This window comes from Aquimarina algicola, assembly GCF_006443095.1.
Taxonomy (GTDB): domain Bacteria; phylum Bacteroidota; class Bacteroidia; order Flavobacteriales; family Flavobacteriaceae; genus Aquimarina; species Aquimarina algicola.
Genome location: NZ_VFWZ01000002.1, coordinates 1,153,430 through 1,268,772 on the forward strand (window position 1 = coordinate 1,153,430; position 115,343 = coordinate 1,268,772).

The 115,343-nt window shown below is 33.4% G+C and carries 88 protein-coding genes and 1 tRNA gene (2 of these 89 running past the window's edge); 54 read left to right on the forward strand and 35 right to left on the reverse strand.

What is annotated here, in order from left to right; translation table 11 throughout:
* From FHK87_RS09175 to FHK87_RS09185, 3 genes are all read right to left on the reverse strand, one after another.
* On the reverse strand, nucleotides 1–1,058 hold the 5' portion of the coding sequence (locus tag FHK87_RS09175; RefSeq protein ID WP_140592378.1) for an aminopeptidase P family protein. 235 nt of this gene lie to the left of the window's left edge; only the first 1,058 of its 1,293 coding nucleotides appear in the window; its start codon is at nucleotides 1,056–1,058; its stop codon lies off the left edge, out of view.
* Between the two features lie 101 nt (nucleotides 1,059–1,159).
* Nucleotides 1,160–1,867: a LytR/AlgR family response regulator transcription factor gene (locus FHK87_RS09180; protein WP_140592379.1), complete on the reverse strand. Its 708-nt coding sequence runs from the start codon at nucleotides 1,865–1,867 to the stop codon at nucleotides 1,160–1,162.
* Nucleotides 1,867–2,844, reverse strand: a complete 978-nt coding sequence (locus FHK87_RS09185) for a sensor histidine kinase (protein WP_140592380.1) — start codon at nucleotides 2,842–2,844, stop codon at nucleotides 1,867–1,869. Before FHK87_RS09185 ends, FHK87_RS09180 begins: the two co-directional genes overlap by 1 nt.
* Before the next feature lie 267 nt (nucleotides 2,845–3,111).
* Between FHK87_RS09185 and FHK87_RS09190 the strand changes: the two genes are divergently transcribed.
* The 8 genes from FHK87_RS09190 to FHK87_RS09225 all read left to right on the forward strand — a co-directional run bounded on the left by FHK87_RS09190 (nucleotide 3,112) and on the right by FHK87_RS09225 (nucleotide 13,601).
* Nucleotides 3,112–3,972, forward strand: coding sequence for an ABC transporter ATP-binding protein (locus FHK87_RS09190; RefSeq protein ID WP_140592381.1), 861 nt, complete (start codon nucleotides 3,112–3,114; stop codon nucleotides 3,970–3,972).
* 13 nt (nucleotides 3,973–3,985) lie between these two features.
* Nucleotides 3,986–5,536 (forward strand): hypothetical protein, encoded by a 1,551-nt coding sequence (locus FHK87_RS09195; protein ID WP_140592382.1) that lies wholly within the window; start codon nucleotides 3,986–3,988, stop codon nucleotides 5,534–5,536.
* Between the two features lie 251 nt (nucleotides 5,537–5,787).
* Nucleotides 5,788–8,637 carry a VPS10 domain-containing protein gene (locus FHK87_RS09200; RefSeq protein ID WP_140592383.1) on the forward strand — a complete coding sequence of 950 codons (2,850 nt, stop codon included), beginning with the start codon at nucleotides 5,788–5,790 and terminating at the stop codon, nucleotides 8,635–8,637.
* A gap of 400 nt (nucleotides 8,638–9,037) precedes the next feature.
* On the forward strand, nucleotides 9,038–10,408 hold the full coding sequence (locus tag FHK87_RS09205; RefSeq protein WP_226294163.1) for a helix-turn-helix domain-containing protein: 1,371 nt from the start codon (nucleotides 9,038–9,040) through the stop codon (nucleotides 10,406–10,408).
* Between the two features lie 105 nt (nucleotides 10,409–10,513).
* Nucleotides 10,514–11,095 carry a collagen-like protein gene (locus FHK87_RS26165; RefSeq protein ID WP_226294164.1) on the forward strand — a complete coding sequence of 194 codons (582 nt, stop codon included), beginning with the start codon at nucleotides 10,514–10,516 and terminating at the stop codon, nucleotides 11,093–11,095.
* Nucleotides 11,096–11,261: 166 nt separating this feature from the next.
* Nucleotides 11,262–11,657 (forward strand): DUF2721 domain-containing protein, encoded by a 396-nt coding sequence (locus FHK87_RS09215; protein WP_140592385.1) that lies wholly within the window; start codon nucleotides 11,262–11,264, stop codon nucleotides 11,655–11,657.
* Between the two features lie 46 nt (nucleotides 11,658–11,703).
* Nucleotides 11,704–13,155, forward strand: a complete 1,452-nt coding sequence (locus tag FHK87_RS09220) for a sensor histidine kinase (protein WP_140592386.1) — start codon at nucleotides 11,704–11,706, stop codon at nucleotides 13,153–13,155.
* Nucleotides 13,156–13,187: 32 nt separating this feature from the next.
* The gene (locus FHK87_RS09225) at nucleotides 13,188–13,601 is read left to right on the forward strand and encodes a response regulator (RefSeq protein WP_140592387.1); all 414 of its coding nucleotides are present in this window, start codon (nucleotides 13,188–13,190) and stop codon (nucleotides 13,599–13,601) included.
* Nucleotides 13,602–13,661: 60 nt separating this feature from the next.
* On the opposite strand, the gene pyk is transcribed toward FHK87_RS09225, so the two are convergent.
* From pyk to FHK87_RS09250, 5 genes are all read right to left on the reverse strand, one after another.
* Nucleotides 13,662–15,089 carry a pyruvate kinase gene (gene pyk, locus FHK87_RS09230; protein WP_140592388.1) on the reverse strand — a complete coding sequence of 476 codons (1,428 nt, stop codon included), beginning with the start codon at nucleotides 15,087–15,089 and terminating at the stop codon, nucleotides 13,662–13,664.
* The gene (locus FHK87_RS09235; protein ID WP_140592389.1) at nucleotides 15,089–15,580 is read right to left on the reverse strand and encodes an IPExxxVDY family protein; all 492 of its coding nucleotides are present in this window, start codon (nucleotides 15,578–15,580) and stop codon (nucleotides 15,089–15,091) included. Before FHK87_RS09235 ends, pyk begins: the two co-directional genes overlap by 1 nt.
* A 179-nt stretch (nucleotides 15,581–15,759) precedes the next feature.
* Entirely contained in the window at nucleotides 15,760–16,500 is a 741-nt protein-coding gene (gene rnc / locus FHK87_RS09240; protein ID WP_140592390.1) for a ribonuclease III, read from the reverse strand.
* Entirely contained in the window at nucleotides 16,500–17,753 is a 1,254-nt protein-coding gene (gene fabF, locus FHK87_RS09245; protein ID WP_140592391.1) for a beta-ketoacyl-ACP synthase II, read from the reverse strand. The genes rnc and fabF overlap by 1 nt, the downstream gene beginning before the upstream one ends.
* A gap of 18 nt (nucleotides 17,754–17,771) precedes the next feature.
* Nucleotides 17,772–18,005 carry an acyl carrier protein gene (locus FHK87_RS09250; protein ID WP_025742158.1) on the reverse strand — a complete coding sequence of 78 codons (234 nt, stop codon included), beginning with the start codon at nucleotides 18,003–18,005 and terminating at the stop codon, nucleotides 17,772–17,774.
* 183 nt (nucleotides 18,006–18,188) lie between these two features.
* Here FHK87_RS09250 and purN point away from each other — a divergent pair, with 183 nt between their 5' ends.
* Together purN and FHK87_RS09260 are read left to right on the forward strand one after the other, a co-directional pair.
* Nucleotides 18,189–18,776 carry a phosphoribosylglycinamide formyltransferase gene (gene purN, locus FHK87_RS09255; protein ID WP_140592392.1) on the forward strand — a complete coding sequence of 196 codons (588 nt, stop codon included), beginning with the start codon at nucleotides 18,189–18,191 and terminating at the stop codon, nucleotides 18,774–18,776.
* Nucleotides 18,777–18,943: 167 nt separating this feature from the next.
* Nucleotides 18,944–19,579, forward strand: a complete 636-nt coding sequence (locus FHK87_RS09260; RefSeq protein ID WP_140592393.1) for a ribonuclease H1 domain-containing protein — start codon at nucleotides 18,944–18,946, stop codon at nucleotides 19,577–19,579.
* Between the two features lie 109 nt (nucleotides 19,580–19,688).
* Here the strand turns inward: FHK87_RS09260 and FHK87_RS09265 are convergent, their stop codons facing one another.
* On the reverse strand, nucleotides 19,689–20,756 hold the full coding sequence (locus tag FHK87_RS09265; RefSeq protein WP_140592394.1) for a matrixin family metalloprotease: 1,068 nt from the start codon (nucleotides 20,754–20,756) through the stop codon (nucleotides 19,689–19,691).
* A 256-nt stretch (nucleotides 20,757–21,012) separates the two neighbouring features.
* Here FHK87_RS09265 and FHK87_RS09270 point away from each other — a divergent pair, with 256 nt between their 5' ends.
* From FHK87_RS09270 to FHK87_RS09280, 3 genes are all read left to right on the forward strand, one after another.
* Entirely contained in the window at nucleotides 21,013–21,609 is a 597-nt protein-coding gene (locus FHK87_RS09270; protein WP_140592395.1) for an START domain-containing protein, read from the forward strand.
* Nucleotides 21,610–21,691: 82 nt separating this feature from the next.
* The gene (locus FHK87_RS09275) at nucleotides 21,692–22,621 is read left to right on the forward strand and encodes a PfkB family carbohydrate kinase (RefSeq protein ID WP_140592396.1); all 930 of its coding nucleotides are present in this window, start codon (nucleotides 21,692–21,694) and stop codon (nucleotides 22,619–22,621) included.
* Between the two features lie 91 nt (nucleotides 22,622–22,712).
* Nucleotides 22,713–24,611, forward strand: coding sequence for an amidophosphoribosyltransferase (locus tag FHK87_RS09280; protein WP_140592397.1), 1,899 nt, complete (start codon nucleotides 22,713–22,715; stop codon nucleotides 24,609–24,611).
* 295 nt (nucleotides 24,612–24,906) lie between these two features.
* Here FHK87_RS09280 and FHK87_RS09285 read toward each other — a convergent pair whose 3' ends face one another.
* Complete coding sequence (locus tag FHK87_RS09285) at nucleotides 24,907–25,515, reverse strand: superoxide dismutase (protein ID WP_140592398.1); 609 nt, start codon at nucleotides 25,513–25,515, stop codon at nucleotides 24,907–24,909.
* Nucleotides 25,516–25,736: 221 nt separating this feature from the next.
* On the opposite strand from FHK87_RS09285, the gene FHK87_RS09290 reads away from it, so the two are divergent.
* The 7 genes from FHK87_RS09290 to FHK87_RS09320 all read left to right on the forward strand — a co-directional run bounded on the left by FHK87_RS09290 (nucleotide 25,737) and on the right by FHK87_RS09320 (nucleotide 37,737).
* The gene (locus FHK87_RS09290) at nucleotides 25,737–28,892 is read left to right on the forward strand and encodes a UvrD-helicase domain-containing protein (protein ID WP_140592399.1); all 3,156 of its coding nucleotides are present in this window, start codon (nucleotides 25,737–25,739) and stop codon (nucleotides 28,890–28,892) included.
* Between the two features lie 284 nt (nucleotides 28,893–29,176).
* Nucleotides 29,177–30,571, forward strand: coding sequence for an OmpA family protein (locus FHK87_RS09295; protein WP_140592400.1), 1,395 nt, complete (start codon nucleotides 29,177–29,179; stop codon nucleotides 30,569–30,571).
* Between the two features lie 135 nt (nucleotides 30,572–30,706).
* The gene (locus FHK87_RS09300; RefSeq protein WP_140592401.1) at nucleotides 30,707–33,442 is read left to right on the forward strand and encodes a PD-(D/E)XK nuclease family protein; all 2,736 of its coding nucleotides are present in this window, start codon (nucleotides 30,707–30,709) and stop codon (nucleotides 33,440–33,442) included.
* 1 nt (nucleotide 33,443) lies between these two features.
* Entirely contained in the window at nucleotides 33,444–34,292 is an 849-nt protein-coding gene (locus tag FHK87_RS09305; RefSeq protein ID WP_140592402.1) for an alpha/beta hydrolase family protein, read from the forward strand.
* Between the two features lie 57 nt (nucleotides 34,293–34,349).
* Entirely contained in the window at nucleotides 34,350–34,640 is a 291-nt protein-coding gene (locus FHK87_RS09310) for a hypothetical protein (protein WP_140592403.1), read from the forward strand.
* Nucleotides 34,641–34,722: 82 nt separating this feature from the next.
* On the forward strand, nucleotides 34,723–37,116 hold the full coding sequence (locus FHK87_RS09315; protein ID WP_140592404.1) for a TonB-dependent receptor: 2,394 nt from the start codon (nucleotides 34,723–34,725) through the stop codon (nucleotides 37,114–37,116).
* A gap of 9 nt (nucleotides 37,117–37,125) precedes the next feature.
* A complete protein-coding gene (locus tag FHK87_RS09320) occupies nucleotides 37,126–37,737 on the forward strand; it encodes a type 1 periplasmic binding fold superfamily protein (protein WP_140592405.1) in 612 nt (203 codons plus the stop codon).
* 375 nt (nucleotides 37,738–38,112) lie between these two features.
* Here the strand turns inward: FHK87_RS09320 and FHK87_RS09325 are convergent, their stop codons facing one another.
* A complete protein-coding gene (locus FHK87_RS09325) occupies nucleotides 38,113–39,804 on the reverse strand; it encodes a tetratricopeptide repeat protein (RefSeq protein WP_226294165.1) in 1,692 nt (563 codons plus the stop codon).
* A gap of 532 nt (nucleotides 39,805–40,336) precedes the next feature.
* Between FHK87_RS09325 and FHK87_RS09330 the strand changes: the two genes are divergently transcribed.
* The 6 genes from FHK87_RS09330 (at nucleotide 40,337) to FHK87_RS09365 (ending at nucleotide 61,829) form a co-directional block, all read left to right on the forward strand.
* Entirely contained in the window at nucleotides 40,337–41,473 is a 1,137-nt protein-coding gene (locus tag FHK87_RS09330) for an RICIN domain-containing protein (protein ID WP_140592407.1), read from the forward strand.
* A 920-nt stretch (nucleotides 41,474–42,393) separates the two neighbouring features.
* Nucleotides 42,394–48,435 (forward strand): glycoside hydrolase family 48 protein, encoded by a 6,042-nt coding sequence (locus tag FHK87_RS26170; RefSeq protein WP_226294166.1) that lies wholly within the window; start codon nucleotides 42,394–42,396, stop codon nucleotides 48,433–48,435.
* 122 nt (nucleotides 48,436–48,557) lie between these two features.
* Complete coding sequence (locus FHK87_RS09350) at nucleotides 48,558–50,975, forward strand: cellulase family glycosylhydrolase (RefSeq protein ID WP_140592408.1); 2,418 nt, start codon at nucleotides 48,558–48,560, stop codon at nucleotides 50,973–50,975.
* A 92-nt stretch (nucleotides 50,976–51,067) separates the two neighbouring features.
* Nucleotides 51,068–54,193 (forward strand): PKD domain-containing protein, encoded by a 3,126-nt coding sequence (locus tag FHK87_RS09355; RefSeq protein ID WP_140592409.1) that lies wholly within the window; start codon nucleotides 51,068–51,070, stop codon nucleotides 54,191–54,193.
* Between the two features lie 67 nt (nucleotides 54,194–54,260).
* On the forward strand, nucleotides 54,261–57,002 hold the full coding sequence (locus FHK87_RS09360; RefSeq protein ID WP_140592410.1) for a PKD domain-containing protein: 2,742 nt from the start codon (nucleotides 54,261–54,263) through the stop codon (nucleotides 57,000–57,002).
* Nucleotides 57,003–57,272: 270 nt separating this feature from the next.
* Nucleotides 57,273–61,829 (forward strand): CBM96 family carbohydrate-binding protein, encoded by a 4,557-nt coding sequence (locus FHK87_RS09365; RefSeq protein WP_140592411.1) that lies wholly within the window; start codon nucleotides 57,273–57,275, stop codon nucleotides 61,827–61,829.
* 192 nt (nucleotides 61,830–62,021) lie between these two features.
* Here FHK87_RS09365 and FHK87_RS09370 read toward each other — a convergent pair whose 3' ends face one another.
* Nucleotides 62,022–62,843, reverse strand: coding sequence for a hypothetical protein (locus FHK87_RS09370; protein WP_140592412.1), 822 nt, complete (start codon nucleotides 62,841–62,843; stop codon nucleotides 62,022–62,024).
* Nucleotides 62,844–63,163: 320 nt separating this feature from the next.
* On the opposite strand from FHK87_RS09370, the gene FHK87_RS09375 reads away from it, so the two are divergent.
* From FHK87_RS09375 to FHK87_RS09390, 4 genes are read left to right on the forward strand one after another with little or no spacing between them, the layout of a single operon-like run.
* Nucleotides 63,164–63,838, forward strand: coding sequence for a hypothetical protein (locus tag FHK87_RS09375; protein ID WP_140592413.1), 675 nt, complete (start codon nucleotides 63,164–63,166; stop codon nucleotides 63,836–63,838).
* Nucleotides 63,839–63,847: 9 nt separating this feature from the next.
* Nucleotides 63,848–64,501 (forward strand): hypothetical protein, encoded by a 654-nt coding sequence (locus FHK87_RS09380; RefSeq protein ID WP_140592414.1) that lies wholly within the window; start codon nucleotides 63,848–63,850, stop codon nucleotides 64,499–64,501.
* Between the two features lie 8 nt (nucleotides 64,502–64,509).
* Nucleotides 64,510–65,253, forward strand: a complete 744-nt coding sequence (locus FHK87_RS09385; protein WP_226294167.1) for a sensor histidine kinase — start codon at nucleotides 64,510–64,512, stop codon at nucleotides 65,251–65,253.
* On the forward strand, nucleotides 65,254–65,892 hold the full coding sequence (locus FHK87_RS09390) for a response regulator transcription factor (RefSeq protein WP_140592416.1): 639 nt from the start codon (nucleotides 65,254–65,256) through the stop codon (nucleotides 65,890–65,892).
* A gap of 142 nt (nucleotides 65,893–66,034) precedes the next feature.
* Here FHK87_RS09390 and FHK87_RS09395 read toward each other — a convergent pair whose 3' ends face one another.
* The 7 genes from FHK87_RS09395 to FHK87_RS09425 all read right to left on the reverse strand — a co-directional run bounded on the left by FHK87_RS09395 (nucleotide 66,035) and on the right by FHK87_RS09425 (nucleotide 70,289).
* A complete protein-coding gene (locus FHK87_RS09395) occupies nucleotides 66,035–66,424 on the reverse strand; it encodes a YybH family protein (protein ID WP_140592417.1) in 390 nt (129 codons plus the stop codon).
* 12 nt (nucleotides 66,425–66,436) lie between these two features.
* The gene (locus FHK87_RS09400; protein ID WP_140592418.1) at nucleotides 66,437–66,835 is read right to left on the reverse strand and encodes a YybH family protein; all 399 of its coding nucleotides are present in this window, start codon (nucleotides 66,833–66,835) and stop codon (nucleotides 66,437–66,439) included.
* On the reverse strand, nucleotides 66,832–67,767 hold the full coding sequence (locus tag FHK87_RS09405) for a PNPOx family protein (protein ID WP_140592419.1): 936 nt from the start codon (nucleotides 67,765–67,767) through the stop codon (nucleotides 66,832–66,834). The genes FHK87_RS09400 and FHK87_RS09405 overlap by 4 nt, the downstream gene beginning before the upstream one ends.
* A 53-nt stretch (nucleotides 67,768–67,820) precedes the next feature.
* Nucleotides 67,821–68,699, reverse strand: coding sequence for an SDR family oxidoreductase (locus tag FHK87_RS09410; RefSeq protein WP_140592420.1), 879 nt, complete (start codon nucleotides 68,697–68,699; stop codon nucleotides 67,821–67,823).
* An 11-nt stretch (nucleotides 68,700–68,710) separates the two neighbouring features.
* Nucleotides 68,711–69,553 carry an alpha/beta fold hydrolase gene (locus tag FHK87_RS09415; protein ID WP_140592421.1) on the reverse strand — a complete coding sequence of 281 codons (843 nt, stop codon included), beginning with the start codon at nucleotides 69,551–69,553 and terminating at the stop codon, nucleotides 68,711–68,713.
* Nucleotides 69,554–69,603: 50 nt separating this feature from the next.
* The gene (locus FHK87_RS09420) at nucleotides 69,604–70,047 is read right to left on the reverse strand and encodes an Rrf2 family transcriptional regulator (RefSeq protein WP_317133541.1); all 444 of its coding nucleotides are present in this window, start codon (nucleotides 70,045–70,047) and stop codon (nucleotides 69,604–69,606) included.
* A 168-nt stretch (nucleotides 70,048–70,215) separates the two neighbouring features.
* A tRNA-Ala gene (locus FHK87_RS09425) sits at nucleotides 70,216–70,289 on the reverse strand.
* A 105-nt stretch (nucleotides 70,290–70,394) separates the two neighbouring features.
* Here FHK87_RS09425 and FHK87_RS09430 point away from each other — a divergent pair.
* The 3 genes from FHK87_RS09430 to FHK87_RS09440 all read left to right on the forward strand — a co-directional run bounded on the left by FHK87_RS09430 (nucleotide 70,395) and on the right by FHK87_RS09440 (nucleotide 73,180).
* Nucleotides 70,395–70,895: a GNAT family N-acetyltransferase gene (locus FHK87_RS09430; RefSeq protein WP_140592423.1), complete on the forward strand. Its 501-nt coding sequence runs from the start codon at nucleotides 70,395–70,397 to the stop codon at nucleotides 70,893–70,895.
* Entirely contained in the window at nucleotides 70,892–72,223 is a 1,332-nt protein-coding gene (locus FHK87_RS09435; protein WP_140592424.1) for an MATE family efflux transporter, read from the forward strand. Before FHK87_RS09430 ends, FHK87_RS09435 begins: the two co-directional genes overlap by 4 nt.
* Before the next feature lie 192 nt (nucleotides 72,224–72,415).
* The gene (locus FHK87_RS09440) at nucleotides 72,416–73,180 is read left to right on the forward strand and encodes an enoyl-CoA hydratase/isomerase family protein (protein WP_140592425.1); all 765 of its coding nucleotides are present in this window, start codon (nucleotides 72,416–72,418) and stop codon (nucleotides 73,178–73,180) included.
* 230 nt (nucleotides 73,181–73,410) lie between these two features.
* On the opposite strand, the gene FHK87_RS09445 is transcribed toward FHK87_RS09440, so the two are convergent.
* Together FHK87_RS09445 and FHK87_RS09450 are read right to left on the reverse strand one after the other, a co-directional pair.
* On the reverse strand, nucleotides 73,411–73,758 hold the full coding sequence (locus FHK87_RS09445) for an FEKKY domain-containing protein (RefSeq protein ID WP_140592426.1): 348 nt from the start codon (nucleotides 73,756–73,758) through the stop codon (nucleotides 73,411–73,413).
* Nucleotides 73,709–73,978, reverse strand: a complete 270-nt coding sequence (locus FHK87_RS09450; protein ID WP_140592427.1) for a hypothetical protein — start codon at nucleotides 73,976–73,978, stop codon at nucleotides 73,709–73,711. Before FHK87_RS09450 ends, FHK87_RS09445 begins: the two co-directional genes overlap by 50 nt.
* A gap of 268 nt (nucleotides 73,979–74,246) precedes the next feature.
* Here FHK87_RS09450 and FHK87_RS09455 point away from each other — a divergent pair, with 268 nt between their 5' ends.
* Nucleotides 74,247–74,699: a 6-pyruvoyl trahydropterin synthase family protein gene (locus tag FHK87_RS09455; protein WP_140592428.1), complete on the forward strand. Its 453-nt coding sequence runs from the start codon at nucleotides 74,247–74,249 to the stop codon at nucleotides 74,697–74,699.
* Nucleotides 74,700–74,810: 111 nt separating this feature from the next.
* Nucleotides 74,811–75,194, forward strand: coding sequence for a VOC family protein (locus FHK87_RS09460; RefSeq protein ID WP_140592429.1), 384 nt, complete (start codon nucleotides 74,811–74,813; stop codon nucleotides 75,192–75,194).
* Nucleotides 75,195–75,235: 41 nt separating this feature from the next.
* Here FHK87_RS09460 and brnQ read toward each other — a convergent pair whose 3' ends face one another.
* Entirely contained in the window at nucleotides 75,236–76,519 is a 1,284-nt protein-coding gene (brnQ, locus tag FHK87_RS09465) for a branched-chain amino acid transport system II carrier protein (protein WP_140592430.1), read from the reverse strand.
* A gap of 37 nt (nucleotides 76,520–76,556) precedes the next feature.
* Between brnQ and FHK87_RS09470 the strand changes: the two genes are divergently transcribed.
* Both FHK87_RS09470 and FHK87_RS09475 read left to right on the forward strand, forming a co-directional pair.
* Complete coding sequence (locus FHK87_RS09470) at nucleotides 76,557–77,342, forward strand: alpha/beta fold hydrolase (RefSeq protein WP_140592431.1); 786 nt, start codon at nucleotides 76,557–76,559, stop codon at nucleotides 77,340–77,342.
* 229 nt (nucleotides 77,343–77,571) lie between these two features.
* Complete coding sequence (locus FHK87_RS09475; RefSeq protein ID WP_140592432.1) at nucleotides 77,572–77,850, forward strand: hypothetical protein; 279 nt, start codon at nucleotides 77,572–77,574, stop codon at nucleotides 77,848–77,850.
* A gap of 17 nt (nucleotides 77,851–77,867) precedes the next feature.
* Here FHK87_RS09475 and thiL read toward each other — a convergent pair whose 3' ends face one another.
* Complete coding sequence (gene thiL / locus FHK87_RS09480; RefSeq protein ID WP_140592433.1) at nucleotides 77,868–78,914, reverse strand: thiamine-phosphate kinase; 1,047 nt, start codon at nucleotides 78,912–78,914, stop codon at nucleotides 77,868–77,870.
* Nucleotides 78,915–79,401: 487 nt separating this feature from the next.
* On the opposite strand from thiL, the gene FHK87_RS09485 reads away from it, so the two are divergent.
* The 9 genes from FHK87_RS09485 (at nucleotide 79,402) to FHK87_RS26175 (ending at nucleotide 86,158) form a co-directional block, all read left to right on the forward strand.
* Nucleotides 79,402–79,731 (forward strand): HesB/IscA family protein, encoded by a 330-nt coding sequence (locus FHK87_RS09485; protein ID WP_140592434.1) that lies wholly within the window; start codon nucleotides 79,402–79,404, stop codon nucleotides 79,729–79,731.
* 34 nt (nucleotides 79,732–79,765) lie between these two features.
* On the forward strand, nucleotides 79,766–81,211 hold the full coding sequence (gene sufB / locus FHK87_RS09490; RefSeq protein WP_140592435.1) for a Fe-S cluster assembly protein SufB: 1,446 nt from the start codon (nucleotides 79,766–79,768) through the stop codon (nucleotides 81,209–81,211).
* Nucleotides 81,212–81,244: 33 nt separating this feature from the next.
* The gene (locus tag FHK87_RS09495) at nucleotides 81,245–81,610 is read left to right on the forward strand and encodes a hypothetical protein (protein WP_140592436.1); all 366 of its coding nucleotides are present in this window, start codon (nucleotides 81,245–81,247) and stop codon (nucleotides 81,608–81,610) included.
* Nucleotides 81,611–81,706: 96 nt separating this feature from the next.
* Nucleotides 81,707–82,459 (forward strand): Fe-S cluster assembly ATPase SufC, encoded by a 753-nt coding sequence (gene sufC / locus FHK87_RS09500; RefSeq protein WP_140592437.1) that lies wholly within the window; start codon nucleotides 81,707–81,709, stop codon nucleotides 82,457–82,459.
* Between the two features lie 73 nt (nucleotides 82,460–82,532).
* Nucleotides 82,533–83,846, forward strand: coding sequence for a Fe-S cluster assembly protein SufD (gene sufD, locus FHK87_RS09505; RefSeq protein WP_140592438.1), 1,314 nt, complete (start codon nucleotides 82,533–82,535; stop codon nucleotides 83,844–83,846).
* 127 nt (nucleotides 83,847–83,973) lie between these two features.
* Nucleotides 83,974–84,537, forward strand: coding sequence for a DUF2306 domain-containing protein (locus FHK87_RS09510; protein ID WP_140592439.1), 564 nt, complete (start codon nucleotides 83,974–83,976; stop codon nucleotides 84,535–84,537).
* Entirely contained in the window at nucleotides 84,534–85,451 is a 918-nt protein-coding gene (locus tag FHK87_RS09515; protein ID WP_226294169.1) for a YARHG domain-containing protein, read from the forward strand. Before FHK87_RS09510 ends, FHK87_RS09515 begins: the two co-directional genes overlap by 4 nt.
* A gap of 200 nt (nucleotides 85,452–85,651) precedes the next feature.
* Nucleotides 85,652–85,831 carry a hypothetical protein gene (locus FHK87_RS09520; protein ID WP_140592441.1) on the forward strand — a complete coding sequence of 60 codons (180 nt, stop codon included), beginning with the start codon at nucleotides 85,652–85,654 and terminating at the stop codon, nucleotides 85,829–85,831.
* A 186-nt stretch (nucleotides 85,832–86,017) separates the two neighbouring features.
* Nucleotides 86,018–86,158 (forward strand): hypothetical protein, encoded by a 141-nt coding sequence (locus tag FHK87_RS26175; RefSeq protein ID WP_226294170.1) that lies wholly within the window; start codon nucleotides 86,018–86,020, stop codon nucleotides 86,156–86,158.
* Nucleotides 86,159–86,521: 363 nt separating this feature from the next.
* Here the strand turns inward: FHK87_RS26175 and FHK87_RS09525 are convergent, their stop codons facing one another.
* From FHK87_RS09525 to FHK87_RS09540, 4 genes are all read right to left on the reverse strand, one after another.
* On the reverse strand, nucleotides 86,522–86,959 hold the full coding sequence (locus FHK87_RS09525; protein ID WP_140592442.1) for a hypothetical protein: 438 nt from the start codon (nucleotides 86,957–86,959) through the stop codon (nucleotides 86,522–86,524).
* Nucleotides 86,949–88,223 (reverse strand): ABC transporter permease, encoded by a 1,275-nt coding sequence (locus FHK87_RS09530; RefSeq protein WP_226294171.1) that lies wholly within the window; start codon nucleotides 88,221–88,223, stop codon nucleotides 86,949–86,951. The genes FHK87_RS09525 and FHK87_RS09530 overlap by 11 nt, the downstream gene beginning before the upstream one ends.
* Nucleotides 88,224–88,249: 26 nt before the next feature.
* Nucleotides 88,250–88,879 (reverse strand): ABC transporter ATP-binding protein, encoded by a 630-nt coding sequence (locus tag FHK87_RS09535; RefSeq protein WP_140592444.1) that lies wholly within the window; start codon nucleotides 88,877–88,879, stop codon nucleotides 88,250–88,252.
* A 239-nt stretch (nucleotides 88,880–89,118) separates the two neighbouring features.
* Nucleotides 89,119–92,397, reverse strand: a complete 3,279-nt coding sequence (locus FHK87_RS09540) for a S41 family peptidase (protein ID WP_140592445.1) — start codon at nucleotides 92,395–92,397, stop codon at nucleotides 89,119–89,121.
* Between the two features lie 360 nt (nucleotides 92,398–92,757).
* On the opposite strand from FHK87_RS09540, the gene FHK87_RS09545 reads away from it, so the two are divergent.
* Entirely contained in the window at nucleotides 92,758–93,744 is a 987-nt protein-coding gene (locus FHK87_RS09545; protein WP_226294172.1) for a DUF3078 domain-containing protein, read from the forward strand.
* A gap of 12 nt (nucleotides 93,745–93,756) precedes the next feature.
* Here the strand turns inward: FHK87_RS09545 and hflX are convergent, their stop codons facing one another.
* Nucleotides 93,757–94,965: a GTPase HflX gene (gene hflX, locus FHK87_RS09550; protein ID WP_140592447.1), complete on the reverse strand. Its 1,209-nt coding sequence runs from the start codon at nucleotides 94,963–94,965 to the stop codon at nucleotides 93,757–93,759.
* Nucleotides 94,966–95,136: 171 nt separating this feature from the next.
* Between hflX and FHK87_RS09555 the strand changes: the two genes are divergently transcribed.
* Nucleotides 95,137–96,108 carry an endonuclease/exonuclease/phosphatase family protein gene (locus FHK87_RS09555; RefSeq protein WP_140592448.1) on the forward strand — a complete coding sequence of 324 codons (972 nt, stop codon included), beginning with the start codon at nucleotides 95,137–95,139 and terminating at the stop codon, nucleotides 96,106–96,108.
* Nucleotides 96,109–96,134: 26 nt separating this feature from the next.
* On the opposite strand, the gene FHK87_RS09560 is transcribed toward FHK87_RS09555, so the two are convergent.
* Nucleotides 96,135–96,800, reverse strand: a complete 666-nt coding sequence (locus tag FHK87_RS09560; protein ID WP_140592449.1) for an expansin EXLX1 family cellulose-binding protein — start codon at nucleotides 96,798–96,800, stop codon at nucleotides 96,135–96,137.
* 168 nt (nucleotides 96,801–96,968) lie between these two features.
* Between FHK87_RS09560 and FHK87_RS09565 the strand changes: the two genes are divergently transcribed.
* Nucleotides 96,969–97,469, forward strand: coding sequence for a GTP-binding protein (locus FHK87_RS09565; RefSeq protein WP_140592450.1), 501 nt, complete (start codon nucleotides 96,969–96,971; stop codon nucleotides 97,467–97,469).
* A gap of 169 nt (nucleotides 97,470–97,638) precedes the next feature.
* Here FHK87_RS09565 and FHK87_RS09570 read toward each other — a convergent pair whose 3' ends face one another.
* Nucleotides 97,639–99,057 carry an expansin EXLX1 family cellulose-binding protein gene (locus FHK87_RS09570; protein ID WP_140592451.1) on the reverse strand — a complete coding sequence of 473 codons (1,419 nt, stop codon included), beginning with the start codon at nucleotides 99,055–99,057 and terminating at the stop codon, nucleotides 97,639–97,641.
* A gap of 362 nt (nucleotides 99,058–99,419) precedes the next feature.
* Between FHK87_RS09570 and FHK87_RS09575 the strand changes: the two genes are divergently transcribed.
* On the forward strand, nucleotides 99,420–103,481 hold the full coding sequence (locus FHK87_RS09575) for a DUF5689 domain-containing protein (RefSeq protein WP_140592452.1): 4,062 nt from the start codon (nucleotides 99,420–99,422) through the stop codon (nucleotides 103,479–103,481).
* Nucleotides 103,482–103,623: 142 nt separating this feature from the next.
* Nucleotides 103,624–105,015 (forward strand): right-handed parallel beta-helix repeat-containing protein, encoded by a 1,392-nt coding sequence (locus tag FHK87_RS09580; protein WP_140592453.1) that lies wholly within the window; start codon nucleotides 103,624–103,626, stop codon nucleotides 105,013–105,015.
* A 72-nt stretch (nucleotides 105,016–105,087) separates the two neighbouring features.
* Here FHK87_RS09580 and FHK87_RS09585 read toward each other — a convergent pair whose 3' ends face one another.
* Nucleotides 105,088–106,194 (reverse strand): family 16 glycoside hydrolase, encoded by a 1,107-nt coding sequence (locus FHK87_RS09585; protein ID WP_140592454.1) that lies wholly within the window; start codon nucleotides 106,192–106,194, stop codon nucleotides 105,088–105,090.
* Nucleotides 106,195–106,313: 119 nt separating this feature from the next.
* Between FHK87_RS09585 and FHK87_RS09590 the strand changes: the two genes are divergently transcribed.
* Nucleotides 106,314–107,582, forward strand: coding sequence for a hypothetical protein (locus FHK87_RS09590; RefSeq protein WP_140592455.1), 1,269 nt, complete (start codon nucleotides 106,314–106,316; stop codon nucleotides 107,580–107,582).
* Nucleotides 107,583–107,650: 68 nt separating this feature from the next.
* Here FHK87_RS09590 and FHK87_RS09595 read toward each other — a convergent pair whose 3' ends face one another.
* The 4 genes from FHK87_RS09595 to FHK87_RS09610 all read right to left on the reverse strand — a co-directional run bounded on the left by FHK87_RS09595 (nucleotide 107,651) and on the right by FHK87_RS09610 (nucleotide 113,864).
* Complete coding sequence (locus FHK87_RS09595; protein ID WP_140592456.1) at nucleotides 107,651–108,784, reverse strand: hypothetical protein; 1,134 nt, start codon at nucleotides 108,782–108,784, stop codon at nucleotides 107,651–107,653.
* A gap of 123 nt (nucleotides 108,785–108,907) precedes the next feature.
* Nucleotides 108,908–110,308 (reverse strand): DUF5689 domain-containing protein, encoded by a 1,401-nt coding sequence (locus FHK87_RS09600; protein ID WP_140592457.1) that lies wholly within the window; start codon nucleotides 110,306–110,308, stop codon nucleotides 108,908–108,910.
* Nucleotides 110,309–110,402: 94 nt separating this feature from the next.
* The gene (locus FHK87_RS09605; protein WP_140592458.1) at nucleotides 110,403–110,936 is read right to left on the reverse strand and encodes a transposase; all 534 of its coding nucleotides are present in this window, start codon (nucleotides 110,934–110,936) and stop codon (nucleotides 110,403–110,405) included.
* Nucleotides 110,937–110,981: 45 nt separating this feature from the next.
* Nucleotides 110,982–113,864: a TonB-dependent receptor gene (locus FHK87_RS09610; protein WP_140592459.1), complete on the reverse strand. Its 2,883-nt coding sequence runs from the start codon at nucleotides 113,862–113,864 to the stop codon at nucleotides 110,982–110,984.
* 154 nt (nucleotides 113,865–114,018) lie between these two features.
* On the opposite strand from FHK87_RS09610, the gene FHK87_RS09615 reads away from it, so the two are divergent.
* Nucleotides 114,019–115,068 (forward strand): endonuclease/exonuclease/phosphatase family protein, encoded by a 1,050-nt coding sequence (locus tag FHK87_RS09615; protein WP_140592460.1) that lies wholly within the window; start codon nucleotides 114,019–114,021, stop codon nucleotides 115,066–115,068.
* A 46-nt stretch (nucleotides 115,069–115,114) separates the two neighbouring features.
* Nucleotides 115,115–115,343, forward strand: the beginning of a protein-coding gene (locus FHK87_RS09620; protein WP_140592461.1) for a SoxR reducing system RseC family protein. It continues 266 nt past the right edge of the window; only the first 229 of its 495 coding nucleotides appear in the window; the start codon lies at nucleotides 115,115–115,117; its stop codon lies off the right edge, out of view.

Sequence of the window (115,343 nt, forward strand, 5' to 3'; positions counted from 1 at the left end):
AAATATTTTTTATATGCAGGCCAGTCCGGATTTTCATTTTGCACATCTGCCTTATCCAAAAGCCCTAGTCCTAATAATTCTGAAGTCATTATTTTACCAACTTCAACATGATAATCTGCCCATATTGTTCCAGGTACTAACATTTTTGTAGCTTCATTTTTAACTCGCAATACCGCATCGTATACTTCACGTTGTCGTTTAGAATATTTTCCTGATACAGGAATCGTGCGAGAAAGGTCACTCGAATAATTTGCATATTCTGCAGCTACGTCCATTAAGATCAAATCTCCTTCTTTACATTGTTGATTATTTTCAATATAGTGTAACACATTTGCATTATGCCCACTTGCAATAATAGGTGTGTAGGCAAAACCTTTAGACCTATTATTAATAAATTCATACAACAATTCGGCTTCAAGATTATATTCCCAAACCCCTGGTTTTACAAAGCTCAAAAGTCTTCGAAAACCTTTTTCAGTAATATTACATGCTGTTTGCATCAAATCAAGTTCAACGGGATCTTTTATCGAACGTAGACGTTGTAGGATTGGATTGCTTTTGGCTACATTATGTGCCGGATATTTAGATTTCCACCATTTGGTAAAACGATCTTCTCGGGTTTCGGTTTCTACATTAGACCTATAGTGCTCATTAGTATTCACATATACTGTTTCGCATTGTGTCATGACTTCAAAAAAGATTTTCTCTAGGTCTTTAAGCCAATATGCCGTTTTGATCCCCGAAGTCTCAAACGCTTTTTCTTTGGTCAATTTTGTTCCTTCCCAAATAGCAATGTGTTCATTGGTTTCTCTTAAAAAAAGAATCTCTCTGTGTTTTTCTTGCGGAGCATCAGGAAAAAGTAATAATACACTTTCTTCCTGATCTACACCACTTAGATAGAAAATATCCCTATGTTGCTCAAAAGGCATCATACTATCTGCGCTAATCGGATAAATATCATTACTATTGAAAACAGCAATGCTATTAGGTTTCATTTGAGCTGTAAAGTTCTTTCTGTTTTTAATAAAGAGATTTTTATCTATTGGGTGATATTTCATAGAGATGATTTTTTAAAAGATGTGGTATCAAAAATAGAATAATTATCGGGGGAATAAAAAGAGGTTTCTAAGATTATGATTTCTTTTGGAAAAGGTACTTACTAGATTTGATTAATTTTATCAATAACCATTTTTCTATACGATTTTCCAATAGGTAATTTTGTTTCATTTTGTAATACAAATTGATTGCCATCAATCAATTTGAGTTTATCAAAATTAACGACAAATGATTTGTGAATTCGAATAAATGTTTCTGGCAGTTTTTTTAAGAACTCTGTAAGCGTTTGTTGAGTCAGAATCATTTTGTCTGAAAAAATTTTGATGTAATTACCATAGGCTTCTACATAAAAAATATCATCAACATTTACCTTTATGATTTTTTTATCGCTTTTTACAATAATAGCTTGCGAAATTTTCTGGTTAATAGAGGGCGAAATTTCAGGATATGCCGGTACATTATTTTTTACTTTTTGAATTGCCTGAAAAAACCGTTCTAAAGAAAAAGGTTTTAGTAAGTAATCTGTTACCGAAAGCTCAAAACCTTCTACAGCATGTTCTGGATAAGCCGTTGTAATGATGACTTCTGGTTTTTGTTGTAAACTTTTAAGAAGACTTAAACCAGACATTTTTGGCATATTAATGTCTAAAAACAAAATATCGGCAGCCTTAGTTTGTAATACTTCAATAACCTCAAAAGCATTTTTACAAGAAGCAATAAGTTCAAGATTGGGGATTTCTTTAATATAACTTTCTAAAATCTGGCGAGCGATAGGCTCATCATCTGCAATAATACATTGTAACTGTTTCATTAAAATAATAGCATTAGCTCAACAACAAATTTTTCGTCTTTTTTTATGATATCTAATTTATACTTATCAGCATATATCAAATCTAATCGTTTTTTTGCATTTTGTAATCCAATACCGCTTTTACCTGTTTCTAAAGATGGTTTTGTATGATGGTTTGAGGCAAAAGTATTGATACAGCTAAACATCATTTTCTCGCCTTGAACACTTAGACTTACTGAAACCGAGCTTTTTTTACCTTGAATGGTTTCCAAATGTTTGAAAGCATTTTCTACAAAAACAATCAATACCATTGGGGCAATTTTTGTAGTTGTAAAATCTCCTTTTTTATGAAATTGAATTTCAGTAGTGTTTTCTAATCTTATTTTTTCTAGAGACATATAATTTTCTAAGTATCGAATCTCTTTTTCTAAAGGCACAAAAGTCTCTTTGGTATCATACAAGCTATATCTTAATAAATCAGAAAGTTTTAACATCAGTCCAGGCAGCTTATCTGATTTTATAACCGACAAGCCGTAAAGGTTGTTTAGGGTATTGAATAAAAAATGTGGATTGAGTTGTGCTTTTAATAGTTTTAACTCTGCGTCTTTTTCTTGTTGGCGTCTGTAAAAACTATCTCTTGCTAATTTAATAGCCGAAGCAAAAATCAAGGCAAGAATCATCACTCCCAGAAAGTTTGCCCATAAGTTCCATTGCAGCTCTTGCTGAAGAACAATACTCATAATATATACGAAAATACTAGACGAAACCAACAAATTTATTAAGAACAAAAAGAAAAATAATACAAGTTTCTCTCGTAAAAGCGGAAGAATAAATAGGTTGTTTAGATATATCGGTGGCGCTAATAGAGTGATCGTAAATAACGAAGCTAACCATCTGTTATCAGCCTGTATAGTTCCAAATAAAATGATAAAAAAACAAAACCATATGAATAGGTTTTGTGCAACTTTATTATCAATCCAGGTATCAAATTTTGACATCTATAAACAATTACGGTAAAAGCCAAAAATAAGGTTTAACATATAAAATAACACTTTTTTGTGATCAAGGGAGATTGTTGTGATCTAAACGGTCATGTATTGATGATAAGAGCAGTTTTGTAAGGTTATCCTCATTGAGAATCTGTTGGTCATTCTTCTTTGATTTTTTGATATATCTCAAACATTTTTGAACTGTTGAGAGTATAACATAAAGCTCCACAGAAAGTACAATACGATCAAAATAAACTTCATAATAAAAGTAAAATAATGAAACTAGAAATTAAAAATGTATCAAAACACTACGGAAGAAAAAAACAGGCTCTTCAAGATTTCTCTTTAACGATCGAGAATGGGATCTTAGGACTTCTGGGACCAAATGGAGCCGGAAAATCAACATTGATGAAAATAATTGCTACTATACACAAACCCACCAATGGCATCATTCTACTAAACAAAAACAATATTATAAAAGACGCAAATTACATGCGCGGGCAACTAGGATTTTTACCACAAGATTTTGGAGTATACCCTAATCTAAATGCCTTTGAATTTTTAACTTACATAGCAGCAATTAAGGGAGTAGGTGGAAATGCCCTAAAAACCAGAATAACAGAATTATTAGACGGGTTAAATCTTTTACATGCTGCTAATAAACCTATTGGGAGCTATTCTGGTGGGATGAAACAACGCGTGGGTATCGCACAAGCGTTATTGAATGACCCCAAAATCATCATTTTTGACGAACCTACCGTGGGTCTGGATCCCGAAGAACGAGTGCGATTTAGAAATTTAATTTCTGATCTGGCAACTAGTCGTATCGTTATTTTGTCTTCACATATCGTTTCGGATATTGATGTGATAGCTGACCAGGTGGCCATCATGAAAAAGGGGGCATTACTGGCGAAAGGAGATTTACAATACATCATTAAGGAAGTAACGGGAAAAATATTTGAAGTAAGCATAGATAGTTCCAGATTTTCAGATTTTAAACATGATCAATTTGTGCTTAGTGCAACTCGAAGCCAAGGAAGCATAACCGTTCGTTACTTTTCAGAAAACCCCGTTGAGGGATCGATACAAAAAAAAGCCCTTCTTGAAGATGCATATTTACACCTAACTAAATCATAAAGCACACCTAATCATGAAACCATTTTTAAACGTAATACTACTAGATTATATAATACGTATAAGAAGTTATTCTTTTTTGATCATATTATATATCACTACGGCTATTTCTTACACATTTGTACCAGAACCAAACGCCAATTATTCTACGATTAGAATAGGTGAGCATGTGGGATACTATAATTCGGCCTGGTTTGGATACGTTACTGCGATAATGACGAGTATTTTTTTATCTCTATTAGGGTTTTACCTTGTAAATAATAGTATAAAAAAAGACCTCAATACTAAAGTTGGGCAAATAATTGCTTCGACCAAAATTAAAAACTTCACATATTTATTGTCTAAAACTCTGAGTAATTTTTTAGTATTACTAACGATAGTTTTCATCATTTTTGTAATGAGTCTTGTTCTGTTCTTTTTATATAATGATGGGTTTGATTTTGAGCTTGCTCAATTTATATATCCCTACATTATTATTACCATTCCTTCTGTCTTCTTTATTGCTGTTTTAGGTGTTGTTTTCGAAGTTTTATTAGGTAAATACTCTATCATTCAAAATATAATGTTCTTCTTTATGTTCTCATTTTTGCTATTGTATTCTCCTCAAAAAGAAATCGAATATGCATATGATTTGCTAGGAAGTAAAATTGTAATCCATCAAATGGAAGAAACGGTACGTAGTATTTTACCTGTAGAAAAAGCAGATACAGATATGACTATTGGTTATGTATTAGCAAATACGATACAAGCAAAAAAATTTAAATTTAATGGAGTTGAATTTTCTTTGGTTTTTATGAGTAGTCGATTGTTATGGATGATCTTAGGGATATTATTGATTATAATACTATCTCCAATCTTTCATAGATTTACTGTAAGGGAATATTCATTACCCAAAAAGCGAACAAAGAGTAGACATATTGAGCATACCCCAAAAGAAATCATTTTATCTACACTACCGATACCTCATACAAAATTGAGTATGCTTCCTCTAATTAAAACAGAAATTTTACTCTTGATAAGAAAAGGGTCATTATGGCTTTGGTTGATCAATGGTACCGGAATAGTTTTATTAACAACTTTGAATATAAAGACTGCTCATCAATTTATCTTACCTATTTTATGGTTTTTGCAAGTACATCGATTATCAGATATCACATCCAAAGAAATACAAAACCATACTTTTTATTTTATCTCTTCTTCGTTTCGGCCTTTGCAAAGAGTTTTGACTTCGCAAATTATTGCAGGATGCTGTCTGATGCTTTTTTTAGCCGCTCCTCTTTTGTTTAGATATGCGATAGAAATGAGCGTTCTAGAGATACTTTCAATAGCACTTGGAGCATTTCTAATCGTAAGCATAGCCATATTCTTAGGGATAATAACCAAGGGAAAAAAATTGTTTGAGGTATTTTTCTTTTTTGTAACCTATGCTAATATAAATGTGATTCCTGTTGTAGATTATTTTGGAGGAACTATCAAAAATACTTCGCATACTCTCATTATTATGTGCATGACCATAATAATATGTAGTTTAAGTTTTTTGAAAAGGAAGCTCGAGATAAATAGATAAGATTAATAATAGATTCATATAGCTTTAAAAAAGGCTGAAAAATGTATAGAAACGTTTTTCTAATTTCTCTATATAACAAAGTTGTTAAACAATATCTAAAAATTTTGACAGTGATTTAACAATATATACTTTCAGCCTAAATTATAATTCTTAAAAAAGTAAGGTTTCACTAGACTAATACACAAATTTATATATACTATTTGTAGTATATTACGTATTCTTTTTTTGATTCCTTGTAAATATTCTTCAACATGAAAATCTCAATACTGGCATTACTTTTATTTTACACTTCTCTAATCTGTTCTCAAAATCCCTCAAGTAATGCTGCAACCATACAAAAAGGTTTACAAGAAAAAGCGCAAATGGAAGCCATTTCTCTTGTAAAAAATGTTCCTTTTATCAATATTGGTCCTTCTGTAATGAGTGGTAGAGTTGTCGACGTTGATGTTAATCCTGACAATAGTGCAGAATTTTATGTAGCCTATGCATCTGGTGGGTTGTGGTATACTACAAATAACGGTACTACTTTTAAATCTATTCTTGATAATGCATCTACCATAAATATAGGAGATATTGCTATAGATTGGAAAAATGATATTTTGTGGGTTGGAACAGGAGAAAATAACTCTTCTCGATCTTCTTACGCAGGTATTGGTATTCTTAAATCTACTGACAAAGGTAAAACCTGGACAAATACTGGGTTATTTGACTCTCATCATATTGGTAGAATTATTATCAATCCCAACAACCCTCAAGAAGTCATCGTTGGTGTGCTAGGTCATCTATATTCAGTAAATCAAGAAAGAGGTGTTTATAAAACTATTGATGGAGGAGCTACATGGCAAAAAACATTATTTGTTGATGATCAAACAGGATGTATCGATATCGCTTATGCTCCCAAAAACTTTAATATTATGTATGCTTCGACTTGGGATAAGGATCGTAAAGCGTGGAATTTTAGAGGAAGTGGAAAAGGTTCTGGAATTTATAAGAGTACCGATGCCGGAAATACATGGACGAAAGTAACAAATGAAAGCAGTGGATTTCCTACTGGAGATGGCGTAGGAAGAATCGGACTTGCTGTTTATGATGAGAATACTTTGTATGCCGTACATGATAATCAGGCAAGACGAAATCAAAATACCGATAAAAAAAATACAACAGCTCTTACCAAAGAAGACTTCAAAACTATGTCTGTAGAAGCATTTCTAAAACTAGAAGACAAAAAACTGAATGCTTTTTTAAAAACCAATGGGTTTCAAGAAAAATATAGAGCTGATAATCTTAAGCAATTAGTAAGAGGAGGTACGGTAGAACCTATAGATCTTGCAAAATATCTAGAAGATGCCAATGCCATGTTATTTGATACACCTGTAATTGGTGCACAAGTATATAGGAGCGATGATGGAGGAAAATCATGGAAAAAAACACATGCTGATTTTTTAGATGATATTTTTTATAGTTATGGATACTATTTTGCGCAAATACAAGTGAGTCCTGCAAACAAAGATCATATTTACATATCTGGAGTTCCTGTTTTAAAATCTAAAGATGCTGGTAAAACTTTTATAAGTATAAATGGAAAAAATGTTCATGCAGATCATCACGCACTATGGATTAATCCAGAAAACCCAAATCACCTTATTAATGGTAATGATGGAGGGGTAAATATTTCTTACGATGATGGTGAAAATTGGTTAAAAGCCAACCAACCAAGTGTAGGTCAGTTTTATTATATAAATGTTGACCATCAAACGCCTTACAACGTATATGGAGGCTTACAAGATAATGGTGTGTGGATAGGACCTCATAATGCTAAAGAAGATGAAGCCTGGCATCAAACAGGCCACTATTCATGGAAAAGTATCATGGGAGGTGATGGTATGCAAGTACAAATTGACAAAAGAGATGCAAACATCGTATATACAGGATTTCAATTTGGTAATTATTTTAGATTGAATCGTGCAGAAAAAAAACAAACATACATTCAACCTAAGCATGAATTAGGTGAATCTCCATATCGATTTAATTGGCAAACCCCTATTCTATTATCTCCACATAATCAAGATATCTTGTATTTGGGAGGTAATAAATTAATGCGATCTATGAATCAAGGAGAAGATTGGACTGCTATTTCTAAAGATCTAACAAATGGCGGTAAAAAAGGAAATGTAGCATATGGTACGCTCACCACAATTTCAGAATCTCCTTCTCAATTTGGATTGATATATACGGGTAGTGATGATGGTTTGATATACGTAACTCAAAACTCAGGAGGAAGCTGGACAGATATCTCACAAGGATTACCAAAGGATTTGTGGGTGTCAAGAGTGATTTCATCTTCACATAAAAAAGAAAGGGTATATGTCACTTTAAATGGTTATCGATGGGACGATTTTACACCTTATGTATATGTAAGTGACGATTATGGTAAAAACTGGACAAATATTGGCAGTAATTTACCTGCTTCTTCTATCAATGTGATAAAAGAAGACCCAAAAAATCAGAATGTACTATATCTGGGTACTGATAATGGAACATATATCACATTAGACAGAGGTAAAAATTGGCAAGCATTCTCAAAAGGGTTACCTAATGTTGCAATACACGATCTTGTAATTCAGCCAGAAGCCAACGACTTATTGATAGGTACTCATGGAAGAAGTATTTACAAAACCAATATTAGACCATTACAATTACTTGATGATACGATCTTAAATAAATCAATTCATGTTTTTGAAATATCACCTGTAAAATGGTCAGAAAAATGGGGAGTATCTTGGAGTAAATGGCTTGCACCAGATGAGCCTTCTGTATCAATACAATTTTATACCTCCAAGCCCGAAGAGTTTACAGTTACCATAACCACACCCGAAGGCAAAAAATTAAACGAACTCTCTATTGCTGCTGATAAAGGTCTTAATTATATTAATTATGATTTAACCATGACAGAAAAAGGAACCAAAAACTTACAAAAAGAGTTTCCTGATGAAGAAATTAGTCAACAAAAAAATGGAAAGTATTACCTACCTGTAGGAGAATACAAGGTTGTTATTTCTAATCAAAAAGAAGATACAAAGACATCTTTTATGATTAAGTAGTTTTTTATTTTTAGGAAGTATTTACCTATTTAATTAAGATTTAGTAAGTTCGTTACAGATAAGCACTTAGTAGATCTTAAGGGTAATCTTTCCCAAAATGAAAGTAAATTTATTTAATGTTACTATATTTTTAGGATGTTTCATTTTATTCTTGTTGAGCTTATGGAACATCTTAAAAAATTCGAAAAAAAATAGAATACTACATTATTTCTATGCGTTTTTGATGACCTCTGCTTTGGTCATTATAATGGTATTGATGTTTGATTTCAAGATTGTAAAATTATATCCTTGGATTGTCATTTTCTTTCTCCCTTTTCAATATTTAACACCAATATATTTTACAGCATTTATCTGTTATTATTTAAAGAAAGAACATATTTATCACAAAAACAGAGTGTATTTGTTTATTCCTTTCATTACATTTTTTGCTTTGTATACTTTATTAAAAGTCAATGTTGTATTAGAATATCCTTGGATTACCAGAAAAGTAGTTACCATTATTCATACTGAAATCGATGAAAACTCAGCCTTAGTTTTTAGTATTATTATAAGCATCTGGAACTATCTTATCATTAGACGTTATGAAAATGCGATGGGGTCATATTCATTTCTTCAAGTAAAAGAAAGTACAAAATGGATCAAAGGTTTAGTTTTTACTTTTATCGTTTTCAATGTCCTTTGGTTACTGACTGTTATACTGTTTTTTATACGACCTGATATTAGTGGCCATTTTCCCTACTATCCTTATTGGATTCTATATATTATCTTTTATTTCACCTTTTTATATCATGGTAATAAACACATTCATAAAATTAATGAAGAGCAAAGTCTAGAAAATCAACAGGTTCAAAATGCTATAGAAAAATTCAGAATAGCAGGTCTTCATCAAATATTTGCAGAAGAAGAGCTAAAGTACATTTATCAGAACCCTACAGAGGTAACCGGTATACTTAGCTATTTTGCTACTTCTTTATTTGATAAAAACAACATGGATGATGTTTTATGGGATATTTGTGAAAACTGTATCGGTCAACTACAATTAGAAGATTGTGTTATTTATTACATCAATGCAAACCAAATGCTGATTCAAAAAGCAGCTTTTGGGAACAAAAATGATGGTGAGCGCAAAATTCTAAGCCCAATACAAATTCCTATTGGCAAAGGCATAGTAGGCAATGTAGCATTAACAGGTAAGTATGAGTGTATAAATGATGTTTCCAAAGATGGTCGATACATTATGGATGATCAAACCAGAAGATCAGAATTAGCAGTTCCTATATATCTAAACCAAAAAATATTTGGTGTTTTAGATTCTGAACATTCTCAAAAAGATTTTTTCAAAGAAAAAGATATTCAGTTATTTCAGCTTATTGCAAAACTGCTTGAGAAAAAACTTACACAGCTTAATACAAAAAACACTTCTCATATTACTAATGATAATGTTTATTTTAAAGAGTTAACTTTTTTGATGAAAGAAGCAAAAATATACCGAGACTCTAATCTAAGTTTGGAACGCATTTCAAAAAAACTTAATATTAGTAGTAATTATCTTTCTCAATTAGTAAATAAATTAAGTGGAGGTAATTTCTCAGATTATGTAAATAGTTTTAGAATAGAAGATGCTAAACATAAATTAAAAGATCCTAAATTTACCCAATACACTATTATTTCTATCGGTCTTGAGTCTGGGTTTAATTCTAAATCAACTTTTTATACCGCCTTCAAAAAACATACGGGTGTATCACCCAAGCAATATAGGCAAACCCCTTAAAAAAAGTCCAAATACTTTGAAATTCAAACTTTCTGGACATCTGTATTTCTTCACGTATCTATGTTTGTGTCAATAACTTTTAAAAATATTTTTACAATGAAAGTGATGAAAAATTTAATTAGACATACAGCGATTATAGTATTATCTACAGCTATCTTTTCTTGCTCCGATGGAGAAGATGGTGCAATTGGGCCACAAGGAGAACAAGGACTACAGGGAGAAACTGGACAACAAGGCGATGTTGGCGCTCAAGGTGATCAAGGAGATCCGGGAACAGCCAATGTGATTTACTCAGATTGGATTCCTAATGGGTTTAGTACTGGAGGAGGCGCAAATCAAAGGCTTTTTACTTTGGCAACTCCACAAGAGATTACTGATTTGGGAGTAGATCTAGACACAAGCGTAGTTATGGTGTATGGTAGAGGAGACAATATATTTTTTTCTTTTGGATCAGAGGTAGTACCTTTACCCTTCGAGCGTCGATCCATTGAGCAGTTATACACGTTCGTTGTGTCCAATGGTCGAATACGAGTATTGGGCTTGGTAATAGGTGGTAACAGTAATGATTTTGATCTTTTTGATGATTATAGATATGTAATCATTCCCGGTGGTGTTGCAAAATCGTCCATAGATCATAGTACTATGTCTTACAAAGAGATTACTGCGCTTTATAATATCCCGGAATAACAGTATTAGTTCACTTCTCAAAAAAATGAAGTGTAAATGCATAAACCTTCATATTAATAATTAATATGGAGGTTTTTTGATTTGGGTATCAAAATTATTGTTTTTCTGGTACAACATAGGGTATAGAATATTATATTTATTTGAAGAAGATACAAAACAATAATATATGACACTTACCATGAGTATTCCTGCATTGCTGTTTCCGGCAATATCATTGACTATGCTTGCTTATAATGCAAGGTATCTTGCTATTGCCGCACTTATTCGTCAATTACACAATGAATATCTGGCATCTCGGTCAAAAAATACAGTATTACAGATCAATAATTTGAGAAAACGATTATGGTTGATTAGAAATATGCAAGCCATAGCTATAGCAAGTTTTCTTACTAGTGTTATTACCATGTTTTTATTATATATAGAACAAGACTCATGGGCTAATCTCATTTTTGGTATTAGTCTTTTTTTATTAATGATCTCTCTTTTCCTTTCTTTTATTGAAGTACAGATTTCTACAAAGGCTTTATCAATCAGACTCGACAGAATCGAAGAAAATAAGTAATAAATTCTTATCTTGTTACTATTAATAATGATGACCAAATTCTATAATGCTTCAAAATGAGCTTTTTAATAATGTTTTACGAGACTTCGATGCCGGGTATTGGGAGCTATATAATGATCCTGAAAGAGAGTTATGGTCTCAAAAATTCTATACAAGTTTAGGATATAAAGATCAGGAATTAGCCCCTTCAATAGATTTCTTTTTTGAAAAGCTATTACATCAAGAAGATGTAGAAACATTCAGAGATAATTTTTTAAATTATCGCCGCAACGCTATAAACTTTAAACAGCATGTAAAAATAATGACCAAAGAAGGTGATTATAAACTCTTTAGATGTGCAACAAATGATGAGCTTCCTGTAAATATAAAATCCGAGATTAATCTGGTTTTTTTCTTCGAAATAAAATTAGAACCAGAGCAAGATATTGCAAAAGACAATTTTTACTACAAAGAAACAGCCCAGATGACCGCAACCGGGAGCTGGTATGTAGATTTTCTCAAAAAAAAGAGCTTTTGGGATTTTGAAACCAAACGTATTTTAGAATACCCAGATGACTATATCCCCTCTTTAAAAGATTCTGCCAGTTACTATGCCGAAGATTGCAGACAGCAAGCAGCCGACCTTTTCTTTAATTGCACTATGGCAGGAACACCATTTAATACAGAAATAAAAATGGTAACTGCTAACAAAAGAGTATTCTGGGTTAGAGCTATCGGAAAACCTGTTTATAACGAAAATAAAGATATAATAGGTATCAGAGGAGTTTTTCAAGATATAGATGAGGTTAAAAAGAAAGAACTAAGACTACAAAGATCCATTGATATCATAGCGTCGCAAAACTCTAGGTTATTCAATTTTGCACATATTGTATCTCATAATTTAAGGTCTCATACCAGTAATTTATCACTACTAGTTCAACTTATTGAAGGTATAGAAAGCCCCGAAGAAAAAATTAATTTGATCAAAGAAATTAAGCAAATATCACATAGCCTTAATATCACCATAGAACATCTTAATGAGATTGTAGCAATACACAGTAATAAAGATCAAAAGAAGAAAACCATAAAGTTTCAAGACTCTCTGCATCTAGTTACTAATAGTATAGGGCAAATGATTACTACAAGCAAAACTCAAATTCTTTCAGATTTTGATGAGCTTTTACAAATAGAATATATACCGGCTTACTTAGAAAGCATTTTATTAAATCTAATTACTAACGCCATAAAGTATAAACATCAAGAAAGAGATCCGGTAATAACAATAAAAACATATATAGCCAACAATAAAAAATACCTAACATTTTCTGACAACGGTCGAGGTATAGATATGAAACTATTTAAGGATAAAATTTTTGGAATGTATAAGACATTTCATTATAACGAAGATGCTGTTGGTATCGGACTATTTTTAACTAAAAACCAGGTTGAATCTCTAAATGGAAAAATCACAGTAGAAAGCGAAGTAGACAAAGGCACGACATTTATTATTGAATTTTAACACAAACAACTAACACAACAATAACTAAACAAATGGGTGATAAAATTGGACTAGCATGCATCATAGATGATGATAATATGTATGTCAATCTTGTAAAACGTATTGTAGAGGCAAAAAACCTTTGCAATAATTTGATGGTATTCGAAAATGGTATGGCGGCTCTAGATTATTTTGAAGCTATATTAAACAATTTAGATAAAAATAAAATTCCTGAAATTATATTTTTGGACTTAAACATGCCTGTGATGGATGGATGGGAGTTTCTAGAAAAATTTACTGGTATCAAAAATAAGCTTGGCAAAGTCATTACCGTATATATCGTTAGTTCTTCTATAAACCCTGTAGACATAGAAAGAGCAAAAAGTATACAATCTGTAACCGACTACTTAATCAAACCGGTAACAATAGAAAATCTTGAAGCTATTTTTTTAAATAAAACAGCATGATATAAAAAACTTGAATTTATAGATATCTATAAATTCAAGTTTTGATTAAAAGTTATGTTTTTAAATTTGAGATACTCTCAAAGTATTTACCATTCCTTTTGCCACAATTGGCATAGCAGCAAGATTGATAAGCATATCACCCTCTTCTACAAAACCACTCTCTTTGGCAATCTTATTAATATCTTCTACAGTCTCATCAGTACTCACAAATTTATCATAGAAAAACGCTTTTACACCCCATAATAAATTAAGTTGAGATAATATTCTTTTATTACTCGTATAAACCAAAATATGTGCATCAGGTCTCCATGCAGAAATTTGAAAAGCTGTATACCCACTATTCGTCAATGTACAAATGGCTTTTGCTTCTATTTCATTTGCCATATGGGCAGCATGATAGCAGATAGATTTTGTAATAAACCGATTGGTTCTAATATGCGGTGGGTTTTGAGGTACTGTTATCAATTCTGATCGCTCTACACTCTTAATAATCTTAGTCATGGTTTCGATAACCTGAACAGGGTATTTACCCACCGATGTTTCTCCTGATAACATCACAGCATCAGCACCATCCATCACAGAATTTGCAACATCATTAACCTCTGCCCTTGTTGGAGTAAGGCTATCGATCATAGTCTCCATCATTTGTGTGGCAATAATCACAGGAATTCTAGCTGTTTTAGCTTTCAAAACAAGATTTTTTTGAATTAGAGGAACTTCTTGTGCGGGGATTTCTACTCCCAAATCTCCTCTGGCAACCATCAATCCATCACAATATGCTACAATTTTATCGATATTTTTTACACCTTCGGGTTTTTCTATCTTGGCAACGATAGGGATTTTATGATCACTATTTTTCTTAATTAAATCTTGTAATTCGATAAGATCTTCTGAGTTACGAACAAATGATAACGCTATCCAGTCTACTTCTTGCTTACAGGCAAAAATTGCATCTTTAACATCTTTCTCTGTCAAAGCAGGTAACGAAATATTTGTATTTGGTAGGTTGACTCCTTTTTTAGACTTCAAAGGACCTCCTTGTATCACTTTAGTTTTTACAGTATCCTTTTTATTTGAAGAAACTACTTCAAATATTAATTTTCCATCATCAAGAAGTATACGTTCTCCGGCTTTTACATCTTTAGGAAAATTATCATAATTCATATATACTTTTTCGCTAGTACCTTCAAATGGTTCTCCTGTTACAAAATTTATACTATCTCCTTTACTCACGATAATATCTCCTTTCATAACACCTACTCTAAGCTTAGGACCTTGTAAATCAGCCAAAATTGCAGCATTATACCCATATTTATCGCTGAGTGTTCGTATCATTTTGATACGCTCTTTTACATCTGGATAATTAGCATGTGAGAAATTGATCCTGAAAACATTTACACCTGCTTCCAGCATTTTTTTTAATACCTCTTTACTACTTGTTGCCGGACCAAGGGTAGCGACTATTTTAGTTCTTTTACGTTTTGGCATTATTCGAATATTAAGTTGTTCTTTGATTTAAGTTTTGCATAAGCGACTTGATAAGCTGTTAGAATTTGTGGAATTAAAAGCATTTTACTAAGTAGAGATTTGCTTGAAAAACTGGATGTTTCTGCTTGTATTTTTAAAAAATAGTCTACTTTTTTTAATTCCGGAATAATATATTTTACAATATACCTATCTTCTTCTGTAGCAAATAAGTCTATAGATGCTTGTTTTGGGTATTCTATTTTAGATTGAAATTTATTGCTTAAAAGATTATAAGTATTATACTGAAAGTGGTCATCATACTCATATAATGGAAAACTCGCCAAGACATGATCGTACTTAAAGTGTATATCTTCTTTTTTTCTAAAAAGTCTTAAATCCAAATGTTTATTTAATAAAAAAGCTAATCGATATGAGGGTAATGAACAATGGATTGCAATAAGTTCATAATCATCATCGGTAATGGAGTCTAATACTAACCGCTGAACAGCCACACTTCACTTTTTTAGTTAAAACTAACGCGAAATATACAAATAAATTCACCCAACCAGTTTAATAAAACATAAAGATATTTATCGAAAACGATTGAGTTAGTATCTTTTATCTTAATTAAATATAAATTTAGTATTCAATAGCTTTTATTGAACATTTTATATTCAATTTTGACATTTAATCAATTTGTAGTGCTAATTTTAGACTGAAATGCAAAATATGCTCTTTTGGATGCTTTTTCCTCTGCTTTTTTCTTTGAAGTTGCACGAGCTTTGGCTACTACTTTTTCATCAATCCAAAGTTTAACAGCAAAATGTTTCATTTCGTCTTTGCCGGTATCTTCATAAACTTCGTAATTAAATGCTTTTTTCTCTTTTTGGCACCACTCGATCAAAAGGCTTTTATAACTTATTATCTGACCTTCGAGACTTTCTATATCGACATAAGGGTTGATCACCGCCTCTCTTATAAATCGCTCACAATAAGGAAAACCACGATCCAAATATATAGCACCTATAAGGGCTTCAAATAAATTACCATGAATATTGATTCCGAACTGAGTTTTAGGAATATTCGTCCTTACTAATTCTATTAGTTTTAGGTCTTTGCCAAGTTCATTTAGATGTTTTCTACTTACAACCTTAGCCCTCATTTTGGTAAGATATCCTTCATTTCCTTCAGGAACTTCTTTAAATAAATGGGCTGCAATGACACTGCTTAGCATTGCATCTCCCAAAAATTCCAGCCGTTCATAATTAATAGCGTTTCCTTTATTGTCTTTTAAATTAAGGGAACGGTGTGTAAAGGCTTTTTCATAAGGACCAATACTTTTTGGCTTAAAACCAAGGATTTTTTGAATTTTAGAAAAAAAATTCCCGTTCTTTTCAGAGCGGGAATTTAATATGTTGCGAATAACATTCATTATTCATCTAATTTTTTAAATAACACACAAGCATTATGACCTCCAAAACCAAAGGTATTACTCATTGCGTATGTGATCTCACGTTTTTGTGCTTTGTTTAAGGTCAAATTCAAAGAAGAATCTATGTTTTCATCTGCCACAGAATGATTGATTGTTGGCGGAACCATGCTATTTTGCATAGCAAGTATAGAAGCAATAGCCTCTATAGCTCCCGCCGCACCAAGTAGGTGGCCAGTCATAGATTTTGTTGAATTAATATTGATGTCAGATGAATGATCTCCAAAAACTTTAGTTATCGCTTTTAACTCTGCTACGTCTCCTAATGGAGTAGAAGTACCATGTGTATTTATAGCGTCTACTTGTTCTGGGGATACGCCTGCATCTCTCAAACAATTAAGCATTACACGTTCTACACCTATACCGTCTGGATGCGGTGCTGTCATATGATATGCATCACTAGACATTCCACCACCAACTATTTCGGCATAAATTTTTGCACCACGCGCTTTTGCATGTTCATATTCTTCAAGAATTAAAGCTCCACCTCCTTCTCCAAGTACAAAACCATCTCTGGTTGCATCAAAGGGTCTAGAAGCTGTTTCTGGGCTGTCATTTCTTGTAGATAAGGCATGCATCGCATTAAACCCTCCCATACCGGCTATTGTAACTGCTGCTTCACTACCTCCTGTCACGATAATATCACAATGTCCCAAACGTATATAGTTTAAAGCATCGATCATAGCATTTGCAGAAGAAGCGCAAGCAGAAACTGTAGTATAATTGGGTCCCATAAAACCGTTTCTGATAGAAATGTGTCCTGGTGCAATGTCGGCTATCATTTTTGGAATGAAAAACGGATTAAAACGAGGGGTACCATTACCACTTGCGTATCCTATTACTTCTTCCTGAAAAGTTTCTAAACCTCCGATTCCTGCTCCCCAGATCACACCTACTCTAAATTTATCTACCTTCTCAAGGTCGATAGCTGCATCTTTTATAGCTTCTTCAGAAGAAACTATAGCATACTGCGCAAATTTATCGAGTTTACGTGCTTCTTTTCTATCAAAAAAATCTGTTGGATTGTAATTCTTGACTTCACAAGCAAATTTAGTCTTAAAGTTTTCGGTGTCAAAATAAGTAATTGGAGCGCTTCCGCTCTTTCCATTAACCAAACCTTCCCAATATTCATTAATATTGTTTCCGATAGGTGTTAATGCACCCAGACCTGTGACTACAACTCGCTTAAGATTCATTATGTTGTTGTGAAGTTATTACTTTGCGTCTTCAATATAAGATATTGCTTGACCAACTGTTGCGATATTTTCAGCCTGGTCATCTGGAATTTGAATATCGAATTCTTTTTCGAACTCCATAATCAATTCTACGGTATCTAACGAATCAGCACCTAGATCATTTGTGAAACTAGCTTCGCTTACTACTTCGTTTTCGTCTACTCCTAATTTGTCAACGATTATCGCTTTTACTCTTGATGCAATGTCTGACATAATGTTTAATTTTAATTTTTTAATTAGGTGGCAAAAATAAAAAACTTTATTTTAAAACCCCATAATCCCGCAAAAATGTATTTGTATTTTATCAAATATAGCGAAGTCTTGGCGTTTTGAGCGCTAAAAATAAATAATTATTCCTTTTTTTGTGTTTAATTAAGCTGGTAATTCTATCAAATTATGAAACGTATTATAATTTTTGCTTCAGGTTCAGGAACTAATGCCGAAAATATTATCACTCATTTTCAAAAGCAAAAAACCGCAGAAGTTACTCATGTATTCTCCAATAATTTGCGTGCCAAAGTTTTAAAAAGAGCTCATAATTTGGGCGTAAGAGCCTTACACTTTGATAGAGAATCATTCTATGATACCAATGATGTCCTTAATGTTCTCAAAGATGCACAACCTGATCTTATTGTTCTTGCCGGTTTCTTATGGAAATTCCCAGAAAAGATTATAAGTGTGTTTCCCGAAAAAGTGATCAATATACATCCTGCTTTGTTACCTAAATATGGAGGAAAAGGTATGTATGGGCATCATGTTCATGAAGCAGTTGTGAGAAATAAAGAAAAAGAGAGTGGTATTACCATACACTATGTTAATGAAAACTATGATGAAGGCGCTATTATTTTTCAAGAAAAAACTCCAATCACCCAAAATGACGCTCCAGAAGATGTCGCCAAAGCAATTCATCAACTAGAATATAAGTACTTCCCTATCGTTATAGAAAAAGTGCTCGGCTTAAGAAAAGTGATTGAAAACAATTAAAAACAAATCTTATTAGGGCGTTCGAGCGGGCTATTCACTACAATTCCTCGTATTGCTTTATCTTTCGAAAACTCAAGATGACCAATACTGCGGGATTTTCGTTGCTATCCCTAACGCAAAATATCGAAATATAAAATCGCCTGTCAACAGACAATAATCTTAGAATAATGGCAAAAAAAGAAAAGTTTTATGTAGTTTGGGAAGGTCACAGACCTGGTATTTATACAAAATGGGAAGATTGCAAAGCAGCAGTTAAGGGTTATGCCAGTGCAAAATATAAGTCCTTTGATTCTTTTGATATAGCCAAAAAAGCATATAATGGAAATTATGACGACTACAAAGGCAAAGCCAAGACCAAAAAAACAATATCTCCAGAAGAATTGGCAAAAATCGGAGAACCTAATTTATATTCTATAGCCGTAGATGCTGCTTCTAGTGGCAACCCAGGCAAAATGGAATATCGCGGTGTAGACACACAAACCCACAAACAACTTTTTCACCAAGGACCTTTTATACAAGGCACAAACAATATAGGAGAGTTTTTAGCTCTAGTACATGGTTTGGCATATCTGAAAAAGAAAAAAAGTGACCGTATTATTTACTCTGATTCTAAAATCGCAATAGGATGGGTAAAACAAAAAACCTGCAAAACAAAACTAAAGAGAACATCCAAAAATAAAGAAATGTTTGATTTAGTAGACCGTGCCATACTATGGTTAAAAGAAAACACATACACAACCAAAATTGTGAAGTGGGAAACCAAAGCATGGGGCGAAATCCCTGCAGATTTTGGCAGAAAATAAAAGAGCACACACCAACAATAGTATAAACAAAAATACCCTGAAATTTCTTTCAGGGTATTTTTATAGTTTCACTTAATCTAATACAATTAAGCAATATGTATATTTTTAATTAACTACCGCAAGGGCCAAGATTGGTCCATCCACTTGCAGTTCTTTGATATAACGATCCTTGATATGTTACTTGGTCACCTACAGAATAAGATCTACTTCCATTATAAGGTGCTACACCATCACATGGATCATTACTTGTAGCTCCACATTCTCCAAGGTTCGTCCATCCACTTGTAGTTCTTTGGTATAATGACCCTTGATATGTCACTTGATCACCTACAGAATAAGATCTACTTCCATTATAAGGTGCTACACCATCACAAATATCTCCACCAGTATCAGGGAAAGGATATATTGTACCAATAAAAGTTTTATCTGTTTCTGATAGACGAGTATTTCTTCCTACAGCAACTCTATCAAGAGTATGTTCTGCTGGGATAGGATAGTGCATAATTGATAATGGATCATACACACTATAATTAGAGGTATTTGCTTCGTAACGTCTAAAAAGGTTATTATCAACCTGTGCTCTCGACCAATTATTAGGAGGTCCTGCATAATACTCATATACAGCATCTTTATCCCAATTAATCCCTGCAACAGGGTTTTGGTGTTCATGAATTAATCCAAGAGCATGACCAAATTCGTGAATGGTTGTTCTTCTGAACTCCTCATCGGTAGTATTATTATCAAACCATCCAAAGTGCATACTATGATCAAAACTATTAGAATCTGTTCCTAAATAAGACCATGAACCGGTTACATCTGCATATTGACCTTCTCTGAAGGCAATTTTAATATTAGCACTACTACCAGAAGAAACCCATTCAAATTTAAGGTTTGCATATTTTTCCCATTCTGTAGCGTATTGCCTTACTTTAGATTGAACAAAATTGTTTCCGTTCAAAAATTTCACACGAATGGTTTGACCCGTTTGCCATTGTTTGTCTTTGACACTGGATGCTTTTGCATAAGAAGCATCCCATTTTGCAATACATACATGAGCGTTTTTGGCATTTCCAATTTGGTTATTTTCAAATACCTCTTCAGAATCCTTTTCACAATTTGCTAGTGAAAACGAAACCAAAGCAGCTAGAGCTAATCTAGCCAACTTACTTTTTTTCATAATAAAATTGAGTTTGTGTTAGTTTCGCTGCAAATTTAACAAAATTTTAATAGGAACATAATTTTTTTGAATCAAAAACCACAAAGTAGTTAAAGGATTTAGAAACTTTAACGAATTATTCGCAATACTTACAAATACGCTAAGTTGTTGATTATAAGGATGTAAATTTAACATATTTTAACTTTTTATACAGTAAGCAAAAGCCTCTTTTTACCCACTAAAAAAATATATATTTTAACATAAAAACCTTATTGCTATGAGAATAATCTCCTTTTTATGTGTGTTAATTCCTCTAATAAGTTTTAGTCAATCTCAATGGAAACTTGCCAAAGACGATAAAGGAATAAAAATCTGGGTAAGAAACTTTGAAAACAGTCCATACAAAGAATACAAAGCTACCACCTATGTAGATACTTCTATGCAAGGAGTCATAAAAGAATTATTAGAGGCTCCGTCATATACAAAGAATTGTGAAGAAGGTGTAAGTCACTTGGTAAAAGTAAACTCTGCCAACGAATATATTTTTTATGTTCGAAATAATTTTCCATGGCCGATAAAAAACAGAGATGTAGTCTCAAAATTAAGTCTAAAGCAAATTGCAGACGATAAAATAAAATTATGTATTAGCGCTGCTCCAAAAGAGATTCCGTTAGTAAAAAGCACTCTACGAATTCAAGAATTATCTGGGCACTGGCTACTCGAAGAAAACGAGAAAGGAATAAAAATCACCCAGCAACTTTATATTAATCCAGAGGGTACTTTACCACCTTTTATCACAAATGCACTCTTGGTTACAGGGCCTTTTAAAACATTTAGAACCCTAAAAGAAACTTTAGAAAATATAGATTCTTAACCCTTGTTTTATAAGACTTTATTTTTGATAGATTTACTTGAAAGTAAAGCGTATATTTGCAAAAAATTTATACCGCTATTTTATGAGCAAATTACTTATTGTTGGCTCTGTTGCCTTTGATGCCATTGAAACCCCTTTTGGGAAAACCGATAAAATCTTAGGAGGAGCTGCCCCTTTTATTGCCCTTTCTGCATCTAATTTTGATATTTCGTCTGCGATTGTTTCTGTTGTTGGGGAAGACTTCCCTCTAGAATATTTTGACCTATTTAAAGAAAGAAATATCGATATCTCTGCAATAGAAATCGTAAAAGGAGGAAAAACTTTTTTCTGGAGTGGAAAATACCACAATGATCTAAACTCAAGAGACACTTTAGAAACACAACTTAACGTTTTGGCAGATTTCAAGCCTGCAGTGCCAGATCATTATAAAGATGCCGATATTGTTATGCTAGGCAACTTAAATCCTTTGGTTCAGTTAAGTGTACTTGATCAACTTACTACAAAACCAAAACTTGCTATATTAGACACTATGAATTTCTGGATGGAAGATGCTTTTATAGAAGATCTCCGCAAAGTAATTGCACGTGTTGATGTGATCACAATTAATGATGAAGAAGCAAGGCAACTAAGCGGTGAATATTCTTTGGTTAAGGCTGCTAGGGCTATTGAAAAAATGGGTCCAAAATATATTGTGATCAAAAAGGGTGAACATGGCGCTTTATTATTTCATAACGAGCAAATATTTTTTGCACCAGCATTACCATTAGAAGAAGTTTTTGACCCTACAGGAGCAGGAGACACTTTTGCAGGAGGATTTTCGGGTTATCTTACTAAAACTAATGATATCTCTTTTGAGAATATGAAAAAAGCCATCATTCATGCCTCTAATCTCGCCTCTTTTTCTGTCGAAAAATTTGGAACAGAACGCATGAAAAATTTAAATCGCGAAGAAGTTCAAAAGAGGTTACAACAATTTAAAGAACTAACACAATTTGAAATAGAATTGTCATAATTATACATTACAACGCCTAAAACATTTTTTAGGCTTTTTTGATTATTATGGTTTACCAAACACAACAACTTTTTAGAATTTTTGGAATACAATGAGTGATGCGTTAAAACATGAATGCGGTATCGCATTTATAAGGCTATTAAAACCATTAGAGTATTATAAGGAAAAATACGGAAGTGCATTTTATGGTGTAAATAAAATGTACTTGATGATGGAAAAACAACATAATCGTGGTCAAGACGGGGCAGGATTTGCAAGTATCAAATTAGATACTCCTCCTGGGGATCGATACATCAGTAGAATACGATCCAGTGAGTCACAACCAATACAACATATTTTTTCTCAGATCAATGATAGAATAAACAACGAATTAGTAAATCATCCTGAGTATGCAGATAATGTTGATCTACAAAAAAAGAACATACCTTATGTAGGTGAAGTACTTCTTGGACATGTACGCTATGGTACATTTGGTAAAAACAGTGTAGAAAGCGTGCATCCTTTTTTGAGACAAAACAATTGGATGCATCGCAACCTTATTGTTGCCGGTAATTTTAATATGACCAATAATGATGTTCTGTTTGATAATCTTGTTAGATTAGGGCAACATCCTAAGGATAAGGTCGACACTATTACCGTAATGGAAAAAATAGGTCACTTTTTAGATTCTGAAGTTGCAAAACTTTACAAAAAACTTAAAAAAGAAGGATACAATAAAATTGATGCCTCTCCAGAAATTGTAGAACGGCTAAATGTTGCTAAAATTCTCAAGAAATCTTCAAAAAACTGGGATGGCGGATATGCAATGGCAGGTATGCTTGGTCATGGTGATGCTTTTGTGTTAAGAGATCCTGCAGGTATAAGACCTGCTTATTATTATAAAGATGATGAAGTTGTAGTAGTTGCTTCAGAAAGACCTGTGATTCAAACAGTATTTGATGTTCCTTTTGAAAAAGTTTTAGAATTAGATCCGGGAAAAGCAATAATTGTAAAGAAAAACGGCACTACTTCAATTAACAAAATCATTGAGCCTCTGGAGAGAAAAGCTTGTTCTTTTGAGCGTATCTATTTCTCAAGAGGTAGTGATGCAGAAATTTATCAGGAACGAAAAAACCTCGGTAAATTAATCATGCCACAGGTTCTCGAAGAAATTAAACACGATACTATTAACACCGTGTTTTCTTTTATACCTAATACCGCAGAAACTTCTTTTTATGGTATGGTAGAAGCTGCTCAAGATGAGTTAAACAAACAAAAAAACGAAACAATACTTGCCGAAAAAGAAACGTTGACAGACGAGCGACTGTCTCAAATTTTATCCTATAGATTACGAACAGAAAAAATCGCAATAAAAGACGCAAAGCTTCGCACGTTTATTACAGAAGATAGCAGTAGAGATGATCTTGTAGCTCACGTTTATGATGTAACTTATGGTGTAGTAAAACAAGATGATAATTTAGTCATTATTGACGATAGTATTGTAAGAGGAACAACATTAAAGAAAAGTATCATAAAAATGATGGATCGGTTACAACCGAAAAAAATAATCATTGTCTCTTCTGCTCCACAAATACGTTATCCTGATTGTTATGGTATAGATATGGCAAGATTAGAAGGTTTAATCGCATTTAAGGCTACTCTAGAGCTTCTAAAAGAAAACGGAAATTATGACTTGGTGAATGAGGTGTATAAAAAATGTAAAGCACAAGAAAATTTAGAAGATCAAGAAGTTCAAAATTTTGTCAAAGAAATCTATCAGGGATTTTCTGATCAAGAGATAAGTGATAAAATTGCAGAATTGTTAAGTGACACATCGGTAAATGCATCGATCAAGATTATTTATCAAACCGTAGAGAACCTTCATAACGCATGTCCTAAAAATTTAGGAGATTGGTATTTTACCGGAGACTACCCTACACCAGGAGGTAACAGAGTTGTAAATAAGGCATTTATAAACTTTGTAGAAGGTAGGGATGAAAGAGCATACTAAAAAATTAAAAAACCGCGTTGTTAAAAATAGTTAATTTGTGTAGTTCAACAAGTATTTTGACCTTTCATCTAAAACATTTTCTAACAATGAAATAAGGTTCTATATTAGCAGAGCCATAGCATAAGTAGGTTAAGTTCATGGTAGATTTGGGGCAAAAAAAGGTGGATTCTCCACCTTTTTTTATTTTATAATACTTTCTCTTCATTCAAAAAGTCTAGAAAATAAAAAAAGCCGTAATATAAACATATTACGACTTTCTCAGTTTTAACTATTTTATTTACTTATAGTATATGTCTTATTTTCCTTGAGCGTATCTGCTGGATACTTCGTTCCAATCTATTACACTAAAAAATGCAGAAATATAATCAGGACGACGATTCTGATAATTAAGATAATATGCATGTTCCCAAACATCTAATCCTAAAATCGGAGTACCTGCACAGCCAGTATTCGGCATTAATGGATTATCTTGATTTGGAGTAGAACACACTTCTACCTTTCCTCCTTGTTGAACACATAACCAAGCCCAACCAGAACCAAATCTTGTTGCTGCTGCTTTAGCAAATGCATCTTTAAAAGCATCAAAAGAACCAAACGCTGCATTTATAGCCTCTGCAAGTTCTCCTGTAGGTGTGCCTCCACCATTTGGAGACATTACTTCCCAAAACAGACTGTGATTATAATACCCTCCACCATTATTTCTAACAGCCATATTAGACATATCAAGATTGATAAGGATATTTTCTATTGTTTTACCTTCTAGATCGGTCCCTTCTATTGCAGCATTTAGTTTGTTTGTATATCCTGCATGATGTTTGTCATGGTGTATTTCCATGGTACGTGCATCTATATGAGGTTCTAATGCATCAAAGGCATAGTTTAATTTTGGCAATTCAAATGACATAATTTTCGTTATTTATGTGAGTAAAAATATAAATGACACCAAATTTAACAATTAGTACTGATGAATAAAAATTTCTGATTGTTATATATTAATTAAATCTAAATAGGATTTACGAGATTTAAATGCTTCGTGAGCTTGCTCCAAAAGTAGTTGACTTTTATATTTGCCTTATAATAGCAACAACACAACATCTTGTTTTAGTATTTTAGTAAAAAAAAGAATTGAACTCTACTATCGCCTTTACCATATATAATGCTGCTGCAGGAGCCGGCAAAACATATACTCTTGTAAAAGCTTATCTCATTACGTTGCTAAAAGGAGAATTTAAAGATAGTTACAAAAATATCCTTGCGATTACCTTTACTAACAAAGCAGTCGCAGAAATGAAAACAAGAGTTATAGAAAGCCTTGTAGGATTAAGTCAGCCCAATACTCTAAGTAGTTACCAAGAATTACTTGACGATTTAATAAATGAAACTAAAATCCCTGAACAGAAATTAAAACACAAAGCTGATCAAATTCTAAAAAGCATTTTACACAACTATGCTGCTTTCGATATTGTAACTATAGATACTTTTACACATAGAGTTATTAGAACATTTGCATATGATCTTGGAATTCCTATGAATTTTGAAATTGAAATGGATTCTGAATCTCTGGTTGAAGAAGCTGTAGATAGTGTAATCGCTAAAATTGGCATAGACAAAGAGCTTACTTCTTTGATTATAGACTTTGCAATAAGTAAACTCGAAGAGGATAAAAGCTGGGATATTTCTATAGAGTTAAATAAAGTTGCCAAATTACTATTCAGCGAAAATGACAAAAAACATCTAGACAAACTTTCTGATAAAAAAATTATTGATTTTGAAAATTTAAAGAAAAGTTTGATCCAAAAAAAAGATCAAAATAAAAAAACAATAATAACGACATCAGAAAACACTCTTACACGCATTAAAAATCAAGGAATCGATTTTTCAGACTTTACCAGAGGCTCTATCCCAAAACATTTTCAGAAACTTGCTCAGGGAGAAACAAAGATAGATTTCACAAAGACCAAGTGGATGCAAGACATAACCACTACTGATTTTTACAACAAAAGCCTGGATCAAACCAAAAAGCAATCTATTGATATGATTCGTAATGAAATAGAATATGCTTTTAATGAAACAAAGAAAGAGATCATACAACTCGATTTTTATCAAAACATTATAAAAAACCTAACTCCTCTTTCTATACTTAATACCATTAACCAAGAATTAGCTGCAATAAAAAAAGAGAGAAGGGTTTTATTAATATCAGAATTCAACACTATTATAAGCAGTGCAATAAAAAACCAACCTGCTCCCTTTATTTATGAAAGATTAGGAGAGCGTTATCGAGATTATTTTATTGATGAATTTCAAGACACTTCAGAATTACAATGGAACAATATAATACCTCTTGTTGATAATGCGGTATCTTCTGAAACACTGAGTGGTAAAAGAGGTCAAATCACTATTGTTGGGGATGCCAAACAAGCTATTTATAGGTGGAGAGGCGGCAAAGCTGAGCAATTTATCAATTTGTTTTCAGGACACAATCCTTTTTCTATAGAAGAAAAACAAACACTTAATTTACCTAAAAACTATAGAAGTCATGAAGAAGTCATAAAATTCAACAATGACTTTTTTACATTTCTATCAAATGATTTTAGCAATCTACAGCATCAAGAATTATATAAAATAGGAAATCAACAAGAAACCAATTCAAAAACTGGGGGGTATGTTAATATCTCTTTTATAGAAGCAAAAAACACTACTCAAGAAAATGAAATGTATCCTGAAAAAGTATATCATTCTATTCTTGATTTAAGCAATAAAGGATATAAGCTCAATGAAATATGCATCATTGTAAGGAAACAAAAAGAAGGAGCATTTATCGCCGACTATCTTACTGAAAAAGGAATTTCTATTATTTCTTCAGAAACATTATTAATAAAAAACGCTCCAGAGGTTGCATTTATCATTGATATATTGACTTGGAATATCTATCCTGAAAATTTATTATCCAAAATCAACATTCTGCATTTTTTAGTAGATCGCTTTAATATCAAAGATAAACATAGTTTTCTTGAAGAGATGACCAGCTCTAAGAAGGAATCATTTTCAATAGCTTTAAAAAGTTACGGGATCACATTTAATTTCAACCTACTTACATTAAAACCTGTTTATGATGCTGTAGAATATATTATTTCTTCTTTTGGTCTTGCTGATCATGCAAAAGCATATATACAGTTCTTTTTGGACGTCGTATTTTCTTTTACACAAAAACATACAGAGAGTACAACTGGTTTTCTTTCATATTGGAACACCAAAAAAGAGAAACTAAGTATTGTTGCTCCAAAAACAGAGCACGCTATACAAATCATGACGATACACAAAGCAAAAGGATTAGAATTCCCTTGTGTAATATATCCATATGCAGACATAAATATTTATGAAGAAATAGAACCAAAAACATGGATTACCATCAACAAAGACCATAATCATAACTTTGAAGAAGCGTTTATCAACTACAATAAAAAAATATCAGACTACAACACTCACGGCAATGAAATCGTTTTACAGAGACAATCTCAATTAGAATTAGACAATATCAATCTTCTTTATGTGGTATTAACAAGAGCCAAAGAACAATTATATATTATTTCAAATGTAAAGCTAAACGCCAGAAAAGAGAAAAACCCTAATAGGTTCTCGGGCAAGCTCATTGCATATTTAGAGTATCTAGGAAAATGGAATTCAGAAATCACAACATATGAGTTTGGAAGCTCTAAAAAATGTAGTACCTCTCAAAATAATGAAAAAGAATCATCAAAAGTAATTCAACTATCGACACGTAAGAATTATCTAAATCAATATAAGGTATATATTTCAACAAACTCTGGAAAGCTTTGGGATACTACTCAACAAAATGCAATTGAAAAAGGTAATTTGATTCATGAACTCATGGCTTCTATAAAAACGAAAGATGATATAAATTTTGTCGTTAATGAAGCTTTTCATATCGGAAAAATTACTTCAACAGAAAAAGAAACCCTTTTAAAAGACATCAGTAATGTTATTAATCACCCTGAACTTTATAAATATTTTGCTATCGACAACAAAATATATAATGAAAGAGAGATAATGGCAAATGGCGTTGTATTCAGACCAGATCGAATAATAGTAGACAAAGAAAATACCACCACAATAATCGACTATAAAACAGGCGATTACAAAGATTCTCATGCTCGACAGATACGAGAATATGGTATTTTTTTAGAACAAATGGGACATAACCTCAAGCATAGTATTCTTATTTACTTCAATGATCATATTACCTTAAAACATATATAAATAAGCTTTTATTTTTACAATTACTAAAAGAAATATAAGGATAAAAGGTAATTTTATCTTATAATTGTATCATAATTGTTGATATAAACGTTATATATTTTTCTGAAAAAGGTTAAAATATTAGTTTTTTTTCATTAAAAAAGAGCCAAAAAAAAACTTTAAAAAGCCTGAAAACAGCCATGTTTACTGGGCTGTTAAGAAAAATTTATTAGATTTATCTTTGACAGTTATGTTTAACATATTACATTTGCTCTAATTAACACTTAAAAATTAAATTATTGAATATGAAACATCTTAGCAGATTTTTAGCGGCTTCGTTACTCGTACTAGGACTTAGTACTGCGAATGCACAAGATGAAAACAATCCTTGGGCGGTTTCTATAGGTATCAATGCCGTTGATGTCTTTCCTACTGGAGGAGATCTGATGAATCAAGGGGAAATTTTTGAAGAATTTTTTAATGCTAATCAAAATTGGAATATTCTTCCATCTGTTTCTACAGTATCTGTTGGTAGATATATAGGAGACGGATTTTCTTTCACTGCAACGGGATCTGTTAACCAAATAGATAAGTTTGGAGAACTTCCTGATGGAACTGAAGTAAGAGTAGACGATTTATCATACTACGCTCTTGATGGTAGAATTAGCTACAGCTTCAAAAATGTATTAAACACAGGTTGGTTTGACCCTTACTTAGGTGTAGGTGGTGGTTACACTTGGGTAGATGAATTAGGTGCTGGAACTTTAAACGGTTCTTTAGGATTTAATTTCTGGCTTACAGAAAACTTAGCACTTAATCTGCAGTCTACTTACAAGCACGTATTTGAAGACTACGAAACTGGAAGCTACCCTCCAACTCATTTCCAACACTCTGCAGGAATCACTTTTGCTTTCGGAGGAAAAGATACTGATGGTGATGGTGTTTATGATAAAGATGACGAATGTCCTGAAGTACCAGGTTTAGAAGAATTCAACGGATGTCCTGATACTGATGGTGACGGAATTACTGATGCTAAAGATGATTGTCCAGATACTGCAGGTACTGCAGAATTCAACGGATGTCCTGATACAGATGGTGACGGTGTAGCAGATCCTAAAGATGATTGTCCTACTGAAGCTGGTCTACCTGAATTAAACGGTTGTCCTGATGCTGACGGTGATGGAATCGCAGATGGTAAAGATGGTTGTCCAAACGAAGCTGGTCCTGCTTCTAACAACGGATGTCCTTACCAAGATAAAGATGGTGACGGTGTATTAGATAAAGACGATAACTGTCCAGATGTTGCTGGTACTGTTGCAAACAACGGTTGTCCTGAAGTAACTGAAGAAGTACAGAAAACTCTTAATGACTATGCTAAGACTATCTTATTTGACTCTGGTAAATCTACAATCAAATCAGAATCTAACAAAGTTCTTGGAGATATCATCGCAATCTTAAAAGAGTATCCTAATGCTAAATTTACAGTAGAAGGTCACACTGATAGCGTTGGTAGTGAAAAATTAAACCAGAGATTATCTGACTCTAGAGCAAACTCTGTTAAAAACTACTTAACAGAAAATGGTATAGATCAATTTAGATTATCTGCTGTAGGTTATGGAGAAAGCAGACCTATCTCTTCTAACAAAACTAGAAAAGGTAGAGCAGATAACAGACGTGTAGAGATTAACTTAGTTAAGTAATCTAAAACACTTATAATATTAAGAAAGCGTCCAGAGAAATCTGGACGTTTTTTTATGCCTTAATTTTAAAATCATATAAAATACAACACTACTTCTCAAGACTTTTCTATCTTTAAAAAATAAAAACACAAACATTTGAAAAGCTTTCTCAAAGAAGTAATAATAGATCTACACAACAACGATACAACTATTAGTGATCTTATTTTTATAGTTCCTAGTAAAAGAGCAGGTCTTTTTCTTAAAAAAGAACTATTAGCCATGTATCCGAATCGCGTCTTTTTTGCTCCACTAATCTACAGCATAGAAGAATTCATTGTAGAGCTGTCGGGTTTGAGACAAATAGATAATACACAGACACTATTCGAATTTTATGAAACGTATTTAAATACCCATACACATCTTCCTAAAGAAGATTTTGAAACTTTTAGTACTTGGGCTCAAACACTTATATACGATTTTAATGAAATTGATAGATATTGTATTGATCACAAAAGCTTCTTCAATTATCTATCAGAAATACAAGATTTAAATCATTGGTCACTACAAAAAGAAAAAACTGATCTTGTAAAAAATTATATTCTATTTTGGGAAAATCTATTAGAATATTACACAAATTTCAAAAACAAACTCATTTCCAAAAAAATAGGCTATCAAGGTTTATTATATCGTAAAGCATCAGAAGACATAAAAAAATATATTAGTACTGCAAAAAAAACACATATTTTACTAGGGTTTAATGCCCTCAATAATGCAGAACAAACGATCTTCAAATCACTTCTAGAAACAAACCTTGCAAAATTATACTGGGACGCAGATCATTTCTTTCTAGACAATCCGTATCATGAAGCATCTTTATTTCTTAGAAGTTACAAAAATCAATGGGAGTACTACAAGCAAAATCCTTTTGAGTGGGTACAGAATAATTTCTCTCAAGAAAAAGATATTACGCTTTTGGGTGTACCCAAAAATATAGGGCAAGCAAAATCCGTAGGGCAACTTTTACAATCTATTGCTCCTACAGATATGGAAAAAACCGCCTTGGTACTCGCTGATGAAACATTATTGCAACCCCTACTTAACTCACTTCCCGGGACAGTTAACGCAATCAACATTACAATGGGGTTACCTCTCAAAGAAGTTCCTATTGCTGCTTTCTTTGAATTACTATTTAACCTACATAAAACCTCAAGCCAGAGAGGTTTTTATCACAAGTCTGTAATAGAAATTCTAAATAGTTTACCTACCCGAAGACTCTTAGGCTTTTTTTCGCAAAAACTAATTTCTATAATCTCACGAGAAAATATTGTTTATGTGACTTTACAAAAGCTTAAAGAAACAGCCTCTGATGCCGAAAAAGAAATTTTAAACCTATTATTCAATAATTGGACTGATGCGACAAAAGCTTTAACTAGCTGTAAAAAAATCATACTACAACTCAAAACCTGCCTTGATAAAGAAAAAAACGAATTAGAATTAGAGTATATATATCATTTTCATATAATATTCAATAAAATTTTGGCTATAAATGAAGCCTACACATATATAAACACAATAGCATCGTTACATTCATTATATAAAGATATTTTAACAACAGAAACCCTTGACTTTTTGGGTGAACCTTTTAATGGATTACAAATCATGGGAATGCTAGAATCACGTTGCTTAGATTTTGATACCGTTATCATTACCTCTGTTAATGAAGGTATTCTACCGGCAGGAAAAAGCACAAATTCTTTTATACCTTATGATCTTAAAAGAGCCTATAATCTCCCAACATATAAAGAAAAGGATGCCATATATACGTATCATTTTTACAGACTGATTCAAAGAGCAAAAAAAGTATATCTTATCTATAATACAGAAGACGAAGGTGTTGCCGGTGGAGAAAAAAGTAGATTTTTGCTTCAATTAGAAATTGATAAACGACCTAATCATACCTTAAATAAATATATTGTTGCTACAGAAGTACCTAAACCTTCTAAACAATTACTACATGTTTATAAAAATGAAAATATAGTAACAAAGTTGAAACAACTAGCCAATCATGGACTATCTCCTTCAGCCTTGACCTCTTATATAAGAAACCCGCTAGATTTTTATTATAAATATGTTTTAGGCATTAATGAAGCAGATCAAGTCGAAGAGACTATTGCTGCCAATACACTAGGTACAGTAATACATAATACATTAGAAACATTTTATAAGCCTTTAGAAAATAAAAACGTAACAATCAATGATCTCAAAAAAATGAAAGATCAGATTGATAACCAGCTTCAAAAAGAATTTAGACAAGAGTATTCTAATCTTAATATTACCCAAGGCAAAAATTTATTAATCTTTGAAGTTGCCAAACGATATATTTTCAATTTTCTTACCTCTGAAGAAGAGATATTAAAGAAAGGGTCAGAACTCAAAATAGTTTCTATAGAAAACAATCTAAAGGCAGAATTACATATCCCAGAACTAGGTACTCCTGTTTTTATCAAAGGAAAAGTAGATCGCATTGACATATTAGATGGGCAATTAAGGGTCATCGATTATAAAACAGGTAGAGTCACAAAAAATGAAACAATCATCATGGATTGGGATGCGACTATAGAAGATTATAAGTATAGCAAAGTCATACAAATTTTGGCTTACGCATATATGCAACAAACAAAGCACCCAATACAAGACTCATTTGTAGCAGGAATCATTTCTTTTAAAAATCTACAAGAGGGTTTTTTAAAATTTGGAACCAAAGAAAGCATACGAGGCAAAGTAAATTACGAAATTACGAATAGTATCTTTGAAGAATACCTACATCGACTAAAACAATTAATCTTAGAGATTTTTGATAGCAAAATTCCATTTATAGAAAAAGAAGTTTAAAATGATTGAAAGGAAAAAAAACATAATCATCCAAGGACAACATGATAAACCTATATTAATAGATACTTTTTATAATAAAAATAGCACATCAAAACCAATCGTTATTTTTTGTCATGGGTACAAAGGATTCAAAGACTGGGGGGCATGGGATCTTGTTGCCGAGGCATTCGCTAATGCGGGATATTTCTTCATCAAATTCAACTTTTCGCACAATGGTGGTACAGTAAACAAACCTATAGACTTTCCTGACTTAGAAGCTTTTGGACAAAACAATTACATAAAAGAACTAGATGACCTCGAAACGGTTATTGATTGGATTACAAGCATTGATTCGCAATTTAAAAATGAAACCAATACTGCAAACATTAGTTTAATTGGGCATTCTAGAGGTGGTGGTATTACAATCATAAAAGCTTCAGAAGACTCAAGAATTTCAAAATTAATTACCTGGGCAAGTGTGTCTGACTTTAAAAAAAGGTTTCCAGAGAAACATAAAATAGAACAATGGGAAAAAGATGGGGTGATGTTTATAGAAAATGGAAGAACAAAACAACAGATGCCTCACTATTTTCAATTTTATACTTCTTTTTTAGAAAATGAAAAAAGACTAACAATTTCAACATCAGTTTCAAAAATCAACATTCCATATTTAATTATTCATGGTAATCATGATCCAACCGTTACTATAGAAGAAGGAAAAAAAATACATAAGTTAACTCCCGAAAGCGAATTATTCATAGTAGAAGGCGCTGATCATGTTTTTGGAGCAAAGCATCCATGGGATATGAATCGTTTATCTTCGGACTTAGAAAAAGTAACTCAAAAAACCATCGATTTTATAGGCTTTTAACACTTTCTTTTCTAAGAAACACAACAAATAATTATTTTTTTTCGTTTATTTGCTATAATGAAGTATAATAAACAAATACTCGCAACTGTATTTTTAGTATTCTTTGGTATCATACAATTGGCAGATTTACATATTCTAAGCCATGATGATGATTCTGGAGATACTGAGTGCGAAACTTGTGATTTTATTTCTAAACAACATCACGACGATTTTGTTTTTACTCATATAACTTTTACTCCAAAAGTTATTACAATACCTTTGAACATTGTTAAAATTTCTTATAGAAATTTAGATCATGATATTGTATCTATCTATACATTCCTAAACAAAGCCCCTCCCTTAGCTTAGTTATTATCTCACCTCTTTTAATTGACAACTCAACTATTAGTGAAAACCTACACTACTAGTTTACTCATTATTTATTTTACAAATGAAAAGACACACTTGGTTATTAGTGTTGATTCTCGGAATTAATTTTATTTCAGCTCAAGAATGTGAAAAAACACTTTCTGGAAAAGTAATCGATTTTCATGATGGAGTACCTCTAGAAGGCGCTACAATAGTGTTTAATAATCGTAAAATTGTGACAGACGCATCAGGAACATATAATATAGAAGGGCTATGCCCTACCTCTTATGCTTTTACTATCTCACATGAAAAATGTAATTCTCAAGTGATAACTATTGATGTTTCAAAAACATCAACAAAAGACTTTTATCTTGAGCATCATCTTAATGAGTTAGCAGAAGTAAAAGTTGCGGGTGCCACAACCGAGACAAACTCTTCTCAGGAAGAAACTATATCCAATGATGTGATAGAAAAATATAGTAGTGCTTCATTAGGTGATGCCTTAAGAGAAATTACTGGTGTTTCTTCGCTAAATACAGGTTCTACCATTGTAAAACCAATTATTCAGGGACTTAGTGGAAGCCGTGTAATGATCATAAATAATAATGTTAGGATGCAAGATATGGAGTGGGGAGATGAACATGCACCAAACATAGATATTAATGCTGCTGGTAGTGTAACGGTGGTCAAAGGTGCTTCTGCACTACAATATGGTGGTGATGCAATCGGTGGTGTCATTATTGTAGAACCCAATCGTGTACCTGCAAAAGATACGCTATTTGGAAAAACAGTACTTACCGGTGCAACCAATGGTATAGGAGGTTCTGTAGCTACAGAGTTGGTAAAAGGGTATGAAAACGGATGGTTTTTTAAAATTCATGGGGGCTTTAAACGCTTCGGAGATGTAGAAACCCCGGATTATATACTTTCTAATACAGGTATTTCAGAAAAAAGTGCTTCACTTGCTTTTGGAGTTAATAAATTTACATCAGGATGGGATGTCTATTATTCTTATTTTGATACTGAAATTGGTGTATTGGCAGCCTCTCATATCGGTAATGTCGACGATCTTATCAACTCAATCAATAATCAACAGCCAGATATCATAAGAGATTTTACCTATGATATCGAAAACCCAAAACAAGAAGTAACACATCATTTAGGAAGGTTAAAATATTTTAAAAGGTTTGAAGAACTGGGAAAATGGAGTACTCAATATGATTTTCAATACAACCAAAGATTTGAATTTGATATAAGAAGAACAGAAGAATTAAGAAGTAAGCCAAGTCTTGATTTAGAACTTACAACACACACCATAACTTCAGATTTTAGCTTTGATGCCAAAGCAGATTACAGTCTTAAAACTGGTATTTTATTGCGATACCAAGATAATTTTGCAGATCCTTCTACAGAGGTAAGACGTTTGATCCCTGACTATGAGAAATACGATGCTGGTGCTTTTGTATCTGGTGAGTATTTTGCTAGTGATAACCTTACCATAGATGCAGGAATTCGTTACGATTTTAATAAAATAGATGCAAAGAAATTCTATTTAATTTCAAGATGGGAAGAAAGAGGATATAATAATGATTTTTCGGATATTATTATTGAAAGAGCTCGTGGTTCTCAATTCCTGACTAATCCCGTTTTTGAATACCATAGTCTATCAGGAACGATTGGTGCTCAATATACATTTGGTCAAGACAATGCACTAAAAGTTAATTATGCTTTATCACAAAGAGCTCCTAATCCGGCAGAATTATTTAGTGATGGTTTACATCATTCTGCTGCAAGAATAGAATTAGGTGATCTACGAATCGATCAAGAAACCTCTCAAAAGGTATCAATCTCTTTACAAAAAAACACAGAAAAATGGGGATATGAGCTTGCGCCTTATGCAAACTTTATTAATGACTACATTCTTTTAGAACCAACAGATGTAGAATTATCAATACGAGGAGCTTTTCCTATTTGGGAGTATAGACAAACCAATGCAAGACTTTTGGGCATTGATGCCAAATTATATATAAACTGGTTAGATAAGTGGAGAACAGATCATAATTTTTCTTTAGTAAAAGGGCAAGAGACGGATAATGACATTGCATTGATTAACATGCCCGCACCAAATACTAATAATAAAATTACTTATCATAACAAAGAATGGAAGGACTTAACAATATCGTTAGAAAGTCAGTTCTTTTTTAGACAAAATGAATTTCCTCCAAATATTGAGGTTTTTTCAATAGACGCAGATCAAGATGTATTATTAGAAATTAATACCCCGCCTGATGCGTATCACTTACTTAATGCTAATGCAGATTTGAAATTTGCTTTAGGAACAAAAAGTAATCTAAAGGTTGGTGTAACGATTAATAATATACTTGATGAAACCTATAGAAACTATTTAAACCGTCAGCGATTTTTTGCTGATGATATTGGAAGAAATTTTTTACTAAGACTATCTATAAACTATTAATTTAAAAACATGAACACAAACAAATTTTTAACAATGTTAGCTATTTCAGGAACCTTATTTATCTCTTCTTGTTCTGATGATGATGATAATCCTGATCCTGCCAATGAAGGAGAATTAATTACTACAATGACAGTAACACTTACTAATAGTACAGACACTTCAGACACAGTAGTTATGAGATTTTTTGACGAGGATGGTGAAAACGGTCCTACAGAACCTACTCCGACTGTAACGGGTACATTAAAAGCAAGTACTACATATAATGGTAGTGTCGCAGTTTTAAACGAATCTGAAGACCCTGTAGAAATAGTTACTGAAGAAATTCAAGAAGAAGCAGATGAGCATCAATTCTTTTTTATAACTGACGATTTAGGAATAACAACTGCCTATACGGATAATGAATCTAATTATGAAAATGCAGAAGGAGTAGCCTTTACGTCTACAAACCCTGTAGGTCTTACGTTTACACTTACTACAACCGATACTACCGGTGATGTAGCTCTAAGAGTTGTTTTAAGACATGAGCTTGATAAGGATGCAAGTGGTGTTGCAGAAGGAAATATAGCTAATGCAGGAGGTTCTCCTGATATTGATTGGACTTTTAATACTTCTGTAGAATAATAATTAAAAAAATAATTGAAACACAATCATATGTGAATTTAAGTTGAGTTTGTGTAAAATTAAATTGCATGTCGAGTTTCAATTCTTAACCCCCGGGGTGTATTATCCCGGGGATTATAAAAAAGTTAAATACAAAAAATAGTAAATAGCTTTTAAAATATAAACCTAAAACTGATTTTAAATACCTTAAAATATATGAGATTTAGCTTTATTTCTAAAACCACATATAGTAAAGCTTAATCTAAATTAAATTGAAGCTATCATAATTAGTATATAAGTTGAGTTTGTGTAAAATACAATTATGTTTCAATTTAAACCCCTTGTGAGACTTTGCAAGGGGTTATTTTTATATAAAAACTTACATTAAGGTTACATTTAAGCTATTTCTGGTGTCATAATATGTCTTAAGTGCTCTTTTAATGATACATCATCAGGAACATTAATTTTCTTCTTAACTCTTTTTCTGGCCATTTTTACTGCATGTATAGAAACGCCTAGTAATTGAGCAGATTCTTTAATAGATAAATTGAGTTTAACTAATAAACAATGTCTTACATCGTTTGCAGAAAGGTCTGGATAACGAGCATTAATCTGCGCAATAATACCTGGGTATTGAGATTCTATTCTATCCTTTAGAATACCAAGATCTGCAATTGAAGCAATAAACTTATCCAATTTTTTTTCTGCCTCCATGATTTCTTCTTTGTTATCGTATTTTATAGCAGATGACAAATATTTTTTTATCGAACTTAACTTGCTGAGCTTTTCGTTTATAGAAATCATGGTAACCAAAAACTCCTCTTCTCTACCTTGTAAATGGTTTTTGAGAATCAACTTTTCATTTTCTTTAAGTTGCTCTATTTCCTTCTCACTCAAATGATATTTTTTATAAAAAGCAATTGACAATAAGATAAGCAAAAAACCACATAAACCTACTACTAGAGAGGTAATGTACAATCTTTGTTTCTCATTTTTATACATCAAAATATCATTGTCTTTAATTAACAAATCGTTTTTATATTGTTCTTCTATTAATTCTATTCTTCCCTTTGATACCTTTGATATATCTTTATTTCTTTTCATGTAGAGACTATCAATAAAACTTCCATATTTGTTATAATAATTCGTTGATTTTTCCCAATCATTTAGTCTTTTATGTATAGCCCCCAGGTTTCTGTATGCAAAAGCCATATCCATTGGATCGTTTGTGTTTTGTAGTATAGCATATTCAAAATGTTCTATCGCCTTATGAGGATTGTCCAAAGAATTATAGATTTTGCCTAATATAAGTTCATTAACTGCTGTATAAGAGCTTAGTTCTGGTTTATTATCTAGTATCTTTTTTGCATAAAGCGCTTTCTCTAATGCCATATCATAATCACCAAGACTTCTATATGCATCTGCTATAGAAGATATAATATAACTTATCTCTCCTTTCTTATCTGTTTTTTCAATACTTTTTAGGTTTGCTGTCCACCAATTTATCGCTTTGCCATATTCTCTTTTATTAAAATGAGCGCTCGCAAGATTAGCATATAAACGATATCTTAAATCACGATGTTTTACAAAAATGGTATCCTTAAGTAGCTGTTTAGAATATGCCAGAACCTTATCCGGTTCGCCAAGGGATAGATGACATTTAAGAATATTCATTTTTGTAATTGTTGCTGTTTTTCTATCTCCCCATTTTAAGTCGAGTTTATAAGACTTGTGATAGTATTTTAGCGCTTGATAATGAAATTTTTGATCAAATAAAATAGCCGCCTTATTGTTATAAATCTGAGAAAGTAAGAAATCCAAATTAGAATTTTCCTTAACGATATTTTCGCCTTTATCATATACAATATTTGCACTATCAATCATTGAATTATTTTTATAGTACGCTCCTAGATTGATCAAGCTTTCTAATTCTCCTTTCCTATAACCTATTTCCTTTGATTTTTTTAACAATTTCTTTAATAGGTCTCCATTTCCGATAAGGTCCTTTTTTGCAACCTTAATTAGGCTGTCAATTTCTTGGTTTTTTTGTGTTAAAGAGAGGTTTTTTTGACAAAATACAGTTGTCAAATTACACAAAAAACATACAAATAATAGTCTGATTGTTAAGTCTTTCACTTTGATTTGGGGGAGTTAGTTATATTTCTTATTCTTAAAAACGTAATAAAATAAAAATAGTACGCTTTATGTATTCTTTTTTTTCATAATGTACTCCTAATGTACCCTATGAAAAAACCAAAATATATGTCATTCTAAAGTAATTTCGTTAAATAAATATAAGAGAATATTCTATGCTATGCTAAAAAAATAGCAGATAACATATTAATCAAACAAGTATAATCATAACACAAACTCTATCATGCATTTTATTTCAATATCTCAAAATCAAAATTAAATTTCACATTGTCTTTTTCAATTTTTGATCATCAAAGACCTCATCGATATTTAATTTATAAAGATTGTTTGAAACATTAATTTTAAGTAAACTGAATTGGTGATTTATTTATTTTTTATCATTGATAAAATGTAAAATTACCCCTAGAAACTAAATCATTACATACAAGCATTATTTTTCGAAATATTTAAGGATATCATCCAAATCATGAAATCAATAAAACTGATCACCTACATATTCTTTAGTTTGGGTATCATACAACTCAATGCACAAACCCTCTATCCTGCTCAAGGAAAAAAATGGGGTAAAACTAGTGTGGTTCTGGATAAGTCCGATAATCAGATTTCTTTTAAAGATGTTCCTTCTGTATTATATTCACAGATGTCCTATACTTTGGATATGCAATATAAGGCCTCTGATCAAAGAGAAATAGTAGTAAGTTTTTGGAAAAATAATACTTGGATTGCCAGCAAAGTAGACAAAGTATCTAAAGGGTTAGGTACAAAACCTATAACAGTAACTCTACCCTCTCTTCCTTCAGAGGGAAACACATATGCATTTAAATCCCACATTAGGCCCGTTGGAACAGATTGGCAACAAGCGTTAGACACAGATGAAATAAAAAATATAAAAGTAAATTTCAAAGACCTTCCAATTATCGCAGAAGGAACTTATTATATTAGCGCTCTTACCACTAACCAAAGGTTGCTATTTGATATTACAAAAGACCATCTCGTCGTAATGAATGACCCTACTGATGTTGACAATCAAAAATGGATATTAAAACATTTGGGAAACAACATTTATACTATAAAAAATAAAGGCTCCAACAGATATCTTGAGATTCCTAATGGAAAATGTGAAAATGCATCGCAAGTAACAACACATACTCAAGCCAATAAAAACCATCAAAAGTGGAGAATTAATTTAAATAGTAATGATGGTAGTTATAGTATTAAACCTGTTCATTGTATTACTAAAGCGCTAGATGTAACAGAAGGTGAGTTTGATGCGACTACCCAGATTTGGGAGTATCATAAAGATAACATAAACCAAAAATGGAATATTGTTTCTGTTCATAACACAATTTCCAATACTCATGATATACATCATAAAATTAATACCGAAGAAATCTCTTTGTTCCCTAACCCTTCAATAGATTTTGTAAAACTCAAGGGAATTAAAGTAGGAGACGAAATCATAGTATATGATCTACTTGGAAACTCTGTTATAAACTTTACTGCGAAACAGAAAGAAGAAGTAATTCTAACTTCTGGTCTCAGTAAAGGAGTATATATTATTTCAATATCAGAAAGATCTAAATTACAATTTATAAAAGAATAAAAGATACTAATTAATTATAAGCCCCAAACACCCATGAAAAACAACTTTAACACTGCCTCTCTAAGAGAAATGGCAATATTAAAAATTGATCGCCATTATTCATCATGATTTACTATCGCCAAAAGTAAAAGGTGAATAACAAAACCAAAATAAAGGAATCAAAAACTTTATTTACAAAACGCAAACTCTTTAAAACACAAACTACTCTTAACACGTATTAAAATGAAAACGCTTACACAACCATCTTTTCTAGCCCGAATGGCTTTTAAGATTCCATTGCCAACTCACAAAAATTTACCTTTGTTTATACATCAAAATAGGTGTACTACTTATCAAAAAACACTCCGAAGTATTTATTGCTAAAGCTTCTCATGTTATAAATATTTCTAGAGTTAAACTCATTGCAAGTCAAACAACGCGAGACATCCTGCTAAATACAACACTTGAAGTGAAGTAGGCCTCAGAGAATTAAACTCCATAATGCGTATTAAGACCTATAGATGAGTAGTCTATCATGATCAAAAAGAATTGATGATGTGCTCTATTAATAGTGTGAATTTCCTTTACACCTATAAAAACGTAGAAGTATAATACTGTAAGATCGCAAACAACTTGTAGCTCCCTAACCATTAGTTATGGATACTACTCTCTAGAATTAATACTAACCCTAAAACACTAAAACAATGAAATACAAAACGTAAACTGTAATAAAGCATTCGTGTGTAGTAATTGCTTTTGTTACCTAGATATTATTTTGAATATAAAGGTGACAATTAAAAAATTCAAAACTCTAAAACAATATAAAATTTAATACAATCAAATCCTTAATTATTGTGTTTTGACACGAATGACTTTAACCAAGACAAATGACACAATTCAATTAAAATTTAGGAAAAAGATATTTTAAAACTGTATCGATTATGAGAAACTTTATAAAATCAGGAGCGATGTTACTTTTGCTTCTGGCGTGTGGTACCATAACTGCACAATTTAATTATGGAGAAGCTCTCCAGAAGTCCCTTCTCTTTTACGAGACGCAACAATCTGGAGTTTTACCAGACTGGAATAGAATTAGTTGGCGATCCAATGCAGGGGTCAATGATGGAAAAGATGTAGGTTTGGACTTAACAGGAGGATGGCATGATGCCGGAGACCATGTTAAGTTTGGATTTCCGATGGCATTTTCTGTTACTGCTCTCAATTGGGGGTACCTTGAGTATAAAGATGGGTACGACAGCGCAAACCAAACTGAGCACTTTAAGCAAAATATAAAATGGGTAACAGATTATTTTATAAAATGTCATCCATCACCAAATGAATTTTATGCTCAAGTAGCAGATAGTAAATCACAAGATCATAACTTCTGGATGTCTCCAGAAATGGTAGACGTACATCCACAATACGGGCAACGTAAATCATACAAGTTATCTCCTACTGCTCCCGGTACAGAAGTTGCTTGTGAGACTGCCGCTGCATTAGCTTCTGCAAGTATTATTTTCAAAGACAGTGATCCTGCCTACAGTGCTACTCTATTACGACATGCAAAAGAATTATATGCTTTTGGAGATACCTATAGAGGATTGTATAATGAGGATGGAAATATTCCTGCAACCGGTACATATTCTTCAGGAGGTTTTCAAGATGAATTAACCTGGGGTGCACTTTGGTTATATAAAGCTACAGGAGAACAAAAATACTTAGACAAAGCCGAAGCTGAATATTCACAACCCGACTTTTTATGGAGTCTAGTATGGGATGATAAGTCTTACGGAAACATGGTATTATTATCTATCATCACCGGAAAAGATAATTATAAAGCTGACGCAGAACGCCATTTGGACTTCTGGCAAAGAGGAGGAGGAATCAATTACTCTCCAGGAGGACAAGCACATTTAACACAATGGGGTTCTCTACGCCATGCTATGAATGCTTCACTTACAGCGCTGATATATAGTGATAACGTTGCTACACCCAAAAAACAACAATATCACGATTTTGCCGTAGCTCAAGTGAACTATGCATTAGGTGACAATCCAAATAACAGAAGTTTGGTAACAGGATTTGGTGTAAATCCACCAACAAAACCACATCATAGAGGGCAACATGCAAGCTGGGCAAGAAGTACTTCTGTTCCAGAAGAGTCTAGACATACACTTTGGGGTGCTTTAATGGGTGGCCCGGGAATGCCAAACGACGCTTTTGAAGAAGATAGAAACGACTTTCAGGCAAATGAAGTAGCCACAGATTACAACGCTTGTTATCAAGGTGTACTAGCAAGAATGGTAATGGAATTTGGAGGTAGCGAATTAAAAGATTTTCCTCAACCTGAAACACCAGGACTAGAATTTATAAATGAGGTAAGACTCAATAACGACCAATCTCGTTTTACAGAAGTAGCCATATGGTTAAATAACCGTTCTGCATGGCCGGCACGAGTACCTGGTACACTCAAAGCAAGATATTTTATTGATATTTCAGAAGGAGTAGCAGCTGGTTTTAGTGTAAGCGATTACTCAATAATTGCACGAGGTGCAGGAACAGCAGTAAGCGGATTACAAGCTTGGGATGCTTCTCAAAACATCTACTATGCAGAAGTTGAAGTAGATCAGGATCAAATGCCATTTCCCGGAGGTCAGGGAGAGTACAGAAGTGAAATTCAATTAAGAATCGCTTTACCAAACGATGCTCCAGAATCTGCATGGGATGCTACAAACGATTTTTCGTATACAGGACTTAACAATAGCTTAAAAATAGTTGATAATGTTCCTATTTATGTAGATGGTGTACTTGCCGGAGGAAAAGAACCTAATGGTGGCGATACTCCTACAGCTTCATTTACAGCTTCTCCAGAAACAGGAATTGCTCCTTTAGAAGTATCTTTTAACGCTTCTGCGTCCTCTGATCCAAATGGAGATGCCTTAACCTATTCTTGGGATTTTAATAATGGTCAAACTTCTACTGCTGTTTCTCCAAAAATTACCTTTACACAAGTTGGTACTTATGAAGTAACGTTAACAGTAAGCGATGGTAGTAACACCTCTTCTCCTGCAACCAAGACGATCACCGTTACAGATGGTAGCCCTATTGCTTCATTTACAGCAAGTGCAACCTCTGGTGTTGCTCCTTTTCAGGTTACTTTTGATGCTGCCGGATCTTCAGACCCTGCGGGAGGAAATCTAACCTATAGCTGGGATTTAGGAAATGGTGATACTGCAAATACTGCAACTGCAAGTACAACGTATACTCAAGTAGGTGTTTTTACAGTTACATTAACTGTAGAAAATGCTGCTGGGCAAACAAATACTACTACAGAAACGATCACTATTACAGATGGCAGCAGCCCAAGTTGTGCATTCGATACTCCTCTGGCAACTGCACTACCAAATATAAATTCGCAATTTGAGAATATTTATGTACTTGGAAACGGAGGACCAAATCTGGATAATGTAACCAATTTTACAATCAATTGGGACCTTGAAAACAATGGGTTATATCAATTCTCCATGAATACCAACAATGGAGTACCAAGCTGGTGGAATGATCTATTGCCAAAAGTAACTCAAAACTTTAATGCCACGCAACCAGAAGTTACAATCACCGGTTCTGGATTCGCAGGATTAGATGGTACATACTGGGCAACTGTTGACAATAATAACTTTGTGTTAGTATCAAAAACAGCAGATTTTACACTATATTTTAGTACATCTGCTACAGCACCGGATTGTGGTAGTTCAACTACAAACCCATCTGTAGTGAGCGGAGGGGCTATTACTGGTGGTCCATTTACATTTACAGTAGGAGATAATCTTAAAGATAATGTTTCTGGTGTTACATTAGCAGGAAACACAGGAGCAAAATCGCAATGGGTCGTTACCGATGATCAAAACACAATTCTAGGATTACCAGCTTCACCAGAAGTTGTAGATTTTGATGGTGCAGGAACAGGAACTTGCTACATTTGGCATTTAAGTTACGAAGAAGGTCTTCAAGGCTTAGAAGTAAATAATAAAGTTACTGATCTTTCAGGAGATTTTGATTTCTCCAACTCTATCGCTATTGTTAGAAACCCCGTTGTAGTTAATAACCCTCCTAGCGCTTTATTAGATTGTACATTCGGAACTCCTTTAGCAACTACTTTACCAAGCATAAATACACAATTTGAAAATATTTATGTTTTAGGAAACGGAGGACCAAATCTGGATAATGTAACCAACTTTACAATCAACTGGGACCTTGCCAACAATGGGTTATACCAGTTTTCTATGAATACTAACAATGGAGTGCCAAGCTGGTGGAATGATCTGTTACCAAAAGTAACTCAAAACTTTAATGCTGCGCAACCAGAAATCACAATTACTGGTTCTGGATTCACAGGACTAGATGGTACATATTGGGCAACTATAGACAGTAATAATTTTGTATTAGTATCAAAAACAGAAGGGTTTACATTATATTTTAGCACTTCTTCTATCGCACCAGATTGTGGAGCAGGTAACGGTAATACTAACCCTGTCGCTAATATTGCTGCAACACCTACTTCTGGTGAAGCACCTCTTTTAGTTTCTTTTGACGCCTCAGGATCAACCGATGCTGACGGAGATACTCTATCATACAACTGGGACTTTGGAGATGGTACTTCTGCTACTGGGGTTACAGTACAAAATACTTATTCGTCTGTTGCTGATTATGAAGTAACACTTACAGTTACTGATGGAAACGGAGGAGAAGATCAGGCAAAAATTACGATCAAAGTAAATGATGGTGATATCATTATTAATCCTCCAACAGGAGACAATGAATATATAGATAGGTTTATAGAGATGAGAAATGAATTCTATGATCCCGCTAATGGATATTTCAGTGCAGATGGTTCACCACATCACTCTATTGAAACATTAATAGTAGAAGCTCCTGATCATGGTCATGAATCTACCAGTGAGTTATACTCATACTGGTTATGGTTAGAAGTAATGAATGGTAGAATCACAAAAGACTGGGCTCCGCTTAATAATGTTTGGAATAAAATCGAAGAGTTTATTATTCCTACAAATGCAGATCAGCCTTCAAATGCAGCATATAATCCATCTTCTCCGGCCGCATATGCAAGTGAGTTTCCATTACCAAGTGATTACCCTGCGCCTCTTAACTTTGGTGCTCCTGTAGGATCTGACCCGGTTTCACCCGATTTAACTGCTGCTTACGGACCAGATATTTATCAAATGCATTGGTTACTAGACAATGATAATTTCTACGGATATGGAAACCGAGGTGATGGTGTAAGTACTCCTTCTTATATCAATACATTCCAAAGGGGAGAGCAAGAATCTGTTTTTGAAACAGTACCACACCCTTCTTGGGAGAGCTTTGATTGGGGTGGCCAAAATGGATACTTACCTCTTTTTGTAGAAGATCAAAATTATGCCAAACAATGGAGGTATACCAGTGCTCCTGATGCAGATGCAAGAGCAGTACAAGCAATGTACTGGGCACAGATTTATGCCAAAGAACAGGGAGCTAGCTTAAGCAATCTTGATCTTGATAAAGCTGTTAAAATGGGAGATTTCTTAAGACTCTCTATGTTTGATAAATATTTCAAACCTCTTGGCGTACAAAGTGCAACAAGTGGTGCAGGAACCGGTTATGATAGTGCTCATTATCTTATGTCATGGTATATGTCTTGGGGTGGTTCTGCTGACCCGGCATCTCAATGGGCATTTAGAATTAGCTCTAGCCACTGTCATTTTGGATATCAAAATCCTGTAGCAGCCTACGCACTTACGCAAGTAGACGAATTAAAGCCAAAATCTCAGAACGGAGAAAGAGACTGGACAGAAAGTCTGAAAAGACAAATGGAATTCTATACATGGTTACAATCTAAAGAAGGAGCTATTGCCGGTGGAGCCACAAATAGCTGGAATGGAGACTACAGCCCTTATCCTTCTGGCAAATCTACATTCTACGATATGGCATATGACAAAGATCCTGTATATCACGATCCAGGAAGTGGAACTTGGTTTGGATGGCAAGCATGGTCTATGGAAAGAGTAGCCGAGTATTATTACATTACAAATGATGCTATGGCCAAAAATCTAATGGACAAATGGGCAGCATGGGTAAAAAGCCAGGTAGTACTTATAGGAAATAACGATTTTGATATTCCTGCTACCTTAGAGTGGTCTGGAGAACCTGATACATGGAATCCTAATAATCCTGGAAGCAATAATAATCTAAGCGTTACGGTAACGGATTATAACAAAGACCTTGGGGTTGCTGCTTCTATGGCAAAAGCACTGATTTATTATGCTGCTGCTACGCAAAAGTATGGCACTCTTGATACAGAAGCCAAAGACCTTGCAAAAGAAGTATTAGACAGAATGTGGGTTACTTATCGAGACGACAAAGGAGTATCTTCTCCAGAAGAAAGAGGAGACTTCAAGAGAATTTTTGAGCAAGAAGTATATATCCCTCAAGGATTCAGTGGTACAATGCCAAATGGGGATCAAATCAAACCCGGTGTAAGTTTCTTGGATATCAGATCAGATCTTAAAAATGATCCTGAATTTGATAGATTACAACAAGCGTATGACTCAGGTACAGACTTTACTCAGAACTACCACAGAAGCTGGGCTCAAATTGAAGTTGCTCTGGCAAACGCAGAATTTGGATTCTTCTTTGGTGATGCTAATTCTGCAGGTACAGCTGCTGTACAAAGACAATTTGATGCAGTTGTAAGTCCTAACCCTGCCAAAAATTACGTAAATGTAATGAGCAAAAATATGGTAGGTAATGTTCAAATGAGATTGATCAGCTTATCAGGAAATGTAGTTGCAACAAAACTCTTAAAAGACAAGCAAGTACAAACTCGCCTCTCTTTACAAGGTGTTCCTGCCGGAATTTATGTTCTGGAAATGGTAGATCTTACAACAAGAGAAGTTTCTAGAAGCAAAATAGTAGTTAAGTAGCGTATGCTATTGATTTTAGTAAGTATGAACAGGAAGAGAGCTACACTCTCTTCCTTGTTCTAATACTTCTGAGATCATGGCTTGATTTTACAAATTATAACTACACTAAAAATGAAGAAGATATGAAGAGATTGATAAATTATATAATACTAGCATTACTGTTTAGTAATGCAATGACATTAATAGCACAACAACAAAACTTTTTAAGCACATCTGGTAACAAGCTATTTGACACAACCGGAAAAGAAGTTAGGCTTACAGGTGTTAACTGGTTCGGTTTTGAAACGCAAACGTATTTTCCTCACGGCATCTGGACTCGTGATATGAAAAGTGTATTGCAGCAAATTAAAGATCTGGGATTTAACACTATACGGGTACCATGGTGTAATGAAATGCTCAACCCCGGAGTAACCATAGAAGTTAATTCTTTTGGTACGGATTCGTATACAGGTGTTTCTCCTATGAATGCAGAAGAATCTAAAGTAACAACACCTATAGAGTTGATGGATATTATGGTAAAATGGTGTCAGGAAAACGATATTAAAATTGTTTTGGATAACCATTCGAGAGCCGCAGATGGCTTTTTAAATGAAGCTTTATGGTATACTGATGAATATTCCGAAGAAAGATGGATCAATGACTGGATTTTTATGGCAGACCGATATAAAGAATACTCTGCCGTAGTGGGTATGGATCTCAACAATGAGCCACACGGATCAACATGGGGTGATAACGACCCTGCTACAAACTGGAATAAAGCCGCAGAACGCTGTGGTAACGCTATTTTAAAAGTAAACCCAAACGTTTTAATTATTGTAGAAGGTGTTGGAGAGTTTGAAGGAAATTCATATTGGTGGGGAGGTCAGCTTATGGGAGCCAGACAATATCCTGTACAATTATCTGATCCTAGCAAACTAGTATATTCAGCACATGAGTATGGTCCCGAAGTAGCTCCACAAGATTGGTTTGAAGCCGCAGATTTTCCCAGTAATATGCCCGGTATATGGCAAGAAAACTTTCATTACCTATATGAAGACGAGACCTCTCCCATATTTGTAGGTGAATTTGGTATTAAAGATCAAGATGCCTTTGGAGGTATATCATTGACATGGATCACCGAATGGATGAAATTTATGGGAGATATTTACTCGTGGACTTTTTGGACAATGAACCCTAACTCCGGAGATACCGGAGGAATTCTAGCAGACGATTGGTCAACTGTAAACGAATGGAAAATGGATCTATTACGTCCATATTTTGCACCGCGTATTCCCAATGTAATTGGGGGCAATTCAAATAATGCTCCAATAGCAAAAATAAGCGTTGATACTAGCTCAGGAAATGCGCCTCTTACAGTACAATTTGATGCTTCAGCTTCTTCTGATGCTGATGGGGATACATTAATATATTCATGGGATTTTGATGATACTACCACAGATACTGGCAGCCTTGTCTCACATACATTTACAACACCCGGAGAATATAATGTTGTCCTTACGGTAAATGATGGTACGGTTACAGATACAGAAACCATAATTATAAATGTAAATGGCTCTGGTACCCCAACTGTTACCGCAGTGATCTCTTCTGATAATACTTCCGGTATAGCTCCTTTATTAGTTAATTTTGATGCTTCAACATCATCAAGCACAGACAATAGTGCATTAACGTATACCTGGGATTTTGGAGATGGTACTGCAGGAAGTGGTACTACAGTATCTCACTCATACGATAGTGTAGGAGGTTATATCGTTACCCTTACAGCAACATCACCTTCTGGAATAACAGATACAGAAACAATAACAATCACAGTTACAGAACAAACAAGTGCAGATCTGGTAGTAGAATATCTTGATGGAGGCTCTGGTAATAGTAATGATAGTGCAATCAATCCACATTTTAGAATTATAAATAATGGAAACCAAGAGTTCGCATACAGTGACATTACAATAAGATACTGGTTTACTTCAGAAGAAAATAATATTTTGAATTTTTGGTGTGACTGGGCACAGCTAGGTACTGAATTCGTAAATGGGTCATTTGGTCAGGTTTCAGGAATAGACTTTGTAGAAGTCTCATTTGATAATACTGCAGGAGTTCTTAAAGGACTAAGTAATTCTGGGGCTATACAAACCCGTTTTGCCAAAACCAACTGGAGTGCCTTTGATGAGACCAATGACTATTCTTATGATGATACAAAAACATCATTTACAAGTCACGATAGAGTAACATTGTACGTAAATGGTAGTCTTGTTTGGGGTATAGAACCAGCTAATACAGCTTTTGCAAATACTATGAAGAAAACTTCAATAGAAGCTTTTCCTAATCCCGTTACTACTCAACTCAACCTGACGAGTAATGATAATTTGAAAGGAGCTGTAATTAATATTATAAATCTTTCAGGAAAAATAATGTCTTCTCAGCATATCAAAACCTCTGATACAAAAATTGCAATAGATATGGCAAAGCTTATTCCGGGAATTTATTTTGTAGAAATTATACAAAATGGTAACACCATTATAAAACAAATTGCCAAATAAATATTGTTAGAACCCCACCACTTTCTCTGGTATATATTATCAGAGAAAGTGTTTTATCAAATCTAAACCAACAATTTAACAAACCACAAATCATGAAAAACAATCTTAAAACCTTACTTGTAGTATGTTATGCAATACTTACCACAAGTTATCTAAGTGCTCAAACAACGGTACCTCCCGGTTTTGTCTATACCGATGGTGACAAATTCATGCTAGACGAAAGGCCTTTTTATTTTTCGGGAGCTAATGTCTATGATTTTTTTACCTACGGTTCTTCTAGTGGAGATATAGAAACTCAATTTATGGATAAAGACCGTATAGACGCTCATATGCGAACATTATATGTAAGTGGTGTTCGAGTAGTGAGGTTATGGGGGTTTAGTCATGAGGATTGGCACGGTTTTGAACCACAAAAAGGAGTATATAGTGAAGCCCAGTTCTCATTATTCGACTATGTGGTAAAATCTGCTGAAGCCAATGGTATTAAACTCATTGTAGCATTAGAAAACTATTGGAATGATTATGGCGGTATCAAAGACCGGTTGAAATGGGAAGGTATAGAAGTAGAAGGAGCCGGAACTCATGATCAGGGTCAGTTTTTTACCAATGCCTCTGCTATACAAGGATATAAAGATTATGTAAAATACTTTATCACTCGCAAAAATCATTATGATGGTGTAGAATACAGAAATGACCCTACTATTCTCGCTTGGGAACTCATGAACGAACCTAGATATCAAGGATTTGGAGATGACCTCTCTTCAAATACATTACGAGCATGGGTAGACGATATGGGAGAATTTATAAAATCTATAGATTCTAACCATCTTTTAGGAACAGGCCTTGAAGCTCATGGAGCCAAGTATGGATTTGGAGGAGACGAAGGAAATGATTTTATAAAAATACACGAATCCCCCTATATTGATTTTACCTCTGCACATCCATATATAAGAGAAAGTTGGTCAAACTTTACACTAGAGCAAACTATGGAACTTATGGCAACCTGGGCAAATGAGTCTCATAATATCATCAAAAAACCCTTATATGTAGGAGAATTTAATGTCGAAATCCAAGAAAGATACGAGTGGTGGGAAGAAATCTATGGGTATATCGAAAAAGAAAAAATCGGAGCAAGTGCCTTTTGGTGGTTTCCAGATAGTGAAACACCAAGAGATAAATTTGCTGTATTCGAGGGTGATGTAGAAGTAGGTATCTACAAAGAACACGCTCATAGAATGGAAGCCATGTCTGGTGGAGAAGCTATTTACCTTTCTTTATTATCACCAAAATCAGGAGATAAATTCGTATCGGGAAGCAGCGTTCATGTCGAGGCAAACCTAACGAATGAAAACAACACAGTAGTCAAAGTAGAATTTTATAGCAATGGCGAACTGGTAGGAGAAGATACTACTGCTCCTTATGAATTTGATCTTACAGGATTATCAGATGGTCAATATAAAATCACATCTGTGGCAACAGCTATAGATGGAAAAACAAAAGAATCTACTCCTAGAAATATTCAAATAGGAGGCGATGGTATTTTATCATTAGAATATAAGGATGCTTCTGCAAATGTAGTAAGCAATATTATCAAACCTCATTTCAGAATATTTAATAACTCTTCACAAGATGTAGCATATTCAGACCTCAGTATCAGATATTGGTTTGAAACCGAAGAAGATCTTGCACTAAGCTTTTTTACAGACTATGCCATGATAGGGAGTAGTAACGTAAATGGTAAAATTGTTAACGTAGAAGGAAACTCTTACTATATGGAAGTTACTTTTGATTCTGCTGCCGGAACACTGGGTAGTAGTGATGGATCAGGAAGAATAGAAACCAAAATTGCAAATAGTGCTTGGTCTGATACAGATCAGTCCAACGATTACTCATATGATGGAACCAAAAAAGAATTTGCTGCATGGGATCGAGTAGCATTATACCTTAATGGAAATCTTATTAGTGGTACAGAACCTAATGGCGCAGAAACCCCAAAAGCTGTTATAACAACAAATATCATATCAGGAGACGCACCTTTACTAGTATCTTTTGATGCTTCAGGATCAACAGATCCAAATGGAGATATTCTGACATATAGTTGGGATTTTGGTAGTGGTAACACTGCATTAGGTGTAACTGCAGATTATGAATTTACAACAATAGGAGATCAAACAGTAAAACTCACTGTTGATGACGGTAACGGAAACTCTAGCAGCACATCAATTATCATCACAGTGACTGACCCCAATCAACCTCCGGTAGCAGATTTTATAGCCGATAAAATTACAGGTACAGCTCCGCTACAAGTAAACTTTGACGCATCTGGTTCTTCAGACCCAAAAGGTAATACACTTACATATAGTTGGGATTTTGGTGATGCCACTACAGGTACGGGAGAAACAACAACACATACCTTTGATACTATCGGTGAATATATTGTGATCCTTACTGTAGATAACGGACAAGGAGGTACAGCTACAAAAACCCTTACAATCGAAGTAGTAGATCAATTACCTGCTTCTGATATTGTCTTGACTTACAAAGATGGAGGTAATGGCAGTGCAACAGACAATACAATCAATCCACACATACAACTTGTCAATAATGGAGATAACCCTGTTGATTACAAGGATATTACCATACGATACTGGTTTACTTCAGAAGACAGTAATGATCTTAATTTCTGGTGTGATTGGGCACAAGTAGGAACTGATAATGTATCTGGAACTTTTGGACAAAGTGCAGGTAATAACTATCTAGACATCACATTCAACCAAAGTGCAGGTATTCTTGCTTCTAAAACAAATTCAGGGCCTATACAAGCACGCTTTGCAAAAACAAACTGGAGTAATTTTAATGAAGCTGATGATTACTCATATGATGATACCAAAACCGACTATACAAATCACGATAAAATCGCCGTATATCTCAATAGTACACTAGTATGGGGAGTTGAACCTAGTACTTCTGGTATATCTCCAATTCAAATAAAAGCATTTCCTAATCCCGTGTTTGATGAATTAACAGTAAACACAACTACAAGTTTCAAAAATGCAAACATCAAAATCATTGATTTGGCAGGAAACATATTTTACGAAGAAATCATCCAGAAAAATACTGATATAAAAAACCTGGATTTCAGTCAATTAAGATCCGGAATATATTTTATTCAGATTGAGCAAGGTGGCAAAACCACTGTAAAGCAAATCGTAAAATAAGAAACAATAATCATTGCTTGTAGAGTACATAAAACCTACAAGCAATGATTATAAAAAATTTAAAGAGATGATGAAAGCTACAAAAGAATCAATACTCAAGACACTGTCAATTCTATTATTTATGATGTTAGGATTAACAGGTTATAATTCTTTTTCTCAAAATACTATACGTGTAGAAGAAGGAAAAATCTATACATCATGCAATGAAGAAGTTGTAATGCGTGGTGTTAATGAAATGTTTGTCTGGTCTCAAGATAGAACAGGGACTACTATATTACCAGAAATTGCAAAAACAGGGTCTAATGCTGTAAGGCTAGTGTGGACTACTCAAGGAGACGAAACTGAGCTTGACCAACTTATCAATAATAGTATCAAAAACAAAATGATACCGGTTGCAGAATTGCACGATGCTACAGGAGATTTTAGCAAATTACAAATGCTTCTCGATTATTGGACAAGACCCGCAGTTTTATCTACCATTCAAAAATACAAGAAATGGTTGATCGTAAATATTGGTAATGAAGTAGGAAACGGATCAGAATCTACAGCACAATGGGTTGCTTATTATAAAGATGCAATTACACAGTTACGAAATGCAGGAATCGACACTCCGTTAATGATAGATTGTGGAGGATATGGTAATAGAGAAAGCTATTTTCTTGAAGGAGGAAACGAATTATTAGAATTCGACCCATTGCACAATATCATATTTGCTGTACATACCTATTGGACAAACGGAGATGATCAAGCAAAAATCGATCGTTTGAATACAATGATCGAGGACGCAAAACTCAAAAAATTACCCTATATCATAGGAGAAGGCCCACAAGAAGCTGCCTCTCCTATTGCCTGTGGGCAGCCTTTTCCGTATCAAGAAATGATCAAAAGGTTACAAGAAGAAAAAATTGGCTGGCTATCCTGGTCTTGGGGAGCAGTAGATAATAGTGATTGTGGTGCCCCAAATAGTGTTTTTGATATTACTTCTAATGGTAACTATGGAAGTTGGGCATCTACCTTTGCAGAAGAAATCTGCGTTACAGATATCAATTCGATTAAAAACACCTCTATCATTCCCCAATCTATGATAGATCCTACAATTACATCTTGTGGAACGACTTACACTATTAGTGCTTCAGCTAATCCGGGAGGAACCATATCTCCCTCTGGAAACATCATCGTTTCAGAAAACGATAATCAAATATTTGATATTACAGCCAATATCGGTTTCAAAATTGAAGATGTTCTTGTTGATGGAAGCTCTATAGGTGATGTAAATACATATACGTTTTCTAATGTTACTCAAAACCATACCATCGAAGTTATATACGCTACTGTTCCACTACCTCCACAAGAGCCATATGTAAATGGAGTTCCACAGGTAATCCCTGGAAAAATAAAAGCCACAAGCTTTGATTTGGGAGGAGAAACTGTAGCCTATCACGATATTTCTTTAGGAAATGATGGCAATGGTATAAGACAAGATGAAGATGTAGATACCGAAACTAATGGAGATGGTGGTAACATTGGATATACCGCAAAAGGAGAATGGATAGAATATACCGTTAATGTTGCACAAGCCGGAATATACAATATCGAAGTTCTAGTAGCCTCAGAAAATTCTAATGGTCAATTTCATATAGAGTTTGATGGTACAGATGTAACGGGTATTCAAAACGTAGCTGCAACAAGTAGTTGGGCAAGTTTTGTTCCTCAAAAAATTTCTAATGTTACTCTAACTAAAGGAGAACAAGTTATGAGATTTTTTATCGATAATGGAGCTTTCAACTTTTCTACCATGACCTTTTCCGATGATGGAACTATAGAAAATAACTTTCCTTTAGCTGATTTTATAACAGATAAAGTTACAGGTCTGGCACCACTCGAAGTTAGTTTTGATGCCTCCAATTCTTCAGATCCAAAAGGAAACCCTCTAACTTATAATTGGGATTTTGGTGATGGAAATATAGCCAACGGACAAAAAGTAACACATACTTTTGATACCATAGGTGAATATACAGTAACACTTACCGTAGATAACGGACAAGGCGGAACTGATACAAAAACAATTACAATCAAAGTAGTAGATCAACTACCTACTTCTGATATTATACTCACTTACAAAGATGGGGGTAACGGCAGTGCGACAGACAATACGATCAATCCACATATACAACTCATTAATAATGGAGACAACCCTATTGATTACAAGGATATTATCATACGATACTGGTTTACTTCAGAAGATAGTAATGATCTTAATTTCTGGTGTGATTGGGCGCAATTAGGAACCAATGACGTTTTAGGAGTCTTTGGTCAAAATGCTGGTATGAACTATCTTGACATTTCGTTTACAGCAAATGCCGGTTTACTACCTGCCAAAACAAATTCTGGACCCATACAAGTACGTTTTGCCAAAGCAAACTGGAGTAATTTTGATGAAACTGATGATTACTCCTATGACAATACCAAAACAGCGTATACCAACCACGATAAAATCGCTGTTTATGTAAATGGTAACCTTGTATGGGGTGTTGAACCAAGTACTACTCTTTCTAACATATCTAACCCAATTCAAATAAAAGCTTTTCCTAATCCTGTGTTTGATAAACTAACGTTAAATACAACCACAAACTTTAAAAATGCAAATATCAAAGTCATTGATCTATACGGAAACTTACTTTATGAAGAAACGATACAGAAAAATACCAATATAAAAAATATGGATTTCAGTCAATTAAAGTCAGGCATATATTTTATTCAGGTAAAACAAGATGATGATAACATAATTGTAAAACAAATCATAAAATAATTAAGCAGTAATATAAAAAATCTGATCAGTTTGTACAGCAAAAACTATAGCTGTATGGTCGGATTTGTGTCAAATAATCAATAGTGATTAACGAATTCTATTTTTAAAGCATCGTGTACTAATTACGGGAGACTATACTAGTAATAAATGATTAGTTTCGGCTGGCTTTCGAAAAATCATTTTACTCGCCAACACAAAACCTAAAATTACACAGACTTTATAAATGGTATAAACAATCAATTATATAAACTATCAAACACAATTTAAATCATGAAGCTTACGAAAGTCAATTTTCTAATTGCGTTCTTCCTTCTAGGGCTAGTGTCAAAAGCCCAGACCCCCCAGGGAGAATTAAAACGATGGCACAAGGTCACTTTAACATTTAACGGACCTAATACCACAGAAACCTCAAGTCCAAACCCTTTTACAGATTACAGACTGGATGTTACATTTACACATTCTGGTAGCAACAAGAGCTATACCGTACCCGGATACTATGCTGCTTGTGGTAATGCTGCCAACAATAGCTGTAATTCTGGTAATAAGTGGAGAGTACATTTTACTCCTGATAGAACAGGAACTTGGAACTGGTCTGCCTCTTTCAAAAAAGGAACTAATGTAGCTGCCAATGGTGGTGGTTCTGGTGCAGGTTTTATGGATGGTACAAATGGAAATTTCTCCATTTCAGAATCTGATAAATCAGGAAGAGACTTCAGAAACAAAAACCTAGGACGTTTACAGTATGTTGGAGAACATTACTTAAAACACTCTGGTACTAACCCTGACAATCCAAATGGTCCTTGGTTTTTTAAGGCTGGAGCAGATTCTCCTGAAAACGCGTTTAATTATGTAGATTTTGATGCTACGCCAAGTTTTAATAATAATCTTAATAAGATTGGTAACAAAACATGGGGTCCTCATCAACAAGACTACAATGCAAATGATGCAGGAGCTTATACCTGGAACAATGGTAACAAAGGAACCGAAATATTAGGGATGCTTAATTATCTTGCCGGGCAGGGAGCCAATGTAGTATCTTTTTTAACTTGGAACACTGATGGAGACGGTGGTGCTGTTTTTCCTCATGTCCTTAAAGTATCAGAGCAAGAATATGGTAATACACCAAGAGGGCAACAATGGAACAAAGTGCACAAAGACCGTTTTGATGTATCTAAGTTAGACCAATGGGAAAAGGTGATGGAATATGCCGATAAAAAAGGGATATATCTTCACTTTAAAACCATGGAGACTGAAAATGACAACAAAATGGACGGTAATAATTTTGGAAGAGAACGTAAATTATATTACCGCGAAATCATTGCAAGATTTAGTCACCACCTGGCTCTAAATTGGAACCTTACCGAAGAAACGACATTAAAAGACGATGTGGTAAGAGCTACAGCAAAGTATATCAAGGATAATGATCCTTATGATCACAACATTGTAATCCATACCTACCCTGGCGAAAAAGATCAGCGATATACACCACTACTTGGTAACAAATCCTTATTAACAGGAGCTTCTCTTCAATCCAATCAAAACAGCATTCATAATGATGTAAAAACATGGTTAGAAAGATCGAGAAATTCTGGAAGAAAGTGGGTAGTAGCCAATGACGAGCAAGGAAGCGCTTCTCAAGGAGTTCGAGTATCTGATAAGCAAGTTAGACACAGAGTATTGTGGGCAACACTTCTTGCCGGTGGTGCCGGTGTAGAATACTATAGCGGTTATACCAACGACGATGGAGACATCAATGGTAATGATCATAGAAAAAGAGGAAACAAATATAGAGAAGGTGGTTATGCGATCAACTTCTTTAATAAATATCTAGAGCCACAAGTAACAAAAATGGTAAGCTCAGATGGTGTTACCTCTGACAATAATGACTATGTATTTGCTCAGGCAGGAAAAATATATGCTGTATACAGACCTAATGGTGGATCTACTGGATTAAACCTACCTGCTGGAAATGGCAAATATGATGTGCAATGGTATAACCCTCGTACAGGAGGTAATTTAACTGCTAAACAAACTTTAGGTGGTAGTCTTGTTGCTCCCGATAATAATGACTGGGTAGCATTAATCACTAGCAAAGATGGTAACGGTGGTGGTTGTGATAACACCAAAGTAGCAACTGCTTCTCAAGATGCATATCTGCAAGGAACAACCAAATTTAACAATGCAGATCTAAGAGTAGAAAGCGGTAAAAGAGTTTCTTATCTCAAATTTACAGCGCCTTCAACTACTGAAAAAGTAACTAGTGTAACACTAGAACTTACTGTATCTACTGATGATGGAAGTGGACTTATTGAAATCTTTAAAGGAAATTCTAATAACTGGACAGAAGCAAACCTTTCTAATAGCAACAAACCGGGAGAAGGTGCTAAAATAGGTGCGCTTAATACCACATATAGTAAAGGACAATCTTACCAATGGAATTTATCAAATATTGCTCCGGGAGAAACTGTTTCACTAATTGTAAAACAAACAGGTGGTAATGATGTATCTTTCTCTTCTAAAGAAGGAACTAATGCCCCAAAACTTATATTTGAGTTAGAATGTAATGATGGTGGAAACGATGGGCAAGGTAATTGTGATGGTGTTGCATTACAAGCAATTACAGATTTTCCTGCATTAACTACAGCTGGTTTTTCACCTGCCTATAAAGATAATGCGAGAAATGCTTTGGCTATAGATGCTTCAAAATACAAAGATCAATTTGCTGCAGTAGAAAAAACATTCAGCGGTAATACAGGTACATACGATATAAAGTTAACAACGCTTACAGAAATCGATGGAGAATCTACTTATAGAATTTCTGTAGATGGAGTGAATGTTGGAGAATATACAAACCCTACTACTACAACTGATTATACTGAATCAGGAACTGTATTTGAAGGTGTTGATATAAAAAAAGGAGCCAAAATCAGAATAGAGTTTAACTCACATACAAATGGTAAGATTCCTGAAGGAAATAGTACAGCATATTCTCGTGGTAGATGGACTGCTCTAGATTTTATTTGCCAAAGTAATGATGGTGATAATGGAGGTAACAACGGCGGTAATTGTACTGCAGATTTTGAAGAAAAAAATGGACTTGTTGTTATGGAATCTGAAAACCTGAATGTATCAGGAACACAATGGAACATCAAAACTGCTAAGTCTGGATTTACAGGAAATGGATACTTATCATGGGATGGTAATGACGCTTTTGGAACACCTGGTAATGGAACTATTACTGTTAAAGTAAAAATCAACTCACCAGGTAAATACCGTTTTCAGTGGAGAAGTAGTATCGGAAAAGGAACAAATTCTACCGAGCATAATGATAGTTGGTTACGATTACCGGATGCCAATGCATTTTATGGAGAGAAAAATGGAAACCGCGTATATCCAAAAGGTAGTGGGCAGACTCCCGTACCAGAAGGTGCAGGTGCAAACGGATGGTTCAAAATATATCTTTCGGGATCTACAGACTGGACATGGTCTACCAACACTAGTGATAATGACGCTCATCAAATATTTGCAGAATTCAATAGTGCAGGAGTATATACTATAGAAGTCTCAGGACGTTCTAAAGATCATTTAATTGATAGAATTGTAATGTACAAAACGGGCACGCCAAACCCATTAAACCTTAGCAATCAAGAAACACCTTGTACAGGTACAGGAACTCCTCCTGTAAGTTCAATTGCTATTCCTGGTGCTTTTGAAGCTGAAGCTTTTAAAACAAAATCAGGTAGTGTTCGTATAGAAGATACTCCAGGAGTTTCTGGTAAAAACCTTGGGTTTATCAAAAATGGAGACACTACTGATTATACTGTAAATATTACCGAAAATGGACAATATGCTATAGACGCATTTGCTTCAAGTAACGGTACAGGCGGTACAATAGATATTATCGAAGCCGGCAAAACTGTAGGGACTATAACTATCCCTAAAACTGGTCAATGGCATGATTACAAAGCTTTTTCTGCTACAGTTGCATTAACCAAAGGACAAAAAACATTACAGTTGGCATACAAAGGTAGTGCAGGGTTCTTATTTAATATAGACAAGATTGTTGCAAGCAAAACTGCGGCATCAAGTGCTCTTATAGAGCAGACTCAGGTACTGTCTCCAGTTCAGGATGCATTTCTACAAGGAACCATACGTTACAACCAATCTATTGTAAGAGTAGAACAAAACAAACGTGATGGATATTTGATGTTTGACCTTTCTACCATACCTGGTAAAATAACCAATGCTCAATTAAAGTTTACTGTAAACTCTGATGAAGGTAATGGTGACCTTACTGTTAATAAAGGAAATAGCAATAATTGGACAGAAGATAACCTCAGTCTAGCCAATAAACCTGGAAAAGAAGTTGTATTAGGAAAATTAAATGATACTTATGGATTAGGAACTACAAAAGTTGTGGACCTAGATGCTGATGCATTAGACAGAGACAGAGTATCTTTAATCCTAACAGCGACTTCGGGTAATGATTTTGCATTCGGTTCAAAAGAAAATAAGCTAAATATTGCACCTCAGCTTATTATCACTTACGAAAGCTTCCCAAAATCCGGACGTTTTGAAGAGAACAAAATTGCTGTAAAAGCTTTTCCTAATCCTGTAAAAAATATAATAAATGTTTCTGGAGCTACAAATGGTAGCAGAGTACAATTATTTAACTCTACAGGAATTTTACGCAGAGAGGCTATTATAAAAGAAGGTCAGAATACTATTGACGTTAATAATCTTCCGGCAGGATATTATATTTTGAATGTTTTGGATCAAACCAAAAGCAATACTGTAATATTTACCAAAAAGATTATCAAGCAATAATTGATTCTAAAGATCAAGAATTGATATGGGTAAAAGATAGGCTGCCATTATTGGCAGCCTATTTTATTCTAGTAGGACTAATACCCCGAGGCTTGACTCGCCAGCAAAACGTAAACAGTTTGAAAACGAGAAGTCCTTTGAATGTTCCGTGAGGTTTTTACTTAAATCGAGATTTATATTCTATGTGCACGATTAACAGAATTTACCACAATAAGCCTTAAAAGTATAAGCAATACCACTACCTAATGCTTTTAAGATGCACCAGATCATTCCCCATGCATTTCCAAGATTTGTAAAAATGCAAAATATTACTTTGGGTAAACTTCTAAATACACCCCATCCTAGTATTCTCCACTTATTTCTGTAAACACAATTGATACAATCTCTAAATCCTTTTTGCGAAGTATAGTCTGTATACATTAAACCTTTCATACTAGATGCATATAAAAGCATAGTATTCTTTTCAAAAGAAGGTAATTCTTTACTCTCAGAAACATTTCTTTTAAAACTATCCAGTATATTCATTGATTCTTCAAACGAAGATGCTTTACTCATTTGAGCATCTAACTCCAAAAATAAGTTTAACTGAGCATCAGAATACATATTTGTTTCTGATAATACTTGAGTAAGATCGGTAGCTTTTGCATCTGGATTTCTAATGATTTCTTCTGTTTGATAATAAAATCTTTCAGTATCTATAGGAGATGCTCCTTTATATCTTAAGTAATCATTAATAGCGCTCAAATCAGGAACCTCTTCTGTATCAAAATTTTGTATTTCTTTAATCAAACTAATTTCTTTTCCTGCTTCAATTAGCCCTGCCTCAATATCATTTAACTCATCTTCATTAATTTTTTCTAACGCCGAAAAATCAAATTCTTGATTTGCATTTCGTTCTTCGACTTTAATACTATCTAATTGGTTTTCATTAACTGTTTGAGAGTCATTTTCGCAACTAGCAAATAATAAAAGACAAGCAATTACAGGCGTGATAATAAATTTGATGTATTTCATAATAATAGTTTTAAGATTACCTACTCTTACGCTTTTCGGTTTACGCGACCACTATGCATTGTGAGTTTAAAAACAGAGAGGATGATCAGTCCTGATGCAATTGCATATATCTTTGATTTATAATTTTTGTTTCTCAAAATTCAGAATTTCTTTAGTATAAATTGATGATCAAATAGCCTAAAAATACAAGAACAAACAACGTTAATTTTTTGGGGTATTTTCCCCTTTTTAATTGGGGTATTTAACTTTATAAAACAAAAGCAAAAACCTTTTCCTTTGTACTAACACAAAGAATTATAACTTCTAAAAACCAATTTATTATGGTATCAACTTCATTACTCATTGTAGTAACTTTTGCTTTTGCAGCCTATATTTATAAGTATCCACCTAAAAAACCATCTCTATCCCAGAACAAGCAAAATATCTGTATGGATTATTCTCATGAGCCCGCACCTACTCTAAAAGTTAATTTGATTCATGAAATGACAAATGGATATAGACAAAATCAACTAGACTTTATCAAAAGAGTAATAACAGATGACGCTCATTCTATTTGGTTTGATTTAGAAACACTAAAAAAGTTTATATATCATATAGAATTCAGCTCCAAAAAAAATAATGTTTCTAGTAAAGATCTGGGGGTTCGCATTTACTATTCAAGATATCCTGAGATAGAAACCTGGGAGAAAAAATATCCTGACTTATCATTTTTTCTTAGAAACGCTTTGACTAAAAGTTATCAAAAACGGCATACTCTAATCATGATTCCTACTATCCATCGAGATAAAATAGATATTGATTTTAATCCTGATGATATAAGAACATATACTCAAAGCATGCGAAATATAGAAGATTATCTTTCTAGTAATGATGAGAGTTTTATTCCTGCATTAACGATTACAAAAGCTTCAAAAAACTCGAGTTCTTCATCTCCTATTTCTCAAAATCATGGTAGTCTAATTCCGCCAGCTAATGGTTCTGGCGAAGCTTTCTAAAACAAAAAAATGCAAGAATATCATTTTTTGCTCAAGAAATTGTTTTTGGTGGCAGAGTTCATCTCTGCCATAGTTGGCTTATTATACATAGTAGAATTGAAAAAAAGCTACTGGAAATGGTTCTCTCTATATTTGTTTTTTATTATGACTCAGGAGTTTTTTTGGTATTTTAATTCTTTTTTTCCTGACAATATAAAACAAGGGTATTATGCTTTTATCGGCATCCCTATTCAATATCTATTTCTGTTTTGGTTATACGCATATAAATCTCTAAAAAATAAAAAGTTATTGTTTTATTGCATTGTTATCTATTTGACAACATATATACCTGTAGAATTATTCTTTAAAAAAATAGACGTAGTATATTCTATCAATTTGACTATGGGTACCCTATTGCTCGCTTTTTTGATAGTATTAGAGTTTTTAAAACAAATCAAAGATGATAGTATCATTAATTTTGAAAAAAATAAAATGTTTTACATTACTATTGGTATCATCTTATCCTATATAGGAACCTATCCATTTTTCTGTTTTTATAACGAATTATGGTATGATCATCGTCAAATATGGCAGATCTATTTTGCATATTTTCTTTGTTCTAATACTATAATGTATCTTTTATTTACGGCTTCGTATATATGGGGGAAACGTCCTTTATCATAACGCTTATATTGTTTAATATCATTTTTGTAGCATTCTTAATTGGTATTGTTGTTTTTATATATCAGTATAAAAGCAAAAGAAAACAACATCTACAACAGATTAATATTCTAGACCAAAACCATAAAAAAGAACTTCTAGAAACTCAAATAGAAATACAAACCAATACAATGGAATATATCGGGCGAGAAATACATGATAATGTGGGACAAAAACTTACATTGGCAAGCTTGTATATCCAACAATATCTAATAGAAAATAAATTGATCAATACAAATACAACTATCAATTCGACAAATGAGATGATCAATGAAGCATTAGACGAGCTTAGGCAATTATCAAAATCTTTGACCAATGACTATATCAAAAACACTTGTATAAGCCAATTAATCCAAGAAGAATGCACTAGAATAAATAGTTTACAAATATGTAATGTAACTGTTTATATTGATCCTACAGTTCATTTGGATTCTTATATACACAAAAGTGTCGTTTATAGAATAACTCAAGAGTTTTTACAAAATAGTATCAAACATTCTCGCTGTAAGAATATTTCTATCGTATTGATAAAGCAAAGAGAGCATCTCACCCTCTCTATAAAAGATGATGGTATTGGCTTTGATATTGGCAAATTAAAAAACGATGGTATTGGCACCTATAATATTAAAAAAAGAGCACAATTAGTTAATGGTCTTATCAAATTAGACAGCCAGAAGGATAAAGGCACAGAATTAATTTTAGAATTTTCAATTTAAATGAAAAAGACAATAGTTATTATAGACGATCACCTCCTTATTGCAAGTGCTTTAAGCAGTATTATCTCTAGTTTTAATCAATTTGAAGTACTGTATATATGTGAAAATGGCATGGATTTTCAAGAAAAATTAAATCATAAAAAAGTACCAGATATTGTATTACTCGATGTTAATATGCCAATAATGGATGGTTTTGAAACTGCTAAATGGATGCATAAGACACACCCACAAATTTTGATTATGGCATTAAGCATGCAAAATGATGATTCTAGCCTCATAAAAATGATTAAAAGCGGTGCTAAAGGATACATGCTCAAAAATATTCAGCCCCTCGACCTTGAAAAAGCTTTAGAAAGCCTCGTCGAAAAAGGTAGATATTTTCCTGAATGGGCCTCTAAAAAAATTTTTGAAAACGTATGTGCCGACGAAAAAGAGCTTAAAGAAATAAAATTGTCTGATCGTGAAACTGAATTTCTAAAATATACTACTACAGAAATGAACTATAAGCAAATTTCTGAAAAGATGTTTTGCAGCCCCAGAACAATAGAAAATTATAGAGATAGCTTGTTTGAAAAACTACAATTAAGAACCAGAGTTGGTTTAGCTGTCTACGCTATAAAAAATGGATATTCAATATAAAAATGACCTAAATAAGCAAAAATTAAGATCAAAAACCCACAGTAATAGATTTTTGATCTTAATACATTCTATTCAATGTTTTAACAATTCTATTTCTAGCGTAATCAGTATTGATAGGATTGAAATAGTTAAACTTAAGACACTACTTATTGATCAAAGGAAGTCCTAAAGGACAATCAATAAAATACTGCCAAGAACCGTCTTCTCTTTGTTTAAGTACTTCTGTAGAGGCTCCTTCTCCCATAACATTTCCTTGTGTGTCGACAATACTCCAATCAGCCTGTAATAGAGCAATATCCCCATTAATCAATTCTCCGGTTACATTACTTATAAGTTTGGCTTTTGCATCAATAAAAGGTTGAAAACTTGTTTTTATAGTGTCTAGACCAGATTTTGGCGATTCAGTTGGAGGAAAAGACATAAGATAATCTGAATGAAAAAAATCTAAGATATTTTCCATATTACCTTCTGTAATACATTCACTAATTTGGTTAGCGACATCTCTTGGTCGCATTGCTTTTCTTGTTATCATTTCATTCATTTTCTATATTGTTACATCTGGCGGACGATTGTCCATATCAAATACTAATTTCCATTCGCCAACTTCGTTTCTTCTAAAAATGACGACTACACGACCTGACTCTCCAACTGCACTACCATCCTCGGGGCTGGTACCTGCTACTCTAAATTGTCCTGCTATATAACCGAGGTCATCTACAGCGATCGCTTGTTCTTCTTTGAAAAAAACCTTTGGTTTTATGCCAAAACTTTTTATAAAACCTTCTTTTACCATTGGTATTCCTATCTCAATAGGTTTGGCACTATTGGCATATACAATTTCAGAATCATATACAGACATTAATGCTTCTATATCATTATTATTAAATGCCTCTAGCCATTGATCTAAAGCATTTCTGACTTCTTTTACTAAACTTTCATTCATTTTTTTACGTTTTCCGGATTGAATGGTGAAAAGCTAATCAACTTCCAATCTATTTTATGATGAAACTCGGTTTGTATCCATTGTGTGGTTTTAAATAACCAGTAACGTCCTGTTCCCATTGTTTTTTCTATATCTTTTTCTTGTTCTTGATCAAAAACCAATTCTGTACTCCCTGTAAGTTGTAAAGAATGTCCTTTTTCAAAATCAACAAATAATAAACCTGCTTTTGAAACCTGAAGAAAGTTACCCAATGTATTAAACAGATTGTTACCTATATAATCGGGAATTTTTAATGTTCCATCCGCTAATATTTCTACAAAACCTGTGGCACCACCTCTGTGAGAAGCATCCATGTCACCCTCTTTATTCATACTACCTAAGAAAAAGGTATCAGCCTCTTTTATCAACTGCTTATGATCATTGTTTAGCACATCTCCTTTTGATTCTCTTGTCTCAAGTTCTGAAGGTGTGTCTGAAAATACAGGTACTCGTTGTTGAATATACTTTGGGCAATTAGGGTAAGCCTCTACTACAGTAATTTCTATTCTGTCTGAAAATAACGATGCACTGCCATTTAGCCTATATCTGGTTCTAGTCACAGTATCAATAAATAATACTCCAATATTGGATTGTGGACGAATATTTTTAAAGAGAATATCTTTCTGAGTCGTCTTTAATTTATCTAAATAAATAATTACCTTTTTAGATGTTTTTACTTTAATAAACCCGTTTTCACCAACAAGCATAGAAGCCCATATATTATAGTCTGTATCTAAAGAAGATAAAATAACAGTAGACTGTTTTTCTATAAAAGGAATCAGTTGATCTACAATGTTATCTTTTAATAACCGCTCTACAAGTGTTGGATCATGGTAGGCATTGTACTTATTCTGAATCTCTAATTCCCCTTCGTGGAAATACGTTTTTTTCATGTCACCCAAGTTTGAAAATTAGCTTAACTTCCTTTTTCTTAAATAAAATATCTTTAGGATAAATTCCAGTTTATAGAATCCACCCATTCATTCAGGGGTTGTGGTTCGATACCTAGAAGCTCATTTGTGTTTGTAAAGTCTTTATTTGTAAAATCTGTATGATACTGTTCTACATATCGATAAAGATTAGAAATTTCTCTTGCAGCCAGCGCTCCAAATCCTGGTTCGAGTTGTTGCTCAAATTCATTTACGGGAACTTCTACAAAATGAAGCTTTTGATTTATTTTGGATGAAATCGCTGCAGTGATTTCGGTTCCGGTAACAAGATTTCCTCCAATGGGAAGTGTTTGCCCGCTCAATTCGGGCTTGGCAATTGCTTTTACTACATACTTAGCCAAATCGTGATGGCTGATCCAGGGATTTTTTTTATGCGAAGCTAATGGGTAAGATACAACTTTGTGTTCTAAGATAACCGGTATAGACCATGGCGCAGCAATATTATCCAAATATATATCTGGTGCTAGTGTAATGACATTTAAACTGGATTGGTCGAATAGTTTTTTCATCGCAACTTTTAGATCAAGTGCTAAAAAACCTGTTTCTTCTTTTGCTAAATGAAACGTAGTATTAAAAATGATTACTTCTACTTTTTCCTGTTTGGCAGCGGCAATAAAATTTGCTGTGTAAGCTTTAGCCAGTTCCATATCAAAAATAAGAGGAAAAGAGTACACTGCGGCTTGCGCATTTTTCATAGCTTGAGCTAAGGATTCTTGGCTATCCAATCCTCCTTTTATTGTTTCTATTCCCTCTATTGGCGGCATCCCAATATTAGAGTCTCTTTTAAGTGTTGTTACTTGATGACCTTCATTTAATAATGCTTGAGCAATACTTCCTCCTTGAAACCCTGTGGCTCCTGTTACAAATACTTTCATTTTATCTATTTTTATTTTATAAAGTTTTTAATTAATACTGATACATCCTTTGCATACTCTTCTAGCATAAAATGTCCGCCATCAAAAAAATGTATTTCTACATCTTTTAAATCTTTAGCATAGGCTTCACCTCCAGGTTTACTAAAAAACTTGTCATTAGAACCCCAAACCACAAGGGTAGGCGGTTGGTATGTTTTTAAATAATGTTGCCATTCTTCATATTTTTCAAAGTTGGTTCCGTAATTATCAAAAAGAGTCAAGAATAACTCTTGTACACCCGGTCTTTGTAAAAAAGCATAATCTAAGAAGTAAGAAGAAGGATCAATTAAACTCACATCCTTGGCTCCAGTTACATATTGTTCTTTGAGTCCTTCTAAACTTACCAAATGCTTTTTGTATGCATTGAGTTGTTCTAAATTATTATTTTGAATATACTCTCCTATTTTTATGGCCCATTCTCCAAAACCTTCTGTATAAGCATTGGCGTTTTGGATAATTAGTCCATTAATCAATTCTGGTCGTCGTGTAGCAATACGAAACCCTATTGGTCCCCCATAGTCTTGCATAAAAAGATAGAAGTTCTTAAGGTTAAGTTTATCAATAAATTGGTTCATTGTATTGCTAATGTTATCAAAAGAATATTCATATTCTGATACCCGGGGCCTATCACTAAAACCGTAGCCTGGATAATCCGGAGCAATAACATGGTACTTATCTTCTAATAGACTCATCAAACCTTTATACATATGAGATGATGTAGGGTTTCCGTGAAGAAATAAAATAGTTTCTTTGTTTTGCACACCTGATTCTCTGTAAAAGATCGTTAGGTCGTTAATTTTAATAGATTTATTCATATCAAATTCTTTACTGTTATCTAAATTGTTACAGTTTAGTATAAAAAAAACTAAAACTGATTTTTAAATGCTTCTAAAGTTTGAGGTTTCAAAATATTTACAATCGCATCATCAATATCATTAAACATCAATAGTAATTTTTCGTTAATTTGTCCTCCGATTTTGCAAGTTGCATCTGGGATATTATTGGATAGATTAAGTACATGGGTACTTCCTTTGGCAGCTTCAAAAATATCGGCTAGTGTAATATTCTTTGCCGATTTTCCTAATCTTACACCTCCATTTTTCCCTTCTTTACTTTCTACTAACCCTTTTTCTTTAAGAGCTTTTAATTCTTTTCGTACCAAAACCGGATTGATATTCAGGCTTTCAGCAATAAGGGCAGAAGTATGCCACTCATCAGAATAATAAGCTAACAAAGTCATTATATGAAGCGATATGGAAAATTTACTTTTAACCAATTTTATACTGAAATAATTTTTGTTACAGTACAAATGTAATAAAAATATTTTAATATCAATTTGATTTAATTTGTATTTCTATAAAAATTCTGTTGTTTTCTTTATGTAAGAAAAGTGAATTTGATTAATTGTGCATGCAGATTAAATGTTCACAACCTGTATTTTAGGAAACTGTACCCCATAGAACATAACTATCATTAGTGGAGAAGATGGGACTCGAACCCACGACCTCTTGACTGCCAGTCAAGCACTCTAGCCAGCTGAGCTACATCCCCATTTATATTTAACCAAAAATACAAGAATTTTGTAAAATCCGCTACAAAACATAAGTTTATTATAAAACCATAATTGTATATAGGTTTTGTTTATATATTTGATCTATGATTCGCAAAGCAAAACTATCTGATTTAGACTCTATATACTTATTATCTCAAGCTTGTGGCACCGCAATGATTGCAATAGGAATCTATCAATGGAATGAGCATTACCCTACCAAAGAAAAGTTTCAAAAAGATATAGAACTGCAAGAATTATATATACTAGAAAAACAAGGTCAAATTATAGGTACGATTGTGCTTACCGAGATTATAGATGAAGAGTATAGATCTGTAACATGGATAACTCAGAACAACAATAATCTATATATACACCGCTTAGCAATTCATCCAGAATACTGGGGCAAAGGGTACGCACAACAGCTTATGGATTTTGGAGAAAACTATGCAAAAGACAACAATTATCAATCAATTAGGTTAGATACATTTAGCCAAAATCAACGAAATATTAAGTTTTATGAAACTCGAGGATATCAACGTTTGTCTGATATCTATTTCCCAAAACAAAGTGAATACCCTTTTCATTGTTATGAGCTAGTTTTATGAGCAACATTATCAGTTTTAAAAATATAAATCGCTTGGCTATTCCTGCCATTATTGCTGGTATAGCAGAACCTTTGCTATCTATTACAGATACTGCAATTGTTGGTAATATTCCACAATATGGTACCGAGTCTTTGGCTGCTGTAGGTATTGTTGGCTCATTCTTATCTGCTTTGATATGGATTTTAGGACAAACTCGTAGTGCAATATCTGCCATTATCTCTCAATATCTTGGCGCCGGTAAAATCGAAGAAGTCAAAACACTTCCTGCTCAGGCAATATTCTTCAATATATTGCTAAGTATTTTTGTGTTGGTATCAACCATTTTTTTTGTCGAAGATATTTTTAGATTATACAATGCTTCAGGAAAAATATTAGAATACTGTGTCATCTATTACGATATAAGAGTATGGGGATTTCCCTTAACACTGTTTACTTTTGCTGTTTTTGGAATTTTTAGAGGACTTCAAAACACGTTCTGGCCCATGATTGTTGCCCTAATCGGTGCAGTAACCAATATTGTTTTAGATTTTATTCTTGTATATGGTATAGACACCATCATTGATCCGATGGGTATTCAGGGTGCTGCTTGGGCGAGTTTATTATCACAAATGCTTATGGCAATTATTGTATTTTTTCTCCTCGTAACCAAAACAAATGTTACTCTTAGACTTCGTTTTCCGATTAATAAAGAATTAGGGAGATTAATAACCATGAGCCTTAACCTTTTTGTAAGATCTATAGCTTTAAATACAGCTTTGTATTTTGCAGCTTCTAATGCTACTTCTTATGGCGATGAATATATTGCTGCATATACCATTGCAATGAATATATGGATGTTTACTGCTTTCTTTATAGATGGGTATGGGGGTGCCGGTAATATTTTGGGCGGAAGACTATTAGGTTCACAACAATACAAACTCTTATGGCAGTTAGCAAAACGAGTATCTCTCTATGGTATAGGTGTAAGTTTAATTCTTGCTGTATTTGGATTTATATTCTATGCACCTATCGGGAAAATATTTACAAGCGAGGTGGTTGTACTCGATACGTTCTACAGCATATTTTTTATTGTACTTCTTGTACAACCAATCAATGGACTTGCATTTGTTTTGGATGGGATATTTAAAGGGCTTGGTGAGATGAAGTATCTAAGAAATGTACTACTAGGAGCAACATTCTTAGGTTTTATCCCTTCTTTGTATATCTGTAACTATTTTGATCTAAAACTTTACGGAATATGGATTTCATTTATGGTATGGGCTCTTTTTAGAGGAATAGCTTTATTGATTAAATTCAGAAAAAAGTTTTTACCGCTTATAACAGGATAAATATAAGCAAAGGCATATATATTAGAATTAAGATGAAGCCTATACGAAGTTTATTTTTTATAAAAAATTGTTCCATTTCATAAAGTATTCTATATAATCTTGTACTAAAGACCTGGTTTCTAATACATCGTTACATCAAGTCTTTCAAATCCTTTAGTATTTGATTATTTTTATCTCAAATATTTATCAAAAATGATACCACAATCCAACGGTAGTCTATATACAGCTATCCAAAATTCAATTGCAACCATAGAGTTTGGTCACCCAGCTAGCAATTCTTTTCCTTTAGAATTATTACAAAGACTTTCTAACGCTTTTAGACAACTGTCTGAAGATGATACTGTAAAAGTAATCATATTAAAGTCTGAAGGAGATCGTATGTTTTGTTCAGGTGCTTCTTTTACAGCATTGTTATCAATAACAAACTTTGATGAAGGAAAACATTTTTTTTATGGATTTGCCCATGTTATTAATGCAATGCGCTTATGCAAAAAGCCAATTATAGGACGAATCCAAGGTAAAACTGTTGGAGGAGGTGTAGGAATTGTTGCCGCTTGCGACTATTGTCTTGCTACCGAAGCAGCATCAATACAACTTAGTGAACTCACTATAGGTATTGGCCCATTTGTAATAGAACCTGTAGTTTCCAAAAAGATAGGCGACGGTGCTTTTGCTACATTAGCTTGGGATGCTACACAATGGCAAACAGCATATTGGGCAAAAGAAAAAGGATTGTTTAATCGTGTTTTTGAATCCATTACAGAATTGGATAAAGAAACTCAAATTTTTGCAGAAAAAATAGCAAGTTATAACCCTCAGGCTACACAACAAATGAAAAAAATACGATGGGAAGGTACCGAAAACTGGGATAAACTACTTTTACAAAGAGCAGAAATTTCTGGAGAATTAATCTTATCTGATTTTAGTAAAAAAAGCCTTAAGAAATTTAAAAAATAATACCGGGCAACAACAACTAAAAGTTACCCGGTATCCCAACTACACAAACTATAATAATGATTTCTCATTATTTTCCCCCAAAGCTTGTAATCATCTAATTAAGTAATATCAAATTGAATTAACTTACTTCCTTAAGATATGTATTTCCCCAAATACAATTCAAAAATAAGTTAATTAGAGAGACTACCTATTGTCAAAAAATCACTTTTTTAAAACTTTAACATCTTACTTTATCTGTTATTGTTTAATGTCTTCTTTAGATATTTAACATCAGAACGTACTTTTTTTCTCCATTTTACACCATATTTTCTATCCATTAGCTGAAAAATACGTTCATTATAAGCTTTAATACATTCTTGAATTGGTGGTGTACATCCAAAGTCAAAATATTCAATCTTATATTTTCTCTCAAATTTTTTGTCAGAAAGAGAGTTCGCTATTGGTACAATTGAACCAACCAGAAGTAATTTTGGTTTTCCATTTTTCCAATCTTTTTCAGCTAGGTCTTTATTATATTTACAAATGGCTTCAAGCGTTAAAATAATCTTTGTTGTTCCATTTTTGATTTTTATAACCAAAAGCAGAAATTTCGATTATATAAGATCTATTGAGTTCAAGATTTTTAATTTGAAAAAAACCTGTACTATCGACCATTAAAGTATTTTTCAGATTTGATTTGCTACTTTTCAATTCTTGGATATAAACATCAGAAATTGGTCTTAACTGAGTTATTGAAGATTTTACATATCCATTAATTTCGACCTGAGAATATGATATTCTACAAATTAAAATAAACATAACTGTTAGTTTTTTTTTGCCCAAACTCTTTTTCATTTAATACTGGTTATTGAAGAATTAAAACTATTATATAATTGAATATCTAGATAGCATAAATGAGTGAACTCTACTTTCAAATTAGTCAAGGTTTATTTCAGTATTTAAAACTTTAACATCTTATTGATATGCAGAACTTAAATTTCCTTGTAATTTTTTGATGAATAATTCTTTGGTTCATGCAAGTTCATTAGAATCTTCCTTAACTTTGCCGAAAATTATAATATAGGCAATGAGCAAAATTCGTATTACCAAGCAATTTTCTTTTGAAACCGGTCATGCTTTGTATGGTTATGATGGTAAATGTAAAAATGTTCATGGTCATAGCTACAAGCTAAGTGTTACTGTAATTGGTACTCCTATTACAGATACTTCGCACGTAAAATTAGGAATGGTTATTGACTTTGGAGATTTAAAAAAGATTGTAAAAGAAGATATTGAAGATGTATTTGACCATGCAACAGTATTTAATAAAAATACGCCTCATGTCGAACTTGCAAGAGAACTAGAAACCAGAGGTCACAATGTTATCTTAGTGGATTATCAACCCACTAGTGAGAATATGGTTCTTGATTTTGCAGAAAAAATTCAGAAAAAACTACCTGATACTATAAAGTTACACTCACTAAAACTTCAAGAAACCGAAACATCATATGCAGAGTGGTATGCTTCTGACAACCAATAAACACTTCAGGATAAGTCTAAAAGAGAACCAAAAATAACATTTTAATGAGGTTGGTAGAATATTTTATATACTTCGATCGTTAAGAAGTATTAAAAACCCCCTTTAATTGTTATGCAACGAATGAAAATAACCGCTGGTCACCAGCAGGCTATGCCATATTTGGTAGTAGAAAAAGCTGAAGATTTTATTGACTTTATTCGTAAAATTTTTCATGCGCAAGAAATGGTAAGAAATCTTGATACAGATAATAGGATTCAACATTCTGAAATTAAAATAGGAGACAGTACCCTTTTACTTGCAGAAGCTTCCAAAAATTTTCCTGCGCATCCGGGATCTATGTACGTGTATGTAAAAGATACAGATCAAACTTATTTTGATGCAATAGATGCAGGCGCAAAATCACTTATGAAACCCATGGAAGAAGATTATGGAGCCAGAGGAGCAGGTTTTCAAGATCCTTTTGGTAATACCTGGTGGATCGCTACCTTAAATTAGACTATAAATACTTCTCCAATAAACAAAGTATAACAAGTAATCTATTTACTTGTTCCTTTTAAGGATAAATACAAATTAGTTACTAATAATGTTAGTAAAGATGGTAGTAGCCATGCCAGACTATACCTTCCCAATGGAAGAATATCTAGAATTGGTGTTGTAAAATCATCTAAACCTATTGACTTCAAAAAATCGGGAATGCTAAAAACAATGGTAATAATCACTACCGCTTTAAATACCAGTGAGGATGTATATTTTTCAGATAAAATGTTTAATACAATCAAAATAATCGTAATAGGATAAATAAACATAAGTGCTGGTACAGCGACATAGATAATGTAATGTACATCAAACTGCCCCATAAGTACACCCAAAATACAGCCCAAAATCACCGTGATAACATATGCCCTTTTAGAATCATACAAGATCCCTTTTATAAAATCTGCCGTACCTGTAACAATCCCTACTGCAGTGGTAAAGCAGGCAAGGCTTACCAAAATACTGAGAAAAACTTTTCCGATACTACCCAAAGTCTTTAAACTCAATCCCGAAAGTAGTGTAGTACGACTCACACTAGATTCAAATTCTGAGTGAAATAATGCTCCATTATAAATCATCCCGGCATAAATAATCAACAACCCAATACCGGCAACAACTCCTGATTTAATAATCAGTTTTCGGTTGCGCTCAAAATTATGTTCTCCTTTTATTCTCAATGAAATAATGACCACACCACCAACTACCACAGCGCCTATAGCATCAAAAGTTTGATATCCTTCTAGTAACCCACTAACAATTGGTGTTTCAAATTCAGAAATGCCCTCTATTGGTATTTCAACAGAAAAAATACCAATACAGATAATACTTAATACTACTATAAATATGATTGGAGACAGAAACTTTCCTAGTACGTCGAGAACTTTTGAACGATTAAGAGCAAAAACCAATACCAAAGCAAAATAGAGAGTACTGGTTAACAAAGCACTGGTACCAAAAAAAGGTTGAATTGCCATTTCGTGAGTTACCGAAGCGGTTCTGGGAGAAGGCAATGCAATAGAGATGATATATACAATAATACAATATACCAGGCTAAAAGTTGGTGATACCTTTTTTGCAAAATCCATCATTGTACCTTGCAAACGTGCATGAGCAAAAATACCAAGCAAAGGAATAAATACCGCAGAAATCACAAAACCCAAAGCAACAAGGTGCCAGTTATCTACAGCCTTAAGTCCTAAAAGTGGGGGTAGCATCAAGTTTCCTGCTCCAAAAAACATAGAGAACAAAGCAAATCCCGCAATAAAAGTTTCTTTATTAAATCTCATTTACCTAGGTTTATGCCGCTAAAAATAAACTTTCAGAATGATATTAGCATACAAAGGGATAAAAATAAAATACCTTATCGCCGGTAAAGGTTCCCCTATACTCTTTTTACATGGGTTTTTAGAAAACGCTTCGATGTGGCAAGATACATTTTCTGAGCTGTCAAACGACTATACCTGTATTGCTATTGACTTGTTAGGGCATGGGGGCACACAGTGCATGGGTTATATTCATACTATGGAAACAATGGCAGAAGCTGTAGATGCAGTCGTACAACACTTGCAATTAGAACCCTTTGTAATTGTAGGCCACTCTATGGGTGGATATGTAGCTTTGGCCTATGCAGAACTATTTTTACAAAAAATCTCAGGGTTAGCACTACTCAATTCTACAGCGCTTCCTGATAATCAAGAGCGAAAAATAAACAGAGGCAAAGCAATAGCTATTGTCAAAAAAACTCCAAACGCTTATACTAGTATGGCTATTGCCAACCTATTTGCTCAAAAAAACAGATCTGAATTTTTATCTCACATCAACAATTTAAAAAATCAAGCATCAAATATGCCTGTGCAAGGTATCATTGCAGCATTAGAGGGGATGAAAATTAGAAAAGACAGAAGTTCTCTTTTGTCTTCTCTTACCGTACCAAAAATTATTTTTGCAGGCATCAAGGATTCAGTAATTTCTTACGATCAATCTGTTAAAGAAGCACATCAACATAATGTAAAAATTGTTAGTTTTGATGGAGGACATATGTCTTATCTAGAAAACAGAGATGATTATATCTCAGAATTACAGCACTTTATAAAAGGTTTTTCTTCTTAAAAGTATATTTAATTTATCATAAAAATAAATCAGTACATTTTTAAAATAAACAGACAAAAAACTTGTTTTTAAAGACAAAAAACACAAAAAAATATATTATTGTCTTAAAATTTGTACATTTTAAAGAAATTTTCTTACAAAAATATTGTTAATCGACAAAAAAATATTATTATTGTACTGATAATGAATCATTAAAGTTTTTTTATGACATTTTAACCCCCTAGATACTATGGAAAAAACCACCCCAAACTCCGTATTTTCCTTCACAAAAATCCGTTGTTCTATTTTTGGACACAATTATGTACTTTCAAAAAATGTTACTCATCATATTAAAGAATATAAATGTTCTTGCTGCGGTGAGATTGTAACTACAAACAGCAAAGGAAAACTTGAGGTAATGACACCCAAATTAAAAGAAATTAATACAGCTCTTGCTATGGTTCATGCCAAAAAATTAGCAAGAAACAAGAATTCAAATACAAATACTACCCTTCAAGTAGCTTCTTAATCAGTTTTAGTTCTTTATTATTCTTTTATAGGATTCCATCCCTGTGCAGTCATTCTAATCTTTTCATTAGCTCTTGTTACTAATCCTATTCCACTATCTTGATCTGTTATATGACCAATAACAGTTAAGTTAGGATTTGCCTTTATTTTCGGAAAATCTTCTTGACGAATTGTAAACAATAGTTCGTAATCTTCTCCTCCATTAAGTGCCACAGTGGTACTATTTAATTTGAACTCTTCGCAAGTTGATATTACCGTTGGGTCTAGAGGTAATTTTTCTTCATACACATTAGCCCCAACATTAGATTGGGTGCATAAATGTATTACTTCAGAAGACAAACCATCACTAATATCAATCATGCTGGTAGGTTTTACCTCTAGTGCTTTAAGAAGTTGAGGGATATCTTTGCGAGCCTCAGGTTTTAATTGCCTTTCTATAATATATGTATATTGATCAAGATCTGGTTGCGAATTTGGATTTACTTTAAAAACTTCTTTTTCTCTCTCTAGTACCTGAAGTCCAAGGTATGCAGCTCCCAAATCCCCTGTAACTACCAAAAGATCATTTTCCTTTGCACCACTACGGTACACTAATTCTTCTTGATTGGCATGCCCTACGGCAGTAATACTTATAATAAGTCCTGTTGTCGAAGATGTGGTATCCCCTCCTACTAAATCTATACCATAAATTTTTGCTGCAGTTTCTATACCAGAATATAACGCTTCTAATGCCTCTAGAGGAAATCTATTGGATACCGCTATAGAAACCGTTATTTGTGTAGCTTTAGCATTCATAGCATATACATCAGATAGATTTACAACAACTGCTTTATATCCCAAATGCTTAAGTGGTACGTATGATAAATCAAAGTGAATCCCTTCTATCAATAAATCTGTGGTAAGTACACATTGCTTTTGTTTAAAATCTAGTACTGCAGCATCATCACCAATTCCCAGCACAGTAGTTTCTTGCTGAATTTTAAAATTCTTGGTCAAGTGATCTATTAACCCAAACTCACCTAAATCAGAAAGTTGTGTCTTTGATGTATTTTTATCTTCAATCATTTTGCAAAGGTAGACAAGATTCTATTTTCAATCCTATCATTTTTCAAATTAAATTATAGCATTCATGATAGAGCACTTGCAAACATCTGACCTTATTATTTCTCAACAGTTCTACATTTGATTTTAATCTATATTTACATCATCGATTTTAGTTATAAGTCTTTTTTAGGAATTTGAGTCGTATTTACAGAGAAGAAAAATATCATTTCGGGTTAAAAAGCACATTTCAAAAAACACAAAAGATACTTTGTATTTTACACTTTTTATGGTTCATGAACATCGTTATCAAGAACTTTTTTCTTCTTCTTATAGTACTTTTGACAATGATAGAAACTCTGGTTATTGTATTGCAAGTAATGGCCTGTAATCTGCTAGTATAGGCAGCGCCTATTTTTACATTTGTTATATATATGTTAGGAATTGTAAAACAAAACTACTTATGTAGTATATTTGTAGCGATTTAGAATTAATCTATTTATAAAAAAACATGATTAAAGTATCAGACATAGCAAAAAATAAAGTCATCGAATTAATGACAGAAGACGGCTATAACTCTACTTCAGATTATGTTCGTGTAGGCGTAAAAAGTGGAGGTTGTTCCGGTCTATCATATGATTTGAAGTTTGATAAAGAACAGGCAGAAGGTGACAAGGTCTTTGAAGATAATGGAATAAAAATTATTGTTGATAAAAAAAGTTTTCTATATCTCATTGGTACTACTCTAGAATATTCTGGAGGATTAAATGGTACCGGCTTTGTATTTAATAACCCCAATGCAAGTAGAACTTGTGGTTGTGGAGAGAGTTTCTCACTTTAACTGAAAAAAAACCCTGCTTTAAGGAAAAAGAACAATGGCATATACAGAAGATGATTTAAAGAAAGAATTAGAGACCAAAGAATATGAGTATGGATTTTATACCGATATAGAATCTGATACTTTTCCTGTTGGTCTTAATGAAGATATAGTTCGTGCAATTTCTAAGAAAAAAGAAGAGCCCGAGTGGATGACAGAATGGAGGCTTCAGGCGTTTCATGCATGGAAAGAAATGGAAGAACCCGAATGGGCAAATGTGAACTACAAGAAACCTGATTTTCAAGATATTTCTTACTATTCGGCTCCAAATAAAAAGCCTAAATACAATAGTATAGATGAAGTAGATCCAGAATTACTAGAAACATTTGAAAAGCTTGGTATTTCTTTAGAAGAGCAAAAGAAACTTGCAGGAGTAGCTGTAGATATCGTAATGGATTCGGTATCTGTAGCCACCACTTTCAAAGAAACCCTTGCCGAAAAAGGAATTATCTTCTGCTCAATCTCTGAAGCAATCCAAGAACATCCAGAGCTAATTAAAAAATATATAGGATCTGTTGTACCACAAAAAGATAACTTTTATGCAGCGTTAAACTCTGCTGTATTTAGTGATGGTTCTTTTTGTTACATCCCAAAAGGTGTACGCTGCCCAATGGAACTTTCTACCTATTTTAGAATCAATCAAGCCGGTACAGGTCAATTTGAGCGTACTTTGGTTATTGCAGACCAAGGGAGTTATGTAAGTTACCTAGAGGGTTGTACTGCTCCATCAAGAGACGAGAATCAATTACACGCAGCAGTAGTAGAGCTGATCGCACTAGATGATGCAGAGATCAAATATTCTACAGTACAAAACTGGTATCCTGGTAATGCCGAAGGACATGGGGGTGTTTATAATTTTGTAACCAAAAGAGGGCTTTGCGAAACCAATGCAAAAATCTCCTGGACCCAAGTAGAAACAGGATCAGCTATTACCTGGAAATATCCATCTTGTGTACTTAAAGGAGATCATTCAGTAGGAGAGTTTTATTCTATTGCTGTGACCAATAATTTTCAGCAAGCCGATACAGGAACCAAAATGATTCATTTAGGTAAGAATACCAAAAGTACCATTATATCCAAAGGTATCTCTGCCGGAAAATCTCAAAATAGCTATAGAGGACTGGTGCAAATAAATAGTAGAGCGACCAATGCACGTAATTTTTCACAATGTGATTCATTATTGATGGGCAATGAATGTGGTGCACACACGTTTCCTTACATAGAAGCAAAAAACAAAACAGCTCAAATAGAACATGAAGCTACTACGAGTAAAATAGGTGAAGACCAAATATTTTACTGCAACCAACGTGGAATTGATACAGAAAAAGCAATTGCATTGATTGTCAATGGTTTTAGTAAAGAGGTTTTAAATAAATTACCTATGGAATTTGCTGTAGAGGCACAAAAACTTCTAGAGATTTCACTAGAAGGTTCTGTTGGGTAATATGATCAAACCATCAAACTCAAACCGGCATTAATGAAAAAATTATGTATTCTAATTGTATTAAATCTGTTCATATTTTCATGTAAATCCGATAAAAAAAGTGAGGAATATGATATTATACGTGGCGAATTTATCCTTATCGATGATGCTGCTGTTATAAAAGGCGAAGATTTTATTTATGGTGTAATGATCGATGATCTCACCAGAGAACTTGCCAAAAAAGTAATCCCTTTACAAAGAGAAGAGTACGATATGGTACCTGTAGTTGTAAAAGGGGTGATCAAACAAAACCCAGAACAAGGTTGGGAAGAAATTGTAGAAATAAAAGAAATTATAGGGGTTAGCGCCCCAACTTCAGAATTACCGACAAAGATTAAGTCGACTGAAGAACAACAATAAATATTGATTTGACAAAGACCTAATTTTTTTAGGAGAACAAAAACAAACATAGAATTTTTATATATCTCCAAAAAGAGATAAAATAATGATAAAACAATGTTAGAAATAAAGGATTTACACGCTAGTGTCGAAGATAAAGAAATTCTAAAAGGCCTTAACTTGAATGTTAATGCAGGAGAAGTACATGCGATCATGGGTCCAAATGGAGCCGGAAAAAGTACATTGGCTAATATTATTGCCGGTAAAGAAGAATATGAAGTTACCAAAGGAGGCATCCTTCTTGCTGGTGAAGATATAGAAGAACTTGCAGCAGAAGAGCGTGCGCACAAAGGGGTATTTTTATCCTTTCAATATCCTGTAGAAATCCCTGGTGTTACGGTAACCAATTTTATGAAAACAGCGATTAATGAGACTAGAAAAGCACAAGGATTAGAAGAGATGCCTGCCAAAGATATGCTCAAAAGAATACGCGAAAAATCAGAGCTTTTAGAAATCGACCGTAAATTCTTATCTAGATCATTAAACGAAGGATTCTCTGGTGGAGAAAAAAAACGTAACGAGATCTTCCAAATGGCGATGATGGAGCCAAAACTGGCAATCCTAGACGAAACAGATTCTGGACTTGATATCGATGCCCTGCGTATTGTTGCTAATGGTGTAAATAAGCTTAAAAATGAAAATAACGCAATTGTAGTGATTACACACTACCAAAGATTGCTAGATTATATTGTTCCTGATTTTGTACACGTACTGTATGATGGTAAAATCGTAAAGTCTGGCACAAAAGAATTAGCTTTAGAATTAGAAGAAAAAGGATACGACTGGATCAAAGAAGAGATAAATGCATAATCCGATAAAGCATTTTTGATCACAATAATGCTACAATCAGATTACAAGCAACAAACAATTAAGAAATAAGATTATGGATTTGAAAGAAAAATTAGTGTCTTCTTTTCTGGCTTTCGAAAACACGATAAATGTAGATGATACTGTTCATGACATAAGAAGCCAAGCTATCAAGACTTTTGAAGAAAAAGGATTTCCTACCAAAAAAGAAGAAGCTTGGAAATATACCTCTCTCAATACAGTTCTTAAACATGATTATAGTATTTTTCCTAAAGAAGAAAATGCTATAGAATTTAAGGATATCAAGAAATATTTCTTACATGATCTTGATACCTACAAGATTGTTTTTATAGATGGTAAATATTCTTCTCATCTTTCAGAAACTACACACGAAAAAATAGATGTATGCCTGATGTCATCTGCATTGACGTATGACAAATACAGGGCTGTTATCGATAATTATTTTAACAAGATAGCACGTCAGGATGGTCTTACATCGCTCAATACAGCTTTTTCAAAAGAAGGTGCATATATTTATATCCCAAAAAACAAATTAGCAGACAAGCCTATACAGATTATTCATTTTTCTACCGGTAATGAGGCTGCACAAATGCTACAACCGCGAAACTTGATTGTTGTAGAAGAAAACTCGCACGTTCAGATCATCGAACGTCACCAGAGTTTGACAGACAATCCTGTACTTACGAATTCTGTTACAGAGATTTTTGTAGACAAAAGAGCTATTGTAGACTATTACAAGATTCAAAATGATAATCAAAACGCATCTTTGATAGACAATACATACATTGAGCAGCAAGCACAAAGTGTTGCGTCTGTACATACATTTGCTTTTGGAGGAAATATTACACGTAATAACCTGAACTTTTATCAAAAAGGAGAAGGGATCGATTCTATCTTGAATGGGGTAACTATACTTGAAGAAAAACAGCATGTAGACCATAATACCCTTGTACACCATACAGAGCCTAATTGCGAGAGTCATCAGGATTATAAAGGTATCTTTGATGAAAAATCAACAGGAGTCTTCAATGGAAAAATTATTGTGAATAAAGAAGCACAAAAAACAAATGCTTTTCAATCCAATAATAACATCTTATTGAGTGATAAAGCTACGATTAATTCTAAACCTCAGCTGGAGATTTTTGCCGATGATGTAAAATGTTCACATGGGTGTACTATTGGACAATTAGATGACAATGCTTTATTCTACATGAGATCGCGTGGTATTGGAGAAAAAGAAGCTAAAGCACTTCTTATGTACGCATTTGCTAATAATGTCTTAGAAAGCGTAAAAATACCTCAGCTCAAAAACAGAATCAATGCCCTTATTGCCAAAAAACTTGGTGTAGATATTGGTTTTGATTTATAATTAAGACTGTAAAAAAATAATTTTTATAAAAAACCTCTTCATATATTTGTTGAGGTTTTTATTTATGTATAAAACAACTACATATCACTTTTTACTTCTTCTAATATATACTTTCTTCTGTTTTTTGATGTTAAAAATCACGTTACAGTATTTTCCTATTGATTTTGACGTTGCCTTTTTGAGAATAAAACAACAATATATCCGCTTTACACATTACAAGATTGCCTTTTATATTCATGTCTTTTTTTCAATATTTTCACTTCTGGCAGGGTTTACACAATTTTCAACAAAAATACGGGTCAACTATGCGCGGCTACACAAAGGTATAGGATGGTTGTATTTGGTCTCTATTATCGTATTTGCAGCTCCATCAGGATTAATCATAGGGTATTATGCCAATGGTGGATTTTGGTCTCAATTAGCATTTTGTTTATTGGCTTTAGGTTGGTTTTGGTTTAGTTTGCAATCACTACTGGCACTAACTCAAAAAAAATATCGTAAGCATCAAATTTTTGCAATCAGAAGTTTTGCATTAACCCTTTCTGCCATAACTTTACGATTATGGAAATATCTGATTGTTCTAATATTTCAACCTCGCCCTATGGATGTATATCAGATAGTCGCCTGGTTAGGTTGGGTATTAAATCTTATTATTGCAGAAATCATCATTCAAAAATATATCAAAAAATGAGAAACCTGATCCTTTTTACCCTCGCGTCGTTGCTAATACTTTCTTGTAAACAAGAAAACAAACCACAAACCGATACAATAGAAGATACCATAACAGAGACGACACCTAGCCAAAAAAAAATCGAAACCAAAAAAAGTATCAATGATACACCAAAACCGACTGGAGATCACACTGAACTACTAGGGTACTATGTTGGTAGTTTTAATGCCGATGATTATGAAAATGTATATGAAAAAAAGGGATCTTTTAGCAATAAAATTAATATTGCTATCGATGCCATAAAGAACGATTCTATACATGGTCATTCTGTAGTTGCAGGTAACTCAAGACCTTTTAAGGGGATTATAGATGTAGAAACACTTTCTGTAAAAGTTACCGAACCTGGAGATAACAAGTATGATGGTATTTTTGAATTTACGATCTCTTCAGAAAAAAATACAATTACCGGTATCTGGATTGCAAATGATAAAAACCTTGCAGTGCCCAAAAGAAAATATGACCTCAATAAAAAAGAATTTACATATGAGCCAGAATTAAATTTGGATTTTAATGTCGAATATGACTACAACCTAAGTTTATCAAACTCTCAACTAGATGAAAATGGAGAAATGGAAGCGATCAATCCCAAAGTCATTGGCAAACTCAACGCTTCTACCCAAACACTCAACAATACCGATGTAGAAAACCTAAACAAAGGAGAATTAGAAGTACTACGCAATCTTATCTATGCCAGGCATGGGTATTCTTTCAAAAACCGTAAGATGCGATACTTTTTTGATAGCCAAATAGAATGGTATATTCCTATATCTACTGATATCAGAGATCAACTTACCAGTATAGAAAAGAAAAATATCGACCTTATCAAACGATATGAGCAACATGCTGAGAGGTATTATGACTATTTTGGGAGATAAGTTTTTTTAAAAAAGTACTGTTCTAAATTTTGTTAATCCTTTCACTACATTGTGAAGAATATGAATTAGAAAAAACAAACTTCTTTGAATTCATTTATTAAATAGAGTAAGAGAAGGTAACATTTTGCTTCGTTACGACACTCATATAATAAACAGTCATATTTTTAATAAGCATATAAGTTAATTTTAAAAATCAAATTATGAAAAAAATAAATGAATCATATATGTTAGGTTTGGGTAGTATTATATCAGTTATTGGCATGATGTTATTTACACTTGGACTTTCTCCAATATTATATCTTAGTACTTTTGCTTTTGCTTTAGTACTAATGGTTACAGCTGTTCTAATCAAGGCTAAAAAAGAAGGTACCGTTTTTTAAAAACATAAATATATTTTGTTAATAGACTTGGTAAAACATTAAATCCATCAATATAAAACGAACATGAAAAAAGAAATTGCTAATAACATCCCTTGGTTAATCCTTTTATTACTTTTTGCTTCTTATAAAGCAGGTGTTTTTGTGGGTAATCTGGGAATTGTATTACCATTTTAAAAAACAAAAACTATGAAAGATTTTATAAAAGACCTTACTAAAGAATTAAGTCTTATTACACCAGATACGATCCTATGGCTCTCATTTATAACAGTAGCGCTATTTTCTTTATTTTTTGCTATAGGATATGACTATGCAGGAGCAATGCACTAATCTAAAACCTTATATTATATGAAGAAAATGAAAACCAAAACTGTAGAAATTGTTCTTTGGAGTTGCTTTACAACACTATTAATATTTATGATTGGATATCAGATAGGAAAAGATATAGCGCTAATACATTAGCGAAATAATCTGTAATGCTAAACTCGATCAACATCCCACTAGGGTTGTTTCTCTCCTTGTGTGACCCTGAATCGAGTTCAGGGAGACGTACATTTATTTTTAACGTTACTGTTTTCAGACTATCTTCAACAAGCTCAGACTGACAGCACATCGTACTCTTTATACCTCAATCCTTAGACCTAATCCCATTGATAGTCCTCACATTCTCAAAACTCACACCGAAGCATTTCGTTAATCAACCAATGTTCCTTCGCTTTTTGTAAGAATATAATTAAAGTGATCAACATCTTCACTATTGAGTTTTAAAACCCCGGTAACAGTAATAATATCATCAGTTTTGAAAACAGGTTTGGATAAAAACTCTAATTCTATTGCAGTTTCTGGCCCACCAATTCCACAAAAGAAGCAAGCAGACATTGGACCTTTAGATAGAATATATAGTTTTCCTTTCGGGTCAATATTTAGAAAATACCCTGTGATCGTAACCTTTTTTCCCTCTAAACTTTTTATCGATTGTGAAAAATTAGGGTACAAAAAAGACTGATCATAACCAGGAAAATATTTATCTACAAACTTTACCTTTGATAGATCTTTCCAAGTAATTTTCTTTTGGGCAAAGGCTCCCAAGCTCAATAAAAGGATGATAGTAACTAAAATTTTATTTTTCACGGCTTAAAATACTTGATATACTCATTTTCATAATCGGACGAATCGCTAACAAAATTGACAAAATTGTTATCAACAAAACTAAACTTACCGGATATAATAGTTGCTCAAACGGTAAATTTTGTAAAATGTTTTGCTGTTTTGTACCATCTAAAACATTCAAAATATAATGTAGTGCTATTTTTAGAACAAAAAAACCAACTACAAATGCAAAACCTACGATTAACAACCCTTCGTAAGTTATAATCTTAATGAGTTGCACATTGCTAGCTCCATATGTTCTTAGAAGTGCAAGATCAAAAGCACGTTCTTTTACCATTTTATACAAACTGATAAAAATAGTAAGCCCGGAAATGATAAGGATTAAGTAGGCAATCCAAGAAACGGTTTTAAATCCAACCCCCAGAAACTGATATAATCTATCTAATTCATATTTTGGCAACGCCGCTTGCATATTGGTGTTTTTATTGATGTTTCTCGGAAAAGTTAAAAGAGCCGAGGGGTTTCTAAACAAGATCAAAAGCGAGGTGATCTCCTTCTCTTCTTGATGTTGATCATGGCTATTATGATTATCGTGGTCGTCACCTTGAACATGTTCTTTTGCTTCCTCTTCTCCGTCATGATCATCGTGGTCATGATCTTCAGCATGTTCTTCTGCTTCCTCTTCCTCGTCATGGTCGTCATGATCGTGTACTTGCCATATGCTTTCTAAATTAGTAATAATTAATCGATCAATCACTCTTTGAGTTGGGGTTAAAATCCCTACTACTGTTAATTCATCTGAATGTACGTCTATCTCATTTTCAATCAATCCATGAGAGCTTAAAAAAGTGTCTCCTATATTGAGATAAAGCCTCTCTGCCACTAGATACCCCAAGACAACCTCCATAGGTTTTTGTACAGGATTTCCTTTTTGTAATGATGCGCCATAAAGAGCTATAAACTCTGACGTAGTTCCAACAATACGATACCCTTTGTAATTATCTCCATAAGAAATAGGAACTGCTTTTTTGATCATCGGATTTTTTCTTATTTTTTGGGCTTCATCATAAGGTATATTTCCTGTAGGATTATCTAAATGTAGTACTGAAGACACTACTAATTGCAGCGGACTACCCTTTGCCCCAATCACTAAGTCAACTCCTGCTAAATTATTTTTAATCTGGTGTTCAAAAGAGTTTTTAAGTTGTTGAACCCCTAATAAAAGTGCAATACTTAGCGCTAAAATGAAGATACTTAAAAAAGTATATAAGGGTTTGATCTTCATATTTTGTATGCTAATCTTCAAGAGATTCATATCGTAATTGTATTAGAAAAAAATGATTTCACTCTGTGATCGTGAGTAATTACAATAAGGTTTGCTTCAGTTTGCTTGGCTTGTTTTTTAAGAAGTTCTATAACAATTTTGCAGTTTTCGTCATCAAGACTTGAAGTAGGTTCGTCTGCCAAAATAACTTTTGGGTTGTGTATAACTGACAATGCAATCCCCAAGCGTTGCAATTGCCCTACACTAAGCTCTTGTATAGCGCTATTTTTATACTCAATAAGACCTAATTCTATTAATAATTGATCAATCGCTTTGGGATGAATAGCTTTTTTGCTAAAAAAAAGACGTGCTTGTAAATTTTGAAAGACATTAAGTGATTGTATCGCATGACTTTTTTGAAATACAAGACCGATATTTTGTCCTCTAAATATGTCTAGTTTTCTTGCTGATAAAGAATTTATAGCTGTGTCTGCTATGCAGATGGTACCATTTACAGGTTTTAATAAGCCTGCTAAAAGATGTAAAAACGTAGTCTTTCCTATTCCTGATTTTCCTAGGACAAGTAAGTCTTCTTGCTTTTCTAAAAAGATATCCGGAAAGCTAAAAGTGTGTTGCTCCTTTTTATAATAAAATGTGAGGTTTTCTGTTGTTACCATTTAATGCTACCATAATTGATTGATCTTATTTAGATCGCTTATCATATTACTTAGTATAACTGCTTTTAGCCCCCCTTTGTTACATTGTATGTAGCTTAATAAGGCATTTCCTTTTTGTTTATACCAATAAAGCTACTTAGAGTATATATTATTGATATTGAATCTAACAAAAATCCACTCTTTTTATATCTATAAAAAGAGTGGATTTTTTTAACCCTTCAAAATAGTAGTAGTGAGTACTATTTTGACCTGTCCTCTGGAGCAGGTACTTTTTGTTTAGGTTGTTTGTCTTTTTCTTCGAGCTTATTTAAGATTTCACTTATCGCTCTGTCTAATTGTACATCTATACCCTGTGCTTCTTTACCCGGATCTTCGGCAACATAAATATCAGGGTCTACCCCATGCCCTTCTGCAAACCAGGTACCATTGGGATAATACATTCTAAAGGTTGGTACGGTTACAATCCCACCATCTATAAGCTCTGGTGATCCTGAGATTCCTATAAGTCCACCCCATGTTTTTGTACCGATAAGCGGCCCTATCTCTCTTTGTCTGAAATAATCAGGAAATGCGTCGCCGCCACTACCACTCCAACCATTGATCAGCATGGCTTTTGGACCGTTATGAGAACGTGGTGGCCAAGTCCAATCTTGACCATCTCTTACTTTAAAATAATTCAATACCGGGCGATCTAGTAATTCTACAAATCGATCAGGGATTTGCCCTCCGTTGTTAAAACGCTCATCTATGATCAATCCATCTTTGTGATGCTGCCCATAGAACATTCTTACTAACTCTTCTTGACCATCTATTCCTGTACTAGGTACATAAATATAGCCTATTCGGCCACCAGATTTTTGATCAACATACTTGCGTTTTTCTTCTATCCATGCTAGGTTTCTTAATCTTCTTTCGTCTGCTAGTGTTTCTACCAAATATTGCTTACTGTTTTTACCATCCGGGGTTTTGCTTACTGTAATTTCTATAGTTTGTCCAGCTTTGCCCTCAAGAGCTACATATGGGTCTTTGTAATCGGTAAGGGTAATGCCGTTAATTTTTAAGATATAGTCTCCTTCTTCTACCAAAACACCAGGCTTTTTGAGGGGTGACTTTACTTCGGTATCCCATGCAGCAGGAGTAATAATCTTTTTGATCCTGTATTTACCTTGATCAATCTCCCAATCTACCCCTAGATATCCCATTTTTTTGGTTGCAGCTCTTTCTGCATCTCCTCCTCCTCTATAAGTATGTGACGCGTTAAGTTCAGCAATAACAGATCCTATAATTTTATTAAGGTCGTTACGGCTGGCAACATACTCTAGTAAAGGCTCATATTTTGCTTTTATCGCCTGCCAGTCTACACCATGCATGTTTTTGTCGTAGAAAAAGTCTCGTTGTAATCGCCAAACGTCTGTAAAAATCTGTTTCCATTCTTTTTGAGGATCAACAGTCATATCCATATTAGAAGTGTCTATCTTATCCTCAAAAGATTGGTCTTTGGCTACATCAACCACACTCATTTTGCGGTCGCTAAATGCCAAAATACTTTTTCTGTCAAAAGACAATTCGTAATCATCTACATTTTTGAGAATTACTTTTTCTTCATCTTCTTCAAAGTCATAATATTTTAAAACTGATTTTTCTTCGCTAGCTCCTGTTCTTGAGTGGGCTAAAAAGATAATTTTATTTTTGGCAGCACTCAACCTACCGATATTGCCTAATTTTACAGGTAGTATGATCATTCTGGACTCGATCTCATCAAAATCAATTACTGTAGGGGTGGTTTTTTCTTCGTCCTTGTCTTCTTTTTCTTTTTTCTTACCCTTTTTGTCTTTATCCTTTGTCGTATTTTCTTCTTGTATGGCTACAGTATCATTTTTGAGCTCGATAGGATGTACAGCATCTTTTGTAAGGGGAAGCATAGCAATTTTTGTCGAGTTGGGATAAATCCAGCTATTATCAAAATCACTATATAAAGGATCAAAAGCTCTGTCTGTAGTACAGTAAATATATTTATTATCTTCAGAAAATACAGGATTACTTTCATTATAAAAACCTGAGGTAATAGTGTGTTTCTGTTTTTTATCTACCTCGTATACAATAATCTGCTGGTTATTATTTTTATGAGAGTTCGCATAGGTAACATACTTGCTGTCATTTGACCAGCTTGCAGAAAAACCTGATAATCCTCCTTGAAAGAGTTGTGTCTCTTGATCTATAATGGTAATGGTATTTGCAGTTATATCAGCAAGTCTAATCTGCATCGCTTGATCTACAAATATTAGTTTTTTGCTATCCGGAGACCAAAATAATTGATATCTAAATCCGGGACCTTGTTGCCCAATTTGTTTTTCTGAATTATCTTTTAGATCCCTGATCATCAATTCGTATTCTCCTGTTTGATCACTCCAATAGGCAATATACCTGCCGTTTGGAGACCAACTGGGGTAGCGTTCTGCAACACCACTGGTGCGTGTAAGATTTTGTGTAATCCCTTCTTTTTTGGGAACCGAAAAAACCTCTCCCCTTGCACCTACAATCACTCTATTGCCATCTGGTGCAAGATGAACGCTATGAATATATTTTTCAGCTTTTTTTACCGTTGGTTTAAGTTCTGTAAAATCACCTACTACGTTTATAGATACTTCTTTTGTGTTTTTTGAAGCAAGGTCTAACAGGTATAATGTTCCGCCAGCTTCAAAAACAATTTCTGAAGCTCCCATAGAGGGGCGTTCAATATCAAAATCTTTGAAAAACGTGATCTGCTCATGCGCTTTTGAATCAATATTATACTTCCAGATATTAAACTTTTTGTTTTCATCTCTATCAGATACATAGTATAGGTCATTATCATCCCACATAGGCACCTCATCATTATTATCACTTTTGGTAATGTTTTCTGAGGTTAATGTTTTTAAATCAAATAGGTAGATATCTGCTGCCATACCACCTCGGTATCGTTTCCAGTTTCTTCTCAATCTGGATTTATCAGTCATGGCTACGCGATTGCCATCTTTGTGTATATCGAGTTCTTCTACTTTGCTCATCGGCATTTTGATCGGCAAACCACCTTCTGCAGAGATTTTGTAGGCTTGTGAGAAACGTTGCTTACCACTTTTCATATCAGAGGTATAGATCAAATATTTTCCGTCAGAAGTCCACCCTTTGATCTCATCTGGCATCCCATGTGTAGTAATGCGTTTTGGGATACCACCTGTTACGGGAATGGTATAAACATCGGTATTACCATCATAATTCGCATTGAATGCTATGGTTTTTCCGTCAGGAGAAAATTTCCCCATAGTTTCGTTACCCTTTTTGGTGGTCAACCGATAAGCAGTACCACCGTTTTTGCCAACGATCCAAAGATCATTTGCATAGGTAAAACAAATTTGAGTAGCAGAAACATCCGGAAATTGGATCATTTTTGCAGGTAATTGACTAAACATTACCTGAGGTAATAAATACCCCAAAATAATAAAGAAAGTGTGTGTTGTGAATTTTGTTAAAGAATACATATCTAAAATTTTGATTGATGTTTGTTGTATTAGTAGACTTTATAACAATAAAAGAGTTACATCGTATGTGTTAAATATGCTATTTTTTTTGATGAAAAAGACGCTAATACAATATCACTTAGTATCAAAAATATGTGAAAAACACTTTTTATTTTATAAAATCAGATACGTTAACCTATCATTAACCGTTAATAATAGCACTGTAGTCACAAATGTTATGTTAATTATCATAAGCGTTTTCTTATAGTTTGGGAAAAACTGAATACATCTTTTATATTTGTTCCCTGCCCCAGTAATGTATTTGTTTAAATGAAGAGAATTTTTTTATACGTCTTTCTACTTCTTTGTATGACCAAAACTATGGGGCAAGAAGAAAAAACAGCCACGCAAGACTCTATACAGAAAGCGATACAAGATTCTTTAAAAATTGCTTTGAAAACTTTACTCAAAGATACTCCTGTAGATATTAATGTAAAAGTGCTTGAAGAAACCCTTAAAGAAATAAAACCTAAACCTGTAAAAAAAGAATTTATAGAAGGTTGGAGAACCAAAGGCGAGTTTTCCTTATTATTTAATCAATCTGCATTTAATTTTGATTGGCAAGCTGGGGGTACTTCTAATATTGCAGGTAATAGCTCGGTAACCTATGATTTTGATTACAAAAAAGGTAGTTTTTTGTGGGAGAGCATGATCAAAGCCGATTATGGGTTATCTTTCTTGAAAGATGAAGATTTTCCACGAAAAACCGATGACCGTATAGAGATCGATACCCGAATTGGTCAACGTATCGGGCAAAGTAAATGGAACTACTCTTTCTTTGCTAATTTTTTATCCCAATTTGATAAAGGTTTTCGTTTTACTACAGACCCCGAAACCGATGAAACCATACGAATAGAAGAGACACATTTTTTCTCTCCTGCATTTATACAAGCCGGCCCTGGTTTTTTGTGGAAAAAAAATGATGACATTAGTGTAAACATAGCACCGGTTACTTCTCGTATGATTTTTGTTGACAAAGAGTTTACAAATGTTGAAGGTTATGTAGATGGAGACTATTTTGGGGTAGATGCAGGAGAAAGTACCAGATTTGAGTTTGGTGGCTCTATCTCGGCAAATATAGATCTTACCTTGGCAAAGGATTTTACAATGAAAAACTCTTTGAACCTATACTCTAACTATATTGAAGATGTAGATAATATTGATATCGACTACACAATGGATTTAAAACTAAAGGTAAACCGTTACATCTCCAGTAGTTTTATATTTCAGAGTATCTATGATGATAATGCAACAGGCGCTTTCCAAATACGACAGGTATTAGGTATTGGACTCAATTATAAGTTCTAAAAAAACCTTCGATTATTCTTCAACAATTTCTGGATATAAGAAATTATTATATGGAAAACGGGTTACATGTATATCTCTTACTGATTTGTATACTCGTTTTCTAAACTCTTCTATATTTTCTTTTTGTGTTGCAGATATAAATAAGGCGTTATCTCCTATCCTACTCATCCAAGTTTGTTTCCACTCGTCTAGGGTGTAATGCGCTGCTGTTTTTTCGGTGATAAGGTCATCTTCGTCTATAGTTGCATGTGTATACGCATCTATTTTATTAAAAACCATAATAGTCGCTTTGTCTCTACATTTGATCTCATTTAATATCGTATTTACCGAATCAATATGATCTTCGAATTGAGGGTGAGAGATATCTACCACATGCAATAGCAAATCTGCTTCTCTAACCTCATCTAGTGTACTTTTAAAACTTTCTACAAGTTGTGTGGGTAGTTTTCTAATAAATCCTACCGTATCACTTAATAAAAAAGGTAAGTTACCGATAACTACTTTGCGTACGGTTGTATCTAAAGTGGCAAATAACTTGTTTTCGGCAAAAACCTCACTTTTGGCAACAGCATTCATAAGTGTTGATTTACCAACATTGGTATACCCTACAAGAGCTACACGAACCAATTGCCCACGATTGCCTCTTTGCGTTGCCATTTGTTTATCTATAGTTTGTAGTTTCTTTTTGAGTAATGAGATACGGTCTCTTACAATACGTCGGTCGGTTTCTATTTCTGTTTCTCCAGGACCTCTCATACCAATACCACCTCGTTGCCTCTCGAGGTGAGTCCATAACCCCGTAAGTCTTGGTAATAAATATTGATATTGTGCCAGTTCTACTTGTGTACGTGCATAACTGGTTTGGGCTCGTTGTGCAAAAATATCAAGGATCAGATTGGTTCTGTCTATAATTTTTGCTTTCAAAATCCGCTCTATATTGCGTAATTGTGCAGGGGATAATTCATCATCAAAAACTACGGTACCTATCTCATGCTCTTCTACATAGGCTTGTACTTCTTCCATTTTTCCGGTACCGATAAAGGTTTTAGAATTGGGCATATCCATTTTTTGAGTAAATCGCTTTACGACTTCTCCACCGGCAGTATAGGTAAGAAACTCTAATTCGTCCAAAAATTCGTTTAGCTTTTCCTCTCCCTGATTTTTGGTAATGATACCTATCAAAATTGTCTTTTCGTATACTACTTCTTTTCTTTCTAACATTCGCTAACTACTCTTCAGTGTTCTTAATTTGTTATCTTGTGCGTGTTAATGCATCACAAAAGTACAATAATTATATACGTAAGGCTTTAAAAAAAGCATTATACAAATCGTTGCTTTTGTGATCATTAATTTTTTGATACACCATGTTAATTACAATTCTTAATTTTAATTATGTCGTATAGACCTTATTTTACCAAACAACAAACCAATTATTACACTGTAGGGTTTTATAATCTTGAAAACTTATTTGATATACAAGATAATCCTCATACTCTGGATAATGATTTCTTGCCGGATGCCGAAAAACGCTGGAATCGTGAACGATATGAAAAAAAGATTTTTAAACTAGGTACTGTGATTTCTAATATAGGTTTTGCTCAAACAAGAAAAGCTCCGATATTATTAGGTGTAGCCGAGGTAGAAAATAAAAAAGTGCTAGAAGACCTCATCGCTTCTAAACATCTTAAAAATAAAGATTATGGAATTGTACATTATGACTCTCCTGATGAGCGAGGTATTGATGTAGCATTGCTATATCAAAAACAATATTTTACGGTTACTAATGCTCAACCAATATCTTTACTTATCGATAACCCTAATGGAGAGAGAGATTATACTCGTGATATCCTATGGGTTACCGGTTTTTTGAATGATGAGGAAATCCATATCCTGATCAATCATTGGCCTTCTCGTAGGGATAGTGCAGAAGGTACGGCATATAAACGTATTGCCGCAGCGCAAAAAAACAGAGAGATTATGGATCAGATTGCAGCAGAAAACAGTAATGCCAAAATAATTATCATGGGTGATTTTAATGATGATCCTCACAGTACAAGTATTAGAGATCACCTTGTACAACAAGATCTATTTAACCCTATGGAGCGCCTGCATACCCAACATTCAGGAAGTTTGAACTATAGAGGACAATGGAATTTATTTGATCAGATTATCTTCAGCCATAATTTTCATAAATTCGAAAAAGGAAAACACTCATTTTCTACTGCTACTATTTTTGATCAGGACTTTTTAAAGATTTATAAAGGCTGGCACAAAGGAAAACCCTTTAGAACGTATGTAGGACGAAAATATGTCGGGGGTTACAGTGATCATTTTCCCGTGTATATACAACTAAAACTCAACTAAAGTTCAATCTACGGCCTTTGGGTTTCTTAAAATTGCCTTTGGGTATCAATATCTTTTTTATCATTAATCAAGAGATCTTCCAGAATCAATGTTTTTCCAGAAATTGAAGTGATTTTAAGTTTCATAGGGGGGTGAATGCCTTCGGTAGCTACAAAGTAGTTATACATTTTCCGCTTGACGGGTATCCAACTATTACCTTTAAAATATGCCAATGTTTTTACTACCTCTTTTGCGTCTCGTATTTGAATCCCTGTCCAATATTTTGAAGATCCTGCTTTGAAATTGACTTTTATAGTAGCACCAGAAGACAACTTGCAAGGAATAAACTGCCAAGTAACAGGCACTCTCCCAGAATTTATATTGCCAATTTTGGCAAAGGCTTCTTTGGTAATGTCTATATCTCCCGGTTTACACCCAGGACAGCGATCTACTATCTTTACGATTGCTTTTCCTTGCGGTCCTTTTATTTCTATACATGCTCCACAAGCCATACTACCATCATAGTCTTTTGTATTCAAAGCGCCGTGCATGGTATCATTTATCCCAACAGGAAGTGAGCAATTTCCTTTTGCACTACCGGCAATGCCTTTGTAAAAAGTGGCTTGCCCGGTTTTGATATCACTATTACATTGTGCTACTACACTCAAATAACAAATTGAAAAGAGTATAAAAACAAAAACCTTTATCTTCATAAAACGTGTCGGTTAACTGCCATCAAAACATTGTTCTTATAAACAAACGAAATATTTTTTGACTTCTTGTGTTGCTCATGAGAGTAGCAAATGATCTATCAAAGAAGCTGACAAATGTCATTTGTAAATTGTAAAAAAAGAAGTAGCATTGATTTTATATTTTTTTGCATGAAACTCTCTAACGATATTGTTCTACGACCACGTTTTTTTGAGGATCTTGATATTCCTGCAGAAAAACTATTAGATGCTTTTGAAGAAGAAGGAAGGTCGAATAAAAAATTTAGCATTACCAGGATAGATCACCATGTGTTTATTAGATTCCCAAAACACAAACAGAGTTTTTGGTCTCCACAACTCCATTTAGAAATCTATCAATACCCAAATGAACCTACAAAACTAAAAGGGCTTTTTGGACCTAGCCCCACGGTGTGGACACTTTTTATGTTTTTACATTTTATGGTCGCCACTTCATTTATTGGGGCTTTAATTTGGTTATATGTAAATATAAGTCTTCAAAAATCATATTTTTTTGCTGTAGTAACACTAATTTCTCTCTTTATAGCATGGTTTGTTCTTTATTTCGCAGGACGCTTAGGTAAAGAATCAAACAAGAACGAAATGTTTATTTTACATTATTTTATGAAAGATACTATACAGGCTATTAAATAGTTTTGTATAAATCCTTTTATTTGTTGATCTTTTTTTAACATAGCTTCGGGACAATACCCATTCTAATCTTCTACCTTGCACTTTGCAAAAAAATCACAAAAGCAGTCTTAAAAAAACCCTCCATCTTTAATGGAGAGTTTTTTAAGGAGCAATAAAATATAATACCCTATTATTCTTTTACTACTTTGACTGTTCTATCATCTATCTTTATAATATAATATCCTTTAGGGTAAAGTGATAGGTCTATTGTATTTCCTTTTCCTTCCGAAAGAATTTCTCCCTTTATATTTTGTAGTCTCCAATGACTTGTATTTCCTTGTAAAGTAACTATAGAAGAGGTTGGATTTGGATATACTTTGAATTCGTTTCCTGTAGTTACAGTGCTTGTTTGATTAGAATTAACTTTACTACTGTTTGAGTTAGCTAAGGAAGCTGACCAGTAATTCAAATTCATTCCTGGTTTTATCACATTCAACCTAATTTTGTGTTTTCCTTGAGATAAAGAAACATTAGGGATTACAACATCAGTATATTGTTGCCAGTTCCCAGTATTCGGCAGCATAATCTCTTCTGAGACAGTTACTCCATCCACTAGTAACTGTAGAGATGATGTATTAAAAATAGAAGCTGTTCTCAATATAAAATCATATATTCCAGACTTATTAACTTCTACAGTATATGTTAACCATTCACCTGCATTGGTCCACCCCACATTAAAAAGCCCGTTAGTATCTTGTGTGTTTTGAATATCAACTCCTTCGTTTCGATATTGACCTCCTCTATTATTTGTATCACTATCCTTGTAGGCTATACCTTGCCCTCCTTTATCAAAATCTTCTGCTTCTACACGACCAGGGATTATATGATTTTTAAAAGATTGATTTTCGGTTATCGATCCTTCTTCTTCGCAATTGGGTGGTGTACTAAATTGAACTTTGGAGTCAAAATCTGCGCTTGTATTTATGACAATATCATTAAGAATTAATTCTTCTCCTACTACAGAAGTAATTCGTAGCTGCATTGGAGATTCGATACCCGTTGGTTCAATAAAAAAATTAAATAATTTTCGTTCTACATTTATCCATGTATTATTTTTTCGATATTCCATTTTTGATACTGCATGTTTGAGATCTCGAAATTGTATTGCAGTCCAATATTTTGAAGAACCTGATTTAAAATTGACCTTAATTGTTTTATTCGCTGCCAATGGACATGGTACAAATTTCCAAGTAATGGGTACTCTCCCATCTATCGGATTCGCAACCTTAGCAAATGCTTGTTGTGTTAGATCTACATCACCAGGTTTACATTCAGGACAACGATCCACTACCTGTACGATAGTTTTGCCTCGAGAACCCGTTACCTCAAGGCAAGCGCCACAGGCATTACTTTCATCGTAGTCAGTATTATTCAATGCGCAATGCATAAAATCATTTACTGCTACTGGTAATGAACAATTACCTCCTTCGCTTCCTGCGACACCACCATAAAAAGTAGCTTCTCCGGATTTTATACTGTCATTACATTGTGCAACAAAATCTACATAGCATAATACACATGCTATGAGAATTAAAAATTTAATTTTCATAATTTAGGTTTTAAGAGAGAATTATTATTCTATTTGGTTAGTAAAAAAAATGGATATAGAATTATATTCAATATTTTATCAAGCAAATCTATGAAATTTAACTATGGAGCATTTAATATTTTCTTGACAATTAATCTTACTTTACCAATATGTATAATCAAAACTCATATTCAATAATAGGCTTACTTTTTCTTTTTTTCTAGCCATAAACATGTTATAAATTTAAATATCTATTTTTTCAATTAAATCCATTGATTAGAAATTACTTATTAAAGTTTTCTTAACACAACAAACGCAATCAAATCATTCTATTATCATACCTTGCGCTCTGCAAAAAAATCACACAAAACAAATTAATTGTCATGAAGTTAAAATTACTTTTAATTCCACTTGTTGTCTTTTGTTTTTTAGGCACTCAAGAAGGATTTTCGCAATCTGTATTTATCAATGAAATTCACTATGATAATGCCAGCACAGATGTAGAAGAAGCTGTTGAAATTGCAGGAACAGCAGGAACAGACGTATCAGGATGGAGTTTGGTTCTATACAACGGTTCTAATAGTCTGGTGTATAATACCATTTCACTTTCTGGTAGTATTCCTGATCAACAAAACGGTTTTGGAACTTTGGTAGAGATACTACCAACTAATGGTTTACAAAATGGTGCCCCAGATGGGATTGCTTTAGTAGACGCAAGCAATACTGTTGTACAATTTCTTAGTTATGAAGGAAGCTTTACTGCTGCCGATGGGCCGGCTTCTGGGATAACAAGTACCGATATTGGTATATCAGAATCAAGCAGTACTCCTGTTGGTGCTTCTTTACAACTTACAGGAACAGGAACTTCTCCTGATGAGTTTACTTGGCAAGTAACAACTGCTAATACATATGGAGCAATAAATACTGATCAAATTTTTGGAACTTTAGAAATTACTCCGGTAATCAACGAGTTTGTATTCAATCATACACAATCGGATACCAATGAGTTTGTAGAGGTATTAGCAAAAGCCAATACAGATCTTAGTGAGTACTGGTTATTAGAAATCGAAGGAGATAGCAATGCTGCGGGTACAATCGACGAAGTGATCCAACTTGGTACGACAAACGCTGATGGATATTTTACTACTCCATTTGGTAGTAATATTTATGAAAATGGTACTGTAGCACTACTATTAGTTAAGAATTTTACAGGCACTCTTGGCCAGGATCTTGATACCGACGATAATGGTGCTTTTGATAGTACTCCATGGGAAGCTATTATTGATGGTATTGGTGTAAACGATGGTGGTAATTCTGATTTTAATTACGCAGAGGTAACATTATTACAATCTTTTGATGGCATCTCTTTTACCGTAGGAGGAGCTTCTCGTTTCCCTAACGGTCAAGATACCAATTCTCCAAATGATTGGACAAGAAATGATTTTGATGGTAATGGATTACCTGATTTTCCTGCTGCAGTTGCAGAGTCGGGCGAGGCTATCAACACACCAAATGCTGAAAATAAAATTGCAACTGATGGTGGTGGAACAACTACTGTAATCATTAACGAAATAGATGTAGATACACCGGGTTCTGATGCATTAGAATTTGTAGAGCTTTATGATGGCGGTATCGGTAATACCTCATTAGAGGGTATGGTTTTAGTAAACTACAACGGTAATAATGACGCTAGCTATAATGCATTTGATCTAGCCGGATTTTCTACAAATGCTGAAGGGTATTTTGTAATCGGTAACACAGATGTTGCTAATGTAGACTTGGTAGTACCTTCAAACTCTTTTCAGAATGGGGCAGATGCTATAGTACTTTATTTTGGAAATGCTACTGATTTTCCTAATGGTACAGCAGTTAATACAGAAAATATAATCGATGCTATTGTTTATGGAACAAGTGATCCTGATGATGCAGAATTATTGGTGTTATTGAATGATAATCAACCACAGGTTGATGAAAACGCAAATGGAAACAAAGATGAAGAATCATTACAGAGAATCCCTAATGGAGAAGGTGGTGCTCGTAATACAGTTTCTTATGTTGCTAAAACACCTACACCAGGAGCTGATAATGATGGTATTATCATCACGCCTCCTAGTGAACTTATTTCTATTGCAGAAGCAAGACAGTTTCCTGAAGGTACTCCTGTAAAGATTACTGGAGTATTAACGGTAACCGACAGTTTTAACGGTCCAGCATTTATACAAGATAATACTGGTGGGATTGCAATCTTTGACGATCAAATACAAGCAAATCCAAACCTAAAAGTCGGCGACTCTATTACTGTTTCAGGAATTAGAGATGACTTTAATGATCAAATACAAATCAATTCGGTTTCTGAAGTAGTGGATAACGGAACTCCACAAAACCCAATTACTCCTTTAGATATTACACTAACACAATTATCAGAACACCCTGGAGAATTAGTGCGTATTGTAAATCCAACTTTCCCTAATCCGGGTGATTTGTTATTCGGTAATTCTAATTTTACACTTACTGATACTAGTGGCGAAGGGCAAATGCGCTTAGATAATGATGTTGCCGAAGTAGTGGGCAAAGCACAACCGGATTCTTGTGGAGAAGTTATAGGAGTCATAGGGCGATTTAGAGATACATTTCAATTGTTACCAAGACAATTATCTGATATCTCTTGTGCTGTAGACTTTATCCCTCCGGGAGATACTATTGGTTTTCCAAAAGAAGATACATTTGATGTAGTAGCATGGAATATAGAGTGGTTTGGTGATGAAAATAACTCACCTGTGGGTCAAAACCCAATGTCTGATGCTATACAAAGAGATAGTACTGCTACTGTATTAAGAAAATTAAATGCAGATGTATATGCTGTTGTAGAAATTGCAGACGATGCTTTGTTTGCAGAATTAGTAAGCTTATTACCTGGGTATGATTATGTACTCTCTGACGCTTTTTCTAATCCTACCTCAACGAGTTCTGTTCAAAAAGTTGGATTTATCTACAATACAGAAACGGTTTCGGTTGTAGAAACTCGTGCTATGCTTAGATCTATTCACCCATTGTATAATGGTGGTGACGATTCTGCTTTGGTCAATTATCCAAGCGAAACATCAAGATTTTTTGCTAGTGGAAGATTACCGTTCTTAATGACTGCTGATGTAACAATTAATGGCGTTACCGAACGTATAGACCTTGTTGCATTACATGCCAGAGCAAACAGTAGTAGAGATCCTCAAAACAGATACGACATGCGTAAGTATGATGTAGAGGTATTAAAGGATTCACTAGATGTTAATTTTGCTAATAATAAGGTGATCTTATTAGGAGATTATAATGACGATGTAGATGAAACTGTAGCAGATATTCCTTCAACAATATCAAGTTTTCAGGAATATGTAGATGATAGAGATAATTACACTATCATTTCTGAACAACTAAGTGCTGCCGGGAGAAGATCATTTGTATTTCGTGAAAATATGATAGATCATGTAGGGTTTACCAACGAATTGAGTGATTCTTATATCGATAATTCTGTTACAGTACATTACGAAGTATATGACAATGATTATGCAACTACTACTTCTGACCATTTACCGGTATCGGCTAGGTTCTTATTTGAACCACAATTTGTAGATAATGATTGCAATGGTGCGTCTGTAGTAGCTTTTGAGCAAGGAAGAAGAAGAGACGGAAGAAGAGTTTCTAGAATAAGAAGTAATCCTAAGCGTGCATTAGGAACAGCTAAAGAACGAAGATATTTTAACTTTGTGAGTTTAGGTTTTGGTGGATCTATCACTGTAGAACTTAATAATGAGATTACTGATAATCCTGATGCTAATGAATTTGCAGTACTAGAATCTACAGGGTTCTTTGATAACATCCCATGTCGTTTTTATCCTGAGACCGCAGAAGTATTTGCATCACAAGATGGGGAGAACTTTGTCTCGCTAGGAACTACTTGTCAGGATGGAGAGTTTGACTTAGCAACAGGTAATCTGGATACTGCAAAGTATATTCGCGTTGTTGATATTAGTAATAAATATGCTTTTCCTTGGTTCTTTGCAGATGGATATGACCTTGATGCTATTGTATGTCTTCAAAATGGCGAAACTATTGCTCGTAAAAACACAATTGCATACGCCAAAGACCCAACTGCTTTAGAAAGTGAATTATTAGACAAAGAATTAGCCTTAGAAGAGGTACAGCTTTCTGTTTCTCCTAACCCGGTAAAAGACCAATTATTTTTAGAGTTTGGTGCTTTGACTTCCGGAAATATCGATGTAACCATTACAGATGCAACCGGAAAAACAGTATATGTACAAAATATAAAACTCGTACCGGGACAATCAAACATACCTGTAGATATGAGTCAATATCCTAGAGGATTTTATATTGTAAATGTTTCTACTCCTGGAGGAAATCTTAATACAACACAAAAAATTATAAAGCAATAAGCATACATAATTTATAATTAAAAAACCCGGTTGAAAAAATAATTCAACCGGGTTTTTATTTTGGTTAAATCTATTTTTCGTTCTTTAAAAAAAGTATTATTTTGCTTAGAAATAACATTTGTGTCCCCAAAACCAATCAATTATGTCAACTTTACGAATTTTTGTATTCCTTATTTGTTTTAGCTTCTTATTTTCTTGTGATAGCGAACCTAGTGACAATATAAGTGACCCTGTAGTAGGTTTAACGCCTTCTGACCCTGATGATCCAAATGCCGTAGTAGGCCCAATGGATGCCACAACAACAATACCCTACCCATCGATTCCTGACAAAGAATATACAATAGAGCTCGATAGATGGGATATACCAAATAATAGAACAGAACCAGAAAAAACAACAGACAACCTGCAAGCTGCCATTGATTGGGCAGTTGGAGAAGGATATGGTATCATCCGACTTCCAGAAGGTCATTATCTAGTTGGAAAATATGGTAATGATATCTATCAAGCTGGTATAGAGCTTAAAAATGATATGGCTTTTATGCTGGATAAAAATGCAGTAATAGAAATGGCTCCAAACGATAAATGGAACTATTGTGCTATCGCAGTTACAGAAAAAGTAAATGTATTAATCTCTGGCGGAACAATAGTAGGAGATAGAGATAATCACACGTATACGCCCAGACAAAATGATGGTAGCACTGTTCATGACGAAGGCCATCTTATTTGTATTCAAAACGAAAGCGAATATGTCACTGTAGAAAATATGGTGTTAGGTAAAGCAAATGGAGACGCTATACTATTGGTAGGTCAAAAAGGTGAAGGGTCTTCTGTAAAACATATCGTAATTCGTAATAATAATATGACAGATAACCGAAGACAAGGAGTTTCTATTGTAGGAGGTGTAGATGTATTGATAGAAGATAATGAAATACATCACACCAAAGGAACTTCTCCACAATTTGGTATCGATGTAGAAAGCTTAAGATATACAAGCGCAGATATTACCATTAGATCTAATTATTTTCACCACAACAGAGGAGGGGATATTGTAAATACTGATGGAAAAAATGTAATTGTAGAAGAAAATATCTTGACACAAGGAGAAGGTAGTGAATACCTAGATGGACCTTTGGTATATTGGAAAAGAGGAGATCTTACTATTCGTAATAATGATATTACAATGCTTTCTGTATCTGCTAATAATTGGAATGGAATCATTATGTATTCTAATGATCAACCCAAAACAAACCCTGCCACTACTTATATCTATGAAAACACTTGCAATAATTGTGGTTTTTATATGTACAAAGGTGCTGATTTGGAGATTAAGAACAATTACCTAAAAAATGGTCATCTCGCCTTTAAAGAGATGGAAAATCTTACACTTGAAAACAACAGAGTAGAACACCCAAACCGTTGCTGGGCATACCGATTTTTGGAGGTTAGTGGTAAAGCAACTGGAAACACCTATAATGGAGAAGCTTTTGACATTCCTTTGACCAATCAACCTTGGGATGGTTGTTGGATACGATAATAACTTTTTAACGCTATTTAGATGACACAACCCCTCTTTGTTAACAAAGAGGGGTTGTTTATTTAATTAAGACTAATCATCTATTCTAGCAATAAATCCCCAATTTGTATGTTGAAATCGCCCTAAATATTTAAATCCCTTACCAAAAAATGCTGCGTCTCCTTCACTTACCATTAACAATTCATTATTTCCTTTTTTCAAGCTAATATTTATCCTAAATGTGTCATCAAATACTCGTTCAAATTTTATTTTTTTTGAACTAAAAACTTCTTCTCCATTGAGTATAATTTTTAATTTGCCCACAAAATCAAAATGTATAACGCTATTTTTGTTTTCTTCAGACTTTAAAGTTTTTTTTGCAATAACTACGCCCTCAGGATGTTCAAAATACCTTGAAAAATTTACATAGTTATCATTTTTACTTTTAATATTTCTCCATACAAAATCAGTACCTTTCAGCTCAGTATTAAGATGACCTTGTAGTGTATCTCTTTGAAATTGCTGTGAAATTTCCCAGTCTGTTAAAAAAGTTTTTTGATCAGGTGTTAAAGAATTCCCCGAGTTTTTTTCTGATATCGTAGCGTATTTTATGTTAGCAAAATAACTTGTGCCAAACAAACTTCTCAAAATAAAATTACCTCCAGATACGTCTGTTTCTAGTAAAGTTACATCCATTTGAGGTACGGGATTATTATCTACAAATACTTTAAGATTATTGCCTTTTACTTCTATTGTTGTATGAAACCACTCTAAAGATTTTATGTCTGCTTTAGTTTCATATTTTGGATAATTGTAAAAAACCCAACTCAATGCGCCATTATATATGGGTATATATTGTATTGCTTCTTGAGTATTTCCCATTCCTGGTCTAAAATATATAAATTGATAGTTGTTTTTATTTGCAACTCTAAAACCCAAACCAGACATAACTTCTCCGGCAATATCCATATCAACCCTAAAATTTTTGATATCCAGATTTTCTGTTAACACTATGGTTTGGTTTTTTCCATCAATTTTTACACATGATTTACCTTTGTAGATTGTATCTACACGTGTAGTCGGTTTATTTTCCTCATCTAGAATTATACACTGGTTTTTTTTAAATAATATACCTTGCCCGAACGTAGATATTGTAAAAAATAATGTGAGCAACTTTAAAATAGCTTTTTTTGAATTCATATAGTAAATATTTAGATTTTGTGTTTTGATTCTAAACTAAATCACAGGTACCAAAAAGAGAGATTCATTTTTTGATTATTTTAGAGTCATTTTTCAATCAAAATCTTATAGGTCTGTTTATGAATTTTTTAGCAGAAATCGATCAAAAATTACTAGAAGCTATAAAGAAAAAAATAGAGCTTGCTTCTGGCCTAGAAAACAAAACAGAATGGGTACAAAAAGATTATGATTTTTTAGCTTTTTTTATTGAAGATGAAACCGGAATTCGTTTAAGTTTATCAACAGTTAAAAGAATCTGGCGAAATGAATTCAATCGCCTTCCTCATATTTCTACTTTAGATACATTATCGAAACTAGCTTACAAAAAAAATTGGAAAACCATCAAAAAACAATGGTTAGAACAAGAGCATAAAAAATATAAACCCAATAAAAAAAGTAAAAACCTAAATATCTATCTTATTAGTTTACTTGCTACTGCTCTTATAATAGCTTTTGGAATATTTATGTTCTCTAGAGAACATAAAATATCGTTGGATGATAAAGAAAATATTACTTTTCATTATAAGAAATCCGTACAAGACACAATTCCTAACACAGTAGTATTTTATTATAATATCGAATCTATTGAAGCAGATCGGTTCTTTTTGCAGCAAAGTTGGGATAAAAGTCGAAAAGTTGAAATCTATAAAAACAACACGCAACAAACAGATATTTATTACATTCCCGGTTACTTTAATGCTAAACTTTTTGCAGACAAAGAAATCGTAAAAGAAATACCTGTACATATCACATATAAGGACTGGTTTATAGCCGCAAGACAACCAATGTCAAACATTAAATCCTTTGGTAAAAAATATTGGTTAAAAAAGCCTTATTTAGGTGTTGATAAAACATCATTACAATCAAAAAAAATTGATCTCAATGAGAACTTTCAATTAGCATTTTATTATGTAAAAGACTTTAAACTTGATGGTGATAATTTCTACTACACAACAATGTTAAAGATGGAGTCTTTAGAGGACTTTTCATGTTCAAAAGCAAGTCTTCATATTCAAGCAGAAAACGGCTATTATTGGATAATGCTTGGAAATAAAGGATGTGAAAGTGAATTAGCGATGCGGTTTGGTGAAAAAAATTATATTGGCAAAAACTATGACTTAACAAAGTTTGGTACCAACATATATCAATGGCAAAAAGTAGAACTTGATGTTCTTGATAAAAAGGTAACTATATCTATAAATGGAAAAATCATATTCTCTGATAATTACGAGAATTCTTTGGGTGCTATAAAAGAAGTTAGTTATTTTTTTGATGGTATTGGAGTTATTGATAATGTAGAACTGAAAAATACTAATGGAAAAGTTATCTTTTCTGATGATTTTGAATAATCATACAAAACCCCTGTAAATTAAAACTTACAAGGGCTTTTTGATATTAATAACTACATCTATTCTTCTTAAGGTTTCTCCCATTCTTGCGGTTCTAAAAGTTTACAATCACATATTGTTTTTGAAAGCTCTAAATTAAGTAGTACGATCAATGATTCTTCCCATTCAGGTTGATAAAAAGTAATTTTTTCCAGTGTTTCTTCAAATGCTCCTACATTACCATAATCCAAAAGTCTTGGGCAAAAATTGTTGCAAAAACTTAATCTCGGCTCTTCGCTTTCGCATACAAAACAAGGACAAGGATCTAATTGACCATATATATACTTAAACTTAATTCTTGGAATCTTCTTTTTAGGAACAAAAATAACCCCTGATAACCCTATAAGTTCTTCTGGTACATCAATGTTTTTTTCAAAAACTAAAGATGCAACCGATACTTCTTCTCCCTCATATAATACCGTTCCCCCAAAAACATGAATGTTTCCTGTTTTTAATCCTTGGTTAACCCATTCTTGTGATTCTTTTTCTAACGGTACATCTTCTATTTCAAATTTTGAGAAAAACCACTCTAATGGTTTAACTGTTGGAAATTTTGATAACGCATCACTATAAAATTTAAAGTCAGGATTTATATTCTGCTGTACAAACGCATGGTATGAGCTCAACATATCAATTACTCTCATATCTTTATCTAACTCAATTTGTTTACTACAATTATCTGAGTCGCAAAAAGTAGCATACGACTCTTTACAAAAGCCATCATAACCACATTGATAACCATCCATAGTATATCCTAATTCATCATAATCAAAACCTAGTTTTGGAGTAAGATATCTGAGAATCTCTTCATAGTCTTCATAGGTTTTTAAAATAGGTAAATAACTAAAAGTGGTAAACCCTCTTTCATTAAATCCAGTTTCAATAATAAATTCATAAAGTAGCTCTTCTGTAAACACTTTGTTTAAAAATTCGTCTTTTCTTATGGCTTGAATTAACTCTTGTTGATTACGCACAATTCCACTTTCTGGATTATCTCTTAATGCTTCAAGTTCTTCTGCGGTAGTAGCAGGTTCAAAATCCAAGTCCGTTTTTAAGGGTATTTCACCTTGGTCATGCTGTATATCTTGGGTTTGTGTACAAGAATGAAACACTGTAACCAATACCAAAACAAATAGCCCCTCTAAGATTCTTTTTTTATTCATAATTGTTTGATTTTAAGTAATTTATTACAAATTTGATAGATAAAAAAAATAGAAACAAGGGGTTTTTAACTCGTTTTTGCGCGTTAAAAGACCTGATTAAGAATCGGGTGTTTAATACCCATATTACTTTGCAATGATTTTGATATTATCGATATGGTATCGTGTTGTTGCTCTGGGATCACCGCCTGTATATTTGAAACCAACTCTAATACTACCTTGTAAACATGTAAGACTAATAGAACCAGAAGAAGTGAACTTGCCAAACCCATTTAATGGTGCTCTTGGAATAGTAGTATTCAACTTCACCCAAGTAGTGGTCATCATATCTCCTGTATAATTTTCTGTAACAAAAACTTCTAGGATATTGCCATTATCATATCCCGACTGAAGATCAAATTGTAATATCTCTTCTGTAGAGGTAGTAACATCTATTTCTGGTGTAATAAGCCAAGCTTCATATAAACTTTCTTTAGATCTAAATCCTGTAATTTGTGCATATTGTTCTCCCCCAAATTCACCTATTTTATATTTCAACTTACCACCAGATAAATTGATATTAATCCACCCTTGATCTTCAAAATCAGAACTTTTTAATCCTGTAAAATCTTCTTCAAAAAGAATAGTTTCGCCTTTGGTAAGTGCTTCTTCACAATCTAAAACTATTGGATCACAACGTGTATCTTCATTAAAATTTAATCCTTCGGGATCATTAAGTACCAGATTATATCGGTTTCCCAAAAAATTCTTAGTGACAATCCCTTCAAAATTCCCTTTGGTCTTTGGTAATTTCAATCCACGAAAATCTGAAAATGTACTTGTGCTTAATATCGTAGTTCTTCCTGTATGGCAGCTTTCTACAATTCGTTCTCCATCAAAAACATCATTGGCTTCTGCTGCAAATGTAAATATGTTGTTTTCTAAAACCAGACTTTTATGAAACTGAACCTCATTTATGGTAACATATAAGTTCAATAAATTGTCACCAATGTCCTCTAATCTAATTTCTCTAGGTGTAATTTCTGCTACTTCTGATGTCTTAATTATTACCTCATCTTTCATAAAAGAAGGTATCGCACCAATACTATTTCTATTTATGATACCAAGTGTTGGTATTCCGTTTTCTACTCCTATCGACAAACCATCTAAGGCAATGTAAACCTTTTGACCAAATTCATAGGTTGTATATAATGGTGTTTCATCAATCAAAACTCTAATTCCTGAAGTAGGGTTTTTCTTCTGATCTTGCAGGAGTAATTCTTTGAAGAAATTTCCAGCTTTGTCACTAGAAATGACATAGCCTTCAACATAACTATTCGTCTCTATAAAATGTACTTTTGCATTTTCTCCTTCCTTTTCTTGTTCTTGTTTTAAGAGACCTTGTAAGGCGTCAATCGTTATAATTGTTCCTTCTATTTGAGGATCGACAACTTCTAATTCTGGAATTTTAAAATCTTCTTCTGGACTGCATTTTAAAGTAATAATCGCTATAGTACATACACATGCTATTTTTATTATTGTATTCATACGTTTCTTTGTTTTAATATTTATTTTAAACTATACCTCAGAGGTTTAGTAGATTTTAATATTTCTAAACCTCTGAGGTATAGTGTACTTCGATTTATAATTTTTTATTAATATGGGTGTATTCAAAATTTGATTTTCCTTCAAATAACGATAACACAAATTCTCTTTCTATTTTTGATGGTTTTTGAGATAAGTGACTATGATAAGATGAATAAGGATATGTTCTAAAATCACGAGTAAAATTATGATGCTCAGGGTTTCTGTGTATGTAGATGATGAGTTGTTTCAGATATTTTTCGCTATCGATCTTTTTTCTTGAAAATCTATTTTCGAACAAGCTTCCTGTTCTATTATAAGATTTATTCATTGCTTTAGCATAAGCATTAAACATATTCGAAAACTTTTGCGACGTCTGTTTTTCTTCAATTCCTGTTCTGGTTTTTGCAATAAGGTGAAAATGATTTTTTAAAAGGCAATACGCATAAATTTTACAGACAGGATGCACATGTTTTGCTAAAAGAGAAAGGAAATAATTATAGTTGCGGTCTTCTTTAAAGAGATTTTCTCTATTATTTCCCCTGTTGTATACATGAAAATAACTTCCGGGTGTCAATAACTCATATTTCATTTGTTTTGTATAAAGTATTTGAAATGAAAATTTTGTAAGAATTTTTTAAAAACGCACATACATATTCATATAGTAAGAAGTGCCGAAACCAAAGAAGTATTTAGGACCAAATACCGGTGTTTTGCGTCGAGATTCTGCTAGAGCAAGACGATAATTTGCATTTCTAGACTGCTCAAATCCTCCTGTTTTATATTCTTGATTAAAAATATTGGTAATCGAAGCAAAAAAGCCCACTGTATATTTTTTTATCCTCCATGATTTTCCTCCTACGGCATTTACCAGAAAATAGTCATCAAACTCTTCTTGTCTTAGAAGTTCTTTGGCTATGTTTGGATCAAAATCATTAAAGGGCTGTCCACTTGAATCTGTTACAAAATTCGAAGTTCTTGCAAATGGACTAACATTTATATAAGCATTTGAAAAGTAATTAACCGTTGTGCCAAACCACCAAAAAGTAGGATCCTTATATTCAAAACCTAATTGCGCGGCACGCTGCGGGCCAGAAGAGAGATGATACCCTTTTAGATACGATTTTCCAAAATCTTTTACTCCATTAAAGTCTTCAAAAACATCACTTGTACTGGTTAAAATTAAATTTGGATTATTATCAAAGGTAAATTTTCCAATAGCCGCTACTCCTTTTACTTTTAACTCAGGGATGATTTGATATTCTATACCTAACTCTCCTCCAATATGTAACTTATCAATATCGGTTAATAGTTCTTGAACAAAACCAGTATTAGAGCCCGAAATGGCTTCTGTAAAGAAAAAAGACGTTTTTGTCGCATCTAAAGTTTTGGTGTAATACCCTGTTAGTTTAGCTTTAATCTTAGATGTTCGAAGAATATAACTCGCATCAATAGATTGGATTTTTTCATTTTCTTGTTCTTTTCCTGTTATTTCTGATATAGAAAAGTTATTCTGTCTACTATTAGCAAAAGAATTTCTAATGGTTGGAGATTTGGTAAAGTAAGCTGCATGAAAGTTAAAAAACTGATGCCCATCAATAGTTAAAGTACCACCAGATTTTGCACCAAAATTCATAAAATCAATGGATTTGCTTTTTCCATACGATAATACTCCGGAAAAGTATCCATTTTCAAACAACCCTTCTCTTTGGTATGTAGTTTTACTAACAGTACCACTTACGAAAAAATTAAATCTATTAAACTTGAACTGACCCTGTACAAAACCATCCATTTTTGTGGCATTAATACTATAATTGTAGTCATACCGATCTCCTACTTTTACAATTCTATTAGGGTTCCGCAAGTCACTTTGTGCATTATTGACGCGCTCTGAAATATTTCTATCTGTAACAGATAAAGCAAAAACATCTACGTCCAAAAAACCATTACCTCCTAAAAGATCTGAGACTTCTGCAAAATTCTCGCTATGTAAACTTTTATAATGTAAAGCGGCATTTAGAGATACATTCTTTCCTATATCACTATCAAAAATTGTATTTGCAATGATCTGTGTATCCTCAATTTTATCATCATACAAGATATAGGTTGCATTTTTACCCTGTTTTGCGCTTTGTTGATTTGTCTTAATAAGTTCATCCCACTCGATTTGACCATTATCGATAAGCTTTTGTTGTGCTAAAAATGCACCTTGAAAATCTAGAGGACCAGGATTTGGATCTTTTAAAAAAGAGCTTGGTAAATTATCGGGATGTACTGGATTTGTAGCTACACTTCTACCTCCTCCAAGATATGTAACATTACCGTTTGTTAATAATAAATCACTACCTCCATTATCGATTCTGCTATTGGCAATACTACCTTTTTGTATTGCTATATTTGTTTGTAAACGTGTATTTTTAGAAAGATTCCAATAATGATTGACCATTAGTATAGGCTCTTCAACTACACGTTCACGAGCATTTCTAATTCTTCCTTTTTGATATCCCCAATTGGGATTATATGTATTTCCTTTGATTTGATATACTTCATCTGTGATTGCAGTAGATCTGCCTCTACGATTTGGAGCATATATTCCTGTAAAATTAATACTATGATTACTGTTAAGTCTTTTTTCTATAGAAACAAAAAATGAATTCGCGTCATATAAAGTGCCTTCTACAAAACCTTCTTTACCAAATCGTCGTGATATTGACACCGTGTACGCCCATCCCTTTTCTGTCATTCCGGAGTTATATGTGCCCATAATCCTACCTTGGTAAGTTCTATTTGAAGAAGCATAAGATATTCTACCACCCTTTCGATATTTTGAAGCTCTCATAATACTATTTGATGTTCCTGACAGATCCCCAAATACATAATCATTTTCTGAAAGCCCATAGGAAAATTCCTGATTGCGTTGTACATCATTTAATCCGCCCCAATTACTCCATTGCGGACGCCCATCTGATAATTTATTCATTTCAATACCGTTAATCAATACCTTTCCATACTCATTACCTAACCCTCTAGGGCGAAAAAAAGTTGTACCAAAATCAAAAGCTGCAGCTGTAAGATACACGTCTCTTGTTGCCTTCAATAATGGTAAAACAGTTGATATTGTTTCGTCATTTTCATCTAAATCCTGATCAGAAAGGCTTATTACACTTGCCTGATTGTGTTCTGCATCAAAATCATAATTCAGTAAAATGTTATTTAGCGTTAAAGAATCGCCCTTATTGATTAATACAGGAAAATACTTAGTAATATACCCTTCCTTTGAGCATATTACTGCTTGTTTGCCTAAAGGCAATTCGTTTTCATTAAAATCAAACTCACCATAAACATTAGACAAGGTTTTAATATTTGTTCCTTTAATGCTTACGGCTACATTTTCTAAGTAATTAAAATCAGTCGCGTCTTTTATAATACCTTTAATCTGAGTCTTTTGAGCTATACAGACAGCGTTTGTATATAGAAAGAAGATGAGTATATATCTCAAGGTTGTATAATGATAAGTCATATTGTTTGGTGTTTGTATTCACTTTGATTTACAAGTGATAGTATCTGTTTCCCTTTTGTTAATTAAAATGCAAGTATAAAACACGCCAGTATCAAAAAATGAAACTGGAAAAAATAATATTTGCATCTTATTTATGATTCCAAAAGATTACATCATGACTTCGAGTACACTAGTTATCTACTTATTTCTATTGTTTTCAATATGTATAAAAGCACAGAGTAAACACGAATATGAAATACATACAGTAGCTTTTTATAATCTAGAAAACCTATTTCATCCCGAAAACGACCCTTTAACATTTGATGATGACAGAACTCCCAACGGAAAAGATCACTGGACATACGAACATTACAATCATAAGATTAAAAATATGGCTCGTGTTATTTCAAAAATAGGAGCAGAAAAAACTAAGAATGCTCCTGTACTGATTGGAGTAGCAGAAATAGAAAACAGAAAAGTTCTAGAAGATCTTACTCAGGATTCTGCTATCCAACATCAGAATTATGGTATTATACACAAAGATTCACCTGACCGTAGAGGCATTGATGTTGCGTTATTGTATCAAAAAAGATTTTTTAAACCAAAAAATACTCAAACACATGAGCTATTGCTTTATAATCATCAAACAGGGAAACGAGTCTATACCAGAGATCAGTTAGTTGTAAGTGGTTACCTCGATGGTGATTTAATACACCTGATCATTAATCATTGGCCTTCTCGTAGAGGGGGCGAAAAAAGAAGTGAATACAAGAGAAAAAAAGCAGCGATATTGAATAAAAAAATCGTTGATTCACTATGGACAGAAAATCCTTATGCGAAAATTATAATTATGGGAGACCTTAATGATAATCCAAAAAATAAAAGTGTATCGAGGATACTAAATGCAAAAAAACATCAAAAAGATGTTGATATAAAAGGATTATATAATCCTATGAATCTAATAGCTGAAAAAGGAATTGGTTCTCTAGCTTGGGAGGACAAATGGAGCCTATTTGATCAAATAATAGTATCAAAAGAGCTCATACAAAAAGAATATGATACTTACAGGTATTATAAATCAGGAATATTTACTTCTGATCAATTGATTACTAAAAAGGGTAGGTTTAAGGGATATCCTTTTAGGAGCTTTGCCAATGGATCATATACTGGTGGATATAGTGACCATTTTCCTGTATATATGTATCTGGTCAAAAAAATTAAGTAACTTTCACAAAAAAGTATATAGGGCTCAAAATCAGGTTGTATTATTTATGATCAATCAAATTCTCAATATAAAGAAATTAGAATATACATCACAGCAAAGTTTTGAAGATATTAAGAAAACGCTTGATGAAATTATTGATCCAGAAACATCTGCACAAAAGTATAATACAGTCGGCAAGCGCTATGGCGATAAAATGTATAAAATCAAAGAAGATACTCCTCGTTACTGGTGGCATAATAATAAACATCTTGAAGAGCAAGAAAAAGCAAGTTTAA

What these genes read in the sequence shown, in the direction of transcription:
- FHK87_RS09380 (WP_140592414.1), top strand. Translation starts at nt 63,848, where the DNA reads ATGCAAGAATATCATTTTTTGCTCAAGAAATTGTTTTTGGTGGCAGAG.
- FHK87_RS09305 (WP_140592402.1), top strand. Translation starts at nt 33,444, where the DNA reads ATGATTGAAAGGAAAAAAAACATAATCATCCAAGGACAACATGATAAA.
- FHK87_RS09570 (WP_140592451.1), bottom strand. Translation starts at nt 99,057, where the DNA reads ATGAAAATTAAATTTTTAATTCTCATAGCATGTGTATTATGCTATGTA.
- FHK87_RS09595 (WP_140592456.1), bottom strand. Translation starts at nt 108,784, where the DNA reads ATGAATAAAAAAAGAATCTTAGAGGGGCTATTTGTTTTGGTATTGGTT.
- FHK87_RS09575 (WP_140592452.1), top strand. Translation starts at nt 99,420, where the DNA reads ATGAAGTTAAAATTACTTTTAATTCCACTTGTTGTCTTTTGTTTTTTA.
- FHK87_RS09580 (WP_140592453.1), top strand. Translation starts at nt 103,624, where the DNA reads ATGTCAACTTTACGAATTTTTGTATTCCTTATTTGTTTTAGCTTCTTA.
- FHK87_RS26175 (WP_226294170.1), top strand. Translation starts at nt 86,018, where the DNA reads ATGAAAGATTTTATAAAAGACCTTACTAAAGAATTAAGTCTTATTACA.
- FHK87_RS09615 (WP_140592460.1), top strand. Translation starts at nt 114,019, where the DNA reads ATGACTTCGAGTACACTAGTTATCTACTTATTTCTATTGTTTTCAATA.
- FHK87_RS09530 (WP_226294171.1), bottom strand. Translation starts at nt 88,223, where the DNA reads ATGAAGATCAAACCCTTATATACTTTTTTAAGTATCTTCATTTTAGCG.
- FHK87_RS09455 (WP_140592428.1), top strand. Translation starts at nt 74,247, where the DNA reads ATGAGCAAAATTCGTATTACCAAGCAATTTTCTTTTGAAACCGGTCAT.
- FHK87_RS09440 (WP_140592425.1), top strand. Translation starts at nt 72,416, where the DNA reads ATGATACCACAATCCAACGGTAGTCTATATACAGCTATCCAAAATTCA.
- FHK87_RS09395 (WP_140592417.1), bottom strand. Translation starts at nt 66,424, where the DNA reads ATGATAACAAGAAAAGCAATGCGACCAAGAGATGTCGCTAACCAAATT.
- FHK87_RS09460 (WP_140592429.1), top strand. Translation starts at nt 74,811, where the DNA reads ATGCAACGAATGAAAATAACCGCTGGTCACCAGCAGGCTATGCCATAT.
- FHK87_RS09400 (WP_140592418.1), bottom strand. Translation starts at nt 66,835, where the DNA reads ATGAATGAAAGTTTAGTAAAAGAAGTCAGAAATGCTTTAGATCAATGG.
- FHK87_RS09390 (WP_140592416.1), top strand. Translation starts at nt 65,254, where the DNA reads ATGAAAAAGACAATAGTTATTATAGACGATCACCTCCTTATTGCAAGT.
- FHK87_RS09280 (WP_140592397.1), top strand. Translation starts at nt 22,713, where the DNA reads ATGAGTGATGCGTTAAAACATGAATGCGGTATCGCATTTATAAGGCTA.
- FHK87_RS09285 (WP_140592398.1), bottom strand. Translation starts at nt 25,515, where the DNA reads ATGTCATTTGAATTGCCAAAATTAAACTATGCCTTTGATGCATTAGAA.
- FHK87_RS09560 (WP_140592449.1), bottom strand. Translation starts at nt 96,800, where the DNA reads ATGAAGATAAAGGTTTTTGTTTTTATACTCTTTTCAATTTGTTATTTG.
- FHK87_RS09270 (WP_140592395.1), top strand. Translation starts at nt 21,013, where the DNA reads ATGAGAATAATCTCCTTTTTATGTGTGTTAATTCCTCTAATAAGTTTT.
- FHK87_RS09430 (WP_140592423.1), top strand. Translation starts at nt 70,395, where the DNA reads ATGATTCGCAAAGCAAAACTATCTGATTTAGACTCTATATACTTATTA.
- hflX (WP_140592447.1), bottom strand. Translation starts at nt 94,965, where the DNA reads ATGTTAGAAAGAAAAGAAGTAGTATACGAAAAGACAATTTTGATAGGT.
- FHK87_RS09180 (WP_140592379.1), bottom strand. Translation starts at nt 1,867, where the DNA reads ATGAAACAGTTACAATGTATTATTGCAGATGATGAGCCTATCGCTCGC.
- FHK87_RS09415 (WP_140592421.1), bottom strand. Translation starts at nt 69,553, where the DNA reads ATGAATAAATCTATTAAAATTAACGACCTAACGATCTTTTACAGAGAA.
- FHK87_RS09265 (WP_140592394.1), bottom strand. Translation starts at nt 20,756, where the DNA reads ATGAAAAAAAGTAAGTTGGCTAGATTAGCTCTAGCTGCTTTGGTTTCG.
- FHK87_RS09375 (WP_140592413.1), top strand. Translation starts at nt 63,164, where the DNA reads ATGGTATCAACTTCATTACTCATTGTAGTAACTTTTGCTTTTGCAGCC.
- FHK87_RS09470 (WP_140592431.1), top strand. Translation starts at nt 76,557, where the DNA reads ATGATATTAGCATACAAAGGGATAAAAATAAAATACCTTATCGCCGGT.
- FHK87_RS09405 (WP_140592419.1), bottom strand. Translation starts at nt 67,767, where the DNA reads ATGAAAAAAACGTATTTCCACGAAGGGGAATTAGAGATTCAGAATAAG.
- FHK87_RS09185 (WP_140592380.1), bottom strand. Translation starts at nt 2,844, where the DNA reads ATGTCAAAATTTGATACCTGGATTGATAATAAAGTTGCACAAAACCTA.
- FHK87_RS09605 (WP_140592458.1), bottom strand. Translation starts at nt 110,936, where the DNA reads ATGAAATATGAGTTATTGACACCCGGAAGTTATTTTCATGTATACAAC.
- FHK87_RS09450 (WP_140592427.1), bottom strand. Translation starts at nt 73,978, where the DNA reads ATGTTTATTTTAATTTGTAGAATATCATATTCTCAGGTCGAAATTAAT.
- FHK87_RS09565 (WP_140592450.1), top strand. Translation starts at nt 96,969, where the DNA reads ATGAAACTCTCTAACGATATTGTTCTACGACCACGTTTTTTTGAGGAT.
- FHK87_RS09195 (WP_140592382.1), top strand. Translation starts at nt 3,986, where the DNA reads ATGAAACCATTTTTAAACGTAATACTACTAGATTATATAATACGTATA.
- FHK87_RS09540 (WP_140592445.1), bottom strand. Translation starts at nt 92,397, where the DNA reads ATGTATTCTTTAACAAAATTCACAACACACACTTTCTTTATTATTTTG.
- sufC (WP_140592437.1), top strand. Translation starts at nt 81,707, where the DNA reads ATGTTAGAAATAAAGGATTTACACGCTAGTGTCGAAGATAAAGAAATT.
- FHK87_RS09555 (WP_140592448.1), top strand. Translation starts at nt 95,137, where the DNA reads ATGTCGTATAGACCTTATTTTACCAAACAACAAACCAATTATTACACT.
- FHK87_RS09330 (WP_140592407.1), top strand. Translation starts at nt 40,337, where the DNA reads ATGAAATCAATAAAACTGATCACCTACATATTCTTTAGTTTGGGTATC.
- FHK87_RS09250 (WP_025742158.1), bottom strand. Translation starts at nt 18,005, where the DNA reads ATGTCAGACATTGCATCAAGAGTAAAAGCGATAATCGTTGACAAATTA.
- FHK87_RS09275 (WP_140592396.1), top strand. Translation starts at nt 21,692, where the DNA reads ATGAGCAAATTACTTATTGTTGGCTCTGTTGCCTTTGATGCCATTGAA.
- FHK87_RS09510 (WP_140592439.1), top strand. Translation starts at nt 83,974, where the DNA reads ATGTTAAAAATCACGTTACAGTATTTTCCTATTGATTTTGACGTTGCC.
- rnc (WP_140592390.1), bottom strand. Translation starts at nt 16,500, where the DNA reads ATGAATGTTATTCGCAACATATTAAATTCCCGCTCTGAAAAGAACGGG.
- FHK87_RS09360 (WP_140592410.1), top strand. Translation starts at nt 54,261, where the DNA reads ATGATGAAAGCTACAAAAGAATCAATACTCAAGACACTGTCAATTCTA.
- fabF (WP_140592391.1), bottom strand. Translation starts at nt 17,753, where the DNA reads ATGAATCTTAAGCGAGTTGTAGTCACAGGTCTGGGTGCATTAACACCT.
- FHK87_RS09435 (WP_140592424.1), top strand. Translation starts at nt 70,892, where the DNA reads ATGAGCAACATTATCAGTTTTAAAAATATAAATCGCTTGGCTATTCCT.
- pyk (WP_140592388.1), bottom strand. Translation starts at nt 15,089, where the DNA reads ATGCCAAAACGTAAAAGAACTAAAATAGTCGCTACCCTTGGTCCGGCA.
- FHK87_RS09535 (WP_140592444.1), bottom strand. Translation starts at nt 88,879, where the DNA reads ATGGTAACAACAGAAAACCTCACATTTTATTATAAAAAGGAGCAACAC.
- FHK87_RS09295 (WP_140592400.1), top strand. Translation starts at nt 29,177, where the DNA reads ATGAAACATCTTAGCAGATTTTTAGCGGCTTCGTTACTCGTACTAGGA.
- FHK87_RS09410 (WP_140592420.1), bottom strand. Translation starts at nt 68,699, where the DNA reads ATGAAAGTATTTGTAACAGGAGCCACAGGGTTTCAAGGAGGAAGTATT.
- brnQ (WP_140592430.1), bottom strand. Translation starts at nt 76,519, where the DNA reads ATGAGATTTAATAAAGAAACTTTTATTGCGGGATTTGCTTTGTTCTCT.
- sufB (WP_140592435.1), top strand. Translation starts at nt 79,766, where the DNA reads ATGGCATATACAGAAGATGATTTAAAGAAAGAATTAGAGACCAAAGAA.
- FHK87_RS09590 (WP_140592455.1), top strand. Translation starts at nt 106,314, where the DNA reads ATGAATTTTTTAGCAGAAATCGATCAAAAATTACTAGAAGCTATAAAG.
- FHK87_RS09485 (WP_140592434.1), top strand. Translation starts at nt 79,402, where the DNA reads ATGATTAAAGTATCAGACATAGCAAAAAATAAAGTCATCGAATTAATG.
- FHK87_RS09310 (WP_140592403.1), top strand. Translation starts at nt 34,350, where the DNA reads ATGAAGTATAATAAACAAATACTCGCAACTGTATTTTTAGTATTCTTT.
- FHK87_RS26165 (WP_226294164.1), top strand. Translation starts at nt 10,514, where the DNA reads ATGAAAAATTTAATTAGACATACAGCGATTATAGTATTATCTACAGCT.
- FHK87_RS09495 (WP_140592436.1), top strand. Translation starts at nt 81,245, where the DNA reads ATGAAAAAATTATGTATTCTAATTGTATTAAATCTGTTCATATTTTCA.
- FHK87_RS26170 (WP_226294166.1), top strand. Translation starts at nt 42,394, where the DNA reads ATGAGAAACTTTATAAAATCAGGAGCGATGTTACTTTTGCTTCTGGCG.
- FHK87_RS09355 (WP_140592409.1), top strand. Translation starts at nt 51,068, where the DNA reads ATGAAAAACAATCTTAAAACCTTACTTGTAGTATGTTATGCAATACTT.
- FHK87_RS09190 (WP_140592381.1), top strand. Translation starts at nt 3,112, where the DNA reads ATGAAACTAGAAATTAAAAATGTATCAAAACACTACGGAAGAAAAAAA.
- FHK87_RS09585 (WP_140592454.1), bottom strand. Translation starts at nt 106,194, where the DNA reads ATGAATTCAAAAAAAGCTATTTTAAAGTTGCTCACATTATTTTTTACA.
- FHK87_RS09365 (WP_140592411.1), top strand. Translation starts at nt 57,273, where the DNA reads ATGAAGCTTACGAAAGTCAATTTTCTAATTGCGTTCTTCCTTCTAGGG.
- FHK87_RS09370 (WP_140592412.1), bottom strand. Translation starts at nt 62,843, where the DNA reads ATGAAATACATCAAATTTATTATCACGCCTGTAATTGCTTGTCTTTTA.
- sufD (WP_140592438.1), top strand. Translation starts at nt 82,533, where the DNA reads ATGGATTTGAAAGAAAAATTAGTGTCTTCTTTTCTGGCTTTCGAAAAC.
- FHK87_RS09610 (WP_140592459.1), bottom strand. Translation starts at nt 113,864, where the DNA reads ATGACTTATCATTATACAACCTTGAGATATATACTCATCTTCTTTCTA.
- FHK87_RS09320 (WP_140592405.1), top strand. Translation starts at nt 37,126, where the DNA reads ATGAACACAAACAAATTTTTAACAATGTTAGCTATTTCAGGAACCTTA.
- FHK87_RS09515 (WP_226294169.1), top strand. Translation starts at nt 84,534, where the DNA reads ATGAGAAACCTGATCCTTTTTACCCTCGCGTCGTTGCTAATACTTTCT.
- FHK87_RS09200 (WP_140592383.1), top strand. Translation starts at nt 5,788, where the DNA reads ATGAAAATCTCAATACTGGCATTACTTTTATTTTACACTTCTCTAATC.
- purN (WP_140592392.1), top strand. Translation starts at nt 18,189, where the DNA reads ATGAAACGTATTATAATTTTTGCTTCAGGTTCAGGAACTAATGCCGAA.
- FHK87_RS09260 (WP_140592393.1), top strand. Translation starts at nt 18,944, where the DNA reads ATGGCAAAAAAAGAAAAGTTTTATGTAGTTTGGGAAGGTCACAGACCT.
- FHK87_RS09545 (WP_226294172.1), top strand. Translation starts at nt 92,758, where the DNA reads ATGGGGCAAGAAGAAAAAACAGCCACGCAAGACTCTATACAGAAAGCG.
- FHK87_RS09215 (WP_140592385.1), top strand. Translation starts at nt 11,262, where the DNA reads ATGACACTTACCATGAGTATTCCTGCATTGCTGTTTCCGGCAATATCA.
- FHK87_RS09600 (WP_140592457.1), bottom strand. Translation starts at nt 110,308, where the DNA reads ATGAATACAATAATAAAAATAGCATGTGTATGTACTATAGCGATTATT.
- FHK87_RS09475 (WP_140592432.1), top strand. Translation starts at nt 77,572, where the DNA reads ATGGAAAAAACCACCCCAAACTCCGTATTTTCCTTCACAAAAATCCGT.
- FHK87_RS09350 (WP_140592408.1), top strand. Translation starts at nt 48,558, where the DNA reads ATGAAGAGATTGATAAATTATATAATACTAGCATTACTGTTTAGTAAT.
- thiL (WP_140592433.1), bottom strand. Translation starts at nt 78,914, where the DNA reads ATGATTGAAGATAAAAATACATCAAAGACACAACTTTCTGATTTAGGT.
- FHK87_RS09220 (WP_140592386.1), top strand. Translation starts at nt 11,704, where the DNA reads ATGCTTCAAAATGAGCTTTTTAATAATGTTTTACGAGACTTCGATGCC.
- FHK87_RS09225 (WP_140592387.1), top strand. Translation starts at nt 13,188, where the DNA reads ATGGGTGATAAAATTGGACTAGCATGCATCATAGATGATGATAATATG.
- FHK87_RS09520 (WP_140592441.1), top strand. Translation starts at nt 85,652, where the DNA reads ATGAAAAAAATAAATGAATCATATATGTTAGGTTTGGGTAGTATTATA.
- FHK87_RS09315 (WP_140592404.1), top strand. Translation starts at nt 34,723, where the DNA reads ATGAAAAGACACACTTGGTTATTAGTGTTGATTCTCGGAATTAATTTT.